The sequence below is a fragment of the Blautia sp. MSK17_66 genome (genome assembly GCF_020538025.1).
Lineage (GTDB): Bacteria > Bacillota > Clostridia > Lachnospirales > Lachnospiraceae > Blautia_A.
Genome location: NZ_JAJBNQ010000013.1, coordinates 1 through 101,601, shown reverse-complemented (window position 1 = coordinate 101,601; position 101,601 = coordinate 1). Strand labels below are relative to the sequence as shown.

Annotated in this window: 89 protein-coding genes, 1 tRNA gene and 1 pseudogene; 6 read left to right on the top strand and 85 right to left on the bottom strand. The window is 44.6% G+C overall.

Translation table 11 applies throughout. The annotated features are described in order from the left end of the window. Positions 1-351 precede the first annotated feature (351 nt). A complete protein-coding gene (locus tag LIR34_RS08660; protein ID WP_173901835.1) occupies positions 352-1,230 on the bottom strand; it encodes an AraC family transcriptional regulator in 879 nt (292 codons plus the stop codon). Positions 1,231-1,473: 243 nt separating this feature from the next. Here LIR34_RS08660 and glgP point away from each other — a divergent pair, with 243 nt between their 5' ends. Beyond that, positions 1,474-3,741 (top strand): glycogen/starch/alpha-glucan family phosphorylase, encoded by a 2,268-nt coding sequence (glgP, locus tag LIR34_RS08655; RefSeq protein ID WP_173901834.1) that lies wholly within the window; start codon positions 1,474-1,476, stop codon positions 3,739-3,741. A gap of 60 nt (positions 3,742-3,801) precedes the next feature. Here glgP and LIR34_RS08650 read toward each other — a convergent pair whose 3' ends face one another. The 16 genes and pseudogenes from LIR34_RS08650 to LIR34_RS08575 all read right to left on the bottom strand — a co-directional run. Next, entirely contained in the window at positions 3,802-5,484 is a 1,683-nt protein-coding gene (locus tag LIR34_RS08650; protein WP_173901833.1) for an extracellular solute-binding protein, read from the bottom strand. Next, positions 5,474-7,177: a cache domain-containing sensor histidine kinase gene (locus LIR34_RS08645; RefSeq protein WP_173901832.1), complete on the bottom strand. Its 1,704-nt coding sequence runs from the start codon at positions 7,175-7,177 to the stop codon at positions 5,474-5,476. Before LIR34_RS08645 ends, LIR34_RS08650 begins: the two co-directional genes overlap by 11 nt. Next, a complete protein-coding gene (locus tag LIR34_RS08640) occupies positions 7,161-7,508 on the bottom strand; it encodes a helix-turn-helix domain-containing protein (RefSeq protein WP_244092152.1) in 348 nt (115 codons plus the stop codon). The genes LIR34_RS08645 and LIR34_RS08640 overlap by 17 nt, the downstream gene beginning before the upstream one ends. Further along, complete coding sequence (locus LIR34_RS08635; RefSeq protein WP_244092151.1) at positions 7,439-8,689, bottom strand: response regulator; 1,251 nt, start codon at positions 8,687-8,689, stop codon at positions 7,439-7,441. The genes LIR34_RS08640 and LIR34_RS08635 overlap by 70 nt, the downstream gene beginning before the upstream one ends. A 123-nt stretch (positions 8,690-8,812) precedes the next feature. Then, a complete protein-coding gene (locus LIR34_RS08630) occupies positions 8,813-9,649 on the bottom strand; it encodes a carbohydrate ABC transporter permease (RefSeq protein ID WP_173901831.1) in 837 nt (278 codons plus the stop codon). Then, positions 9,649-10,503, bottom strand: coding sequence for a carbohydrate ABC transporter permease (locus LIR34_RS08625; protein ID WP_022214140.1), 855 nt, complete (start codon positions 10,501-10,503; stop codon positions 9,649-9,651). Before LIR34_RS08625 ends, LIR34_RS08630 begins: the two co-directional genes overlap by 1 nt. Before the next feature lie 88 nt (positions 10,504-10,591). Continuing rightward, entirely contained in the window at positions 10,592-11,866 is a 1,275-nt protein-coding gene (locus LIR34_RS08620; protein WP_173901830.1) for an ABC transporter substrate-binding protein, read from the bottom strand. A gap of 140 nt (positions 11,867-12,006) precedes the next feature. Then, on the bottom strand, positions 12,007-12,750 hold the full coding sequence (locus tag LIR34_RS08615) for a TIM44-like domain-containing protein (RefSeq protein ID WP_147342071.1): 744 nt from the start codon (positions 12,748-12,750) through the stop codon (positions 12,007-12,009). 4 nt (positions 12,751-12,754) lie between these two features. After that, a complete protein-coding gene (locus LIR34_RS08610; protein ID WP_173901829.1) occupies positions 12,755-13,726 on the bottom strand; it encodes an HdeD family acid-resistance protein in 972 nt (323 codons plus the stop codon). A gap of 58 nt (positions 13,727-13,784) precedes the next feature. Beyond that, positions 13,785-15,113, bottom strand: coding sequence for a threonine/serine ThrE exporter family protein (locus LIR34_RS08605; RefSeq protein ID WP_173901842.1), 1,329 nt, complete (start codon positions 15,111-15,113; stop codon positions 13,785-13,787). Then, positions 15,113-15,925 carry a DUF4866 domain-containing protein gene (locus LIR34_RS08600; RefSeq protein WP_161284079.1) on the bottom strand — a complete coding sequence of 271 codons (813 nt, stop codon included), beginning with the start codon at positions 15,923-15,925 and terminating at the stop codon, positions 15,113-15,115. The genes LIR34_RS08605 and LIR34_RS08600 overlap by 1 nt, the downstream gene beginning before the upstream one ends. 100 nt (positions 15,926-16,025) lie before the next feature. Beyond that, on the bottom strand, positions 16,026-16,214 hold the full coding sequence (locus LIR34_RS08595; RefSeq protein WP_161284078.1) for a DUF951 domain-containing protein: 189 nt from the start codon (positions 16,212-16,214) through the stop codon (positions 16,026-16,028). A gap of 40 nt (positions 16,215-16,254) precedes the next feature. Next, complete coding sequence (locus tag LIR34_RS08590; protein WP_161284077.1) at positions 16,255-16,980, bottom strand: NAD-dependent protein deacylase; 726 nt, start codon at positions 16,978-16,980, stop codon at positions 16,255-16,257. Between the two features lie 47 nt (positions 16,981-17,027). Beyond that, positions 17,028-17,843, bottom strand: a complete 816-nt coding sequence (gene srtB, locus LIR34_RS08585; RefSeq protein ID WP_173901828.1) for a class B sortase — start codon at positions 17,841-17,843, stop codon at positions 17,028-17,030. 199 nt (positions 17,844-18,042) lie between these two features. Next, on the bottom strand, positions 18,043-19,206 hold the full coding sequence (locus tag LIR34_RS08580) for an RNA-guided endonuclease InsQ/TnpB family protein (protein WP_173901827.1): 1,164 nt from the start codon (positions 19,204-19,206) through the stop codon (positions 18,043-18,045). After that, positions 19,154-19,420, bottom strand: a pseudogene (locus LIR34_RS08575) (IS607 family transposase); the annotation flags it as partial. The gene LIR34_RS08580 and the pseudogene LIR34_RS08575, both read right to left, overlap by 53 nt. Before the next feature lie 270 nt (positions 19,421-19,690). Here LIR34_RS08575 and fliB point away from each other — a divergent pair. Next, positions 19,691-20,839, top strand: coding sequence for a flagellin lysine-N-methylase (fliB, locus tag LIR34_RS08570; RefSeq protein ID WP_173901826.1), 1,149 nt, complete (start codon positions 19,691-19,693; stop codon positions 20,837-20,839). A 385-nt stretch (positions 20,840-21,224) separates the two neighbouring features. Here the strand turns inward: fliB and LIR34_RS08565 are convergent, their stop codons facing one another. The 4 genes from LIR34_RS08565 to LIR34_RS08550 form a co-directional block, all read right to left on the bottom strand. Further along, positions 21,225-23,141: an alpha/beta hydrolase gene (locus LIR34_RS08565; RefSeq protein WP_173901825.1), complete on the bottom strand. Its 1,917-nt coding sequence runs from the start codon at positions 23,139-23,141 to the stop codon at positions 21,225-21,227. Positions 23,142-23,189: 48 nt separating this feature from the next. After that, positions 23,190-24,086: a serine hydrolase domain-containing protein gene (locus LIR34_RS08560; RefSeq protein WP_173901824.1), complete on the bottom strand. Its 897-nt coding sequence runs from the start codon at positions 24,084-24,086 to the stop codon at positions 23,190-23,192. 18 nt (positions 24,087-24,104) lie between these two features. Further along, complete coding sequence (locus LIR34_RS08555) at positions 24,105-25,400, bottom strand: SLC13 family permease (RefSeq protein WP_173901823.1); 1,296 nt, start codon at positions 25,398-25,400, stop codon at positions 24,105-24,107. Positions 25,401-25,557: 157 nt separating this feature from the next. Beyond that, positions 25,558-26,493: a LysR family transcriptional regulator gene (locus tag LIR34_RS08550; RefSeq protein WP_173901822.1), complete on the bottom strand. Its 936-nt coding sequence runs from the start codon at positions 26,491-26,493 to the stop codon at positions 25,558-25,560. A gap of 458 nt (positions 26,494-26,951) precedes the next feature. Here LIR34_RS08550 and LIR34_RS08545 point away from each other — a divergent pair, with 458 nt between their 5' ends. Beyond that, positions 26,952-28,184 (top strand): 6-phosphofructokinase, encoded by a 1,233-nt coding sequence (locus LIR34_RS08545; RefSeq protein WP_173901821.1) that lies wholly within the window; start codon positions 26,952-26,954, stop codon positions 28,182-28,184. 262 nt (positions 28,185-28,446) lie between these two features. Here LIR34_RS08545 and LIR34_RS08540 read toward each other — a convergent pair whose 3' ends face one another. From LIR34_RS08540 to LIR34_RS08430, 23 genes are all read right to left on the bottom strand, one after another. After that, entirely contained in the window at positions 28,447-29,844 is a 1,398-nt protein-coding gene (locus tag LIR34_RS08540; RefSeq protein WP_173901820.1) for a uracil-xanthine permease family protein, read from the bottom strand. Positions 29,845-30,072: 228 nt separating this feature from the next. Then, positions 30,073-31,779, bottom strand: a complete 1,707-nt coding sequence (locus LIR34_RS08535) for a S8 family peptidase (protein ID WP_173901819.1) — start codon at positions 31,777-31,779, stop codon at positions 30,073-30,075. 126 nt (positions 31,780-31,905) lie between these two features. Continuing rightward, positions 31,906-32,673 carry a prolipoprotein diacylglyceryl transferase gene (locus LIR34_RS08530; protein ID WP_173901818.1) on the bottom strand — a complete coding sequence of 256 codons (768 nt, stop codon included), beginning with the start codon at positions 32,671-32,673 and terminating at the stop codon, positions 31,906-31,908. Beyond that, complete coding sequence (locus tag LIR34_RS08525) at positions 32,670-33,443, bottom strand: arginase family protein (protein WP_173901817.1); 774 nt, start codon at positions 33,441-33,443, stop codon at positions 32,670-32,672. The genes LIR34_RS08530 and LIR34_RS08525 overlap by 4 nt, the downstream gene beginning before the upstream one ends. A gap of 163 nt (positions 33,444-33,606) precedes the next feature. Next, a complete protein-coding gene (gene fba, locus LIR34_RS08520; protein ID WP_161284068.1) occupies positions 33,607-34,470 on the bottom strand; it encodes a class II fructose-1,6-bisphosphate aldolase in 864 nt (287 codons plus the stop codon). A gap of 146 nt (positions 34,471-34,616) precedes the next feature. Continuing rightward, entirely contained in the window at positions 34,617-35,399 is a 783-nt protein-coding gene (locus tag LIR34_RS08515; RefSeq protein WP_173901816.1) for a hypothetical protein, read from the bottom strand. A 12-nt stretch (positions 35,400-35,411) separates the two neighbouring features. Next, positions 35,412-36,662, bottom strand: a complete 1,251-nt coding sequence (locus LIR34_RS08510) for a DUF5716 family protein (RefSeq protein ID WP_161284066.1) — start codon at positions 36,660-36,662, stop codon at positions 35,412-35,414. Then, the gene (locus tag LIR34_RS08505) at positions 36,659-40,204 is read right to left on the bottom strand and encodes a DUF5717 family protein (RefSeq protein ID WP_244092150.1); all 3,546 of its coding nucleotides are present in this window, start codon (positions 40,202-40,204) and stop codon (positions 36,659-36,661) included. Before LIR34_RS08505 ends, LIR34_RS08510 begins: the two co-directional genes overlap by 4 nt. A 265-nt stretch (positions 40,205-40,469) precedes the next feature. Further along, complete coding sequence (locus LIR34_RS08500; protein ID WP_117943316.1) at positions 40,470-41,531, bottom strand: IS30 family transposase; 1,062 nt, start codon at positions 41,529-41,531, stop codon at positions 40,470-40,472. A gap of 277 nt (positions 41,532-41,808) precedes the next feature. Then, positions 41,809-42,303 (bottom strand): hypothetical protein, encoded by a 495-nt coding sequence (locus tag LIR34_RS08495; protein WP_173901815.1) that lies wholly within the window; start codon positions 42,301-42,303, stop codon positions 41,809-41,811. Positions 42,304-42,324: 21 nt separating this feature from the next. Beyond that, positions 42,325-42,522, bottom strand: a complete 198-nt coding sequence (locus LIR34_RS08490) for a helix-turn-helix domain-containing protein (RefSeq protein WP_003023288.1) — start codon at positions 42,520-42,522, stop codon at positions 42,325-42,327. Between the two features lie 465 nt (positions 42,523-42,987). Then, positions 42,988-44,397, bottom strand: a complete 1,410-nt coding sequence (locus tag LIR34_RS08485) for a phage tail tip lysozyme (RefSeq protein ID WP_173898191.1) — start codon at positions 44,395-44,397, stop codon at positions 42,988-42,990. A gap of 78 nt (positions 44,398-44,475) precedes the next feature. Beyond that, entirely contained in the window at positions 44,476-44,958 is a 483-nt protein-coding gene (locus LIR34_RS08480) for a phage holin family protein (protein WP_002591287.1), read from the bottom strand. Positions 44,959-44,960: 2 nt separating this feature from the next. After that, positions 44,961-45,140: a hypothetical protein gene (locus LIR34_RS08475; protein ID WP_118684071.1), complete on the bottom strand. Its 180-nt coding sequence runs from the start codon at positions 45,138-45,140 to the stop codon at positions 44,961-44,963. A gap of 24 nt (positions 45,141-45,164) precedes the next feature. Continuing rightward, on the bottom strand, positions 45,165-45,842 hold the full coding sequence (locus LIR34_RS08470; RefSeq protein ID WP_244092149.1) for an RNA-directed DNA polymerase: 678 nt from the start codon (positions 45,840-45,842) through the stop codon (positions 45,165-45,167). A 4-nt stretch (positions 45,843-45,846) separates the two neighbouring features. Beyond that, positions 45,847-46,734 (bottom strand): phage tail family protein, encoded by an 888-nt coding sequence (locus tag LIR34_RS08465; protein ID WP_003023324.1) that lies wholly within the window; start codon positions 46,732-46,734, stop codon positions 45,847-45,849. Positions 46,735-46,737: 3 nt separating this feature from the next. Continuing rightward, positions 46,738-49,869: a phage tail protein gene (locus LIR34_RS08460; protein ID WP_173901814.1), complete on the bottom strand. Its 3,132-nt coding sequence runs from the start codon at positions 49,867-49,869 to the stop codon at positions 46,738-46,740. Between the two features lie 2 nt (positions 49,870-49,871). Then, positions 49,872-50,039 carry a hypothetical protein gene (locus LIR34_RS08455; protein ID WP_004843023.1) on the bottom strand — a complete coding sequence of 56 codons (168 nt, stop codon included), beginning with the start codon at positions 50,037-50,039 and terminating at the stop codon, positions 49,872-49,874. Between the two features lie 35 nt (positions 50,040-50,074). Further along, the gene (locus LIR34_RS08450) at positions 50,075-50,479 is read right to left on the bottom strand and encodes a hypothetical protein (RefSeq protein WP_009297822.1); all 405 of its coding nucleotides are present in this window, start codon (positions 50,477-50,479) and stop codon (positions 50,075-50,077) included. A 149-nt stretch (positions 50,480-50,628) separates the two neighbouring features. Then, positions 50,629-50,838 (bottom strand): hypothetical protein, encoded by a 210-nt coding sequence (locus tag LIR34_RS08445; RefSeq protein ID WP_173901749.1) that lies wholly within the window; start codon positions 50,836-50,838, stop codon positions 50,629-50,631. A 103-nt stretch (positions 50,839-50,941) separates the two neighbouring features. After that, a tRNA-Ile gene (locus LIR34_RS08440) sits at positions 50,942-51,014 on the bottom strand. A 19-nt stretch (positions 51,015-51,033) separates the two neighbouring features. Next, positions 51,034-51,423 carry a hypothetical protein gene (locus tag LIR34_RS08435; protein ID WP_002591240.1) on the bottom strand — a complete coding sequence of 130 codons (390 nt, stop codon included), beginning with the start codon at positions 51,421-51,423 and terminating at the stop codon, positions 51,034-51,036. A 29-nt stretch (positions 51,424-51,452) separates the two neighbouring features. Continuing rightward, the gene (locus LIR34_RS08430) at positions 51,453-51,647 is read right to left on the bottom strand and encodes a helix-turn-helix domain-containing protein (RefSeq protein WP_002591239.1); all 195 of its coding nucleotides are present in this window, start codon (positions 51,645-51,647) and stop codon (positions 51,453-51,455) included. A 233-nt stretch (positions 51,648-51,880) separates the two neighbouring features. Here LIR34_RS08430 and sigK point away from each other — a divergent pair, with 233 nt between their 5' ends. Next, the gene (gene sigK, locus LIR34_RS08425) at positions 51,881-52,504 is read left to right on the top strand and encodes an RNA polymerase sporulation sigma factor SigK (RefSeq protein WP_173901813.1); all 624 of its coding nucleotides are present in this window, start codon (positions 51,881-51,883) and stop codon (positions 52,502-52,504) included. 42 nt (positions 52,505-52,546) lie between these two features. On the opposite strand, the gene LIR34_RS08420 is transcribed toward sigK, so the two are convergent. The 9 genes from LIR34_RS08420 to mtaB all read right to left on the bottom strand — a co-directional run bounded on the left by LIR34_RS08420 (position 52,547) and on the right by mtaB (position 59,642). Further along, positions 52,547-53,773: a peptidase U32 family protein gene (locus LIR34_RS08420; protein WP_161284064.1), complete on the bottom strand. Its 1,227-nt coding sequence runs from the start codon at positions 53,771-53,773 to the stop codon at positions 52,547-52,549. After that, the gene (locus LIR34_RS08415) at positions 53,760-54,419 is read right to left on the bottom strand and encodes an O-methyltransferase (protein ID WP_161284063.1); all 660 of its coding nucleotides are present in this window, start codon (positions 54,417-54,419) and stop codon (positions 53,760-53,762) included. Before LIR34_RS08415 ends, LIR34_RS08420 begins: the two co-directional genes overlap by 14 nt. Continuing rightward, complete coding sequence (locus LIR34_RS08410) at positions 54,416-54,817, bottom strand: endolytic transglycosylase MltG (RefSeq protein ID WP_161284062.1); 402 nt, start codon at positions 54,815-54,817, stop codon at positions 54,416-54,418. The genes LIR34_RS08415 and LIR34_RS08410 overlap by 4 nt, the downstream gene beginning before the upstream one ends. Positions 54,818-54,832: 15 nt before the next feature. Continuing rightward, positions 54,833-55,171, bottom strand: coding sequence for a YlbF family regulator (locus LIR34_RS08405; protein WP_173901812.1), 339 nt, complete (start codon positions 55,169-55,171; stop codon positions 54,833-54,835). Between the two features lie 9 nt (positions 55,172-55,180). Next, positions 55,181-56,815 carry an RNase J family beta-CASP ribonuclease gene (locus LIR34_RS08400; RefSeq protein ID WP_161284114.1) on the bottom strand — a complete coding sequence of 545 codons (1,635 nt, stop codon included), beginning with the start codon at positions 56,813-56,815 and terminating at the stop codon, positions 55,181-55,183. A 493-nt stretch (positions 56,816-57,308) separates the two neighbouring features. Next, positions 57,309-57,566 (bottom strand): DUF1292 domain-containing protein, encoded by a 258-nt coding sequence (locus LIR34_RS08395; protein ID WP_161284060.1) that lies wholly within the window; start codon positions 57,564-57,566, stop codon positions 57,309-57,311. 10 nt (positions 57,567-57,576) lie between these two features. Next, a complete protein-coding gene (gene ruvX / locus LIR34_RS08390; protein WP_161284059.1) occupies positions 57,577-57,999 on the bottom strand; it encodes a Holliday junction resolvase RuvX in 423 nt (140 codons plus the stop codon). Positions 58,000-58,001: 2 nt separating this feature from the next. Next, complete coding sequence (locus LIR34_RS08385; RefSeq protein ID WP_161284058.1) at positions 58,002-58,274, bottom strand: IreB family regulatory phosphoprotein; 273 nt, start codon at positions 58,272-58,274, stop codon at positions 58,002-58,004. Between the two features lie 36 nt (positions 58,275-58,310). Further along, entirely contained in the window at positions 58,311-59,642 is a 1,332-nt protein-coding gene (gene mtaB, locus LIR34_RS08380) for a tRNA (N(6)-L-threonylcarbamoyladenosine(37)-C(2))-methylthiotransferase MtaB (RefSeq protein WP_161284057.1), read from the bottom strand. A gap of 148 nt (positions 59,643-59,790) precedes the next feature. Here mtaB and LIR34_RS08375 point away from each other — a divergent pair, with 148 nt between their 5' ends. Further along, positions 59,791-60,027, top strand: a complete 237-nt coding sequence (locus tag LIR34_RS08375) for an HPr family phosphocarrier protein (protein WP_161284056.1) — start codon at positions 59,791-59,793, stop codon at positions 60,025-60,027. A 106-nt stretch (positions 60,028-60,133) separates the two neighbouring features. On the opposite strand, the gene thiI is transcribed toward LIR34_RS08375, so the two are convergent. From thiI to LIR34_RS08290, 17 genes are all read right to left on the bottom strand, one after another. Beyond that, positions 60,134-61,315, bottom strand: a complete 1,182-nt coding sequence (gene thiI, locus LIR34_RS08370) for a tRNA uracil 4-sulfurtransferase ThiI (RefSeq protein WP_161284055.1) — start codon at positions 61,313-61,315, stop codon at positions 60,134-60,136. Between the two features lie 52 nt (positions 61,316-61,367). Continuing rightward, positions 61,368-62,522, bottom strand: coding sequence for a cysteine desulfurase family protein (locus tag LIR34_RS08365; protein WP_173901811.1), 1,155 nt, complete (start codon positions 62,520-62,522; stop codon positions 61,368-61,370). Positions 62,523-62,542: 20 nt separating this feature from the next. Next, positions 62,543-63,286 (bottom strand): 16S rRNA (uracil(1498)-N(3))-methyltransferase, encoded by a 744-nt coding sequence (locus LIR34_RS08360; protein WP_173901810.1) that lies wholly within the window; start codon positions 63,284-63,286, stop codon positions 62,543-62,545. Between the two features lie 4 nt (positions 63,287-63,290). Beyond that, complete coding sequence (gene prmA, locus LIR34_RS08355) at positions 63,291-64,244, bottom strand: 50S ribosomal protein L11 methyltransferase (protein ID WP_173901809.1); 954 nt, start codon at positions 64,242-64,244, stop codon at positions 63,291-63,293. 237 nt (positions 64,245-64,481) lie between these two features. Beyond that, complete coding sequence (gene dnaJ / locus LIR34_RS08350; protein WP_161284051.1) at positions 64,482-65,666, bottom strand: molecular chaperone DnaJ; 1,185 nt, start codon at positions 65,664-65,666, stop codon at positions 64,482-64,484. Positions 65,667-65,826: 160 nt separating this feature from the next. After that, on the bottom strand, positions 65,827-67,698 hold the full coding sequence (dnaK, locus tag LIR34_RS08345) for a molecular chaperone DnaK (RefSeq protein WP_161284050.1): 1,872 nt from the start codon (positions 67,696-67,698) through the stop codon (positions 65,827-65,829). 177 nt (positions 67,699-67,875) lie between these two features. Continuing rightward, the gene (gene grpE, locus LIR34_RS08340; RefSeq protein WP_173901808.1) at positions 67,876-68,508 is read right to left on the bottom strand and encodes a nucleotide exchange factor GrpE; all 633 of its coding nucleotides are present in this window, start codon (positions 68,506-68,508) and stop codon (positions 67,876-67,878) included. 29 nt (positions 68,509-68,537) lie between these two features. After that, positions 68,538-69,590: a heat-inducible transcriptional repressor HrcA gene (hrcA, locus tag LIR34_RS08335; protein WP_161284048.1), complete on the bottom strand. Its 1,053-nt coding sequence runs from the start codon at positions 69,588-69,590 to the stop codon at positions 68,538-68,540. A 230-nt stretch (positions 69,591-69,820) separates the two neighbouring features. Continuing rightward, complete coding sequence (locus LIR34_RS08330; protein WP_173901807.1) at positions 69,821-70,978, bottom strand: pyridoxal phosphate-dependent aminotransferase; 1,158 nt, start codon at positions 70,976-70,978, stop codon at positions 69,821-69,823. A gap of 152 nt (positions 70,979-71,130) precedes the next feature. Beyond that, entirely contained in the window at positions 71,131-73,131 is a 2,001-nt protein-coding gene (gene uvrB / locus LIR34_RS08325) for an excinuclease ABC subunit UvrB (protein WP_173901806.1), read from the bottom strand. A gap of 164 nt (positions 73,132-73,295) precedes the next feature. Further along, positions 73,296-73,706, bottom strand: coding sequence for a PIN domain-containing protein (locus LIR34_RS08320; protein WP_173901805.1), 411 nt, complete (start codon positions 73,704-73,706; stop codon positions 73,296-73,298). Further along, positions 73,690-73,959: a hypothetical protein gene (locus LIR34_RS08315; protein ID WP_173901804.1), complete on the bottom strand. Its 270-nt coding sequence runs from the start codon at positions 73,957-73,959 to the stop codon at positions 73,690-73,692. The genes LIR34_RS08320 and LIR34_RS08315 overlap by 17 nt, the downstream gene beginning before the upstream one ends. A gap of 174 nt (positions 73,960-74,133) precedes the next feature. After that, positions 74,134-76,902 carry an ATP-binding protein gene (locus LIR34_RS08310; RefSeq protein ID WP_173901803.1) on the bottom strand — a complete coding sequence of 923 codons (2,769 nt, stop codon included), beginning with the start codon at positions 76,900-76,902 and terminating at the stop codon, positions 74,134-74,136. Positions 76,903-77,176: 274 nt separating this feature from the next. Beyond that, complete coding sequence (locus LIR34_RS08305) at positions 77,177-77,899, bottom strand: amino acid ABC transporter ATP-binding protein (RefSeq protein ID WP_161284045.1); 723 nt, start codon at positions 77,897-77,899, stop codon at positions 77,177-77,179. After that, entirely contained in the window at positions 77,892-79,394 is a 1,503-nt protein-coding gene (locus LIR34_RS08300) for an ABC transporter permease subunit (protein ID WP_173901802.1), read from the bottom strand. The genes LIR34_RS08305 and LIR34_RS08300 overlap by 8 nt, the downstream gene beginning before the upstream one ends. A gap of 14 nt (positions 79,395-79,408) precedes the next feature. Continuing rightward, positions 79,409-80,266, bottom strand: coding sequence for a PfkB family carbohydrate kinase (locus tag LIR34_RS08295; RefSeq protein ID WP_173901801.1), 858 nt, complete (start codon positions 80,264-80,266; stop codon positions 79,409-79,411). A 38-nt stretch (positions 80,267-80,304) separates the two neighbouring features. Continuing rightward, positions 80,305-81,273 carry an SIS domain-containing protein gene (locus LIR34_RS08290; RefSeq protein WP_161284042.1) on the bottom strand — a complete coding sequence of 323 codons (969 nt, stop codon included), beginning with the start codon at positions 81,271-81,273 and terminating at the stop codon, positions 80,305-80,307. 290 nt (positions 81,274-81,563) lie between these two features. On the opposite strand from LIR34_RS08290, the gene LIR34_RS08285 reads away from it, so the two are divergent. Next, positions 81,564-82,286 carry a GntR family transcriptional regulator gene (locus tag LIR34_RS08285; protein ID WP_173901800.1) on the top strand — a complete coding sequence of 241 codons (723 nt, stop codon included), beginning with the start codon at positions 81,564-81,566 and terminating at the stop codon, positions 82,284-82,286. A gap of 85 nt (positions 82,287-82,371) precedes the next feature. Here the strand turns inward: LIR34_RS08285 and LIR34_RS08280 are convergent, their stop codons facing one another. The 15 genes from LIR34_RS08280 to LIR34_RS08210 all read right to left on the bottom strand — a co-directional run bounded on the left by LIR34_RS08280 (position 82,372) and on the right by LIR34_RS08210 (position 101,359). After that, positions 82,372-84,189: a Na/Pi cotransporter family protein gene (locus LIR34_RS08280; RefSeq protein WP_173901799.1), complete on the bottom strand. Its 1,818-nt coding sequence runs from the start codon at positions 84,187-84,189 to the stop codon at positions 82,372-82,374. Between the two features lie 249 nt (positions 84,190-84,438). After that, positions 84,439-85,407 (bottom strand): hypothetical protein, encoded by a 969-nt coding sequence (locus LIR34_RS08275; RefSeq protein WP_173901798.1) that lies wholly within the window; start codon positions 85,405-85,407, stop codon positions 84,439-84,441. A gap of 142 nt (positions 85,408-85,549) precedes the next feature. Next, a complete protein-coding gene (locus tag LIR34_RS08270; protein WP_173901797.1) occupies positions 85,550-86,854 on the bottom strand; it encodes a fibronectin type III domain-containing protein in 1,305 nt (434 codons plus the stop codon). Between the two features lie 123 nt (positions 86,855-86,977). Beyond that, a complete protein-coding gene (locus tag LIR34_RS08265; RefSeq protein WP_173901796.1) occupies positions 86,978-87,847 on the bottom strand; it encodes a DegV family protein in 870 nt (289 codons plus the stop codon). Between the two features lie 87 nt (positions 87,848-87,934). Then, positions 87,935-89,113, bottom strand: coding sequence for a S41 family peptidase (locus LIR34_RS08260; protein WP_173901795.1), 1,179 nt, complete (start codon positions 89,111-89,113; stop codon positions 87,935-87,937). Between the two features lie 90 nt (positions 89,114-89,203). Then, positions 89,204-90,109, bottom strand: a complete 906-nt coding sequence (gene ftsX, locus LIR34_RS08255) for a permease-like cell division protein FtsX (protein ID WP_161284036.1) — start codon at positions 90,107-90,109, stop codon at positions 89,204-89,206. Continuing rightward, on the bottom strand, positions 90,099-90,782 hold the full coding sequence (gene ftsE / locus LIR34_RS08250; RefSeq protein ID WP_161284035.1) for a cell division ATP-binding protein FtsE: 684 nt from the start codon (positions 90,780-90,782) through the stop codon (positions 90,099-90,101). Before ftsE ends, ftsX begins: the two co-directional genes overlap by 11 nt. Positions 90,783-90,947: 165 nt before the next feature. Beyond that, positions 90,948-92,036 carry a PucR family transcriptional regulator gene (locus tag LIR34_RS08245; protein ID WP_161284034.1) on the bottom strand — a complete coding sequence of 363 codons (1,089 nt, stop codon included), beginning with the start codon at positions 92,034-92,036 and terminating at the stop codon, positions 90,948-90,950. Positions 92,037-92,187: 151 nt separating this feature from the next. Next, a complete protein-coding gene (locus tag LIR34_RS08240) occupies positions 92,188-93,051 on the bottom strand; it encodes a YitT family protein (RefSeq protein WP_161284033.1) in 864 nt (287 codons plus the stop codon). A 107-nt stretch (positions 93,052-93,158) separates the two neighbouring features. Then, on the bottom strand, positions 93,159-93,560 hold the full coding sequence (locus tag LIR34_RS08235) for a PqqD family protein (RefSeq protein WP_161284032.1): 402 nt from the start codon (positions 93,558-93,560) through the stop codon (positions 93,159-93,161). Beyond that, entirely contained in the window at positions 93,539-95,437 is a 1,899-nt protein-coding gene (locus LIR34_RS08230; protein ID WP_173901794.1) for an OPT family oligopeptide transporter, read from the bottom strand. The genes LIR34_RS08235 and LIR34_RS08230 overlap by 22 nt, the downstream gene beginning before the upstream one ends. Positions 95,438-95,585: 148 nt before the next feature. Then, the gene (locus tag LIR34_RS08225) at positions 95,586-97,379 is read right to left on the bottom strand and encodes a cobaltochelatase CobT-related protein (RefSeq protein WP_173901793.1); all 1,794 of its coding nucleotides are present in this window, start codon (positions 97,377-97,379) and stop codon (positions 95,586-95,588) included. After that, on the bottom strand, positions 97,372-98,289 hold the full coding sequence (locus tag LIR34_RS08220; protein ID WP_161284029.1) for an AAA family ATPase: 918 nt from the start codon (positions 98,287-98,289) through the stop codon (positions 97,372-97,374). The genes LIR34_RS08225 and LIR34_RS08220 overlap by 8 nt, the downstream gene beginning before the upstream one ends. Positions 98,290-98,307: 18 nt before the next feature. Next, positions 98,308-100,422 carry a glutamine synthetase III family protein gene (locus LIR34_RS08215; protein WP_173901792.1) on the bottom strand — a complete coding sequence of 705 codons (2,115 nt, stop codon included), beginning with the start codon at positions 100,420-100,422 and terminating at the stop codon, positions 98,308-98,310. 37 nt (positions 100,423-100,459) lie between these two features. After that, entirely contained in the window at positions 100,460-101,359 is a 900-nt protein-coding gene (locus tag LIR34_RS08210) for a diacylglycerol/lipid kinase family protein (protein ID WP_173901791.1), read from the bottom strand. Between the last annotated feature and the right edge of the window lie 242 nt (positions 101,360-101,601).

Here is a 101,601-nt window from a genome sequence, read left to right as displayed (position 1 = left end):
TTAAGAATTTTCGAGAATCGTATGTGTTTCACTGTTTAGTTATCAAGGTTCTTTGCTGTGCTGTCTCTCAGACAGCTTATCTATATTACCACATTCATCAGTGCTTGTCAAGTACTTTTTTATTTTCTTTTCGAAGCTTTTATGATGTTTGTGCATCGCTCTCAGGCGACTTGTCTACTCTATCACATCCATACTGGATTGTCAACAACTTTTTTGTTTTTTCAAAACTTTTCAAATTGTGTGTTCAAAAGAATCAATTCTTTGTGACAGCTCAGTTAGAATACCACTTTCTACACAGACTGTCAACCGTTTTTTGAATTTTTTTATTTCTTATTTTCCAGCCCCTATTCTCTAACTGATATCATTCATTTCACGATACTCTTTTGGGGTCACTCCATAACGCTTTCTGAACTGTCTGTTAAAATTAGAAAGGTTGGTAAATCCGGCATCCTGAGAAATGTTCAATATCTTATCGTCGGTTTTCTTCAGTGCCTCTGCTGCCACCGCCAGTCTTCGCTCATTCACATAGGCGATCAGACTTAATCCCGTCATCTTTTTGAACCAGCGCATAAAATGGCTGTCACTCCATCCGCAGAACTTTGCCACCTCTCCAACTGTAAGATTTTCATCGATATTTTTTTCTATCTTATGCAGCACCATTTTTAGTTGCTCCCGGTCCGGTGAAGACACTTCTTTTACAGACGGATATTTTCTTATAAGAAGAAAGAGCAGTTGAAGAACTGCCGCCTTTACTCCCAGTTCATAGCCTTTTTCTCTGGACGCACATAAGTCTTCCATCTGGCTCAGGCATTGTTTCAGGACATCATAGCCTTCCTCCTGCTCCTGAACACAGATTGGCGGAAGCAGTTTACCGGCTGCAAGAGGAACCAGAAATTCACCGGCACAGAGATCTGCTGCCCCTGCCCCCAGAAAATCCACTTCAAAAATAATATTTTCATATTCTATAGAAGAACCCTTTGTTTTATACAATGCATGAAGAGTTCCCGGAGGAACCACAAAAATATCCCCCGCCTTTCCCTGAAACAGACCTGTCTCCAGTTGGATCTCTCCTCTTCCTTTTTTGACATAGATCAGTTCCATTTCTTTATGCCAGTGAAGAGAAACTGACGGAAAATCCAGCGGGATCGTACACGGATAGATATTAAACGGAAACAGTTTGCTCCCGTGCTGTTTCTTTTCCTGATATTTCTGATCTTGTTCTTTTTCCATAATATTTTTTCTCCGTTATTTTTCTCCATTATGATAGGATAGTATTAGTATTTGCAAGATTTTTACAAGAAACGACAAAAAATATGTGGTATAAATATAAGCATAACATAGTACAAGATGTTTTCTGACAACCAACCTAAACCTCGCAACTGTTCATGGAAAGGAATCTCCGGGATTCTCGGGATATGCTCTGTGAACAGTTACAAAAATCTTTTATCTATGTATATGAAAGGAGTGGCTCACATGAGTGAAACCATGACAAATAAACTTAACGATCTTTGCAAAAAAGACATCAAAACTGCTTCCAATGAGGAACTTTATCACGCACTTCTGAAACTTGTTGATGAAAAAAGTCAGCAGCAGGTTCACAGTGTAACTGGAAGAAAGCTTTATTATATCTCAGCAGAATTCCTGATTGGAAAGCTTCTGTCCAACAACCTTATCAACCTCGGACTCTACGATGATGTAAAAGAAGCCCTGGCTGCTGCCGGAAAATCTCTGGCGGATATCGAAGAACAGGAACCGGAACCGAGCCTTGGAAATGGCGGTCTCGGACGACTGGCAGCCTGCTTCCTTGACAGTCTTGCAACTTTAAATCTTCCTGGCGACGGTGTAGGACTTCGCTACCATTGCGGTCTTTTTCACCAGAACTTCAAAAACAATATCCAGAATGAAACTCCTGATTTCTGGCTGACCGATGCCTGTGCGGCTCAGGCTACAGACACTGTTTTCCCAGTATCTCTGGCAGGAAAGGAATACTCTGCAAGACTTTATAAGCTTCCTGTTACAGGATATGAGGGAAGAACCAACACCCTGAATCTTTTTGACCTGGACACTGTTGATGAATCCGTGATCGGTGAAGGAATCTCCTTTGACAAAAAGGACATTGCCAAAAACCTGACTCTTTTCCTCTATCCGGATGATTCCGACGAAGACGGACGTCTGCTCCGTATCTATCAGCAGTATTTCATGGTTTCCGCCGGTGCACAGCTTATTCTTTCTGAATGTATCGCAAGAGGATGTAATTATCACGATCTCGCTGACTATGCTGCAATCCAGATCAACGATACACACCCGAGCATGGTGATCCCGGAACTGGTCCGTCTGCTTATGCTTCATGATATCGTTTTTGAAGAAGCAGTGCAGATTGTTACAGATACCTGTGCTTACACAAACCACACAATCCTTGCCGAAGCCCTGGAAAAATGGCCGAGACATTATCTGAAGAACGTTGTTCCGCAGCTTATGCCGATCATCGAAAAGCTTGATGCTGTGGCTAAGGAACGGACCGAAGACGCCTCCCTGGCAGTCATTGACCAGAACCAGGTTGTTCATATGGCACACATGGATATCCATTTCTCACATTCCACAAATGGTGTCGCAACTCTCCATACACAGATTCTCAAAGAGAGTGAGCTTGCCGGATTTTATCATCTGTATCCTGAGAAATTCAACAACAAAACAAATGGTATCACCTTCCGTCGCTGGCTCCTCAAATGTAACCCGGCTCTGACCTGTGAAATTGAGAGTCTGATCGGCAGTGGATTTAAGAAGGACGCTTCAGAACTGAAGAAACTCCTGGCATATACAGATGACCAGAACGTACTTCAGAAGCTCTCCGAGATCAAGAAACAGAACAAAGAGGCTCTTGCCGCATGGCTTCTTCAGAAACAGGGCGTAAAGCTTAATACAAATGCCATGTTTACGATCCAGTCCAAACGACTTCACGAGTATAAACGCCAGCAGCTGAATCTTCTGTTCCTGATCCATCAGTATCTGGAAATCAAAGCCGGTCACACACCTTCCGTTCCGCTGGTAAGTATCTTTGGTGCCAAAGCAGCTCCGGCATATATCATCGCCAAAGACATCATCCATGGACTCCTCACCCTTTCTCAGGTGATCGAGAATGACCCGGAAGTTTCCAAATGGATGCAGCTTGTCTTTGTAGAAAACTACAATGTTTCTGCTGCTGAGATGATGATCCCGGCATGTGATCTCTCCGAGCAGATCAGTCTTGCTTCCAAAGAGGCATCCGGAACCGGAAACATGAAGTTCATGCTGAACGGTGCCCTGACTCTCGGAACTATGGACGGTGCAAATGTAGAAATCTCCGAAGCAGTTGGAAATGACAACATTTATATCTTTGGACAGAGCAGCAAACAGGTCATCCACCGCTATGCAGCAGGCGACTACTGCTCGAGAGACTGGTATGAGGCAGACCCGAATCTTCACCGTGCGATCGACTTCCTTACAGGTAAGGAAATGCTTTCCTTCGGTGATGAAGAACACCTGAAACGTCTCCAGAATGAGCTGATCGGCAAAGACTGGTTCCAGACTCTTCCGGATTTCAACGCCTATGTAGTCCGTAAACAGCAGGCAATGGCTGATTACGCTGCTGACCAGGAGAACTGGAGCCGCAGAACTCTGATCAATATTGCAGAAGCCGGATTCTTCTCTTCTGACAGAACCATCGCAGAATATGACAACGACATCTGGCATCTCGGAAAATAATTTTCGAAAAATAAGTTATTGAAAAACAGAGAGGAAATCTTTACACTTCCTCTCTGTTTTTTATTTTCCCGAGTTGGATTTTCGAATCTGCTGTGTCAATTCCTCCCCGCCTTCTTCGTACCACGTTTCTACAAACTCGTCAAAATAGCTGACTGGCTTCACACCCATAATGATCTGGATGAAGCTGTTTTTTTCAAGCTGCAGAAGAGATTTTGGAACTTCTCCGTCGCTGTCATCCAGGTATTTGCTCTTTACCGACCGGTAATTTCCATCCAGCAGTCTTCCTACTGCCACAAGCCTGGATTCATATGCTGCCCAGTCTTCTGCTATCTCCGATTTTCCATGGATATATTTTTCTGCCGCATCATAGTATGATTTTGCAATCTCGCTGAGAGTACTTTCCTGACGCTGTCCACTCATCACAGCCAGTATATCCTTTGTGATCTGGAAAGTCGCCTCATTATAATCAACGTTTATGACCAGCGACCTGGCTGTCGGATCTACATTCAGTGCAAAATATTCATTTACCTCATCTGCATCCTCGGCGGTATATCTGCTGTAATCAAACAGAACGCTTATGATCTTCATTACGATTTCCGGATGTTCATACCCCTTACGCACAACCACATACTTGCTGTCACTAAAAGAGGCATACACATTCTTCCAGTCTACTTCCTGCAGATAATACGGCATCCATTCGGCGTCTTTATCTGTCTCATAAATATCCATCAACGGATTGTTCGGCGTCCACCAGAGTCCAAAAAACGCTCCGCATTTGCCGCTCACCACCAGATCTCTCAGATTATTCTGTGCCCTGAGTGCAAAATTCTGATCCAGCACCCCGCGTTCATACAATTCATGCAGATAACTCAAGGCATTTCTGGTCTCTTCTGTCACAGATCCATAGACGATCTCTCCATTCTGGTTGATCCATTTGCGGGGGCTTGACCCAAATTTGTCAAAAACAGGATCAACGGAATAGCTGGAACTGGTACTTCCCACCAGGTCTGTATCACAGACAAGGCCGACGGGCTCCTCTCCTTCTGCTGTTCCCATCCGGTTCTGTACAAATGCCTCCACGATATCAAAGGCATCCTCCAGAGTCTTTGGCTCTTCAAGCCCCAGCTCGTCTATCCAGTCTTTGCGGAGCCACATCAGACGCGGTCCATGATCTGTGACCGTCTCCGGGATAGCCATCAGCTTTCCATCAAATTTCACAGACTCCAGAAGACCGCTTCCATAGCTTTCGAACATTTCTTTGATCCGTTTCGAGGTACAGTTCTGATACACCTCCGTCAGATCCTCAACCAGATCGTTTTCTACGAGTTCCTTGAGCATATCCCTGTCTGAGATCACCAGGACATCCGGCAGAGTCTGATCCTTTATCAGAATATTGACAAACTCATCATAGCGGTCTTCACTCTCCATATATATATTCTCATTCTGAATGTTCAGGATCTTTTTGAGATATCGGGTATAGGCATTATCTTCATAGGTATTTCCATCCGGAAGATTGGAATTATTGGTGCCGCTCATCTGCCCCAGCGTATAAGTCACAAGTTCCGGATACGCTCCATAAGGACTCTGTGCAGCACTTTCCCAGCTGCCGGTTCTCACATTTTCTTCTGCCGTTGAACTTTTCTGTTCTGACGCCGTTTTCTGCGCCGGCTGATTACTTATGCCGCATCCGGACAGACTTATTATACATCCCAAAATCACCGGCAGCTTCCATTTACTCTTCATAGTTTCTGATCTCCTTCGGGAATCTCATGATAACGGTCGTACCCTCTCCCGGTGCACTATAGATCTGTATTCCATAGGATTCTCCGTAAAGAAGCCGGATACGGTCATTGACATTCTTAAGACCATATCCTTTCGCCTGGTAGGTGACAAGAGTTTCTGCCTTCTCCTGTTCCATCCCTGTTCCATTATCACGGACAATGATCTCCACATCATCTCCCTGCCCTTTGAACGAAAGAAAAAGCTTTTTGTCTCCTTCTTCCTTCTCGTCGATTCCATGCTCGATCGCATTTTCCACGACAGGCTGAAGGAGAAGCTTCGGCATCTTTTCGTTCTTGATATCCGGATCTGTTTCCCATTCTACTGTAAAATTATGATCATGCATGGTCAACTGGATTTCCAGATACGCTTCCATATTTCGGATACAGGTCTCGACGGTGACCATGTCTTCCCCCTTACTCAGGGCAGTTCTGTAAAAGGTCGAGAGTGCAAGGGTCACTTTACTGATCTCCATCTGCCCGCTGCGGATTGCCATCCAGTTCATCATGGACAGCGTATTATACAGAAAATGCGGATTGATCTGTGCCTGCAGTGCTTTCAATTCATATTCCTTCAATGCAATCTTATTAACGTATACTTCATCGATCAGACGGTTGATCTCATCCATCATCCTTCGGAAGCTGTTGATCAGAATACCAACCTCGTCTTCAGAATCACTGCTGACTGTAACCTCTCTGCTTCCATGATTCACCTGGTCCATATTTCTGGTAAGTTCTTCGATCTTTCTTGTAAAAATTCTAGAAAAAGCCAGCCCCAGAGCCAGAGTGATCAGACAGCAGAGTGCCATCAGTGGAATTTCTTCCAGCAGCAGTCTCCGGACAGAACCTGAGATTGCCCGCTGGCTTTTGTAGAGATAAAAATTCCAGTTATTCTCTTCACTTTCCGCCATCGTGTAAGCACACTCCTGAGATATCTTTTCAAGAGCAGTGTCCCTGTCATCTGTTCTTTCCAGTTCAATATTCTCAAGGCTGCTTTTGTTGTAGAGGATCGTACCATCCTCATCTGTGACCATTCCTCCGTTTTCCTCATTGAGAATATTCATCAGCGGCTGAAATATCTTATCGTAATCCAGCACAATACAGATTGCCGCATCCAGAGTCTGCTCATCATAGATCATACGGACTGCCGCCACCTCTTTGCGCTCAAGATTCACCAGCCACTGGATCCTTACATCGTCCTGAAGTTCACTGCTCCACCATTCTTCCTGCATTTTAGCAAGCGGAACCAGCGTATATTCATGTTCTACCTGAATACTCTCTGCAAACAGCTGGATCCTATTAATGGCATCATGGTAAGATTTTGGCACCGACAGAAGAGGATCTGCAATTTGGTTATATTTCTCATAAGCAGTATAATTATCAATGCTTTTTTCTTTGATGATCTCTGTGATATCCGGCGAATATGTAAGATAGTTCAAAAGACTGTTGTAAACAGCAGTCTGACTGTCAATGCTCTCCTTCGTCTGCTCGATGATCGACTGCATGTCCTCCATATCACTGCTTCGAACCATCGCACTCTGTCTGCTGTGACCATAGAGAGCAAGAACCGTCATTGGTACCAGAGCAGTCACGACCAGAAGAAGCGTCAGCCTGTGCCGGTATTTCATGTTTTTGATACACTTAAGAAGTCTGTTCATCCTCCGCTGTTCCTTTCCTGTAGGATTCCGGACTGCTTCCATAGTAATCCCGGAAACTCCGGCAGAAGTAAGACACATTTGCAAATCCTACCTTCTCACTGACCTGTGCCACCTTCATATTGGTGCTGCACAGAAGGTCTTTGGCCTTTTCCATACGGAACACTCGAATATAACGATTCAGATTCATCCCTGTTTCTTTCTTAAAAATAAAGCTTAAATAACCAGAAGACAGATAGACCTTTTCTGCTAGCATTTCCAGATTCAGATCCTCATCATAATGCTGATAAATATAATTTTTGACAGCAGTGACTTCATTTCTGGAACTGTCCATAGAACGCTCCAGGAAAGCCTCATATCCTTGATATTGTCTTCTGTCACACCGAGGATTTCCTTTATGTTCCTGCAATTATAAAGGCGTTCGATCTCATGCTCCAGTCTGCGTTCGCCGGAAAACTGATTCTCCTGAAAAAGTTCCTGAATCACATTGGAAAATACAAATTTAATATACATTGCAGAATACTGCGTATTATCATGATATTTTTCTTTGAGGCATTCAAAATGTTTCTGAAGCTGTTCCGTATCTTTGCGCGTGATATCCTCGGAGATCGCCTGCATGATCTGAGAATCCTGCACCTCTCCTACTGCCATATTCAGGGGATCATCTTCATTTGTAAAGATATGCTTGTCCGGATGATAAAATTTCTCTTCCATCTGCTGCTCCAGCTGCTCCAGAACTGACGGAAGATTTTCGTAACCTTCAAATTTCCTGCTTACAGCCAGATAAAACCGCTCCATATATTCCCGTTTCATGAAATTATAGATATGATTCGCCACCAGCTGATAATCACAGTAGACATCCTGGAATAAAACAAGTGACTGTCTTCCATTCAGATTCAGATAAAAAATTTTCCTTCGAAGCTCCTGCTGAAGTACCTGATCCAGATTTTCTTCTGCCGTATCAAAAAAAGCCACATCTGATTCAAGCAGAATTGCACAGTGCCAGTCATTCCATTTATTCAGATCAATGAGTTCGCCTGCTTTTTCCAGAACTTCCTTCTTGCCGGAATACAGATAGTTCTGAAGAAAATACTGCTGGAGAAAAATCTTCTCCTTGATTTCACGACTTTCCTTCTTTATCCGACTGGCAATTGTCACCTCCGCACGCTGGATCACTCGGTGAAAATCCTCTGGATTTACCGGTTTCAGGATATATTCCGTGACACCATAGCGTATTGCTTCCTGCGCAAATGCAAAGTCGCTGAAACCACTGAATATGATGATCTGAAGATCCGGCTGTTCTTCCTTTGCCTTTTTGGAAAGTTCCAGCCCTGTCATGTGCGGCATTTTGATGTCTGTAAGAAGAAGCTGTATATCTTCTTCACGCAGAATCTGCAGCGCCTCCCTGCCATTGGAAGCTTCAAAGATTTTGTGTTCCTTTGTTTCTGTGGAAATCAGATATTTCAGTCCTTCTCTTTCAATCTTCTCATCATCCACGATCAGAACATTGATCATTCCCCCACCCCCTGTTATTTTACCTTATTTGTTTATTCTACCACAAAATCCCCGGAAAGAGTATCTTCCCGGAGACTTGTATTTGAATAAATTTATGCAATTGTCTGCAGTAATTTTTTCTTATCAGCCTTTGACTGCACCGGCTACAACACCTTCAATAATGTGTTTCTGGCATACCAGATATACAATAATGATCGGAATGATATCGATCATGATACTTGCCATCATCGGTCCCATCTGCACATGTCCGAAGCTTCCGCGGAAATACTGGACTGCCATCGGAATGGTACGATATTTCTTGATATCCAATACCAGTGTCGGCAGAAGGTAGTCATTCCATACCCACATCAGTTCCAGGATCGCGGTAGAGATAATTGTTGGTTTCAGGATCGGGATCAGAACCTTGAAGTATACCTGCAGAGGTGTACAGCCATCGATCAGAGCCGCTTCTTCGATTTCAAGCGGAATACCCTTTACAAATCCTGTAAACATAAAGACTGCCAGACCTGCACCAAATCCAAGATAGATAATACAAATGTTGTATGGATTGTTCAGACGTAAGGTGTCGGCTGTTTTTGCCAGTGTGAACATAACCATCTGAAACGGTACTACCATACTGAATACGCAGAGGTAATAGAAAACCTTGGATAATGCTCCGTTTACACGAACAATGTACCAGGCTGCCATAGAGCAGCACAGCATGATCAGAGCAACGGACATCACTGAGATCACAAGACTGTACCAGAAGGATTTGAGGAAATCCATCTGTGTAACACTTGCCACAAAGTTTGCAACACCATTCCATGTCTCAGCTGTAGGAAGACTGAATACACCTGAAGTTGTAATCGCAGCTTCTTTCTTTAAAGAGTTGACTAAGATCAGTACGATCGGATACATCCAGAGGATGCAGATCAGCGTCAAAATAATTGACGCAACCGGATTTTTTTTCTTATTTTCCATCACTGCTGCACCTCCTTAGATGATGTTGCACGAAGCTGTATCAGTGCGATCGCTACAACCAGCAGGAAGAATACAACTGCTTTTGCCTGGCCGATACCCTTCCACTGAGCGCCGCTTCTTGCATAAAATGTATCATAAATATTCAAAGCCAGTAACTGTGACTGTTTACCCGGATCTCCTCCTGTAAGAGAAAGGTTCTGGTCAAACATCTTGAATCCGTTTGTCAGAGTCAGGAAAGTACAGATTGTAACAGACGGCATAATCATCGGGATCTTGATCTTGAACAGGATCTGTCTGTTTGTCGCACCGTCGATCTGTGCTGCTTCGACCAGATCAGGAGAAACGTTGTTCAGACCTGCTATGTAGATGATCATCATATATCCGATCTGCTGCCACATCAGAAGAATCAGCATACCGATGAATCCGTTTCTTGCAGAAAGTGAAAGCAAAGGCTGTCCCCATTTGGAGAGCAGTCCGTTTAACAGTGTCTGCCAGATATATCCAAGTACGATACCACCAATCAGGTTCGGCATAAAGAATACGGTACGGAATGCGTTGGTTCCTCTGTATCCCTTGGTGAGTACCAGTGCGATGGAAAATGCCAGCACATTGATCAGAATACTGGAAACAAAAGCAAACACAACAGTCAGCCAGAATGAATGACTGAAGGTGTTATCCAGTAAGATCTTGGAATAGTTCGAAAATCCGACAAAGGTTACATCATTTACGGTTGTAAATTTGCAAAATGAAAGATAAATGCCCCAGATAAAAGGCCAAAGGAAACCGATAACAAATGCCGCAAAAGTCGGCAGTACAAAAATCGGCCACCATTTTTTGATCGTTCTTCCTACCATTATAATTCTCCTCTTTCCCTCTCATAGAACCCACAGGAGGAGGCAAGAACCTCGCCTCCTCTTGATGATTGATCACATGTTATTTTAATTACTCGGAGAGAGCTTTCTCTGTAGCCCATCCGTCAACGAATGCACTTACAACATCATCCCATGAACCTGTGCCTGCTGCATATGCGGTAAGAGCTGTTCCAAGTCCGTTTTTCCACTCTTCAGACGGCATTGTTGTGAAGTTCCATGAAACAGGTGTTTTTCCAGCTTCTGTATATTCAGCATCCTGATTTACAAATACGTTTGTAGACTCCTGTGCTGTTTTGAAAGGAAGTGTGAATCCCATATCGTTTGCCATGGATTTTGTTCCTGTTTCAGATGTTACACACCAGTTCATGAAGTCCAGAGTTGCCTGAACGTCTTCATCAGATGCATTCTTGTTTACACACCAGTAGTTCTCTGTACCTGTTGCAAGTCCCTCGTTTTCATCATCTACACCAAAGTAGATCGGGATCATTGCAAGCTCGTCATCTCCGTATGTCTTGGACAGTTCTGCATATTCCCAGGTACCATTCTGATAGAATACTGCTTCGCCGTTTACAAATTCGTTTCTGGAGTCATCTGCTGTTTTTGCAGAGAGTTCAGCTCCGTCACAGGTAGAATCTGTGATGTACAGGTCAAACAGGTTCTTGTAGTTGTCAAGATATGTTCCTTTGATTGCCTCTGTATCATCGATTCCGTCTTCTTTGTACTCATAGTAGATCGGAAGGTTTGCAAGATGTGTTTTGAATCTCCAGTCAGAGGATCCGTCCATACCTGCAGATGTGAAAGCACCTTTGATTCCAAGCTCGTCCTTTCTTGCCTGAATATCATCTGCTACTTTCTTCAGATCATCGTAGCTCTTGATATCATCCAGAGAATATCCTGCTTTTTCAAGTAAGGTTTTGTTTGTGATCAGGCCATAGGATTCGATTACATATGCGATACCATCTACAGCATCTCCGTCTTTGAGCTCGTAAGTATCAGAGGTAAGTCCTTTTGTGATCTCTGCATCTGTCAGATCATAGCAGTAATCTTTCCAGTTCTTAAGTCCAACCGGTCCGTTTACCTGGAACAGTGTCGGAGCATCGCTCTTTGCCATTTCAGACTGAAGTGTTGTCTCATACTGTCCGGATGCTGCTGTTACAACTGTTACTTCTGTTCCTGTTTCTTCAGTGTAAGCTTTTGCCAGGTTCTGCCAAGCTTCATCTGCTTCTGGTTTGAAGTTCAGATAGTAAACCTTTCCGCCGTCTGCTGCCATAACCGGTACAGATGGAATCATGCTTGCTGCCATTAATACTGCCATGCTCATTGCTGTTACTTTTTTCATGTTCATAGTACTTATCGCTCCTTTTTTTTGTAAGATTTGTTCTCTTTCAACCTGTCTTTATTATAGATTTATCAGCACTTTTATACTATGATAAAAAATCAAGAAATATGTTGTTTTTTCAAGATATAAAAAAATTGATGTACATTTTACAATTCATGCACATCAACTTCATCTTTTTGTTGAATTTCATTCAACACCCATCTTCCGTCTTCACGTATAAATGTCCAGTATTCATAAAACGACTCCGGAATCTTTTTTCCACGAACAACCTCTAATGTATCTGTATTGATATAATATCCAATCATTCTTCCATGAATCAGATAAACAATACTGGCATCTTCTTCACCTTCATCATCCCACACAGATACCGGAGTCACACTCAGGAGCTGAACTCGTTTCTGTATTGGCTTTTCATGTTTAACTTTCATCCATTCAAGTTTTGTAGTCCAACTTTGGGCAAGACTTTTACTCAGATACTTTTCTGCATAAGATGGATCCAGGAGCCTCCAGCATTCCTGAATAACAAAATATGCATTCTCCACATATTTTTGCATTTCTTTTGCATTCCAGTCTTCGCCCGGCTTTTCGAATTTCTTCATTTTTTGAAGACTTTTGTATTTTGCCTTTTGAATATAGCAATGAAATGCAATCGTTCCAGCCCCGGCAAAACATGCCATTGCCATCCAGCCAACTATCGTTTGCGACCATCCACCCGGACTCTCGTCATCCGTATAGTTTGATTCATTATTATAATGATATGTTCCACCGGAACTTCCCCCTGAACTTCCTCCTGAAGATCCGCCGCCGGCCCTCGCATAACATGTAATTGAAAAGCACAGACAGCAGATACATGCGAGCAGTATACAACAGATTCGTCTATGTCTCGTCATCTTTTTATTCGCTCTTATTTTTCTTTCGTTTACGAGAGATCAGACCAAGAAGGTTCTCATCTTTGGTATCGGAAAGATCATCATCGGTTACGGTTGGCTTGGATACTACGTACGCTCCTCTGCCGGCCGGCGGATCATTCTCCTGCTCAGTCATCTCTTCTGTCGACTCATCCAACGGAACCTCTTCTTCTCTCACCTGCACAACATCGAGGGATTCTTCCATCCCGGAAACTTCCCTGTCATAAGCATTGCTGTCGAAAGTTTCTTTATCAGAAGTTTCTTCCTCACTGTCAGATAAATCGTCTGCTGGCTCTGCCTTCCTGCGTGAGCTCCACGGTGCGTATTCCGGTACGACCGGTTCTTCTGGCTGTGCAGAACTTTCTGCATCATCAGATATGATCTCGCTGTCTGCATCGACTGCTTCTGCTTCCTGTTTGAGTTCTTTCAGACCGCGACGGAGGAGGATCAGGTAGATGAGGTCTACTACTCCGTTGCAGAGGAAGATCCATCCTGCAAAGATTACCGTGTATTTTACCATTGTGAACGGATTGAGTACAAGGGAAACACCGAGCCCGATGAAGATCAGGCTTCCGATCAGAAGGATCTTCCAGAATCCGCTTCCGTTTTTCTTAAGTTTCAGGCTTCCTTTGAGGCTCCAGATGCTGTCTACCAGGATAAAGGTTCCAAGCAGGATCGGCAGAAGCTTGACTACGATCTGAGGATTCATGAAGAGGAAAATTCCGATAACCATCAGAACACCGCCGGAAAAAAGATCCAGAATCGTGGAATTCAGTTTCTCCAGAATATAGAGCAAAATATGATAACATCCCACAAGTATCAGAAGTATTCCAAATATAAATTTACAGATCACATTGATCATATTCACTGGCATAAATGCCAGGCACGCTCCAAGAGCAACGTATATGATCGATGTCACAATCTGACCTTTCAGAAAATTATTGATTTTTTCCCACATTCGCTGCTTTCTCCTTCGTCTTGCATAATTTTTGAAAAGCAAAAATGAATCCTGAGGATCACGTACAATACCGAAATGTTCTGTCTGTCAGTATCCTTGCAAAGATCAGCCCCAGAGGGAGCGCAGCTATGATCAGGATGGCTGCGGCAAACCAGGATGCGGCTGTAGAAAGGGACATGATCCCAAGATTATAAAATCCTCTGTAGAGATACAGTCCCGGTACCATGATAACAATAGAAGGAACCGTCAGGGAGATTCGCGGATAACCTGCTTTGTTTTTTATCATGGAGGCAAGAAGACCGGCTGTCAGTGCACCAATGAAAGCTGCGGCTGCAGGCGGCATTCCGGCCAGATCCACAAGTTCCAGTCGAAGTGTATTGGCCACCGCTCCAATGAGTGCCGACGCTGACGCAAGCCTTATAGGACTGTTGAACATAATTGAGAAGCCAAACACCCCACAGAAGCTGGCAAGAAACCGGAACACGATCCATAATTTCACCGGAAGGGAGATTCTGATGAAATCTACCGGTTTCAGTTGCAGAAGCAATGCCATGATCCAGGCAGACATCGTCGCTACCAAGATAATGATCAGTGCATACATCAGTCTTTCTGTTCCTGAACGCATGTCCAGCTTGGCAAGATCAATACCACTCGTGATAAACGGAAAGCCGGGAATAATAAACAACATCGCACAGATATAACCTGCCTCATGCTGAATGGAAATTCCAAACAATACTTCTCCAATCTTCAGAAATCCTGCATAAACAAGGCAGGCCAGTGAGACCGAGGATACAATACAGAGAAACAGGGTAAAATGATGTTTCGTCAGCTTGCATCTGAGGAAATTCCCAAACCCTGCACCCACAAAGGCACAGAACATCTCAATCGGCCCGCCGCCGAGCAGGAAAGTAAAGCCACAGCATGCGAGAGCAGCCGCAAATCCCAGTGCAATCGGAGAATACAGCCCGTGGATCCTCTCTATATCATCCAGCAGGCTATGTAGCTCTTCCCCCGACATATTCTTTCCGTCCACCTCAAATTCCCGGATAAAATGCTCCAGACGGTTAAGCTTTGACGTATTCACGCCCGTATTGGTAAGACAGAGTGACTGAGTAAAGCCATTCTCCCCGTCAAAACAGGTGTACTCGATCGACATCAAGCCAATGTCTGCCGTACAGGTGATTCCCATGATCTCAGCCAGTGTATTCATCGAACTTCTCACTCGCCATGCACCGGTTCCACAGGACAGAAACATAATCCCTACCCGTCCGATGATAGAAGCTTTCTCCGTAAGACTGGCCTGCGTGACCGGAATATCTGCACCATTCTCGTCAGTATATTCATGCCAGGCAATGTCCATATGATTCTTTCTGATCATCTGCTGCATCACTCGCACTTCCCTGTCTGTCGTTTTACTTCATTCAGGATATGCTCCCGGCATCCCAGTCCAATACCGTTTGCAATCTCAATATTTTTCTCCATCATTCTCTCAAAATGATAAAACGGAAGAAAAATTCCCAGCGTTTCGGTATTTTTTTCTTTGCCTTCTTCGTCCCTGACACCATAATACATCAATGCCCGCGGCAGTTCCTCCTGAAGGCGCATCAGGAAATCCCACACGATCGCATAGATCCTGTCATCATTAATGTCTGTCTTTACAGATTCCGGGAATCGGAACATAAGAAGGATTCCTGTATGTTTCGATATTTTGTCTGTCACGATTTCGCCCTTACTGGTATAACCGTGATTTTCCCTGAAACCGTCTGCCATATACATCTGATAACACGGAATCTCCTCCTGCTCCTCATAAATTCTGTGAAACATCCTGTATTTCTTCTCATAAAGATGTTTCTGAGATTCATCCAGAAGCATTCCCCTGTCATCCGTAAGAAGAACCGGATTCTCCACGCCTTTATCATTGAACCGCATCGGAATCAGGAAAGAATTACGCAGAAGATCAAACATACTGTTATTGCAGACAGCCATGAGAAATGCCGAAAGATCTTTGTTTTCGTATGCATGAAACAAGGCTGCCGCAAAAACAGTTCCCGGAATATCCGTTCCTGCACCTTCACTCTCTTCCGCCGAGGGAATTGCTTCAAAAAATGTATCCTTCAGACGTTCGCACGCTTCCGGGTTTTCAAGGATCTTGTCAAAAATCTGTTCTGCCTTTTCTTCTCTCGGAAATATGGTACTCATAATATCGCCCCTTTTCGGGTTTTATTATAGAACCATGAGCTTCAAATGTAAATTTCATCTCTTGTATATTTAATATAACCAGAACGAATAAGGTTTCTGTTCACTCCGGCTTTTGTAAGTTTCTCGTGTTTTTTTCGACCATCTTACGCGGCACCATGATCTGATGTCCGCAGCCCATGCATTTCAGTCGGAAATCTGCTCCCACTCGAAGGATTTCCCATTCCTTGCTTCCGCATGGATGACCCTTCTTGAGAGTCACAATATCCCCTACCTCATAAATAAATCCCATGTATACTTCCTGCCTTATATATTACTGTGAACAGTTACTCTTATCTTACTTTAATCTGAGAAAACACCTGACCGATCGGCTCCTTGATCAGAAGATCCGCATTGCGGTCCCGCGGAGTGGAGGATTTATTGATCACCACCAGTGCCTCTCCCCGGAAATAATCAATCAGACCCGCTGCCGGGTAGACCGCCAGAGAAGTTCCTCCTATGATCAGAACCTGCGCCTTCGAAATTGCTCTGACAGATTCTTCGATTGTCTGACTGTCAAGTCCCTCCTCATAGAGAACCACATCCGGCTTCACAATACCGCCGCACTCACATCTCGGCACTCCTTCACTGTGCTTCACATAATCAAAATCATAGAATTTCCCACATCGCATACAATGATTGCGGTATACGCTTCCATGAAGCTCCAGCACCTTATGACTGCCCGCCATCTGATGAAGATTATCAATATTCTGCGTGATCACAGCCTTAAGCCTGCCCGCCTCCTCAAGCTCTGCCAGCTTAAGATGTGCTGCATTCGGCTTTGCAGTATCACAGAGCATCTTGTCACGGTAAAACTTATAAAATTCTTCCGGATTACTCATAAAAAACGTGTGGCTCAGAATCGTTTCCGGCGGATAATCATACTTCTGATGATACAACCCGTCCTGTGAACGGAAATCAGGAATCCCACTCTCCGTAGACACTCCTGCCCCGCCAAAAAACACAATATTATCATGCTGATCAATCAGCTCCTGTAATTTCATGATCTTTGCATCCATGTCAATTCCCCCTTCACCTCTGCATAGCCATCTATGCACCTGTGTGCTTAATATGCATCCTCTGAGCTTATCCTTCTGCCCTGTACAACAAATCTCGTAGATTCATTTCCCGTACAGGTAGATAACGTAACGATCTTATCCTTGATTGTCAGTTCTCCCGGATCGGTACTGATCTCCGAGTATCCTTTGATCGTCTCCAGATACCTCTGAAACTCCTCTCCCGGTCCCTTAAACAATGTATACGTGTCACTGTCCACACCTGTCGTATAGGCAGAAATGATCTCATAGCGATAGTTCTTATCCGGTGTCAGGATCCAGAAATATTTACTCTTATTATAGACATTCTGATCCTCCGCAAATTTCTTGAGATGCCCGAACATGGAACCATTCTTCATATTATGTCCATAGACCAACGTGTTACAGTCATTGAAATCACTGCTGTTCTCATAATCAATAAAAAGCGTTCCCGCAAAATTATAATTTCCTTCATAGGTCTGATGCAGGTATGTCTCATTGTCCTTGCCCTGTACAATAGGATAACTAATATGATTCAGTGCCTCTACATAAATCCAGCCGACCACATCCGGATTCACACTCTTGAGCGATGCAAAATCCACATTGATCGGTGCCTTGGGCTGTGCCTCCGGTCCTGCCACCTCCTGCGCATCAGGTGCACGGTCCGTGACTGCCATCTGCTCGATATGATTATACTCGTCCGTTCCCTTTTTGTATTCTGTATAGATGTGAAAAAGATTAAAAGCCGCATAGCAAAAAGCTGCTATCGCTATAATAAGAACCAGCGTCAGAAGGAGGTCACCTTTCTTTTTGGTCTTCTGCTGCTTCTCTGTGTTTCTCTCGTCCATAGTTACATTCCTTTCATTCCAGAATTACTCCCCGTTACTGAAAACTTATAAAAAGTTATAAACTTCTATATTCCATTCCTACTTCAACGAGTATGCTTTTGATGGTATAAATATCAATCTACTCACAAGTTTTTGTACTCTCCACAGGCGTAAATTCCGGACTAACGTATCCGTACATATTTGCATTAACGTTTCAGTGTCAGCTTGCAAATTTTTCTCCATAAGTCTTGAGATTTACAGATGCCTGGAAATCTCTGTCAATCATATTTCCACACGCACATCTATAAACTCTGTCAGATAACTTCAAATCTTTTTTGATGTTTCCACAACAGCTGCAAAGCTTTGATGATGGATAAAACCGGTCAGCCACAATAAGCTGGATCCCTTTATCGCTGCACTTGTATTCAAGCTGTTTTCTAAATAAAAAAAATCCCTGTGCCTGAACTGCTTTGGATAAATGTCTGTTTTTCATCATTCCGCTGACATTCAGATCTTCAATACATATAAATCTTGGTTTTCGATTTACGATCTCCGATATGGTCTGATTTAAATAATTTTTACGGATGTTTGTTAGTCTGTGATTTCGTTTTAATAAAAGTTTCTCCTTTTTGATTACATTATTTGTTTTACAGTAACTTTCTCCTCTCTTATTTTTCTCGTAAGAACGAGAGATACTACGCTGTAATCTGCGTTTCTGTTTTTCTAATTTCTTTACTTTCCGACTCTTATTGATGTTCTTATACTTAGTCCCATCAGAGCAGACAGCCAGATCTTTGATTCCCAGGTCTATGCCGACTCCGTCATCATTAAGTGTTTCCCTGCAGTCAGGAAATTCTACACATACACTGATCCACCAGTTCAATCCGTCAAAGGATATTCTCGGGTTCATATATTTAGCATCTGTCGGAATACGTCCATGTTCTGCAAGTCTTACCCAATTCATTTTTTGTTTATTTGCTTTCCTGCTGGAAGAAAAGCCTTCAAATTTAACGTGGGTATTACTGAATCGTATCTTAACGTTGTCCTGATAGAACTTCGGCATTGATCTCTTTCTGGACTTGAATCTTGGGAACTTTTGCAAGCTCCTGAAAAAGTTCTTATAAGCAGTACAGGCATCTTTGACTGCCTGTTTGGTTACATTATTTGAGATATTCAGTAACCATGCATATTCATCAGAATGTCTAAGCTTCGTAAATTCTTTTCTGAGTTCTGCATCTGAAATAAACCCGCCGCCTTTTTCATAGTTCTCAATTTCCCTGGTCAAAGCCCAGTTATAAGCAAATCTTGAAGCACCTGCGTACTGAAACATCTTAGTCTTCTGTACATTGTTTGGTATCAGCATTACTTTTATGGCTTTTACCATCTGTTTCCTCCTGTATCAGTTCACGAATAAGTTTCTTAGCTTTATTCGCTCGTTTTCCCTGTAATTTACAACTAAATACTGTGATTATCTGAACCAAATCTTCAACCAGTTCCTGCTGTTCGGCTTTTTCAGTATTATCAATAATCTCAATCTCACAATTATAAAGTGAAGCGATATATTCTATCAGCTCAAAACCAAATCGCAATAGCCGATTTTATAATTTATATTTAACTGTTAATAACCTCCCTGTTCTGTAAAATCTTAGCACAGGACACATTTTCCGTCAATGGAACGGGCATATAATTTATGGTTATTTCATATTCTCGGCACTGTCCCAGCTTTCGAAATCTCCCATACTTTTTCTTGTAGATTACAGAGCAGGATGCTATAATCCTTATGTTCCGGAAATACAGTGGAACCACTTTAAAAGCCCATAAAAAAGGCTTTCTGAACAATTATAACTTCACCTACAAGGAGGAAAACCATGCAGATCACTTTCCCTGCTTTTTATAAAGAATTCTCCTGCATTGCAGATGCCTGTCCGGATACCTGCTGTGCAGGATGGCAGATCATGATAGACGACAAAAGCCTCAGGAAATACCGCCGCTTCAAGGGGCCTTTCCGCAACCGTCTCCACAACGACATCGACTGGGAGGAACAGTCCTTCCGCCAGTATGACAGACGCTGTGCTTTCTTAAATGAAGACAATCTCTGTGACATTTACAGCGAAGCCGGACCGGAGATGCTCTGTGACACCTGCCGAAAATACCCAAGACACATTGAGGAATTTGAGGGACTCCGCGAATACTCCCTCTCCCTGTCCTGTCCAGAGGCCGCCAGGATTTTTCTCTCCCGAAAAGGCAGGACAACCTTCCGTACCATAGAGAAATCCTCTCCCGAAGAAACTTATGAGGATTTTGACTATCTGCTTTTTACTGCCCTGATGGACACCAGAGATTACCTTCTCTCCATCGTACAGGACAGAACCATCCCCATGGAACTGCACCGCAAAAAACTCCTCGCCTGTGCCCATGATTTCCAGCTGAGTCTCGACAAAAACGAATTGTATCAGTGGGAAGATATCCGCAGACGCCATCAGAAATCCGGCATCGGAGAAGCCTTTCTTGCAAAGCTTAAGAAATGGACCGCCTCCGGGACAGATTCCGTTTTCTGTCACAAACAGATCTGGAAAACTGTCATTCCTAAGATGGAGGTTCTGCGCGCAGGATGGCATGAATACCTGGATAATATCCTCAAAGTGCTTTACAAGACCTGCGATACCGAAACGAAACTCTCCGAATGCTGTCAGGAATTTCTGAATGCTTACCCGGACTGGGAAATCCAGGAAGAGCAGCTGCTCGTTTACTGGATCTACACCTACTTCTGCGGTGCCGTCTACGATGGCCAGATCTCTGCCAAAATAAAGATGGCAGTCATCTGCACCTCCATGATCCACGACCTCGCCGTGGGTACTTACCTTGCAAATGACCACCGCTTTACATTTGACGACCTCGTATCCATCTGTTACCGCTTCTCACGGGAACTGGAGCACTCCGACCTCAACCTTAACGAAATGGAAAAACTGATGGATGAAGATGAAACCTTCCGATTCGAGAACCTGCTGCTGCTCTGAGGCAGCAGGAAGAACTCTCCCGGATTAGTCCGGTACATGACTTTCACGCCAGCGCCGCACCGCCATACTACTCTGCGGTACTTGTCATTGGAATAAGGGCTCCTGCCCTGCAGAAACAGCCCGTAGATTCTCCGGACAATGGCCGCCAGCATCAGAATCCGTCTCTGCTGTACTTTGAGAAAGCCTCATGCTCTAAAGAGGCGGTATTTTATCATTCATAACCAGAAAAAGCGGGTGCACTGCAATCCACATTCATCGTGAAACGCAGCACTCCCGCCAAAATGTATGTATTGGTTTCCTTTTCTGTTTTTAGATGTACTGTAGAAAATTCTGACATCCAGCCCTGTCTGTCATACCGGAATGGCTCCGGTGCAAAGCCAGATTTCTATGTCGGAAATACAATCTGTGCATTTACACATGTCATAATCGTAACAATTACTGCATTAATGATTCCTCCAAGGTACGGATTTTTTGTTTTCCTGTAGATTACCCTTGTAATAAACGGCGTGATAAACAACAATAGTAATGGCGGCACCATCCAGTCTGAAATCTGGTTATTTGTTCCATAAAAGCTATTTACTCCTGTAACAAGAAAATATCCATACCCCAACGCTGCTAAGATGAATGGAGACAAAATATTCAGCAATGATAAAACCACAATATTTTTCTTCTCAGTCTTGCCAAATGACGTATTAAAATTCAGACAATTAATAAATACAGAAGCCGTTACATATGCCACCATGAACAACGGCAGAAGCTTCAATGCTTCCAGCAGACGTCTGGCATTAAACGGACGTACTGCCCAGTACAGGATGCGAAAATCCGTATTAAAGAAAAACTTTACAACAAACAATAATGTTAAAGCAAGGCCCGTCACTGTCAGGGCTGTCGCCACTGTTTTTCCCAGATGAGCTGCAGAAGTCTTTAAATCAATCGAATCCAGATCGATTCCATTCTTTTTGGCATAACATTGATACCAGACTACTGTCGTTAAAATTACAAACAGGGCATTCACAGTACCCCAAACTCCATAAAATAATGGCATGCCCTGCGTAAAGAAACCATTCACCACTTTGTCTACTTTAAAGTGGAACAATATAAGAGCGCTGATTAAAGGAAATACAGTATTTGCCAGCAGACAGCCTCCAAGCCACAGCTTTCCCTCTTTCCGGTCGCCCGCCTGACGCATGACTGCGTTTTCACCTGCGCTGGCACCCGAAAACGGTTCGTACTGCACAAGCAGGATTGCCATGCAGGCAAGGAACATGAAAAATCCTACAAACCCCATTAAATTTCCTGCTGTTTTTAACGGATAAATATGCGCACCTGCCGTCAATGTGCTTTCAGTACCAAAAACAGTAGTCATGAACTCTATGGCATCTGTGCAGGCTGCCGATACAAAAACAGCGCCACCATGATTGGAAAACGGCATATAAATCACCCTCTTCGCCACCTTCCCGTCTATCTCCTGCTCATACCACTTTCCTTCCACCCCGTCAGGTGTGCTTTCATCTGGCGTGATGCCAAAATTTAAAAATGACCTGGCATTGTTTGATTGTAAATACTCAGGATTAGGTTTCATACTCCCGGTTTCCTCATCTTTTTCTTTAAAAGAAAAATCATCATATTTATCGGCAATGATCCCAACATCTCTGCTTCCATAAAAATTGAAATATTCACCGTTTCCGCCTTTTTCAGCCGCCTGTGCCGTATTTGTTTTCCCAGGAAAATATCCGAAAGAAGCCGTTTCATTATCACGGTAAACCGCATCCCTACCTACATACAAAACAGCTTTTATAACTGGCGTTTCCAGTTCATTGTCCAAAAGAATGGATTCATGTATGGTATTTCCGCCCCTGGAGTGTCCTGCTACCGCAATCCGATCCTTATCAACATACGGAATTGTCGTCATGTACTGCACAGTATCATACAATCCGCGCCCATTATCATACCATTCCGTATCATTCAGAACTTCTGATTCGCCATGACCATATAAATCAAATGATGCGACTACATATCCTCTTCTCGCCCATTCAATCTGAAAATTATCACTTCTCTCCTTATTCACGTTACCGCCATGCGCCCATATAATCGCCGGAGCCGGAGATTCCTTATCCGCACTGTCCGGAATCAGCAAATCCGCACTGATTGTATGTCCGGATGCGCTTTCAAATAGAATCGTTTTCTTTGTAACATTTCCCATATCTGTTTGTGCCAGATTTGCAAGCAATCCCCCGATCAAACATAGACAAATAGAAATAACTGTAAGAACCGCATATTTTTTCCTGTCTTTTTTCTCCATTTTGATTTTCCTTTCTGATTTTCTGTTTTCCTGCACATAGATCTCATCCTATAACACCCGGATAACAGTATCCATCAAATATTCTAATATTTTCATTTCTTCCTTCCTGTTCTCAGAATTGACACTGATCACAGCTTCCTTGTCTGGAATTACAATACAGTATTGACCATATTTTCCGCTCGCCATAAATATATTTCCTTTTAGATGCCAGAACAGATAACCATAACCATCAACCCAACTGTTTTTTTCTCCGCAATCCACTTGTTTTGCAGTAGATTGCATAACCCAGTCCTTACTTAACAGCTGCTTTCCATTCCATACACCCTTTTGCAGATAAAGCTGGCCAAATCTGCCTAATTCTTTTACATTTAGGCACAAGCCTCCCGCTCCGAACATATATCCTCCAGGACAACGTTCTACCTGCGGCCGCTCAATCCCCAGAGCGTCAAACATATGTACCTGCAAATAGTCCGCCAAATCCATTCCTGAAAGTCTTTGGATCAAAACTCCCAGCAAATACGGCCCGGCATTGTTGTATTGAAACTTTGTTCCCGGTTTATGTACGATTTTCTGCTCCAGTATATAAGAAACCCAGTCTTTTTCCCTCAACTGTTTTCTGCTGTCACCCATTAAAAGTGGTTTTTCGAGTCCTATTGTCATAGTCAGAAGATGCCGCACATTTACATTATGCCAATATGTTTTATCTGAGACTCTCATTTCCTCCAAAAGCATACACACAGGGTCATCCAGAGAAAACAACCCGTCAGAAATCGCAATACCAACCGCTGCTGACGTAATACTTTTTGTGATTGAATACTGATTCTGCCGTCCGCCTGTGCCATCCATGTATCCCCCAAGCTCCTGCCCTCTCTGCAAAATCTGTATTCCATTTACTGACAGCCCCCTCAATGTTTCAAAACTGGCCGTCAAAACTTTCTCTACCATACACACCTCTCCTTTCTTTTATAATGGAATTACACCGGTCAATACCGCAAATGCCAGCATCCCAATGCTGCAAAGCACAGACCATCTATATGTTTCTTTTGCATGCTCCTTAAAACTCATATTGCACATAGACAGCCCCAGATGAACGGAAATTGTTGCTGGAAGCACAAAAACAACCGCACTATAAGGAATCAAAAATGCAACCCCCGTAATCTCCGGAGCAATCCCTCTCGCTGCAGCCAGTTTTGCAGCAATTGGCAACAGGCCAAAAATTTCTGCTTCTCCGCTTAAAACCCAGCTGATAGGATTACTGGCAATTCCCAACAAGATATGGGGATATGTCTCTAAACTTTGTGGTAGTAAACATGATATCATTTCTGTCATCCCACCCAGCATTGGACTGTACGTAACAATACCGACAAGAAAACCGGATGCAAGAACTGTAAATGTCATCGTCCTGGCCTGATATAAATATTTTAGGAGGAGCTCCTTCCTTTTCCCCTTAAAATCGACTGTCATAAGAACTCCCGATCCTACCATGAAAACTGCAAACGGAGGAATATGTGTTACTGCTAAAATTACAATTGAAATCGCCATGCATGAAACGTAAAACATAAAATGATCCGGCTTCACAGGAATCATATGCTTTTCTTCTAAAGCTTTTTTCTTCAAAACCTCTTTTTCCGATTCTGCATTTTTTGCTTCGTCTCCCTTCTTTGAAAGAATGTATCCAACCAAAAGAACCAGACATATTCCAAATAATTGTGAGGGAATACACTTTCGCCATATTTCTGCCGCATATAACTGTAAAGCACTTGCCACACGCCCGCATGGTCCTGCCCAGGGAACCATATTTACCACACCAAACGTTAAAGAACTCAGACACATAAGTTTGGCTAAAGGGATTCCTTTCTGTTCATATAATGTTCTGCATGCAGTAATAACAATCAAATATGAAACCATGCCCGAACCGCTTAGGTGTGCAATGACGGATATAAAAACTGTCATAAAAAAAATGCCGGCTTTATTATCTTTTACCCGTTCTTTCATTTTTATGGCAGTATAGATGAACATACCTGTTTCATTCAAAAGCCCAAAGAATATGACCGCACAACTAAACATAATTGCAAGCGGCAACACAGCCTTCATGCCCATCCACACATACACCGCAATTTCCGCCGCTGAAGCCCCTGCAAGCACTCCTGCTATAACGGGCACCGCTATGAATATAATCCCAGGCGGCCATTTTGTATTGAGTAAACATACCGACATGACGACCATGATGGCAAATCCCATAATTCCTGCAATATTCATCTTTTCCCCCAACATGAAAACATCCATAAAGCCGCGCAAACTTTATGGATGCATTATATATTCTTATTCTCTATTTTAGCAAATAACATAAACTAATATTTATTATAATGTTTTGTTATGATCAATCTGTAACTATTGCAGACTGAAAACCAGTTATTTATATGTCACGATTTTGCAACGATTTTTCTGCTTTTTTATAACATTCAGTTAAATACCGTAATGGCTCAATCATAAAGCTCCCTATGCGATATGCTGCTACAAATTGCCAGTTTACCGGCTGTTTCCCAAAAGAATAGATATCCAGTCTTTCTTTATATTCCCTCACGCCCAGACTGGAACAAAGGCATATTCCATATCCATTAGCAGCAAGTTCCTGGGCAGTTTCAACACTTGCGATTTCTATCGTTTCCGGAGTCAGTTTGTTTTCTTTGAGGATGTTAGTTGCAATCTGGCCTAAACGCATATTTTTCTTTAAAAGGATAAACGGATACCCTTTAAATTGAGAAATATCTATCCATGGGTATAAAAACCCAATTTTATATTGTGGCTTTTCATTCAGAGGTGTTCCCTTCTTCACTGTCATCACAATTTCTTCTTTACCAAGAAAATCATAATGCAATCCTGCGTGGTTTGCTTCCATTTGATCACTGACGGTAAAATAAGCGACATCTATCTTCCCCATACGCAACCCCTCTTCCAGGTCACGGACTGTTTCTTCATAAATTTCGATTTTTATATCCGGGAAGTGTTTTCTTATCTTAGGCAACACATCCGGTGTCAGGGACTTACTCCTGCCAGGTGTAATTCCAAACCGAAGCCTTCCTTGACGATATTGAAGTAGTTCCCGAAAATCCGAATCAAATTGTACTTTTCTTGCCAAAACATCTTTAGCAAATTGCAAATAAAGATTTCCTGCCGATGTAGGGACATAATTCCCTTCAATTTTTTCAAAAAGAGATATTTCCAATTCTTTTTCCAATTTTAAAAGGCAACGACTTATGGCTGGTTGAGAAATATTCAATTTTTTTGCTGCTTTAGTAATATTCTTTTCGTCCGCTATAGCCCAAATATACTCCAATTCTTTGAATGTCATAACATATTCTCCTATCTGGTTTCCTAATCCATCCAGTTCTCAGTATACCACAATTATTAAATTTTGTTATCTACTTTATAAACTTTTGTTATATCTGTTTTTAATGAAAGAAAGATTTATATACTTTGCCTATATTCAATTTAAATCTTTGTGAATATTTACAATGCTTTATGCGGACAATAACCAGACTGCTGTCAGGAATTCCACTTGTATTGTTGACTTCGGCGGTATCTAACTACTATACACTGAAAAGTCGATAAAGCACCCCCTTAAAATCATAAAAAGCATCACGTCTTGGTTTTTGTCCGCGTGTCAGCCAGAAAAATCTAATTCCTCCATCACCTTTTTCAGGGTATAGACTGGATTGTTTCTTTTTTCATCCTCAAAACATTCATTTGTCAATCCCCATTTCATATGTTAAAATGATTTCATCATCAACCCAAACGGAGGTATTACAAATGGCAAAGAAAAATCTTATCGTCGGACAGTCAGGTGGTCCTACTGCCGTGATCAACAGCAGTCTTTACGGGGTTGTCTCTGAGGGACTTGCTCATTCTGACGAAATCGGACATGTTTATGGTATGGTAAATGGAATTGAGGGTTTTCTGGCTGGACGTATCCTTGATTTTGAGGAAGCTCTTCCAGGCGAAAAGCTCTCTTACCTTAAGCATACTCCAGGTGCATATCTTGGTTCCTGTCGTTATAAGCTGCCGGAATCTCTTGAGGATCCGGTCTATCCGGAACTTTTCCGCAAGTTTGAGGAAATGAACATCGGCTGGTTTTTCTATATCGGCGGAAATGACTCTATGGATACTGTAAGCAAGCTTTCCCGCTATGCAGCCAAAGTCGGCAGTTCTATCCGTGTCATCGGTGAACCGAAGACGATTGACAACGACCTGATCCATACAGATCACACCCCTGGTTTCGGAAGTGCTGCCAGATATGTTGCATCTACTGTCCGTGAGATTACTCTGGATGCCAATGTTTATGAGAAAAAATCTGTAACGATCATCGAGATCATGGGACGTCATGCAGGATGGCTCACTGCTGCCAGTGCCCTCGCGCGTAAATATCAGGGGGATAATCCTCTTTTTATCTATCTTCCGGAAACAGACTTTGATCAGGATGCTTTTCTTAAGGATCTGGAAAAGGCTTTCGAGACGAACTGCAACCTCATCGTCTGTGTTTCTGAGGGAATCCACGATTCTAAAGGAACTTTCATCTGTGAATATGACAGTTCTGTAGGAACGGACTCCTTCGGTCACAAGATGCTTGCAGGCTGCGGTAAGTATCTCGAGAATCTTGTACGCAGCCGTCTTGGTGTCAAGGCTCGTTCTGTTGAACTGAATGTCAGCCAGCGCTGCTCTGCTGCAATGATCTCTGCTGCCGATCAGCAGGAGGCAATTGCTACCGGTAAGTTTGGTGTGAATGCTGCTCTGAACGGAGAAACCGGCAAGATGGTTTCTTTCATCCGCCAGACAGATGAGAACGGTACTTATCAGATGGTTTGTGGTCTTGAGGATGTCAATGAGATCTGTAATCAGGAAAAGGTTGTTCCTGCAGAATGGATCACCCCTGACGGTCACGATGTCACAGAGGACTTTATCCGCTATGCCCGTCCGCTGATCCAGGGAAATATTGAGGTTCCTCTTGGAGAGGATGGACTTCCGGCATTTGTATACCGCAAATAAATCCGTTATTTTTACTATAATAACAAAGCGGACAAGTCCGCTTCAAACTCCCTAAATTCCTCAATCTTTGAGGGACTTGTTACGCTTTGCGCGCCAGATGCAGTCTGCTTTAGCAGACATCTTCCACATGCATCTGGTCGCATCCTCGCGGAGCGTTTATTACTTTATTGGAACATTACGGAGTAATTTCCTATAAAGTAATAAAAGAATCCCCTTCCCACCACGGAGATGTATTCCGCGATGGGAGGGGGATTTTCTTTTCTTATTCCTGATCAAACTCCTCATGATCCTGTTTGATCTTTTCTTTTACTTCTTCTTTGAGTTTCTCTTCTTCCTTCTGTTCTACGCGGCTCTTCGGAAGAATGATGTTCAGGACTACTGCGATCAGTGTTGCCAGAACTACCGGAGATTTACCAAAAATGGTTGTTACCCAATCCGGGAAGCTTGCCAGTGCTGCTGACGCCTGGGAAACGCCGACACCGATTGCTGCTGCAAGACCTACGATGGATGAGTTTCTGTAATCCATTTCTGCAGAAGCTACCAGTTTCATACCTGTCATGGCAATGGAGGCAAATACAGATACCGTTGCACCGCCGAGAACACACTGAGGGATGGTTGTCAGAAGTGCAGAGAATTTCGGTACGATTCCTGCAACGCCGAGGATGACTGCTGCAAGACCGAGTACACAGCGGTTAATAACCTTTGTTGTTGTAACGATACCAACGTTCTGGCTGTAGGTTGCTGTCGGAAGTCCGCCAAACAGAGCACCGATCACGTTGCTGACACCATAGGCCATGATACCGTTCTGAAGTTCTCTGTCTTCCGGCACGCGGTCCATTGCTCCGATTGTTGTTGCAGAGTAATCTCCGATCGCCTGTACAGAGTTGATCGCAAACAGAAGTCCGATCGCAACACAGGCAGAGATTTCAAAGTGAATTCCAAAATGCATGAACTGCGGAAGCTGGAATACTTTTGCCTGGCCTACGCTTGTGAGGTTTACCATACCAAACGGAATGGATACCAGATAACCGGCAATAATACCAACCAGGATGGAAGCCAGCTTCAGGATTCCCTTACCAAAATGGTTCAATGTAGTTACAACTGCCAGAGTGAAGAATGCCACCAGCCAGTTCTGCCAGGAGCCATAATTCGGGTTGCTTGTGCCGCCAGCCATATAGTTGATCGCTGTCGGATACAGGGACAGTCCGATGGTAAATACAACCGTACCAGTGATCAGCGGCGGGAAGAACACTCTGATCTTACGGACCAGTATACCCATGATAAAGGCTACAATACCACCAACAATCTGTGCACCAAGGATTGTCGAGATTCCATAGCCTTCTGCGATCGCCTGCATACTTGGAACGTAGGCAAAGCTGACACCCATGATCATCGGAAGTCCGGATCCAAGTGTGAATCCACCCTTCTTGCCAATCGGAAACAGCTGGATCAGTGTTGACAGTGCAGAGATCACCAGCGATGCCTGGATCAGAATAACACGGTCTTTGTCGCTCAGACCGCCACCGCCTACAGCACCGGCTACGATGATCGCCGGAGTAACACAGCCAACGATCATGGCAACAACATGCTGCAGAGCAAGCGGAATAGCTTCCTGGAACTTTGGAACACCACTCAGTTCAAAAATACTACCTCGTTTCATTTTTTCCTCCTGTTTCTATTCCGGCCACCCTTTCCTCTTCGTCTGCCCTCTTTCTTCCAATGTGCCGGAATCGTATGTTTTTTGAGATTATCCGTCCTGACCGCTCCGAATAATCGTCAATGCGTATATATTATAACAAAAAATTTTTGAAAACACAATTAAAATATCCAATTTTTTTGTATAGACAGCAAAAAATTTGGATACTTTTCATGATAAAATCTGTATTTCTCACGTCAAAAGTTCAAACGTATGATACAGATCCACTCTTCCATATCCCCACGCAGGATTAGGATACTGCATTTCTCCGTCCCGGACTGCTCCGCGGCTCAGATAATTCTTGACGCTGTTTCCGGTAAAATATGGCTCGTTTCCACGAATCAGGGCCCATTCAAACAAGAGTGCCGCAATCCCTGCACTCTGTGCCGCTGCCAGACTGGTTCCGGTTGCTTCGGCGAAGGGCCGTCCTGCTCCGATGGACGCCGTCAGGATTCCAACTCCCGGTGCTGCAAAATCCGGTTTTACTACATTTTCTGTATTATAGCCCCGTCCCGCCTGAATATAAAGGCTGTTGTCCTGATGCTGATAAGCAGTGACAGTCATGCCGTCTTTCGCATCTCCCGGGGAAGTGATCGTAAATTCCGGAGAGGATTCCAGGAAATACGTTTCATCAGAGATCATGCCTCTGACCGGCAGCCAGAGATGAAACCATGTATTATCCTCCATTCGTTCCTCCACAAACAGCTTCCATATTCCGGGAGCCGGGTGCAGGAATCGAAAAAACACCAGCGTTTTTCCTGTCCGCCGCTCGATAGGTATGTAGTTGACCAGGATTTTTGTTTCTACAAACACAAAGGACAGTTCCTGTGTCCCGTATTTCAAAGCACTGCTGACAGGAAGTTTCTCGCCGGTCGGTGACTGAATGGTAATGTTATAGAAATTAGGAGAATCGCCCCAGAATTCCATAGAAAACCCTCGAACACTCTCCCGTTCTCCTACCTTCAGTTCTACCGCATCTGTTTTTGTCGGTCCTGCGGTTCCACTCAAATAATGATGTCTTGCGGTTCCTTCATTTCCGGCTGCGATAGAGATGGAATTCTGGCTGAAGCTTGCTGTGCTGTTGATAAATTCACTTAAAGGACCATCTCCTCTGTGTGCTCCCATGCTGCTTCCAAGCCCGATACAAATGGAAAGGGGCATCTTACGTTTTACTGCACACTGCAGTACGTAGGAGATTGCCAACATGATGTCATCCTCCTGAAAAACCTCTGCATCGTCGGAAAGAAGATAAAAATCCCGCAGATATTTTTTGGCCGGCTTCAGTTTGACGATTACAAGCTCCGCTTCTGGTGCTGTCCCGGAAAAATTTTCCTCCGGCATACGGTTTCCTGCGGCTGTGGCGGCAAGCTCTGTTCCATGTCCGTTCTGATCTGTGGATGGAACGATTGCAAGTGGATCTGAAGCAGAAAGTGCCTCATTGATCTGATTTCTTGTAAATTCCCTTCCATAGGGAATCTGGCCTGAGCGTTTCCCCGGCAGAGACTGGTCCCAGATACTCACAATCTTACTCTGATTTCCATTACGAAAAGCCGGATGTCGGTAGTCGATCCCCGAATCAATGACTGCTACCAGCGTTCCGGCTCCTTTTAAATTAAGATATGGATGATCATGAAGCTTAAGCACACCTGAGGTGCTCAGAGCCTCGGAATCCATGTATGTGTAACATTTCGGTATCGAAGAATACGAATAACTGTTAAATCCCAATTCTGGAACATCTTGCTCCGCAACATAGAGAATTCCAAACAGATCGTTGACAATCTGAAAGTTTTCGTCCGACCGATAATCAAAATCTCCATGAACATTCTGATTATAACGGATGATAAAATTCTGATACTTCTGGCTCTGTGCCGGTGCCACGGCTTCTTCTGCTATCTGCATGGCCAGACTCCTCCATCCTTCTTTTGTAGAAGGTATGTACCTGCCATGATGTTTATGTCTGTTTCCGGGAACTTCTTACTGTTCACTCCATCCACAGCCTTATAACATCGGAAGCTTTTATTCCATTCAGGAATGTCTGCCTGGATTTTCTCTGCTTCTGAGGATTAGAATCAGGATTCCTGCTACACCGATAAACAGGCTGATAAACTGAGAAGTTGACAGTACTCCAACGCTTCCTCGGATCAGATCTCCCCGGAAAAACTCCAGAATAAATCTTCCAATGCTGTAAAAGAGGAGATAACAGGCAGCCACCTGACCATCCTTCTTCTTTCTTCCGGCAATAAACAGAAGTACTCCGAAATGTACAAAGTCCAAAAGGCTGGAATAAATTTCAGTCGGGATCAGCGGCACATTGTTTGGTGCAAACTCCGATTCGTGGAATGTGATTGCCAGAATACTGTCCGTCTCTTTTCCATAACAGCAGCCTGCAAGCAGACAGCCAATCCGCCCAAACCCCTGTGCCAGTGCAACGGAGGGCATTACAAGGTCGAAATATGCCCAGAAATTGATCTTTTTTGCCCGACAGTAGATCCAGCCTGCCAGAATTCCTCCGATAATTCCTCCGTAAACTACAAATCCGTCTGTCAGAGTGTCCAGAAGAAATCCCGGATCCTTCATCACAGAATCCCATTCTGTGATCCAGTAAAGAAGCTTTGCACAGACAATTCCTCCCAGAAGTCCCCAGAGGACAAGGGCAAATACATGGTCACTGCTGAGGCGGAGCTTCCTGGCCCTGCATTCGGTCACGATCCAGGCTGCGATCACACCAAGTGCGATCATGGCACCATATCCGTATACGGTGAGCGGTCCGATTGTAAAGAGTTCGTTTTTCACAGGCTTTTGTCTCCCTTCCATATTCTCAGAAGTTCCTGGTTTGCCCGGTCATTCAAAGCATTCCCGTCGCAGGCATCCGGATCACATTCTCCACAGACATCCATTCCCAGAATCTGCTGTTTATCCAGAAGGATTTCCACAAACTGACACAGTTCTTCCAGTGTCATATCTCCCTGGCTCCAGGTGGTCGAAGCATCATCCTTACAGAGAACGTCCTTGTCAACCGAGATGTACATCGGACAATCCATTTCCATCTTCTCAAAAAATGCTCTCTTTTCTTCTGGAGTCATTATGCGCAGTTTCTCTCTGGATAAATACTGTACCTTCTGTCGAAAGACTGGCTCCGTCTGGTCAAAGGCCTCCTGATCCGGTCCGATCAGGATCACCTCCTCAAGAAGAGGAAGCTCCTCAAGGGACGCTGCGATCCATCCTCCGCAGGAGAGCAGTCCTCCAAAGGCCGGCAGCTGCATATCCGTATGATTGTCAAATACAACCAGCCGGAATGGGATCTCCAGTTTCTCCAGCCAGATACGGCTCATATAGTGATAGTTCCCGGAATCAATGAAATGCATTCCCTCTGCTGAAAATTTTTTCAGTTTTTCTTTCAGAACCTTCGCTGCCTCTTCATCGCAGTAGCAGTTGCTTCCCGTAAGCTCCTGTACCTCCACCCAGGAGATGTTTTGTCTCTGTATTTCTCCGGTCCGCCAGAATTGCTGCTGTCTGTAAATTCCCGAAAAGTTCATGATGATAATGTCTTCTTTTTTTGTCATAGAGCCATCTTACCACGAAGAGAAATATCCCGCAACTTTATATGAAGGAATTTCCTTTTTATATAGAAGAATTTCCTTTATAAAATGAAAGAAAACCCTGGAAAAGATTCTGTGAATCCTCTCCGGGGCTTTCTCATTGTTTGTCGTTCAGGACGAATAAATCTCAGGCTTTGTCAACAGAACCGAACAGTTCCATTTTTTCTTTAACAGTAGCCTTGATTGCTTCGAATCCAGGAGCAAGAAGTTTACGTGGGTCATATCCTTTGCCCTGCTCATCCTTGCCTTCTTCGATGTATTTACGTGTAGCTGCAGCAAATGCAAGCTGGCACTCTGTATTTACGTTGATCTTGGATACTCCAAGGTCGATAGCTTTCTTGATCATATCAGCCGGGATACCTGTACCACCGTGAAGTACGAGCGGCATATCTCCTGTCAACTGCTGGATAGCGTCCAGAGTCTCAAAGCTCAGGCCTTTCCAGTTTGCCGGATATTTACCATGGATGTTACCGATACCTGCTGCAAGGAAGTCGATACCAAGATCAGCGATCATCTTGCATTCCTTAGGATCTGCACATTCACCCATACCTACAACACCGTCTTCTTCACCGCCGATGGAACCAACTTCTGCTTCCAGGGACATTCCGTGATCTGCAACGATCTTAACCAGTTCTTTTGTTTTTGCTACGTTCTCTTCGATCGGATAATGGGAACCGTCAAACATGATAGATGTAAATCCGGCTTCAACACATTTCAGGCATCCTTCATAACTGCCGTGATCAAGGTGAAGTGCAACCGGAACAGTGATGTTCAGTTCTTCCATCATTCCCTTAACCATACCAACAACAGTCTTGTATCCTGTCATGTACTTTCCTGCGCCTTCGGATACACCGAGGATAACCGGAGAGTTGAGTTCCTGTGCTGTAAGCAGGATTGCTTTTGTCCACTCAAGGTTGTTAATGTTGAACTGACCAACTGCATAGTGACCAGCTTTTGCTTTTTTCAACATTTCTGAAGCGTTTACTAACATGATAAATTCCTCCTAATCTTATCGGAAGTTGGTCTTACCACTTCCAATTTATACGTCTAGTTTACCAGATTCTGTACGATTCGTCCAGTCTATTTGGAGAATTTCCCATTTTGATCTGATATTTTTTGACGATTCTAGACTTCTGCTTAAGAACCTGTGCTTCTGTGATATTCTCGGGTGAGCTTTTGAAGTATTTCATCCGGATTGTCCAGGTCAGCCGAAACTTCCGGCTTTTTGCTAAATTTTGCCAGCTTCTCCTTGATATCCTGAAGAACCTCTTTTTCTACACCGAGTCTTCTTACCACGCTCTGATACTCTGCGGGGGTTCTGGTAACGCCGACTGCCAGGAGATAAGTCTCCAGTGCCTTCCGGCTTCTGCTGCCCTCATATGCCCTGTGGAAGCACTCGACGGCTTTTTCCATCTGAAACAGATAACTGTAGGCACAGCCCAGGTTATGATAAACGGATTCTGTAAATCCCTCTCTGACTTCCTCCATATTTTCTTCGTCCAGAAGCTTCTGATAGACCTGGATTGCCTGCACATACATATCATTCTGTACCAGAGCGTCACCCTTACATTTCGCTCTGAGAAGTGGGGATTCTTCTGCCAGCTTCTGAATCTGCAGGTTCAGACTTTTCATTTCTTCGTAGGTGAGATAATTAATTTCCTTGAACACAGGATACAGAAATTCTTCCAGGCTGAAATTCCTTGTAAACAGGGAACGAAGCTTTGCTGCCAGCTTCGGAAGATTCAGTTCTTCCTGAAGCCATCTGCACAGCTGTTCATTCAGAATACTCTCATCGACAAGATAAAGATTATGATAAAAATAATAGCAAAGTTCTTCCAGGGAATAGACATTTGTACTGATATTCTCGATATAATACGGAATCTTTGCTTTTTGTGTCTGACATAAAATATATCCGCTCATCTTATCCCCTCCTTACCATCTTGTGACTTCTGTCCATACTTTGCCGCTCGCCGGGAACATCTCACCAAAACCGAGATCTGTCACGGTGATCTCGCACTTTTTCTGTGAAATATACTGAAGCTTTACGTGCAGACGGGTGGTTTTGTTCGGACGCTTCGGAAGGCCCGGAAGGCGCATGCCAATTTTTTTCTTATCGCCCTCTCCCATCGGAGAAACGACAAAAATCAATTCATCCGTGCCGTCCAGGATCAGTTCGTACTCAGCCCTGCACTCATACCAGTTTCTTCCTGCTTCGATCAACGGATAATACGCCTGTGCACCCATAATACGCATATCCATTCCGACATTCTTTGTGACCAGTGCACTTCCCAGATAACGGTAATCTTTCAGTTTGTGCGTGAGAAAACGCTCTGCACCAGCCGCACAGGCACCTTTTGCAAAAAGATTGTTTCCATAAAATACCTTGCGCTTCTGGTAGCAGAGAAGTTTTACAGATTTCTGTGCCCACTCCTGGTCAAATCCCGTTCCGTCAATCTGAATGCTGGAATACAGTTCATTTCCAAGTGTATTTTTGGCAAAGGTATAAAAGTCTGCATCTCTCTGCTCATCATCTGTATCGTTCAGATCTGTCTCTATTGGATCTTCTAATTTTACCATCACTGGTTTCGCACCGGAACTCATGACCATCTTTCGAAAGGTTACATGATTGTTGTCAAAATTGTACCAGCCGACACTGCGGTTCCAGGTTTCAGCCTTTTGCCCCATGATATAATAATAGAAGCTTTCCTCATGATCCATGATGATAAAGCTGTTCTCTGGAATCTCCAGAAGCTTTCCTGCTTTCTGGAGGTTTTCGACCTGGATGTCATCCAGTGATTCCATTGCCACGGTCAAACAACGGATATTTCTGTTCACCTCTGCAACACCGGTGAGTTTAAGCATTCCTTCCAGAAAATATGCAAGGATCTCCCATGGCTGCTTTTCTTCTCCCGCCACCTGCACAGTATTCCGGCTTTGAGATATTCCACAGAGGTCTTCGATGAGAAAACCTCCTTTTTCTCTTGCAAAATATTCCGCTTCAATACCGATGCAATAATCCTTCTGTTCCACTCTTCTGCACAGACAGGTCGGCACTTCATACTGACTGCTTCCTACCTTTACCGGAAGCGAACGTGGTTCATCTGCATTTCGGTCATAATAGCAAAGCTGGGAGCTGTCATTTCTCAGGTCGATTCCGATAATTAAATCTCTCGTTTCGTTCATTTTCCGTCTTCCCTATCTATCGTAAACATTTCTTTTACATATTGTTCCTGGCGAAGATAATTCTTAAGCCCGTCCTTTACTTCCTGTTTCTTATCCAGCCTTCTGTCAGAAAGCATCTGATTGAGAAGCTGATACTTACTTCCTGCACTTCCCTCAATCTTCTTCATGTTAAGCACCCTCTCTGCAGTCGTTCTGGTGCTTTTTTCTCTGTCGATCTGGAAATAATAATGAAGATTCTCTCCATAAAACAAGGTAAAGGTCCTTCCGAAAATCCCCTCATAAATTTCTCTTAGAGGTTCACACTTATATTCCAGTTCTGTGCCAAGTCCCGTGTCCAGTGCATAAAACAGTGTCACTCTGGCTCCTGGATGTGCATGGCATTCCACAAAGGTCTTGTCATCCAGCTGATATGGACTCAGAAGCTCCGGAGAAAGTCTTCGGAAAAATCCGAATGTCAGGTTCTCCCTTGCACACTCTTCCAGAATGCTTTTCTCCATTCCCACATATTCCGGTTTCGGATCCTTTTCTTTGGAGATTTCCTGGAAAAGAGCCAGCCTGCACACCAGATTCAATGGCCAGTGGTTGGTGTAAGCGTATTCCAGTCTGCTTCTCACAAACGGACTCATGGTATATTCTTTGACAAAAACTCCATAAGAAATCTGGGTCAGATAGGCACCGATCAACCGTTCCTTACCCGACTGGCTTACATAGGATTCCAGTACAGCCTCACCTTCCTTGCGGTAGTCAGAAGTGAAGATCAGAAGCTCCAGAATTCTTTCTTCCAGATCATAGGTATCCATTTCAAAGCCCCGGGCATTTTTCCAGATGGAGAGCAGCTCCCCGATCGGTCCAAAGCGGTACAGCATCAAATAGTGCAGGATAACTTCGTCATATTTTCCCTCTCTGTAAACTTCTGATGCCAGTGCCAGAAGCTCATCATCCTCCGCCATATCACTTTTGAGGATCATTCTGCTGGTAAGCTTGAGAAGGCTGCTGATCTCAACACCCTCGTAACCATACTCTTCTACAAGGCTCATTGCCTGGCGGAACATTCTTCTGGAGATCAGCACTTCAAGGAGAACCTTGCGGTCTGCTTCCATATATTTCCGATAATCCAGTTTGTACAGATAACGGTCCAGATCTTCTCCATCTGCATGTGCCGCATAATAATCCAGAATCTGCTTTCTCAGAAAGCTCCTGTATTCCTCTGTACATCTCTCGGACTCTGCCAGCTGCTGGAAATACTCCAGGTTTTTCCCATTCAGTTCATGGCCTTCACAGTAATGCAGAAGAACACCGGCGTCTTCTATGCCGCATTTGAGGATTCCTTCCAGTGCATTACATTCATCCATCAGTTTCTTGATATTATAATGTACAGTGGATGCGTAACAGCGCTGCTTTTCATCACGGAACAGAAGCACCGCATCATCCGTATAAATTCTCGGATAGGCAACGCCTCTCACGCATGGATAGATTTCCTGTGCTGCGAACTGTCTGTGGCAGACGATCACCTCGCGGATCTTTGGATCATCACAGTAAAGTCGGCTGGTAAACAGTTTCTCTACAATCCGGTCTGCTGCCTCTCTTCCCACCGGCTCCAGAAGGAATTCCTGATAAAGCATTGCATAGTTCTCATCGATCTGTCCCTCTTCTGCCTTGCGTTTTGCAAAACGCTTCATGGTATCCTTATAGCTGTCGTAGGTCTGCGGATCTCTGTCCTTATACGTGACCACGCTGGCATAGACATAAGCCTTCCTTGCATCTCCCAGAGAATTGTCGTTATAGGCAAAATACATGAGAAGCGGCTTCGGAAGCTGTCTTCGATAGGAGATATCCATTGTTTCCATATAATATTCGTACAGTCTTGTGATTCTCAGACCTCTCTGCACGGCAAGAGAAAACCAGCGGAAATAAACCGGTTTGCGCGGATCTCCCTTCATGACATATTTGCAGATGGCCTCCAGCACATCATCGGATGGAAATTTATCATAGCCTGCGGCAAGTGCCTTATACAGACAGCCATAGAATTTCTTTTCGTAGCCTGACAGATACGCCAGCCGCATCACCAATTCTTCGGTCAGAAATCCCCTCCTGCCCGCATAATGGAATACCTGCATCCAGAACGGGGAAAGTCTGTGCAGATTGGAGATATCTCTGCTGATCCAGTTCCAGGCCTCCAGATAAAGAAGCGGACTGGTACAGCCCTTCTCATACAGTTCTTCCATCATAAAGAGTGCCATGGACGGAGAATTCTGATAGGTCGGATCCATCTGAAGCAGGATCCACAGCAGCTGGAAGCTGTCAGATCTCTGTCGGAAAAAATTCTGGATCTTCTGAAGAGCCTGTCCCTTGTCTCTGTAAAGTCCCACCATTGTGCACAGATAAAGGTAGATGCCGGCTTCTTCCAGTTCATCGCGTGTAAACTCCTTGCTCTGGCAGGACTTGAGAATTTCCTTGGCAAGACTCTGGTTGTCCTCCAGATAAGCAAGATACGCTTCAAACAAATGGTATTCCGGATATTCGTTTCCGGACTGATGAAGCTTCTCCAGTGCCTTATGTGCTTTGTCTGCCCAGGTTCTGAAGTCTGTTTTTTCCTCACGATAATCTATGTAATCACGGACCAGTGCTGCCCTGCGGCGCTTCTCTTCGATATTCAGGTCAACACGAATACGTGCGCCTCTGGAAGCGGTCACATGATAGACCAGCTCCTGATACGGACTTCTGACGATGATCTCACCAATCTGGTTGCCTTTTTGGATTTTGTCTGTATGTACTATGTAATTAATACGACAGCTGCTTCCGATAAATTCTTCCTGTGTGATCACATGGCGTTCCGGTTCCAGGAATTCTGCCGTAGACTCGATCTCCAGTCTGAGATATCCCCATCCGTTCTTGTGTATGTCAAAAGATTCCTGAATGGATTCCCTAAGTCCAAAGAATTCCGCTGAGGTTGTCTTAAGAGAAACGGAAACAGGTTCCTTTTCTCCGAGGCCGATCAGAAATTCTTCCAGGTTCTGGTAATTGGTGGCTGTCGCTGAAAGTCCGACGTACAGAGACTTCTGTTTGTTGTCCGCCTTCTCCATGACAGCTGCAAAGGATGGCTTTTTGAACAGTCGATAAGCTGTCTTAAAGTCTTCTTCGGCAATTTTTTTGAAGGTTTCTATGTCTTTGATCTCTTTGAGAAAATCCTGTTCTTCATTCTGCCTCGCCTCGATCGAGAACGGGATCTTGTATTCTCCTACATTTGAGGTGACACACAGCCATCCTGTGCATACCTCTCCCGGCTGCATTCCTGTTCCATCGGCTCCGTACGGAACACATACCATTGTTCCCGAAAAACGGCTGCTTCCCGGCACAAATCTGCGGTCCGAAGAAGTTATGTATCCCTTGATATTATCATTGTCTTCTGTTCCGAGATACAGTTCTCCCCGCATCGTCTTTCCTGCTTCCAGAGTGATGGACAGCTTATCCTTTGAAAAAAGCAGCTGTGGCTGGTCGTATTTGAATTTTCCGCTGAGTAATTGTTCAATCTGTTTTTTCAATATAGTTCACCTGATTTATCCCTAAAATTGTATTTTTGGCTCACATATTCAATATTATACACTACATCAGATTTTTACGCAAGAAAAGAGCTTTTTTATTTGGAAAAGTAAAAATGTCAACATTAAATTCGACATTTTTTCATGTTTTTATCGTTTTGCCGTTTTGCACAATACGCAGCCTGTTTTATTGTATATTTTCACTTTTAGGCAGCGCAATAGTAAGGCTGCCACTGCTGCCAGCCTCTCACGCTCCCTATTTCCGTTCTTATGCAAGCTGCTTTACCTCTTCCTCGAATAGTTCCCCTGCTGAATGATAGCCATGTATTTTGCGTGGGTATCCGTTTATCCAGTTCTCTATACTCTCTACCTCTTCCTCTGTCCTGTCGTCAAAATTTGTGCCTTTCGGTATCTTCCGGCGTATCATCTTATTTGTTACCTCATTCGTGCCACGTTCCCAGCTACTATAAGGGTGGCAGTAATATACCTTTGTCCGCTTTTCTCCCTCGTTGATAATAGAACGCTGTAAGCCCTCTGCATCTGCAAACTCGCTGCCGTTGTCTACTGTGATTGTCTTAAATACCCGTTTAAACATATCAGCGCCCCATTTTCTTTCTAATCTATCCAGTGCCGCTACTACTGCCTCGTCTGTATGGTCTGGCAGTTTAAATATAATCTCGTTTCTGGTTTTCCGCTCTGTCAGTACCAGCAACGTATTTTTTGACTTTCCCCGCTTACCTAAAACGCTGTCCATTTCCCAGTTGCCAAACTCTTCCCGTGTATCTATCTCTTTCGGGCGTTTGTCTATACTCTCTCCTGCTGCCGCCCTTTTCTGTTGCCTCTGTACTTTCTTATAATTTCTCTTCTTATTCTTCTTTACTGGCAAATTCTTATTAGACAGCTTAAGGAAAATACCCTTATCAATGTAGCTGTATAAGGTCGTTACGCATACTGTTACGGAAAATTCCCCCTCTTTCCCCTGTGCTTTCAATTCTCCCAGTACCGCAGCTGGGCTGTAATCTTCATTTACTATTTTATCCTCTATATAATTTGCGTATGCAATATCGTTTCCTATTTTAAGCTGTGTACCCCTTGCCTTTAAATTTTCCTCTGCTTTCATTTGTGCCTTGTTTGGGCTATAACTTAATGTTTCTGTATAGTCGCTATTTCTGTGCATATATTCCCCTCGCTTAAGCTCATTGTATATAGTGCTGCGGTGTACGCCCAGCTGTTCTGCTATCTCTATCACGCTATGCCCTGCTTTTTTCAATGCCTCAATACTTATACGGTCTGTCCATGTCAGCTGTCGGCTGCCTTTCTTATTCGCCATTTCTGCTACCTCTCTTTCGTTCCTGTTCTTTCCCCATATACGACGAAAAGCCGCAAACTCTTTTACAAGTCTGCGGCTTATGCCTTTACCTATTTACAACACTTTTTACAAGCGGTGTATTTCTTCTTTGCTTGGCTTAGCGGTATGCTCTTTGGGTTTTTCATTCCCGAACAGTTAGGCTTACTATGGTATTTTTTGTTGCTACGGTCTACATATACTGTAGTTTCTCCCGTATGCTGGCTTACGCTGGGCGTTGCGTCCTCGATTACGTCAAGCTCTATATTGCACCCGAACGTCTGTACCCCCCCCCAGAAATTTCCAGTACTTCTGCGGTGTAGCGGGCTTTCGGGTACTTTCTCGCTAAGTTCCCCGCCAGCTCTGCCGATAGATTGCCTATTACCTTATCGCCCCACTTTACGTATGCGGCAGGCTCTCCGTTGTATGTATACTTTTCTACTGTAATATCTTCACTGCCGGACATTCTGCTTAAAATATCCTGCCTGTTTTCTCCGTCCTCATTATTGAACGTCACGCCTACTACTTTCGTTCTGATTGTATCTAAAACTCTGCCACCAGATGCAGCGGCAGGCGCAGGCGTTCTGTTTTCGTTCTCTTTTCCTGCGCTTTTCTTTTTCAGTCCAAAATAGGCGCATACTGCCGCAACCACAATGCAGCCCACCCCGCCTGTTATATTTCCAGACGGCAGCGCCGTTAAACCGCTTACTGCAAATAATGCAGCCGCTGCCACTAAAATTACCTTTTTCTTTGTCATAGTAAGCCCTCGCTTTCGTATCTACTTCAATTCTAAAATTTCATCAGCAGAGGCGTTAAGCTCTCTGCATATTTTCGCAAACATTTCTATTGTCGGTGCGTGCGCCCCGTTCTCCCACCTGCTTATATCTTTCTGGTGGACTTGCAGGCGTTCCGCAAGTTCTGACTGTGAAACGCCCGCCGCTTTTCGTGCTTTCCTTATGTTCTCGCCTAAATTCATGCCTTACCTCTCTTTTTCCTTTGCTCTCAAAATGAAAGCAATAATCAGCTTTACCAGTCCTACTACTACTAAAAATACTCCTAATTTCAAAAGCATACTCTTTACTCGGCTGTGGGTTTGTGTTATATTTTTTATAGGCGGCGGGCTTATCGCCCGCCTGTCGGTTAGGGCTTTCGCCCTAACCTATGTGCTTACCGATTATGATAAGTATTATGCCTATGATTAAGTCTATCAATGCGTTGATTGTCAGGTCTCGCCATTCGATAGGCTTTTTCTTTTGTTTCTTTTTCTTACCCATTGTGCCGTTTCTCCTTTCCAGTGGCTTTGCCTCTTATTTGTTCTTATCTCCTTTCCATGATTTTATTATATACCAACTTTGGTATATTGTCAATTCTTTTATGCGGAAAATGCTATAAAATTGCAAAAAAATAGAGGGCAGACAGTGAACCGCCCACCCTCGAAAACTTAAGCTAATCTTGTGGCATAATCTAAGCTAATCCAGCCTGCGCCACTCTTCAAGCGTCCCCAGCCAACGCTTGCACCCTGTCCGGCTTTCACTTCCACAATGGTAAATACTCCCTTTCCTGTGGTTTCTCCCGTCTTTGCATAGTTCGTGCCTGCTCCTGTTCTGATATTAAGGTCTAAAATATCTACCTGTACGCTAAACGGAACGCCTGCGCTTGCCTGCTGCCCTGCTGCGGTATATACCGCTTTGCCGTTATCATCATATACAGTATAACCCGCCTTGCAAGCGCTCTTTGCATTTTCCAGCGACGTAAACGCCCCCAGCTGGCTTGCTGCGTCCGTCCAGCTCTTGCGCACTCTGTAATACTTTGTACCGTTTCCTGCTGCATATTTTTTATAGTATCCCTCGCCGTACTCTGCACGCTTTTTCTTTATTGTTTCGCTCTGGTCTGCTGGCTTTTCATATCCAGTAAGAACGGCATCAGATGCAGCACGCACGCTGCCCGCCTTTTTCAGTGCGTCCATTACTGCTGTGTATCCCTGCAATTCTTCCCATAAAAAGCCCAGCTGCATATTAAGGTCTGCAATGGATACGCCCGCCTGTTTTGCATGATTAAGCAACGCTTGCTTTCTGCTCCAATACGTCCACTGCGCCAGCCCATAGCCTGCACTGTCCTTTACAAAATTGCCATAGCTGCCATTATCCACCGCCGCTGTATATTCTGCGTCCGTCTTGCCCAGCTTATTGTTATAGGTGTTCTGTAAGTTGTTCGGCATAAGCCCGCTTTCAGCATACAGATTACCCATAATACCAGCCACGGCATAAGCATTTAAGCCCTTTCCTGTAAGAAAATTCCAGATTGTTTTTTCATTGCCGCCCTGCGGTGTTTCTGCCTGTCCGCTGATTTTACGCTTAAACTCGTCCCATGTGTGGGCGCTGGTGTTATATACATACGGGTTAGGGCAAATCTTGCCCGTTACGTCGTAATGCCTGATTACATGAGATGCAGGCACGCCGTATTTATTCATAAGGTAACGGGTAAGCTCTGCCGCTGCCTCTACTGTTGCGTCCTCAAAATACCAGTCTTTATCTGTTGCGCCCATGCTCTTTGTGTTTTTCTTCCTTACGCACATTTCAATACCGATACTATTAGCGTTTCGGCACTCTGCGTGCTTATAGCTCGACGCTCCGCAATGCCACGCTATATTAGCGTCCTCTACGCACTGCCATACCTCGCCGTTAAATCCTACAAAGTAATGCGCCGACGCATTTCTATTGCCGCCGCCATAATATCGGCAGTTGTCCTCTGCGCCGCCCAGTGCGCCTACATAATGAATAACAATATACTTAATTCTGGAAACGCTGCCCTTATTGAAATTGTACTTACTTATCTTTCTGTTAATGTTCATATTTCCTGCCTTTCCGCATACAAAATAAGCGCCTGCGGTGTCCCGCAAGCGCTCTTTGCTGCTATGTCCTTATTATTCTTATCTTTCCTGTGTCCTGTGTTCCTCTACGTTGCCTGTGGTGCTGTCCCCGTCCAGTTCGTCTGTGTCCGGCAGTTCGTCCGTATACTTCGCCAGAAACTCCCGCACCTTTTCCCATACCTTTTTTACGGGCAGCCCGCATAATGCCATATTCTTAAAAATACTCACTACCTCATAGGCAATGTAAAGCAATGCGAAAAATTCAGCCACGCCCACGGTGTCAAGCCCTAAATATGTACGTGCCTGCTCCGGTATAAATCCGATTAAGTTAATCTTAATCAGTACGTCGATTGCCAGCATGAATACCAGAGAAATAAGCATACCTACTTTTCTGATAGCCCCGTCAATGCCTGCGCAGCTGTTAAATTTCTTCTCTTTGATTGCACGCAGCACGCCAAAAACCGTGTCGCACACAATCGCCAATACTACCAGCTGGATAATTTTGTTATGTGCCGCCGCCTCAATAAATTCTGTAATAGTCATGTTCATAAATCCTGCCTTTCTCTTAATTGCAAATCTTTTGCCCGCTCTTTCAGCTCTTCGCCGTTGTAGCCCGCTGTCTGCTCCCAGCTTTCCAGAGTGGCTATTAAATCAGCAATAAGCCTGCTTTGCTTTTCTATGGTTTCCTGTTGTTCTTGTACTACCCTTAGTAAATTGCTACTCATGTACTCGCTCCTGCATTCTGCCGCTTAAGCAGCCTTTTCTATGGCTGCCTCTGCCAGCGTTTCTATTTTCTTTCGTAGGTTGTAGCTGTCGGCGTGTCCTGCGTGTCCCGTCCAGCTCTGTATACTCTTTTGTAACTGCTCTTTTGTGATTTTCCCGCTCTCGCACTTCTTGATAGTACGCTTTATGCGCTTTATGCTGTCCTTTCGTACTTTCCTGTGCGTTGCCCTGTGTTTGTAGCCTACAAAGTCTATACCGTTCTTTGCTGCCAGTATGGTAGTTTTCGGGTTAAACTCTAACCTAAGCTCTTCCCGTAAGAATTGCTCTATCCGTGCAAGCCAGCTGCGCAGCTGTTCCTTGTCTGGGCTTAATATTACAAAGTCGTCCATATAGCGTATGTACGCCTCTACGCCCAGCTCATGCTTAATAAACTGGTCTAAGCCGTTCTCGTCTTTGGTAATGTGTACGTAGGTTATCTGCGCTGCCCTGCGCCATACGCCGCCGTCAGCGGTCTTTACTTCCTTTTTTTCGTCGTGCTTGGTTATTAAGTTACCCTCTACCAGCAAACGGCTGTTATTGTCCGTAATCGGCGCAAGCAGGCTAAAAGTTCCTACGTCAAAATACTTTGTATGCCATAGCAGGCTTGCCAGCTCGTCTATAGCTCCCAGTGGCTGTACTGTCTTGTCGAATACTCTAAGCTCCATACCGTCACACTCCTAAAAATTCCTTGCTGTAGAATATGGATACTTCCAGAGAATTTACGCCGCTGGCTGCATCATACCTAAACATATTGTCGCCTATGGCAAGCTGCATAAATGTACTGTCTACATCAATGTAGCGGAAATAGTCGGTTTCTACGCCGTCCCTTATCAGCTTAGCGCCCTTGCTGCCGTACTTCGTGTTAATCTCTATCACGTCGCCCGTTTTCATAGTGGCGTTAATCTGTATAAATTCCTCGGTATCCACATTAAGCAGTATCGGGTTTGAAACTGTCCCCAGTGCTGTAAACCTTATCCTCATTCCTGTTGATACGTCGCCCTCGTTGTAGCAGTCCACTATTACGCTTTCCGCTCGGTATCCGTATATCATGCTCTTTGTGCTGTCCTTTTCGATAACGCAAGGGAAATGCCACGCAGCCACCCAGCTTGCTATATCCTCTTTTGTTTCTTCCTCTTCCCGCCAGAACGGGTTAAGGCACTCTATTTGTAAATCAAACTCATAAAGTACCTCTTTCTTTAGTATCTTAGGCTCTCCATACGCCCTGCAATCAATCACACGCTTAAAGCCGCCGTACTCATACACCAGCGTAGCGCTAAGCTCTGGGTTAAATATCTTAAGCATACGGCGGCGCAGTTCCAATGCCTGCGCCTTGTCCCGTGTGTTGATATGTCCCACTACGTCTATGTCCCTCGCCTCGATACGCTGCCCTACGTAGGTGTCGCCGTGCTGTCCCATACTGTTTGTGCTGTAAATGACGCTCGTAACGCCGGAAATGCCCTCTACGTCTTTACTTATATTGCAATGGTATACGCTGTCTACTCCCAGCTCTAACCGCTCGCCCCTTGAATTTATGTAAGTCAGTTTTTCATTTTCCATGTGTTACACCGTCCTTGCTATCATTCTGAACTGTCGGGCTGCCTCTTTCTGCTGTTTTGCATAGTCCGTGGTATTCGCATAAATATACTGATTGACAACTACGCCGCCTGCTGCACTGCCGCCGCCTCTCGGCTTTGGCTTTTGGTCGTCGTTATCATACTTAAATTCATTGCCTACATTTACCTTTGCGTCTACGTCAAACTCCTGCGGTACGCTGTCCTCAATCATTTTCTTAACGCCGCCGATTTCATTAGAAAAGCCAACGCCGATACCCTGCGCCAGATATACGCCGATTTCGTCACGCATCAGCTTAGACGGGCTGGCAATTCCAAATAAATCCTTAAGGAAGTCGGTAACATTGCCTACCCAGCCGCTTATTTTGTCTTTTATCCACCTCGTAGCGCCGCTTATGCCGTTCCAGATGCCCTCTACCATGTTTTTACCGAACCCAGCAAACGTACTGCCAATATTCTTAAATACGTCTGTTATTCCAGTAATTACATTTTTCATGCCCTCTACGGCTTTGTTCTTTACTTCTGTACCCCATGTAGCCACTTTGGTAATTGCACCAGAAATGCTGTTATAAATCTTTTGCGGTATTTCCTTAACAATCGTAACAACGCCTGTTACCATGGCGTTCATTACCTCTTTGGCTTTCGTAAGCATATTGTTACCCCACGTAGCCACTTTGGTAACTGCCCCTACTATACTGTTCCAGATTTTCTGCGGCAGTTCCTTAACAATCGTAATAACGCCTGTTACCATGGCGTTCATTACCTCTTTGGCTTTCGTAAGCATATTGTTGCCCCACGTAGCCACTCTGGTAACTGCCCCTACTATACTGTTCCAGATTTTCTGCGGCAGTTCCTTAACAATCGTAATAACGCCTGTTACCATGGCGTTCATTACCTCTTTGGCTTTCGTAAGCATATTGTTACCCCACGTAGCCACTCTGGTTACTGCGCTTACTATACTGTTCCAGATTTTAGCAGGCGTTTCTTTCACAATCGTTACAATGTTCGTAAGCATTGTGTTCATTACTTCTTTGGCTTTGGTCTGCATATTTGCGCCCCACGTAGCCACTCTGGTTACTGCGCTTACTATACTGTTCCAGATTTTCTGCGGCAGCTCCTTAACAATATCTATAACTTTCGTTACAAAACCTGTTATAACTGTGCCGCCTTTTTCCTGCATATTTGCGCCCCACTCTGCTATTTTCTCAACGCCCGCAGCGATTGCCTGCGGTATCAGAGTAGGTAGCTCTTTTATTTTATTTATGATTGTCGTTACCAGCTTGCCTGCCGCCGTCAAAATCTTAGGCAGCCCCGTAATCAGTCCTGTTACAATGGCTGCTATAATCTGCGGTATGGCTGCGATTAAAAGCGGTATTGCATCTATGATGCCGTCAATCAATGCAACTATAATATCGCCCGCACTTTCAATAATAAGCGGTATGCCCTCAACCAGTGCATTTATGATAGCCGTTATGATTTCCGGCAGTGCCTCAATCAGTACAGGCAGCGCTGCTACCAGCCCCTGTGCCAGCCCCGTAAGCAGCTGTAATGCTGCTGTAATCAGCAACGGTATATTTTCTATCAGCATGGTTACAATGTTCGTAACCACCGTTACGATTGTTGGCAGCAATGTAGGTAACGCTTGTGCGATACCTTGCGCCAATTCCGTAATAATCTGTACGCCTGCCTCTAAAAGCTGCGGTAATATAGTAAGCAGCGTATCTATGATTGTCGGTATAATCTGCCCGATTATGCTTATCATTTCCGGCAGCATTCCAACCAGCGTATTAAGCAAGTCCTGTACGCCGCTCATTAAAGGCGGTAATAACTCCTGTATAACCTGTGGTATATACGTTGCAAGCTGCTCTACGATTTCTCCCAGTCCGCTTACCAGCCTCGGCACTGTTTCTATTACCCTCGGTGCTATATTCCCTACCACTGTTACAATACTGTCTACCAGATTGCTTGTAAGCTGTGAGAAATTCGCCTCGCTGTCTGCCATTCCAGCTACCCAGTTGTCCCATGCTGAACTCATAGAACTAACCGAACCCTCTATTGTTGTACTTGCCTCTTTTGCCGTTGTCCCTGTTATGCCCATTTCCGTCTGTACGACGTGAATAGCGTCTACAACGTCTGAATATGATGAAATATCATACTTAATGCCGGATAGCTTGCTTGCATCATCAAGTAGTCTCTGCATTTCCTCTTTTGTACCGCCATATCCCAGTTTTAAGTTATCCAGCATGGTATAATTCTGCTTTGCAAAACCGTTATAGGCGTTCTGTATAAGCGATATATCAGTACCCATTTTATTTGCATTGTCTGACATATCCGTAATTGCCACGTTTGCCTTTTCTGCTGCCGCTGCCGTGTCATTATTCATACTGGCAAGCAGCGACGCTGAAAAGCTGGTAACTGTTTCCATGTACTCATTTGCAGACATTCCGGCTGTTTTATATGCGTCGTTTGCATAACCAACAACCGTATCAGACGACGTTTTGAAAAGAGTTTCTACACCGCCTACAAGCTGTTCCTGTGCTGCGTATCCCTCTATCGCTTTTGTTGTAAGCGCTCCTATGGCTGTTGCCGCTCCCGCAACTGCTGCCGCCGTCGCCGCTGCTGCTGCTTTAAGCGCTGTACCCATTCCGCTTAGCACGCTTGTAAATCCAGAAAATTTTCCCTTTGCGTCGTCTGCCTGTTCCCCGCTGTCTTTTATTTCCTTTCCCATTTCGTCAGCGGCTTTTTCTGCTTTTTCCATTTCGTCAGTCGTTTTGCCTAATTCCTGCTCTGTCTTTACAAGCGCTGCTTTCTGGTAATTTAACTGGGTTTCAAGTTTTTTACTTTCTTCGCTATTGTCTCCTGTTGCCTTGCGACATTTTTCTAAAGCCGCCTCGGTTTCTTTTACCTTTTTTGCCTGCTCGTCGTATGTTTTCTGTAGTACCGCCTGCTTTGCTTTCAGCGCATCTACGCTGCTTGCATTGTCCTTATATTCAGCCGTTACAAGTTTCATTTCAGAATTAAGCACTTTAAGGGTGCTGTTAATTTCCTTGCAGGCTGCTTTATACTCTGCCTCTCCGTCAAAACTTAACCTTGTTTTGACGTTCTGCGTCTTATCTGCCATAATTAAAAGCCCCCTAACGCTATGTCTATATCGTCCATGTTTTCTGTAGCTGCTGGTGTTCCCGCCTGTTCCTGTCGGAAAATGTGCGGGTTATATTCCTTGTGATATTTAAACAGTGTCGTTATCTGGTATGGTGTTTTTCTCCATGCCTCACGTTCCCTGTATCTCAAAAGCACTACTGCAATATACAAAAGCCGTGCAGTATCTAATTTTCCTGCACGGCTGCCCTGTTTCCCTCTTCTGTTGTTTCTTCTCCGTCGTTTTCGTTCTCTGTGTCGCTGTTGTCTCCCGCAGTTCCTCTGTAGAACGATTTAAAAATAGCATTCTGTACTTCCTGCAAATTTCCTGCGTGTATCAGTCTGCCTACCCTCTTCTCTTCAAGCAGCTGGGCGTTTTCGTCCTCTGCTAAAAGTGCCTCGTTAATAAGCAGCGTAAGTAACCACCTTGTATCTTTAAAAAGGTTTGGGTTATCTTTATTGAATACCTCACTTAATTTGTCGTAGCCCCCAAACTTTTCCTGTACTTCGTCTAATGCGTTCAGCGAAAAAAGTAAACCATATTCTTTGCCGTTCAGCTCTACGGGAAAAGCCCCGCTCTTTAATGCTCCCATGATATAAAATTAAGGCGCAGCCCATGCTACGCCTCTCTCCTTTCCTGTTTTATACACTTTCCATTGCTGCTGCCTTTTCCGGCACTGCTGTAAACCACGTTTTAGCCGCTGCGCTTTCCTCTGTTCCCACAAAGTCTGCTTTCCACAAGTTATCTTTCTTTCTTGTTGTAAAAGATGCCATAGCCTCTCTGGTATGCGTCCTCTACTATCAATGCCTCTGCTGCCATTCTCTGCCTCTCTTCCTTTCGGCGGCGCTCTCTGTCTTTCCATGTGTGCCGCTCTCCTGTTCTGGCGTTTGGTTTTACCGTGCGGGCTGCTTTTCGCATTAAAAAGCAGCTGAAAACCTGTTGACTGTCCACATACTTTCTGGCTGGTATGACCGCCGCTATTTTTCCACGGTATACAGATTGCAGCTATTAGCCTGCTGCCCTCTGCCGCAGGCTCGCCATGCCTGCTACACAATGTGCCGTGTGGGATTTGAACCCACGACTTGCCGCTTATGAGGCGGCTGCTCTAACCGCTGAACTAACGGCACTCGTGGCGGCTGCTGCCGCCTACTCATTAAATAAAAAGCCTTTTTCTATTAAAAACCTTATCCAATCGCAGCCCGTTACGTCGTCCCGCTCAATGAATTTGTAAAAGCTCTCTGCGTCCTCTATTCCGTATTTCTTCAAAATGTTTCTTGCGTTCTTTGCTGCTGGCGTAGTAAAAACATTCTCTGCGTAAAATGTAGCCTCTATAGTCCCGTAGCTGTTCTTTCCTGCTGGTGTTCTCATTTCCACTACGACTACATTCTTTTTGCTTTTTCTTCCTACGCCCTTTCTTATTACTACTGCCTCACTGAATAACCAGCCATTCCAGCCTCTACGCATAGGTGCAAACTGTGTGCGTGGCACTTCTACTAAGTCGCCTGCCTGCAATTTATTAAAATCTACTTTTTTCATGTGTCTTACCTCTCTTTTGTTATTCTTGTTTATAACGCCTGCTGCCCTGCTGCCGCCGTGTAGGTTTTCAGTGTGGCGTTGCAGCGTTTGAACTCCCTATAAATTGTGTCCCTATGCGTTCCCAGTGCCTCTGCAATATCACTTACACTGCTGCCCTGCTTACTCATAGCCTCTATGGTCTGCCTGTCCTCGTAATGCAGACGCTTGTACTTTCGTTTCGCCATGTTCTATGCTCCTTTCCGTCCTCATTTGCTTTTATGGTAAAAAAATAAGCGTGTCAGAGTTTTTACGCTCTGCACGCTCTTCTTTTCTGCTGTTTCCTATAAAAAAAGAAAATCGGCAGAGGCTTTATAACCTCTTGTCGATTTTCATTCTAAAACTTATCTTTTATTTGGAAAAGCACGAAGAGCCTGTCTCAGACATAAGCTATAAGGAACGCCCCTTTCGAGGTGGATATTTGAAAACCTTTTCAAAACCCCTGACGTCCGCTCAGGAAAAAATATATCTTCGCCGTTATCAGGAGGGGGATCCGGAAGCAAAACGTATTCTGATCGAACGAAACCTCCGCCTGGTCGCCCATGTTGCAAAGAAATACCAGAATTCCGGAGAAGATCTGGAGGATCTAATCTCCGTCGGAACTATCGGTCTTATCAAAGCCATCAACACCTTTGACCACACACGCTGTGCAAGGCTTTCTACCTATGCTGCACGCTGTATAGACAACGAACTTCTGATGATGTTCCGGGCAAAAAAGAAATATTCCAGGGAGATTTCCCTGTACGAACCAATCGGAACGGACAAAGAAGGAAACGAGATCAGCCTTCTGGATATTGTTGAAAGTCCTCCTGTAGATATCGTGGAACAGTATTCTGTGCGGGAAGACATCCGCTTTCTGCTCTGTGCCCTGAAAGATACCCTTTCCCAGAAGGAATATCAGGTCATCTGTCTTCGCTATGGTCTTTTCGGGATTGAACAGCAGACGCAAAAAGAAGTTGCAGCACAGCTTCATATCAGCCGGTCTTATGTTTCCCGGATTGAAAAAAATGCCCTCCAAAAACTTCGGGAACTGTTTGAACAGTAAAAAAAACAGGACACTGACCATTTGTCAATGTCCTGCCTCCTTTTATTCTTCTGATCTTCTCAAAAGATCATATTGTTCAATCTCTGTGCCGAGATCAACCGCAAGTTTCTGCTGTGGATGCGGTGCACTCTCAACTGAATTTCCATCTTCATCATAGATTGCCTTTACAACGGCTTCGATATTTCTGCCATCCGGCTTCATGATCTCAACAGTCTCACCTACAGTAAATTTATTTCTCTGGGTGATGTGAGCAAATCCATTCTCATCAACTTTCTCTGCATATCCCAGATAAGTATATTCCTTAACATAGGTATTATTATCATAGATCTGCGTGTTCTCGTCCGGTTTGCCATAGAAGAAACCTGTCGTAAACTGGCGATAGGTGCAGTTGGAAATCTGTTCCTGATACCAGGACATGTTTGCCCTGTACTTCTCCGGTGATTCCAGATAGTCATCGATCGCCTTGCGGTAGGTTCTTGCAACCGTTGCCACATAGAGAGCAGTTTTCATACGGCCCTCGATCTTGAGGCTGTCAATCCCGCAGTTAAGGACATCGTCCATATGCTCAACCATGCACAGATCCTTGGAGTTAAAGATATAAGTTCCTCTCTCATTCTCAAAAACCGGCATATATTCGCCCGGACGCTTCTCCTCGACGATGGAATACTTCCAGCGGCACGGATGTGTACAGGCTCCCTGATTTGCATCTCTTCCTACCAGATAATTGCTGAGCAGGCAGCGGCCGGAATAAGAAATACACATCGCACCATGTACAAATGTTTCAATCTCCATATCCTCCGGAATGTTGGCACGGATCTCCCGGATTTCCTTAAGAGAAAGCTCACGCGCAGTTACGACGCGCTTCGCTCCCAGTCGATACCAGAATTTATAGGTTTCATAGTTTGTATTATTTGCCTGTGTACTGATATGACACTCAATCTCAGGACAGATTTCCTGTGCATAGGTAAAAATTCCCGGATCTGCGATGATCAGTGCATCCGGCTTTAATTCCCTGAGTTCCTGAAGATATTCTCTGACACCCGGAAGATCTCCGTTGTGTGCAAGAATATTCACTGTGACATACACTTTCACCCCATGCTCGTGAGCAAAAGCGATTCCCTCTGCCATATCTTCGTGGGAAAAATTCTTAGCCTTGGCACGAAGTCCGAAGGCTTCCCCGCCGATATATACTGCATCCGCGCCAAAAACAACCGCGATCTTGAGGACTTCCAGGCTGCTGGCCGGCACTAATAATTCAATTTTTCTCATAATTTCCTCTTTTTACACTAAGTGAAATTCCGTCTCCCAGCGGCACAATGCTGGTAAGAAGCTGTGGATGATGTTTCAATTCATAGAGGTATTCCCGCATCCTTTTGTAGATCGTGCGATTTCTGCGTTCTACAAGATAGTGTGATTCGATCAGTTCTCCTTCCTGAAGCACATTATCTGACAGAAGAATTCCTCCCGGTGCAAGCAGACGTACCACCTCGGGAAGCCAGTGAATATACTGCCCCTTGGCCGCATCCATAAAGATCATATCATATCTTCCGGAGAGTGTCGGAAGAATCTCTCCCGCGTCTCCTGTAAGAAAGGTGATCCTGTCTTCCTTTCCTGCCCTGCGAAAGTTCTCTCTGGCGATTGGGATTCTCTTTTCATAATTCTCAATCGTTGTGATGTGCATATCCGGCTGTCCGTATTCGCACATAAGAAGCGTGGAGAAGCCCACAGCTGTCCCCACCTCCAGAACCTGAAGCGGCCTTTTGACTGCCAGAAGTACTTTCATAAAGCTCTGCATTTCCCTGCGTATGATTGGAACTTCATTCTCCAGTGCATGCCTCTCCAGTTCTTCAAGAAAAGGCGTGTTGCCTGTATCCAGAGAATTGATGTATGTTCGCATTCTCTCTTCTACGATCACGAAGCGGCTCCTTCCTGCTCTGCATCTCCTGCAAGGATACCCATGATTCGGTTCGGTGTATACGCGGTACTTAAGAGATAGGTTCCCGGTCTCATTTTGCCGCTGTAGTTGGATAATTTTTCCTGAACTACGAATACCAGTGCATCATCGATGAGGCCTTTGCTCTTGAGCGTTCTGGCAATGTCATAACTGGTCGCATCCTCCTTGATGACAACCGTCACTTCCTGTCCCTCTCCCGGACTCATCGCATGCTGATTAAAAATGTCATAACCGAACTGATATGTGACCTTACCGATCCAGATGATCAGAACTGCCACGCAGACATACAGTGCGATCTTAAAAAATCCTCCTGCCACTGCTACGCCGGCCGCCCCCATCCGGTCCCTCGTGTCTCCCATATAGGTTCTCCTTTCTTAGATCCGGGGAATATTCATCTCCACACCATCTGTCAGTGTTCTGCATATTTTCTGCATCATCCTGCACAGGGCAAGCTCTGCGTCCAGATAGGCATTCACCTCCGGAAAGCTGCGGAGTTCTTCAGATTCTCTGGACAACTGTTCTGCTTTTGCCAGAACGTCTTTCTGCCCTTCTTCATTCTGAAGTCTGAAGTTCTCAGCGCGAAAACGCTGCACCCTCTCTGCCAGCTCCGGATTTTTGTTCAGAACTTCTTCCTGTTTCTTAAAATCTTTATAGATCTGGCACTTCTGGATTGAATTCAGAAGTGCATGAATATTCCTGTTTACTGTTTCCATTTGTATGTTTTATGCCTCCATGATGATCGGAAGAATCATCGGGCTTCTCTTGGTACGTTTCCAGAGGAACTCGCTGAGTGCATCCTTAACTACGTTTTTGATCTTTCCCCAGTCTGTGATATTTCTGTCCAGACAGGAATCAAGTGCGGATTCTACAACTTCTTTAGCGTGCTCCATAAGATCCTCGGATTCTCTTACATAGACAAATCCCCGGGATACGATATCCGGTCCTGCAAGAACCACATTGCTGTGGCGTTCCAGTGTCATGACGACGATCATGATTCCATCCTCTGCCAGATGCTGGCGGTCACGGAGTACGATATTTCCAACATCACCGACTCCCAGTCCATCTACAAGGATTGCTCCTGTCTGTACGGAACCTGTCACTTCCGCGCTGTACTCATCCACTTCCAGAACGTTTCCGGATGCCAGGATAAAGATATTCTCCTTCGGGATTCCAAGATCCTCCGCAACGTGCTTCTGGGCTGTCAGATGACGGTACTCGCCATGTACCGGGATTGCATATCTCGGTTTGACAAGTGAATAAATAAGCTTGATTTCTTCCTGGCAGGCATGTCCTGATACATGGACATCCTGGAAGATAACCTTCGCACCTTTCATGGAAAGTTCATTGATAACCTTGGATACAGCCTTCTCATTTCCCGGAATCGGGTTGGAGCTGAAAATAATCGTATCGTTTGGTTTGATCGTGATCTTCTTGTGGATGTTGGCTGCCATACGGGAAAGAGCCGCCATGGACTCACCCTGGCTTCCTGTTGTGATCAGAACCACCTTATCATCCGGATAATTCTTGACCTGATCGATCTCGATCAGAGTGTTTTCCGGAATACGCAGATACCCCAGTTCAGACGCTACGGAAATAATATTGACCATACTGCGTCCCTCCACTGCTACCTTTCTTCCGAAACGATATGCAGTATTGATGATCTGCTGTACACGGTCTACATTGGATGCAAAGGTCGCAATAATGATCCTCGTTGTCCTGTGCTCGTTAAACAGACTGTCAAACACCTTTCCGACTGTTCGTTCGGACATGGTAAATCCCGGACGTTCTGCGTTGGTACTGTCGCACATCAGGGCAAGGACACCCTTCTTTCCAATCTCGGCAAAACGCTGCAGATCGATCGCGTCTCCGAATACCGGTGTATAATCCACCTTAAAGTCACCTGTGTGTACTACGATTCCCGCCGGAGAATAGATTGCCAGGGCAGACGCATCCTGGATACTGTGGTTTGTCTTGATAAATTCGACTGCAAAATCGCCAAGGTTGATCACCTGGCCATGCTTTACTTCTTTTAACTTGGTGGAACGCACCAGGTTATGCTCTTTAAGCTTGTTTGTGATAAGTCCCAGTGTCAGCTTTGTAGAATAGATCGGCACGTTGACTTCCTTCAATACATAAGGAAGAGCACCGATGTGATCCTCATGTCCGTGCGTGATTACAAAGCCTTTGACCTTGGAAATATTTTCTTTGAGGTAAGTCACATCCGGAATGACAAGGTCGATTCCCAGCATGTCATCCTCTGGGAAAGAAAGTCCACAGTCCACAACAACAATGCTGTCGCCGTATTCAAAGGCTGTGATGTTCATTCCGATCTGTTCCAGTCCGCCCAGCGGAATGATCTTGAGTCTGGCTGCACCTTTACGTCCACGTTTGCCGGTGCTTCTGCTCTGCGGTTTATTCTGCTGTTTGTTCTGCGGTTTCGCCGGTGCTTTAAGAGCAGCTTTTGCCGGTGTTTTGGATGAGCCGTTCTTGAAATTCGCTCTGCTGTTCCGCTCTGTTCTCTCTGTCTTGTCGTTTCTGTCCGCTTTTTCGCTTCGCTCAGTGTATCTGTTATTCTTCTGTGATTTATTGTAACGATAACTGTTTTTTCTGTTTGACGGTCTCTTGTTATCGTTCGGTCTTTTGTCATAACTGCTGTATCTTCGTTGTGTTTCTTTTGCTTCAGCTGTATTTTCAGTTATATTATGTTCATTCTTCAATCAAGCACCTCCAAATTATTCTGTGCGTTTTGTGCACACTAATCAGGAATACCGGCGGCATTCCTTCCAACTATGCAGACTGTATTTGGTTCTGCGTAACTGCTCACTATCCCGGCAGTTATGATCTGCCTGCTTACATTTCAAGGTCTACGTCATCAAGCATCTGCTCAAAAACCTTGTAAACTGCCTGCAATTCCTCGTCATCCTCTACCATCTCATAGCAGGCCTCCGGCTCTTCACCTTCGGAAACATCCTTGAGGATATATGCAACCGCTTCCTCATCCAGGGAATCCGATACCAGAAGGTAAGATACTCCTCCTATCATAGTCTGCTCTTCAATGTAGAATTCTTCTACTGTTCCGTCCGGAGACTGAAATTTAATTTTTTCCATTTTATCACCCTTATTTTGTCAGAGAATCAAGATATCCCTGTAAAATAAAAACTGCTGCAAGTCCATCCAGATACTGCTTACGGTTCTCTCTGCGCACACCCGCCTCCATAAGGGTGCGGTCTGCCTCAACGGTTGTCAGTCTTTCGTCCCACATAACAACCTCAAGCCCTGTACGCCTCTTCAGCATCTCACCAAACTCCAGCGCTTTCTCTGCACGTTCCCCTACAGTATTGTTCATATTCTTCGGATAACCGACCACGATCCGCTCTACATCATATTCCTTCGTCAGAGCTTCTATACTCGCAAGGGTCTGTCGCAGCTTGTTTTCCTGTTTTCTCCAGATCGTATCCAGTCTTTGGGCAGTCAGTCCCAAAGGGTCACTGACTGCCACGCCAACTGTCTTAGATCCATAATCAAGTCCAAGAATCCTCATGATCAACGTTCCCAGGATTTGTTCTTAATATACTCGTTTAACAGTTCCTCTACCAGTTCATCTCTCTCAACTTTCATGATCATGCTTCTGGCACCCTTATGGCTGGTGATGTAAGTTGGATCTCCGGACATAATATAACCTACGATCTGATTGACCGGATTATATCCTTTCTCGTCCATTGCGGTGTACACCAGGTCCAGGACTTCCTTTACTTCCAGTTCCTGTTCTGGTTTTGTTCTGAAATATTGTGTATTTCCTAAATTGTTTTCTGTCATTTTCTCTCACGTCCTTAATAAGATTTCTTCTTTATTCTAATATAATTCTTCACAAATTGCAAGAAGCACATGTTCATCTGCAAAATCAACCGCTTTTGCTCTGACAAGATCATTGACTTTGTGGTCTTTCGTCTTCTCGATCACAGCACGTACATACTCTTTGCTGTGTGCCATGAAATATGTCTTTCCGTTAATTTCTACTTCTTCCTCAAGAAGCAGCTCCAGCGTCTTTCCAATCATGGATGTCTCATATTCTTTTGCACGAATTTCATGAAGAGCGATCATCTTTTCACTCCGGATGGATTTGACAGCCTCGGTAAGCTGTCCCTCCATAACCGCCGCCTTTGTCCCCTGTCTTCTGGAATATTTAAAAATATGTGTCTCATAGAAGTGGATATTTTTTACAAATTCATAAGACTCCTCAAAATCTTCTTCTGTCTCCATCGGGAACCCTACGATCACATCCGTTGTCAGGGCAGGGGAAGGATAAAACTTACGGATAAGCTCACATTTCTCTGCATATTCTGCCGCACTGTATCTGCGGTTCATATTTCTGAGTGTCTTATCGCATCCACTCTGCAGGGAAAGATGGAAATGCGGGCAGACCTTCGGAAGTGATGAGATTCCTTCCATAAATTCCTCTGTAATAATACGCGGCTCTAAAGAACCCAGACGGATTCTCTGGATACCCTCCACCTCATGCACGGCCTGGATCAGTGACAGAAGACTCTCCCTTTCTTCCTCTTTAAAATCCACACCATAGGAGCTTAAATGAATTCCGGTCAGAACCACTTCCTTATAGCCTCTTGCTGCAAGTGCCCGTACCTCGTCCAGCACTTCAGCAATCTTTCTGCTGCGAACACGGCCTCTCGCATAAGGGATGATGCAATACGTACAGAACTGGTTGCATCCGTCCTGCACCTTGATATAGGCCCGTACATGTTCTGCCGTATAGCCTATGGAAAGATCCTCGTATTCTTTTGTCTTGTTGATCTCGATCACTTTTACTTTCTTGGTGTGTTCTTTTTCATATTCTTCCAGTGCTTCTACGATCTGCTTTTTCTGATTGTTTCCAAGGATCAGATCCACCGCACTGTCCTCTTCCAGCTTCTGTGTATCTGTCTGGACATAACATCCTGTCGCCACAACAATGGCGTTCGGATTCATTTTCTTTGCCTTATGGAGCATCTGTCTGGATTTACGGTCTGCGATATTGGTGACTGTACAGGTATTGATCAGATAAATATCCGCCCCTTCTTCAAAAGGAACGATCTCATATCCTGCTTTCTCCAGAAGCTGCTGCATGGCCTCTACTTCATATGCATTTACTTTGCAGCCCAGATTGTGAAGGGCAACTTTTTTACTCATATTTTACCTCGATCATTTTTTTAATTGTTTTAATTTTTTCAGACTTTGCCAGAGTTTTTAACCGAAATTTCATTATATTTCCCTTGACTTTTTCAGGGGGTACAGGTAAGATTACTGTTGAAAGAACATAAAAGGAGGATTAATCATCATGAAAACATTAAAGATTTCCCTGAATTCCATCGATAAAGTGAAGGCATTTGTGAACGAAATCAGTAAATTCGACTGCGATTTTGATCTGGTATCCGGAAGATATGTAATCGATGCCAAATCTATCATGGGTATTTTCAGCCTTGATCTTTCCAAACCGATCAACCTGAACATTCACGCAGAAGGAAGTACTCTTGATTCTATCCTGGCTGTTGTTACGCCATATGTCATTGAGTGATTCTGCATCGTTCCGGTTTCTGACCGGACACATCAGACAGTTTTAAAACAGCTTCATTGTGCAACCACATATGAAGCTGTTTTTTTGTACCTTTTTTCAGGATCTGTTACTGAATTTCAATGATTTCTGTTGTAGCCAGTGCTTCTTCCATCAGCTGATCGATCTTCTCGCTCAGTTTCTCCTCAGATCTGCGGATCACCTTGAGGTTCGGCTTTGTTACAGGATGTTTTGCAACAAAGATCGTACAGCAGTCTTCGAACGGCTGGATGGATGTCTCAAATGTATTGATCTTTCTGGAAATCTGAACGATTTCTTCTTTATCAAAGCCGATCACCGGACGATATACCGGAAGTTCACACGCTTCGTCTGTCGCAGCAAGACTCTGCAGGGTCTGGCTTGCCACCTGACCAATACTCTCACCTGTGATAAGTCCAAGACATTTATCCTTGCGAGCAAAATGCTCTGCGATACGCATCATATAACGACGCATGATGATCGTCAGTTCCTCATGCGGGCACTGATCGTAGATATAAAGCTGAATATCTGTAAAGTTGACTACGTGAAGTCGGATCGGTCCGCTGTAGCGGGCTACCAGCTTCGCAAGATCTACAACCTTCTGTTTCGCACGCTCACTGGTATACGGCGGAGCATGGAAATAAACTGCCTCTATCTTGACACCGCGCTTTGCGATCATATATCCGGCAACAGGGCTGTCAATACCTCCGGAAAGAAGAAGCATGGCCTTTCCGTTTGTTCCGATCGGCATTCCTCCCGGACCCGGAATAGTTTCGGAATATACATAAATCTTGTCTCGAATCTCTACGGATAAGGTCATCTCCGGATGATGCACATCTACAGAAGCCTGCGGGAACGCATCCAGGATTTTCTCTCCGATCCCTGCGCTGACTTCCATGGAAGTAATCGGATAGGATTTCTTTGCTCTTCTTGTATACACCTTAAAGCTTCCTGCATATCCAGGATATCTTGCTTCCATATATGCCACGACATCCTGTGCCATCTGTTCAAATCCCTGATCCTCATAGATCACAACCGGGCTGATGCCCACAATACCGAATACTCGCTGCAGTGCCTCTACCGCTTCATCAAAATCATATTTCTCCGGGCAGAACACATATACACGGCCCTGCTCCTTTGTTACTGTAAATTCGCCCTCTACCGGCTCCAGAGCCAGTTTCATCTGTTTTACAAGGGCATCTTCAAAAAGATATCTGTTTTTTCCCTTGATGGCGATCTCTGCATATTTGATCAAAAATGCATGAAATATCATACTGGTATTTCTCCTCCTGTTTTTTTATCAGGTTTCTCACCTGAACTATATATTATTTTCTTGAATATCGTCTGAGCATCGGAACCAGTGTTTTCATGGTTTCCAGGAACTGATCCGCTTCTTCGATCGTGTTTTCCTCACAGAAGCTTAAACGGACAGTGCTCTCGATCTGATCCTTGGACATTCCCATTGCACTTAAGGTTGCACTTGGCTTTCTCTTGTGACTGGAGCATGCACTTCCTGCCGAAATATAGATTTCTTTGTCCTCCAGTGAGTGAAGCAGAACCTCGCTTCGAACTCCCATGACGCTGATGCTTAAGATCTGCGGTGCCCCCTCGCGAAGAGGCATTCCATTGATACGGATATCCTCAATCTGAGAAAGTCCCTCTGCGATATGCTCCTTGAGCTGATACATATGCTCTACATTCTCATCCAGATTCTTATAAATCTGACCTGCTGCCACGCCAAGGCCGGCGATTCCCGGTACATTATCCGTTCCGGAACGCATACCACTCTGCTGACCGCCGCCCAGAATCTGCGGGATGATCCTTACTTTCTCATTGATGTACAAAAATCCGATACCCTTTGGTCCGTGGATCTTATGTCCGCTGACTGCAAGAAGATCGATTCCCATCTTTTTGGGGTAGATGCGGTATTTACCAAAGCCCTGGATCGCATCCACATGATAAAGTGCCTTCGGACTTTTGGCATGAACCATCTTTGCAATTTCTTCCACCGGCATCACTGCACCGACTTCGTTATTTACAAGCATGGTGGATACCATGATCGTATCTGGTCTTAAAACAGTCTCCAGCGCATCCATCTTTACTCTTCCCTGCTCATCCACAGGAAGATAGGTGATCTCAAAGCCCTGTTCCTGAAGATACAGTGCCGGCTGACTGACTGCCGCATGCTCTACCGATGTAATGATGATGTGGTTTCCGTTTCTCTTATTTGCCATTGCACCGCCGATGAGTGCAAGGTTATCCGATTCTGTGCCGCCTGAGGTAAACAGGATTTCTTTTTCCTGCACCTTCAGAATACCGGCAATCGTCTTTGCTGATTCTTTTACATATTTTTCCGCATCTACACCCTTAAGATGCATGGCAGAAGGATTTCCGAAATCCTCTGTCATGGTCTTAACTACGATATCCTTTACGGAATCATAGCATCTGGTCGTAGCAGAATTATCAAAATAAATTTCCATAATATCCTCTTTTATTTCGCTTAGTTTTCAAGCTGGAACATCAGGACAGACAAAATCGCAAGTCCTGCTGTCTCTGTGCGGAGAATTCGCCTTCCCAGAGTGATCGGCTTCGCTCCGCCTTCAATTGCTGCTTCTATTTCTTTTTCTTCAAATCCACCTTCCGGTCCGATAAAAATCCCGACAGACTGTCCCGGCTCTATCCCCGCCAGAATTTCTTTGGTTTCCTGCATTCCCCTGGCAAGTTCATAGGGAACCAGACGAACATCCATGGATTCCGCGTATTTCAGAGCTTCCCTGAAGGTGAGTACTTCATGCACGTTCGGGATCAGCATACGCTTGGACTGCTTTGCCGCACTCTCTGAGATCTGCTGCCAGCGGGCTGTCTTTTTAGCTGATTTCCTGCCATCCAGCTTTACCACACATCGTTTTGTCTCCACTGGAATGATTTCGTACGCACCAAGTTCAACCGCCTTCTGTATGATGAGTTCCATCTTATCTGCCTTCGGCAGGCCCTGAAACAGGTAAATCCGGCATGGGAGCTCATACTCCGGCTCCTGCGAATAAACGATATGCAAAAGCACCTCATCCGGCTCAAAGCTCTCGATCGTACAGCGGTATTCATATTTACTTCCGTCACTGATCCACAGTTCCTCTCCCGTCTTCATGCGGAGAACGTTGGAGATATGATTTACATCACTTCCTGTGATATGGATCTGATGGGCTTCTTCATCGATCTGATGCGGCTCTACAAAAAACCTCTGCATGAAATCAGTCCTTTCTTGCTGTTACGCAGACCCACTCACCCTGCTTTGTAACTTCCACCAGAGTAAGTCCGGCCTTCTCTACTGCCTCTCTGACAACCTCTTCTTTGACATCCAGAATACCGGAAGTGATATAATATGCACCCTTTTTCATCTGGTGAACGATCACCGGTGTCAGCGGCACAAGCACATCTGCAAGAATGTTGGCAGCTACAATATCGTACCTCTCATATCCGACTTCATTCTGTACTTCTACATCATCAATGATGTTACCGATCATCATATCAAAGGTGTCATCCTCGATCTGGTTCGCTTCTTTATTGTCCTGTACAGCAGAAACAGCACACGGATCCAGGTCTGTTCCCACAACATGACCGGCACCAAGCTTAAGGGCTGTGATTCCAAGAATTCCGCTTCCGGTTCCGACATCAAGGATCTCTGCTCCGCGGGTCACATATTTCTTGAGCTGACGGATCACCAGCTGCGTAGTCTCATGCATACCGGTACCAAAGGCTGTACCCGGATCGATGTGAAGGATCATTTTGTCCTTGTCTTCTTCTGCGACTTCTTCCCAGGACGGAACGATCAGAATATCATCTACATAAAACTGATGGAAAAATTCCTTCCAGTTATTGATCCAGTCCTTGTCCTCTGTCTGTGATTCCTCGATGGTACCCTCTCCGATATCCATAAAAGTGCGCAGCTCTTCCAGTGCATTTCTCACATCACGAAGAATACTCTCCTTGTCTGCGTCCTCCTCCAGATAAAAATTCAGATAGGCAATCCCGTCATCCTCCGGTCCATCCGGCATAATGTCAACAAACATCTGTGCCTTGTCTTCCTCTGTCAGCGGCTGGTGATCCTGGATCTCAGCACCCTCCACGCCAATTTCTGCCAGTGTGCAGATGATCATATCTTCTGCCTCTGTTTTTGTCTTAATGGTAAAACGATTCCACTTCATATATCAAATCTCCTGTCTTATTCTATACGACAACTTTACGATATTTACGGATTATCCAACTGTTCCATAGCTTAAACCCTTACTGTTCACTCTGTGCACAGTAACCTGGCAAAACCCATTCTAAATCACCATACAGGCACGAACAGCTTTTGTCTTTTAACCCTTCTATCTAATATACATGAAAGCACAAAAAAAGAAAAGAGGGAAACCCTCTTTTCCTTAAAGTTTCTGTTATTTTTAGTCCTCAAATGTCTCTTTGAGTTTATCCATAAAGCTCTTTTTCTTCTTTTCGTTCTTCTCAGAACCGCCCTTTTTTTCATCGAGGGTGACATTTCCACAGGCCTCATCAAATCTGCGAAGTGCTTCTTTTGCCTCCTCGTTGAGCTTGGTCGGAACCTGAACGATCAGTGTAACGTAGTGATCACCACGGATATTTTTGTTTCTCAGGGAAGGAACACCCTTACCCTTAAGACGGATACGTGTATCTGTCTGGGTTCCCGGTTTCACTTCGTACACAACATCACCATCAACAGTATTGATATGGATCTCACCGCCCAGAGCTGCCTGTGCATAAGTCAGTGGTGCGGTAGAATAGATATTCATATCCTGTCTCTGGAAGATCGGATGACGGGCTACATTTACCTCTACAAGAAGGTCGCCTCTCGGGCCGCCGTTTGTACCCGGCTCTCCCTTCTCACGGATGCGTATGCTCTGTCCATTGTCGATACCGGCTGGGATAGAAACCTGAATCTTCTTGCGCGCAGAAGTATATCCTGTTCCACGGCAGGCACTGCATTTGTCCTTGATGATCTTACCGGTTCCATTACAGTCCGGACAGGTCTGTACATTACGGACCATACCAAACATGGACTGCTGTGTATAGACAATCTGACCTTCACCTTTACATTTCGGACAGGTAACTGGCTGTGTTCCTGGTTTTGCACCTGTTCCATGGCAGGTAGTACATTCATCCTTCAGCACGATCTCCAGTTCTTTGTCACAGCCAAATATAGCTTCTTCAAAAGTAATATTTACACGGGCACGTAAATTGGCACCTTTCATTGGTCCGTTATTGGCACGGCGTCTTGCGCCGCCTCCGAACAGATCTCCGAAAATATCTCCAAAAATGTCTCCCATATCTGCGCCATCGAAACCGCCAAATCCACCGTAGCCGCCGGCTCCACCGCCACCCTGCTCAAATGCAGCGTGACCAAACTGATCGTACTGTCTACGTTTGTCTGCATCACTTAAGACACTGTATGCTTCTGTAGCTTCTTTAAACTTTGCCTCTGCTTCTTTATCTCCCGGGTTTACGTCCGGATGATATTTTTTGGCTAATTTTCGGTACGCGCTCTTCAGTTCTGAATCACTGGCAGTCTTGCTGACACCCAGGACCTCATAGTAATCTCTTTTATCAGCCATCTTTTCTCTTTCCTATATGCTTTAGTTTTAGTTCTTAACTGTTCAGTATCCTCTACCTTCTGAATAGTTACTTTAGTTCTTATATCCAAGATGCCTCCCGTGCAGACCTGACATCTGCACCGGAGGCTTTATGATTATTTAATCTGTTTCTCAGTAACTTTTAGACCTCTTTGTAGTCAGCGTCCACAACATCATCATTGTAGCCTGCTTCATTTCCACCCTGAGCTGCACCTGCTCCCGGGTTCGGGCCAGCCTGGCCGCCTGCCTGCTGTGTCTGCTCATACATTTTAGCGAAAAGTTTCTGAGCACTTTCCATCATTTTTTCCTGAGCTGCTTTGATGTCTGCGATCTGAGCATCTGTCAGTTCTGCGTTTGCAGTCTGAGCAAGGAGATCCTTCAGTGCATTCAAGTCTGTCTCAACAGCTGCTTTGTCGTTAGCATCGATCTTGTCGCCTGCTTCTTTGAGTGCATTCTCAACCTGGAATACCATGGAGTCTGCATTGTTTCTTGTATCGATTCCCTCTTTACGTTTCTTATCCTGAGCTTCAAACTCAGCAGCTTCTTTGACTGCCTTGTCGATCTCGGAGTCAGACATGTTGGAACCAGCTGTGATTGTGATGTGCTGCTCTTTACCTGTTCCAAGGTCTTTTGCAGAAACATTTACAATACCGTTGGCATCAATATCAAATGTAACCTCAATCTGCGGAACACCACGACGTGCTGGCGGGATTCCATCCAGACGGAACTGTCCGAGAGATTTGTTGTCTTTTGCGAACTGACGCTCACCCTGTACTACGTTGATATCTACTGCTGTCTGGTTATCTGCTGCTGTAGAGAAGATCTGGCTCTTCTTGGTCGGGATTGTTGTATTTCTCTCGATCAGACGAGTTGCGATACCACCCATTGTCTCGATGGACAGTGACAGCGGAGTAACATCCAGAAGAAGGATATCACCGGCACCTGCATCACCTGCAAGTTTACCACCCTGTACGGAAGCACCAAGTGCAACACATTCATCCGGGTTCAGAGATTTGCTTGGCTCTTTGCCTGTCAGCTGTTTTACCTTATCCTGTACAGCTGGGATACGTGTGGATCCACCTACCAGAAGTACCTGGCCAAGTTCGGAAGCTGTGATACCTGCGTCAGACAGTGCACGGCGAACCGGCTCAGCTGTTTTTTCTACCAGGTCATGTGTCAGCTCATCAAATTTAGCTCTTGTAAGGTTCATATCGAAATGCTTCGGTCCCTCTGCTGTTGCAGTGATGAACGGAAGGTTGATGTTTGTTGTTGTTGCGGAAGAAAGTTCTTTTTTGGCTTTCTCTGCTGCTTCTTTCAGTCTCTGAAGAGCCATCTTGTCTGCGCTTAAGTCTACGCCCTCAGCTTTCTTGAATTCTTCGATCATCCAATCTGTAACCTTCTGGTCAAAGTCATCACCACCAAGACGGTTGTTACCTGCTGTGGAAAGAACCTCGATAACTCCATCACCGATCTCGATAACAGATACGTCGAAGGTACCACCACCTAAGTCGTAAACCATGATCTTCTGCTCTTTCTCGTTGTCAAGACCATAAGCAAGAGCTGCTGCTGTAGGCTCGTTAATGATACGTTTTACATCAAGACCTGCGATCTTACCGGCATCCTTGGTTGCCTGACGCTGAGCATCGTTGAAGTAAGCCGGAACTGTGATAACAGCCTCTGTTACGCTCTCTCCAAGATATCCTTCTGCGTCTTTTTTCAGTTTCTGAAGAATCATTGCGGAGATTTCCTGCGGAGAGTATTTCTTATCATCGATTGTTACACGATAATCTGTACCCATCTCTCTCTTGATGGAGGAAATTGTTCTGTCTGCGTTTGTTACTGCCTGACGTTTTGCAGGCTCACCAACGAGACGTTCTCCTGTTTTTGTGAAAGCAACTACAGACGGTGTAGTTCTTGCGCCTTCTGTATTAGCGATAACGGTCGGCTGTCCACCTTCCATTACGGCTACACAACTGTTTGTTGTACCTAAGTCAATACCAATGATTTTTCCCATGATAATATTCCTCCTGAATTTATTCTAAGATTTAAGACTATTAAATATTTCAATTTTTCCTTCCAGAATCAAGATGCTCAACGCATCTTTCGTGCTGCGCACTTACGATTCTGTCAGGATCGTGCCAGAAAAAGTAAATGTCTGCTTCGCAGCCGCTTCCTTTTTCTTTGGGCACGATCAGTTTGCGACTTTGACCATGCTGTGGCGAACTACGAATCCCTTGTAGGTGTAACCCTTCTGGAGTTCCTCTACAATGATGTTCTCGCCAACAGATTCATCCTCCACATGCATCACTGCATTATGGAAATCCGGGTTGAATTCCTTGCCGACAGCTTCGATCGGTTCTACTCCCATGCCTTCCATCGTAGTGATAAGCTGTTTGTAGATCTTCTGCATGCCATCTGCAAACGGATCACCTTCCGGAGCCTGTGCAAGACCTCTTTCGAAGTTATCCACAACCGGAAGCATCTTCTCGATGATGTCCTTCGCACCGATCACATACATACTGGATTTCTCCTTCTCTGTACGTTTACGGAAGTTGTCAAACTCAGCCATGCTTCGCTTCAGTCTGTCTGTCAGTTCTTCAACCTGCTGCTCTAATTTATTGTCCTTTTTCTTCTTGCCGAAGAAAGATGTTTTGGATTTTGTTTCTTTATCGTCATCTGCCTGGGCAGTTTCCTCCGCCTGTGCGTCCTGTCCTGCCGTTGCTTCCGGCGATTCTTCTGTCGGCTCGTTCACAGTTTCTGTTTCCGGAATATCCTTCTCTGTTTCTTCCTGCTCATTTGCCGCATTTTTATTTACTTCTGACACTTTTTTTTACCGCCTTTCTGCTCTGGCTTCTAGCCGTCTTCATTGCTTTTATTTTTGGTGAAAACCTGATCAAGTTCTACCTTGAGGGTCTTCAGACTGTTTACCACATTCTCATAATCCATTCGTTTCGGACCTACAATACCGATCGTTCCATGCATTCCTTCGCCCAGCTCATAGGTTGCAGTCACAACACTGCAGTCCTTCATAGTCGAGATCGGAAGTTCATCTCCGATATACACCTGAACTCCGGTACTGTCATCTGCCATACGCTCCTTGACTAGATCCACCAGCTGTTGTTTCTCTTCAAATGTGGAGATCAGGCCGGTCGCCTTCGTCGTATCGGATAACTCCGGATACTTAAAGAAGTTCGTGGCTCCTGACGTATAGATTTCCATATCGTCTTCATCAACATGAATCGTAGCTGCAACTGCATCCAGCACTCTTGCCACCAGTCCGCTGTGAATGCCTGCCTGTTCTTTCAATCTGGCGATCATGCCAAGGTTGATATCCTGGATCGGCAGTCCGTTCAGATTGGTATTCAGAAGCAGGTTCAGCTTCAGGATCGTCTCATCGTCCATCTCTTCATCCAGATCGATGATCTGATTTCGGATGACATTGCCTTCGCATACAACAACTGCTACCAGCTGCAATTCATTGACACGGGATAACTGAATAAATTTCAGCTTGCTTCCGCTGTACTGAGGAACGGAAATCATCGTCGCGTAATTGGTGTTGGAAGCAAGAACACGTGCTACTTTCTTAAGCACCTTATCCATCTTGTCAGTCTTCTCAATCATCAGATTACGGAGTTCCTCGATCTCATCCTCCTTCTCGCGCATCAGCTCATCCACATAAAGCCTGTAGCCCTTATCGGAAGGTATTCTTCCTGCCGATGTATGTGGCTGAACAATATATCCCATCTCTGTCAGATCAGACATCTCATTCCGGATTGTTGCTGAGCTGACATTCAGATCCTTATCCTTGGAAATCGTCCTGGATCCTACCGGTTCGCCTGTCTCCATGTATGTTCTGATGATCGCCTTGAGAATTCGTTTCTTACGATCTGTCAGTTGTTCATCCATGTTCCCAGCTCCTTTCCGTTTAGTCTGTTAGCACTCATCATTAAGGAGTGCTAACATCTATAGTGTTAAGATAGCACTGTCGTAATTATTTGTCAACAGATAATTACGAATTTTTTGAAAAAAACACAAAAATCACAGTTCAGACACAGATTAAGGAAATCTGACATTTCTCGACCTTCCCCATCTGATATCTTTCCTGTGATTTTTAATTTTTGTTCTGTTCTGTACAATTACAGGCCGCTTCTGCGGATGGACTCTACCACTTCTCTGATCTTCTCCGGCGGAAGCACCAGAGCGAAACGTACATAGCCCTCTCCATGAGGTCCAAAACTTGCTCCCGGTGTCACGATCACACCGGCTTTTTCCATCAGTTCCATGCAGAACGCCATACTGTCCGTCCGTCCTTTCGGGATTTTGGCCCAGACAAACATCGTTCCCTTGCCATTCGGGAGTTCCCATCCGATCTCTCTGAGTCCATTGCAGAGGGCATCTCTTCTCTCCTGATACATCTGGCACTGCTCCCTGACGCTCTCGAGCGGTCCTTTCAGTGCAGCGATCGCGGCTTTCTGAATAGGAAGGAACATTCCAAAATCAATCTGGCTTCTAAGTTTACGAAGTGCGGCAATCACATCCGGACGGCCCACCAAAAAACTGATCCTTGCTCCGGTCACATTGAAGGACTTGGAAAGACTGAAGAACTCCACTCCGATTTCCTTCGCACCTTCTGTTGCCAGAAAACTTCCCCCATGCGCCCCATCAAAGATAATATCGCTGTAGGCATTGTCATGGATGATCAGAATGTCATACTTTCTGGCAAATGCCACGATTTCTTCATAAAGTCCCGGCGTGGCGATACTTCCTACCGGGTTGGACGGAAGAGAAACTACCATATATTTGGCCTTTTTTGCAACTTCTTCCGGGATATCCTTTACATATGGAAGAAAATCATGCTCTGCCACCAGTGGATAATAGTATGGTATTGCTCCTGCCATCAGGCTTCCCGCTGCAAATACCGGATAACACGGATCCGGAAGAAGAACGACATCCCCTTCATCACAGAGTGCCATTCCCAGATGTCCCATGCCTTCCTGGCTTCCGTAAACGGTCATGACCATATCCGGTGTCAGCTCAACATCAAATCGTTTCTTATAATACTCACAGACTGCTTCCAGAAGCTCCGGAAGGTCTCTGAGGCTGTATTTCCAGTTGTTATCATCCATGGCAGCTTCTGCCAGGGCCTTCTTGATGTGTTCCGGCGTCTTAAAATCCGGTGTTCCCACACTCATATTATAAATTTTCATACCCTGCTGCTCCAGCTCCATCCGTCTGTTGTTCAGGGCCGCAAAGATTTCCTCTCCAAATCTGTCTAATCTTTTGGAAAACTGCATATCGACTCCCTCTTTCTACATAATGGTTTTATTTTATCACTCTCTCCATTACTGTACAAGAGTAAAGTGTAAATATTTTGCAGTTACATCACTGTTCTGCGATGCCGGACTTTAGGATCTTGTTATATATATATCAAGATGCCGGATTCTCCTTACGCTTCCAGTTCTTCCAGATTTTTCTTCAGTTCGATCATCTTGTCTCTGAGCTCTGCTGCCTGTTCAAAGTTCAGGTTCGCCGCCGCCTCACGCATCTGTTTCTCAACCTTCGTGATCAGCTTCATGAGTTCCTTACGGTTCATGGACTCCGGATCCTTTTTCAGCTTATCCTCTGTCTCAGCAACCGCTTTAGAAACCGTGATCAGGTCACGGACTGCCTTTCTGATCGTAGTAGGTGTGATTCCATGTTCTTTGTTGTATGCTTCCTGAATACTTCTTCTTCGTTCTGTTTCCTGAATCGCATTTCTCATGGAATCCGTCATCACATCGGCATACATGATAACATGGCCTTCGCTGTTTCGGGCTGCCCGTCCGATCGTCTGGATCAGCGAAACCTCTGAACGGAGAAATCCCTCCTTATCCGCATCAAGGATGGCAACCAGCGTGATCTCCGGAATATCCAGACCCTCTCGCAAAAGATTGATTCCAACCAGCACATCAAACACATCCAGACGCATATCACGGATAATTTCTGCCCGCTCCAGTGTATCAATATCCGAATGCAGATATCTGACCCGGATTCCCACATCCTTCATGTATTCTGTCAGATCCTCCGCCATTCGTTTCGTAAGAGTCGTGATCAGAATCTTGTGTCCCCTGTCCGTTTCTTTGTTTACCTCACTGATCAGATCATCAATCTGACCCTCGATCGGGCGAACCTCGACCTTCGGATCGAGAAGACCTGTCGGACGGATGATCTGCTCTGCACGCAGAAGCTCATGCTCCGCTTCATACTGTCCCGGTGTTGCCGAGACAAACAGAACCTGATCCAGTTTATTTTCAAATTCATCAAAACTCAGCGGACGGTTATCCTTTGCCGAAGGCAGACGGAAGCCATAATCCACCAGTGTCTGCTTGCGGCTCTGATCACCGGCATACATTCCTCCGACCTGCGAAACGGTCTTATGGGACTCATCTATAATAAGAAGAAAGTCGTCTTTAAAGTAGTCCATCAGGGTATACGGCGGCTGTCCCGGCTTAAGCCCGGTAAGGTGTCTGGAATAATTCTCAATACCGGAACAAAAACCTGTTTCCTTCATCATTTCTACATCGAAATTCGTTCTCTCGGCAATTCTCTGTGCCTCGATCAGTTTATCTTCACTTTTAAAATAGGAAACCTGTTCCTTCATTTCTTCCAGGATCGCATCCGCTGCCTTCTGGATTTTTTCCTGCGGCACAACATAATGGGATGCCGGAAAAATCGCCGCATGCTTCAGTTCATTTCGTATTTCGCCTGTCAGTACATCAACTTCTGTGATACGGTCGATCTCATCTCCGAAAAATTCCACGCGGATCGCACGGTCTGAATAGTTTGCAGGAAAGATTTCCAGTACATCTCCACGCACGCGGAAGGTGCCTCGGTGAAAATCCATCTCGTTACGGTTATACTGGATATCAATCAGCTCCCTGATCACATCGTCCCTGTCCTTCTCCATGCCTGGACGCAGGGAGATCATCATGTCGAAAAATTCTTCCGGTGCACCCAGACCATAGATGCAGGATACGGAAGAAACCACAATGACATCTTTGCGCTCGCAGAGTGCCGCTGTCGCAGAAAGCCGAAGCTTGTCGATCTCGTCATTGGTGGACGCATCCTTCGCGATATAAGTATCGGTGGACGGGACATATGCCTCCGGCTGGTAGTAATCGTAATAGGAGACAAAGTATTCCACTGCGTTCTCAGGGAAGAATTCCTTCATCTCTCCGTAAAGCTGCGCTGCCAGTGTTTTATTGTGCGCAAGTACCAAAGTTGGTTTGTTAAGCTTTGCGATGACGTTCGCCATGGTGAAGGTCTTACCGGAACCGGTGACACCCAGCAAAGTCTCGAACTGGTTGCCTTCTTTAAAGCCCCTGACCAGTTTTTCGATGGCCTGGGGCTGATCGCCGGTTGGTTGGTATTCAGAGTGTAATTTGAAGATTTGTTGTGAATTTTGCACAAAAGCACCTCCTGGTTTTTATATCAAAAAAGTTCGTCTATCAGGCAGAAAAAATAAAACTAACGCGAATGAATTAACACTCAAATGTAGGAGATATTATATCATGGAATTTAAACGTCTTACATTTATAAAATCCCTCAGAAATGTTCCGAGGGATTTTTCTTTCAATTTAATTTCTTTAACCATTCATCAGGTTCTATAGCTGACACTACAGAAGTCTCAAAGTCTGCTGTATTTCGAGTAATTATATAATTTGCCAAAACTTCCTCGGCACATCTATCCTGCAAACAATCTTCAAAATCTTTGAAGTTATCCATTTTGATAGCTTTCATGACTGCTTCCTGAGATGCAGACGCTACTTTTAGAATCTTGCAGACCTTTTCTAACCATGATCGTCTTGTCTCTGCCGGGACTTTTCTGAGAATGTACCACAGATTAGGCAAAGAGTGAAATGCCATATATCCCTCTGCTTCTCCAGATGCACATTTCTCCATCACATGCAACGCAGAATCGTAAAACGGTTCTCTTGCAACAAGAAAATCAATAATTACATTCGTATCAATCAATACTACCATATTTTTCCCTTCTTGCTGCTTCCAGCTCTGCATCCGGATCAAAGTTATCCGGCAAATATTTTTTTGCTTCATTTCTGGTAGCTACCAGTTCTTTAAACGCCTGCATTTTTTCATCTGGTTTCTGAGACGGATAGATAACACTGGTATATGTTTTCTTTGATATTAATCGCTGAATCACTTCAATCAGAAATCCTACATTATCATCGGACATATCCTGAATCATCTGAACAGCCTGCTCCTGTAACATAGTCATATGATACACCGCCTTTCCTTTTTTATGCAAATCATTATTTTCCTACTTTAATTATAACTGCTTTACACCTGTTTCTCAATCAATATTTTCCATGTATCAAATTTACTGTTCACTCCGTTCACAGCAACGGAGACAAAGTATTCCACTGCGTTCTCAGGAAAGAATTCCTTCATCTCACCGTAAAACTGAAAGAATAGTTTTCCTAACTTTTTCTGCATCAACAGGCTTCGCAATATGTCCGTTCATTCCTTTTTCAAATGCCTTTTTTCTGTCTTCCTCAAATGCATTGGCTGTCATAGCTATGATCGGAATACCGGCTTTTTTCTTATCTGCCAGCCTTCTGATTGCCTGAGTTGCCTTATATCCATCCATGTTCGGCATCTGGATGTCCATAAGGATCAGATCATAGGTTCCTGCTAGTTTCTGTTCCATCCTTGCCACACATTGAATCCCGTCCTCAACACGATCAACAATAAGTCCCATATCCTCCAGGATAAACTCTGCGATTTCCGCATTCAGGTCATTATCCTCAGCCAGCAGAACATGTTTTCCGCTGATCCAGTCTGTTTCCTCTGTATCCGGAGACGGATTCGTATCCTGCTCGTAGTAACCCTTATCAGCAATCCTGTATTCCATGATAACTGTAAATTTGCTTCCTTCTCCCAACTTACTTTCTACTTCAATGCTTCCGCCCATCATATCAACATACTTCTTTATGATTGGCATTCCCAGGCCTGTTCCCGCAACCTTTCCAGCTGTTGTATTGCGTTCCCGGGCGAAAGCCTCAAACAGGGATGGCAGGAATTCTTCACTCATTCCAATATCTGTATCAATTACCTGAGTCTGTATCCGCACATAGCCTCCCCTGTCACAGTCAAGCTCTGTGATCCTTATGGTAACCGTTCCCCCTGAAGCTGTATATTTTATCGCATTGCTGAGCAGATTGAGAAAAACTTCCCTGTTCTTTGTCTCATCGCAGATTACATGTTCATGCAGCACGTCATACTCCATCTCAAGATGGATTCCCTTTTTCTCCGCTTCTATCTGAAAAATTCTGTAAACTCCCAGATAAATATCGCTGATCTTCACATAATTTTCATCCAGTTCCATCTTACCACTTTCAATCCGGGCCATGTCCAGCACATTATTGATAATAGACAGCAGCAGATTTCCGGACTGTTCCATCTTTTCCTGATAATCCAGAAGCTTCGGATCTGTCAGTTCCCTTTTCATCAGTTCACTGTATCCTAGCAGGGCATTCATCGGTGTCCGGATATCATGTGACATATTGAAAAGGAAATCTGATTTGGCAGCATTGGCCTTTTCTGCTTGAATCTGGGCTTTTCTTGCTTTTATCATCAGGTAACCTATAATCAGTATAATAACCAGGGTCACACTTACAAAACTAATAGAAACTACCCGCAGATTATCCTTTATATAATCTGCCAGAGTAACCTTTCCCGGTGTGTTTTCATATACAGAAAACAAACTTGAAAGTCTGGACGCAGGCAGGGTCTGAATGGTTTTATTCAGGATATTCATTAATGTTGTATTTTCCCTGGTGACTGCAAAGCAGGAATCGCCGGATTTCGTAAGAAAAACGCTGTGCATTTTGCTGTCCTCCAGCGTCTTTAATGACTGTCCTGCCTTCACAACAAAGCAGTCTGCCTCACCACTTTGGACTGCTTTCTCAACCTCAGCAGATGAGTCATATTCCTTTATTTTCCAGAAAGGATAATTAAAAGAAATATACCACTTTCCTAGCAGGTTGCTTCTGCTCACTGCCACTGTATTCTCTTTATTTTCGTCAAACTTCTTAGCACCGGTGAGCACTGCAGCATTGACTTCAAAAACAGTATTTGACAATATAATATCGTTCTGCTCAGCTTCATATGGATTCTGATTCATATGAAAAATCATATCAATCCTGTTATCCTTTAATGCCTGCAGCTCTTCCTCCTGGGAATCAAATCCTGTCGTCTGAAATTCTATATTTTTTTCTTCCATACAGTCGGAAGCCAGACTGATATAATCGTTAAGAATTCCTACCGGTTCCTCTGACTCTTCATCCACCAGGCTGACACCCACATCATTTTTCAGATATCCAATCCTGACCGCCCCATGCTGTTCCAGCCAGTTCTGCTCCTCATCCGAAAGAGTTTCAATAGGATTTGCTGAAAGATACCTCTTATAAAGATCTTCTTCATAAAAAGGATTCTCTTTTTCTATCTTCTGCATTGCCTGATCCAGCTCCTCTTTAAGATCCGGGCATTTTTTGCTGACTGCAAAATAGTTATAGGAGCTGCCGATCAGAAGAACAGGAGAAATGTTGTCTCTTTCCCACTGTGGAGACTCATTTAAAACAAATCCGTCAATTTCCTGATTTTGCATTTTCTGACAGGCATCATCTGTGCTGGTAATATCAACCTTTTGCGTGTCCACTCCATGACCTTTCTCCCACTCATAGAACCGTCTTGTAGAAAGTGTATCCGGCATCACCCCGATCCTCTTCCCATTCAATGTAGTCAGATCTGAAACTGAGATATCTGTATCAGAAGGATTTATATAAAGGTAATATTTCTCCTCGCCCATAGGCAGTTCTGAAAAGAGCATGGAAGTGGAACGTTCCTCTGCATAGGAGATACCTCCCAGCAGATCGATTTCTCCACTTTTCAGCATGCTCATCAGTTCGGCCCAGTTTCCCTCCACATATTCATACTTCCATCCGGTATGTGCAGCCACTGTCTGCTGATATTCGTAACAGTAGCCTCTCTTCTCACCGTTTGGTTCTGTGGTATTATAGGTGCCCTCATACCAGCCTACTCTGACTGTCCGACTTTTTGCTTCCTCTGCTGATACAGGAAGAGTAAGTACAGTAATATATAAAACAAGGCATAATAAAATACAGATATACCTCTGTACATTTATCTTAAACTTTTTCATATAGCTCTCTCCAAATTATTCGATATCTGTTCCTGTAAGAATATCCTTTCTCTTACCGATAGCAGTGCATATCCTGTTTCTCTATTGTACCAAGATGTCTGCTCTTCGGCTAGCCCTAAATATGCAAAGGTTCTACTTTTTTCATAACTTCCAAAACTGCCCGGATCACTTTACCATGGAGTTGTAGATTTTTTCGGACTGAAAAATATCGGACAAAAAAGTAAAAAAATTGCGATGCATAGCCCTTTTTTACCACACATCGCAATCTTTTAATCTACAATACTTTGGAAAGAAACTCCTTCGTCCTTTCTTCTTTGGGATTTCCAAACAGTTCCTTCGGGTTTCTGTCCTCAAGGATCACCCCGTTGTCCATAAAGAGTACCCGGTCACTGACTTCCCTTGCAAATCCCATCTCATGGGTAACAACCAGCATGGTCATGCCTTCTTTTGCAAGTTCTTTCATAACCTCAAGAACCTCCCCGACCATCTCCGGATCAAGGGCTGATGTCGGTTCATCAAACAGCAGTACTTCCGGGTTCATCGCCAGTGCTCTGGCAATCGCAACCCTCTGCTTCTGTCCGCCGGAGAGCTGTCCCGGATAAACATCCGCTTTCTCCTCAAGTCCCACTCTTTTCAGAAGCTTCCTGGCCCTCTGGTCTGCCTCTTCTGCCTTCCATTTGCCGAGGCGTACCGGCGCAAGCGTAATATTTTTTAATACGGTCATGTTCGGAAAAAGGTTGAAATGCTGAAAAACCATACCCACATTTTCTCTGAATTTATCAACATTCAGTTTCGGATCCAGAATCTGCTGCCCGTTTACTATGATCTCACCTTCCTCCGGTTTTTCCAGGAGATTCAGACAGCGCAGGAAAGTGGATTTTCCGGAACCGGACGGACCAATGATACAGATACACTCACCTTTGTTTACATGAGTTGTGATTCCCTTTAATACGTGTATGTCCCCGAAGGACTTTTTCAGATTCTTAACATCAATCACTTTCTCTCAGTCTCCTTTCAAATCTCTTCAGAAGAATGCTCAGGCATTTCACGATCAGATAATACATGATACCTGCTGCGACCAGCGGAATGAACATCTGATAGGTACGGGAAGAAACATAGCTTGCCGCTTTCGTCAGATCCATGATTCCTACATAACCCAAAATAGAAGTCTCTTTGATCAGCTGGATAAACTCATTGCCCATTGCCGGAAGGATTGTTTTTACTGCCTGCGGAATGATAATGAAACGCATGGTGTCTTTATATCCCAGACCAAGAGAACGGCCTGCCTCACTCTGACCTTTGTCTACAGACAAAATACCTCCACGGATAACCTCGGAAACATATGCACCACTGTTAATGCCGAAGCTGGCCACTGCCGCCACATATCCCAGTCTGCTGTGGAATACTGCAAAATAAATAATCATCAGCTGAAGAACCGACGGTGTTCCACGAATCACATCAACATAAATATCGGCGATTGTCGAAGGAATGGTTTTTCGGCCTTTTTTTGCGGCTCCAAGGCGTACCAGAGCCACCACAAGACCGATCAGAATACCCACGATCACGGACAGAAGTGAAACGACCAGTGTAATTCCAAGACCGTTGATATAAAACTTCCAGCGATTATCCTGAAGGAAAATAAAGCTTAAAAGTCCCAGGAATCCGTCTGCTGCAGCTACATCGGTCACATCATCGCTATTATCCACTGTATCTACAAAATATTTCTGGTAAAGATCATCGTAAGCACCGGATTTCTTAACCTTTGCGAGTCCGTCATTGATGATCTGAACAATCTCTGCATTTCCCTTTTCAATACAGAAAACGGTATCCTCAGCTGTACTTGGCACAGACTCATACTGCAGATCAGAATTCTGTTTGCAGTAGATTTCAGCCATGATATTGTCGATCAGGACTGCATCAGCTCCGCCGTTTTTCAACTCCATCACCGCACTGGAAGCATTTTTGAATCTTTTTACCCTGGCATCTTTGACTTCACCGTAATCTGTAGTCTCGCCGGATGCGATCATATCACTCTGTGCACCCTCCAGAACTGCAACGGTCTTTCCTGACATCTCCTCAAAATCTTTGATCGGATTATCCTTACGGCTGACAATGCATTGTGTACCCGTATAATAGACATCAGAAAAATCTACGCTCTTTTTGCGATCCTCGGTAGGTCCTATTCCGGCAGCGATCACCTGCACATCACCAGCCTCCATGGAACCCATCAGGGAATCGAAAGGCATATCCTTCCACACCAGCTTCACATTTTCTTCCTGGGCAATAGCCTCCAGAAGATCGTAGTCAAAACCTGTAATATTTCCATCATCGTCCAGATATTCAAACGGTGAATACTCTGCATTCGTTCCTACGATGATGGTCTGCTGATCCGCCGCTCTTACTGGCACTGTGCTGCCGAAATATACTGGCAGAGCCATGATCATACACAGTACAAAGCAAATAAGAGCTCTGCTTTTTCCATTGCGTTCCATTGTTTTTCCTCCTGTTATTCGTATTTTTTTCCGTAGCCAAAAGCGCCTTCCATGCCACAAATGCCCGCAGCAAAGACAGATGCTTCTTCAAGGCTCTCACGGATCGCAGTTTCCTCATCCATGCCATCTTTTACTCTTCCAATATATCCGGTAAGGAAAGAGGCGATAAGGGAATCTCCCGCGCCGAGAGTGTCTTTTACTTCTGTAAGAGGAGCCGCTTTCTGAGCAAAAAATTTCTCACCGTTATAAAGGATGCAGCCTTTCGCACCTCTGGAAGTCATGGCAAGCTTTGGTCCCATGGAGATAATCTTTTTCAGATGTGCTTTTGCCTCCTCATCGGTTCCATCAAAAGAACAGAACGCATATGTAACATCCGGTGCTGTTTTTTCATAATATTCTTCTGTGGAATCATCAGAAAAATCAAAGGAAACCGGAATTCCGGCCTCTTTGATCTTGTGGAGTTCGCTCTCAGTAAAAGAATAATTTCCACTATGTACTACATCGAAGCCTTTCATATATTCCACATCAGAATCATCGAGGATATATGGTGTTTTACCACGAATGCCGCCTTCATTAAAGTCCAGGAACTCACGGTCTCCGTCCTTTAATGTAATTCTGGAATATCCGTTTTCACCGTGAAGCTGTTCACACTTTACAGTTTCCACACCAATTTTTTCCAGAGCATCCATGATCAGTTCCGCCCAGTCATCATCTCCAAAATATCCCATGTAGGCTGTTTTTTCACAGCCTGCCATTTTTCCGTAAACGCTGACATTTACGCAGTTACCGCCTGGATACATGGTCTTCAGATGATCATAGATATCTACAACATTATCTCCAAAACCAAGGAGTTTGGTACTGTATCTGCTCATTTTTTCTCCTTTCCCTGTGCACAGGCACAGCAGCATTTTTAGTATTCCACAACACCCATATATCTTCTCATATCCAGCGGATGACGGCGTTTATCCTGCAGTGCGGTACGGTAAACCGTTGTCATGGTATAGAAAAGCATTGGTGTAAAATATTCCACACAGCTGTCATCGATCGCTGCCATTCCAAGCTTGTCTGCATCGATCACTTCATATTTTTTTCCATATTTCTCGAGGAAGGTCAGAACACGTTCATCCATCATACGGTTTCTTCCACGACTCATCATAAGGATATAAAGGTGATTCTCATCTGTCACCTCAAACGGTCCGTGGAAATATTCTGCACTGTTCAGATATCCGCAGTCCATCCACTGCATTTCCTGAAGGGAGCAGATAGCAAAACCATACGCCTGTGAATAAGATGCTCCTGATGCCATAATATAAAGATTCGGCTCCTCAGAATATTTTTCTGCAAAAAGCCATGCGGCATTCTGCTGATCTTTTACTGCTTCTGCAATGATGGCATCAATTTTATGAAATCCCTCTGTAATCTTGTCATAAAGCTCATATCCCGGCTCCTGGACTTTCATAAGTTCATTCAGAAGATTGAGAACGATTCCCTGTGGTTTCTCTGCCTCTTTTACTCCCGGCGCCCAGTCATATACGATGGAAATCCACTCCGTAGTATCACAGGCAGATCCCGGTGCATGTGTCAGGGTTACAACTGCTGCCCCTGCGTCCAGTCCTGTTCTGGCAGCTTCCAGGCATTCTCTGGTCTTTCCACTGTGTGAACAGATGATCAGCAGGCTGTCTTTTCCAAGTTTCTTCGGCGGAGTCAGGGCAAATTCCCTGGCCGGGATCCACTGTGCATCCATCACTGCAGACTCTGCACGCAGGAAATAATATCCCGGATATAAATCTACCAGAGATCCTCCGCATGCAAGAAAATACACGTTTTTAATCGTACCATGCTCTTTACTGATCTTATTTACAATTTTTACTGCGTCCATTTTTCATCCTCCAGTTTTCATGATCTTAATCTAAAAATCTTCAGAGTCCTTTAAAAATACAGGGTTTTGAAGACTTTACAGACTTGTTTTTCATTTTTCGCTTTTACGATTTACTTTTTTAAAGAATATAACATATTATAACGTTATAGTAAAGAGTATATTCATTATTTGTGAGTAATTATTCATGTTTTCCTGATGAAAAGCCCTCCGGATCCTGTATCTCACTGGACAAATACATCCGTACTATAGTAAAATACTGATTGTGAACATCATCAGAAAGGATTCTTTTCATGTTAAATAAAAATTCAATTCAGCCTCTTTATAAACAGCTTATGGATATCATTGCCAGCCAGATCAAAAACGGAACATACAAACCTGGAGAAAAAATCCCCACAGAACCAGAACTAGCAGAACTTTATCAGGTCAGCAGGATCACTGTGCGGCGAACCGTTGAGGAACTTTGTACCCAGGGGTATCTTATCAAACATCAGGGAAAGGGAACTTTCGTGAAGTCTCCTATGATCTTCCGCAAGTTTGAGACTCAAAAAAACATGAGTTTTTCTGAATCCTGCCGTCAGAATGGACGGGTTCCCCATTCTCATGTGCTGACCTTCTGCCGGAAAGCTTCGGATAGCATAACTTCTGATTTTCTCAAACTTGCCTCTGATGAGGAAGTTTTTTTCCTGGAGAGACTTCTTCTGGCTGATGAAATCCCTGTTATTGATGTACATACCTGGCTTCCAGTACGGCTTTTTCCGAATTTTGATCCAGATGCTGTGGAAAATGGATCTTTTTTTGAATATCTGAAGTCTACTTACAGATATTCCATTGCCGCTTCCAGCAGAAGTACGGTTTCTGTTACGGTTGCATCAGCAGATATGGCGCAGACTTTAAATCTTTCACCGGGAGATCCACTGATGATACTTGATTCCTACATGCAGACTCCAAAGGGAGAACCTTTATACATCAGCCGTGAATATATTGCCGGCTCCCGCTATACCATATCCTTCTGACCCATTTCCCTTGCAAATAATATCCTGTTACAGAAAAAAAGTACAGGACAGACGAAATGTCTGTTCTGTACTTTTTGTTATGCCATTATTCTACTTCTTCCGGCTCCATGCTCACGACATGGTTCCCGCCATTTCCCATAACATCAATATCGTACTTCTGTCTGTATTCATTGAAGTATGAGTAGTATTCCGCTGTGTCTGTCGGATAAACCTTGGAATCATGGATATGAAGATCCGGGTCTTCTTCTCCACTCTTCATAAGCGCCATCATAGCACTTGCACAGTGTGCTGCGATACGGCCGAAGCTATTCAGGATATCATTGAATACCGTTCCTTCTTCCAGACCACAATCGCCCTTGCTGAGTCGTGCGACATGATGCATCTTGAGTTCATCACAGAGGTTCGTGATGACCGCTCCCAGAGGAGCCACTCTCTGTGCTGCCTCTCTGTCATCTTTCATAAAGGCATTGCAGGTCACATTGATCTCCTCACGAACTGCCTCCATAACGATGTTCAGTTCATCCCAGGCTGCCTGGGAAAACTGTGTATGATTGTCATGCATTTCATTGGCCATATGTGCAATGTAAGATGCATGATCCCCGATTCTCTCAAAGTCATTGATCGTATGAAGATACAGGGAAACCTGTCTTGTCTGTGCTGTATTCATCTCACGCTTGGTAAGCTGGATCAGATAATCTCCAAGACGACTCTCGTACTTGTCGATCAGGTCTTCCTTACGCTGAACCTTGTCATATTTATCCTGCTGATAATCATTCAGAAGGTTCATCGCTCTGTTGACATTCTTACGCAGCTTCTTGGACATTCCGTTCATTGCACGGTGGCACTGACCGATGGCAAGTGCCGGATAGTTAATCAGACGCTCCTCAAGGAGGTCAAAGTCTGCCTCATCCTCCAGTTCCTCAGCACTGTCTTTGACCAGATAACATACCAGTTTCTCAAGCTTCGGAATAAATGGGAACAGAACCACAACTGTTGCCACACGGAATACGGTATTCAGAGCTGCAATGGTTACAGGAGTCATGATCATATCCATAAATTCGAAATGAACGACTGCATTGACTGTGTAAAAGATCACGGACCACAAAATCAGACCAAACAGGTCATTCATCAAGTAGATCAGTGCTGTTCTCTTGCCATTCTTATTCGCTCCAATCGCAGAGATCAGAACCGGACAGGCCGCACCGACACCGATACCAAGTACAATCGGAAATGCACTTGCAAAAGTCAGGATACCAGTTACAGAAAGTGCCTGCAGTACACCAACTGTCGCTGATGCACTCTGAAGTACTGCGGTAAACAGAATACCTACCAGAATACCCGCGATCGGGTTGGAGAACATTGTCAGCATATCAATAAATACTTCACTCTCACGCAGAGGTGACACAGCACCACTCATCATCTGCATTCCTGTCATAAGGATAGAAAAACCAAGCATGATATTTCCGATGTTCTTATGTACAGACCGTTTGCAGAACATACGGAGGATGATACCAATCACCGCTACTACTGCTGAGATCGTTGCTGTGGAAAGAATACTCGCGATCCCGCCGGATCCCTTAATATAGGAAAGACAAAGAATCCATCCTGTAATACTGGTTCCGATGTTGGCACCCATGATGATACCAATCGCCTGTTTCAGTTTCATCATACCGGAGTTTACAAAGCCAATAACCATTACCGTTGTTGCTGAGGAAGACTGGATCACACTGGTAACACAAGTTCCCAGTGCAACTCCCTTCAGCGGAGTGTTGGTCATACGATACAGAAATGCCTCCAGCTTATTTCCTGCTACCAGCTTCAGGCCATCGCCCATCAGAGACATTCCAAACAAAAATAGTGCTACTCCTGAGAGTAAAGATAAGACCATTGAAAATATTGCCATAAGTTTCTCCTCTGTTGTCTTTTCGCTCTGCATGAGTCTGTGCAGAACCGACACCTTCTGTTTTTTACGTTTTCTTAACTTTCTTTTCTCTTAGTTTTAACATTGCCTTATTTATTATGCCATATTCGCGAGCTGATTACAATATTTGATTAATTTTATATCAAAAAAGCCTCCCGGATTTTGTTCCGGGAGGAATATTTTGTGCGAAATGAATAAAATCCACAGCCATTTCAACGACTCTATTCTGATTTATCGGATATAGATCCCATCCGCTCCCAGATATGCTCCCTTCGGGCATTCTGTCTCTGAGTGCTCTCCTGCAAGTTTGAAAGCCAGAGAATAGTCCTCCTCCATCAGTGCCTGCAGTAATTTGCGTGAAATTCCGATCCGAATCTTACGTTCCTCCGGTTCTTCATGCTTCTCAGAAAAATACGGGACCGTCAGTGCGATCTCTGCATTCGCACCATGAAGACTCAGACCGCTTTCCTTATCCAGAAACAGCTCACATATCGGTTCATAATACGCTCTGTAAAACTCTTTCTGTGTGAATGCAACCTGCTCTCCCTTTGCATCGCAGGCCGGTTCTCTTAAAATCCCGCACAGATATCCATGATCATAATAGGTCATGCATACAACTCCGGGATCCGGTTCTGCACCATTCACTGTACCGATCGCCTCCAGCTGCTGTGCTCCCTTCTTAAGTGCCTGCTCACGGCGATTACTGCCTCCCTTGGCTTCCCACACGCTCCAGTTCTCCTCGCCGGATCTGCGACCGATCATCTCCTGTCTCCATTCACTTGCAAAGAAATCAATAAATTCCTCCTGCTGTGGTGCATGGATCAGACTCAGATGTGTCAGATAATCAACATCGTACAGACGATTGCTGATCATCTTTGTCAGAAACATACCCATATAATAGGAAATCACACTTTTCTCCGAAGAATCCAGATAGGCGATCTTTTTGGCCTTTTTGAGTCTGTCGCCTTCTGTCTCCAGCGCTGTCTCCACCAGAAAAAGTTTATAAATTGCTTCCATTCTGCGTTTCTCAGGATAGAGTGCCGTCAGTCTCTGGATCGGCATCCCGCAGGTAATGATCGAATGAAGGAGTTCCTTATTTGAAAACTCCAGCTCTATAGTCTTGTTTATCAGCACACTGTCACTGCTGTTGTCCTCTGTTTCCAGCGATATTGTATAAGTTTTATCTTCTGTCAGGATCATTTTTTTCTCCTCGTATCTCTCCGCCCCTCAAAGGCGTTCAGTCTGCGTATATTATAGCATTTATCTTCTCTTTCACGCAACGATATTTCTCGAAAAAAATGACCGGCCTTTCATAAAAGCCAGTCATTTCGTGATATCTTATTTAGTTCATGTAAGCCTTGAGCCAGGCATATACTTTCTTCTGGCGATTCTTATAAGTTCCTACCTGATTTCCTGTATCTGTGCTCATTGCCTTATAAATATTGTCAAGCGTATAACCGCCTTTTGTTTTGCCAAGTACTCTGGTCACAGAGCCATATCCTCCATGATGGCGGATGTTGATGCACTCGCCCACTGCTCTTGCATCCGTTACCCCAAGTGCACGTACTTCTTCTTCGTATTCCTCGATCTGCTTATACATCAGATAATCCTGGCATTTAATACCTGCCGGTGATTTGATCAGATTTACGATGATCTTTGCTCTTCCGGATTTCTTGGATAACTTATAGGTTGACCAGTCTTTGTTCACAACATCATTCCATACATAATTCTTTGGATCATATTGCTTATAAGTTTCCGGGCTTGTTGTATGGATCAGTTTCAGAAGTCGCTGTGCCTCTGTCGCATACCACTGACCTGCACCGATCGTGATCGCATGCTCTGCCTTGCTGTTGGTGTAGGCTTCTGTGAAATCATCATATCTCTGATTTCCATAAATCTGTCCGCCTGTTTCCACAGCATAGAGGATTTTTTTCATTACTTCCTTCTGAGCACTGGTGAACTTCGAACCTGAAACAGATTTCTTTGGTGTCGTCACTGCGTTGCTCTTCTTCAGAACACCGAGATACTTGACATTACCAGCCTTCTTATAGGCTCTTACAGTATATATATATCTGGTATTTGACGCTGCAGTTTTGTCTGCGTAAGATGTTTTGGAAGCATCCACATCCGCTACAAGACTCCACTTACCACCCAGCTGCCTGTAAATGCGATAGCCATCTGCTCTGTTCACAGCCTTCCAGGAAACATTTACCTGGTTACTGGAAACTGCCTGGACCGTTGCGGTTGTGCCAGATGGTCTGGTTGCCCCAAGAACGGAAGTATATTTACTTAAAACATTCTTACCTTTTTCTTTGCAATATGCCCGTACTGCGTACTGGTATACCTTTGCCCCCGGAAGATTTCTGTCCAGATAGGTCGTTGTACTTCCTGATGTTATCTTGCGATATATCTTATAGGGTTTTCTCTGAGACTCCCGTCGATATATGATATAGCCATTCGCACCAGAAACCTTATTCCACTGGATTCTTATTGCCTGCGTTCCGGAAGAAGCCACAGCTGTCCTGACTGTCTGCTTTGCAATACCGGATGATGCCGCATTTACAGATATCCCGCTCCCCAGCAGCATCATAAGCATCAACAGCACTGAAAGTCCGTACATCTTACATCGTTTATGTATCCCTGCCATTTTCATATTCTGTTCCTTTCCAATACCCCACAAGTTTGGTTTCTATTTTGTACCATAGAATATTGTAATAAACTTTCCTGAAAAAGGCAAGCATATTTTACGTTTTTTTTAAATTTGTTACATTTATCTTACATCGCCTACAAAAAATAATGCCATTGTCCCCGGTCCGGAATGTGCTCCGATCACTGCACCGACATCATTGATCAGTTCTGTTGTGATATGATATTTTTCTTTTACTTTTGCCGCAAGAAATTCCGCCTCCTCACGACAGTCACCATGACTGATAAAGATCGTATCGCAGGATTTCGCATAGCTTCCGATCTTGGTATCCATCAGTGTCACCAGTTCAAGAAGTGATTTCTTTCTTCCTCGCACCTTTCCTATCGGAATCAGTTTGCCCTCGTCATCCACATGCAGGATTGGCTTGATATTCAGCATTCCGCCAAGGATTGCTGTTGTCCGGGACACACGCCCTCCACGATAAAGATGATTCAGATCATCTACGGTAAAAAGATGTACGATATTTTTTTTATGTTCTTCTGTCCACTGAGCAACGCTGTCGAAGTCAGCCCCCTCTTCCTTGCGGCGCTGTGCCAGATAAACCAGAAGCCCCTGTCCCAGAGAAGCGGCCAGGGAATCTACAACCCGGATCTTTCTCTCCGGATACTCCTCCATCAGTTCCTGTGCTGCGATACGACAGCTGTTAAAGGTTCCACTGAGTCCGGAAGAAAACGCGATATGAAGGATATCCTTTCCCTCCTTAAGATATGGCTCAAAGAGTGCTCTGACCCTTTCCGGATTCACCTGTGAAGTTGTCGGCATGCTTCCTGCACGCATTTTGCTGTAGAACTCCTCTACCGGGAGAAAGTTTTCCTTTGTATATTCTTTTCCATCCAGAGTGTAACTGAAATATGTGCATCCGATCTGATGCTCTTTGTAAAATTCTTCTGGAAGATCGGCATTATTGTCCGTGGTAATAACATAATTATTCATAGCTGGTCCTTTCCGGCATCCCACCTTGTTTCAGGCTGTAATTTTATTATCCTTTTTATTTTAACACACCGTCAATCTCTGCACCACTTAATTTTTCGTATTCAGGCTGTTTAATGCCGCCTGAAGCTGATTGTCCTCTTCATGTGTGATCTCTTCCTGATTCAGAAGCTCCGGAGAAAGTTCCACCTCTACATCCGGCCGGATCCCGGTCTTGTTGATGGAATTTCCCTTCGGTGTATAATAATTGGCTATCGTCAGTTTCACCGCACTTCCATCACTGAGCTGTCTGATCGACTGCACCACACCTTTTCCATATGTAGTGGTTCCGACAATCGTTCCAAGCCCATAGTCTTTGACAGCACCTGCAAAAATTTCTGATGCACTGGCACTGTTTCCGTTGACAAGTACTGCCAGCGGCATATCCAGAGGGTTTTTGCCATCGCAGGTTTCCTCACTCCGGTTTCCATTTTTGTCCTCCGTATAAACGATCAGACCCTCTGGAAGAATGTCTCTGAGAATATCGCAGACAACATTCAGAAGTCCTCCCGGATTATCGCGAAGATCAACGACCAGTCTTTCCATTCCCTGCTCTTTGAGGTCTGCAAAAACCTCCTCATACTGTTCCACTGTCACACCCTTAAACTCTGTAATCTGGATGTAACCCGTATTTTCGTCCAACATCTCGCCAAAAACAGACGGAAGTTCCACATTGCTTACCTTCACTGTAATCTCCTGTGTGTCTTCTCCCTTTCTCTGAACCGTAAGAACAACATCTTTATCCTCATTGTCCTTTATCATGGAAACAACATCCTGTAATTCCGTATCTGTAATATCCTCTCCGTTGATCGCCGTGATCACATCATCCACTTTGACCCCAGCTTCTTCCGCCGTGCTTCCCTTATAGCATTCTACGATCTGTACACCACCGGCTGTATATTTCTGCATGGCAACTCCGATACCCACATAAGATCCTTCTGTAGTAACCGACTCCTGCTCATACTCATCTTTTGTATAATATCTGGAATACACATCTCCCAGTCCGTAAATCAGTCCGGCATAAACACCTTCCTCCAGCTTATCCGTACTGATCTCTCCCAGATATTCCTCATCGATCATATTTTCCAGATATTTTATTTTCTGTGTAAAAGCCAGATCTGAAAGGATTTCATCCGAGCGGCAATACTGCACCGCCTTGATCCCGCCTCCTGCCAGCACTGTCAGAATAACACCTGTTGCTACGCCTTTTACATATGTCCCATGTTTCATTTTGTCCGCCTTTCCCCAAAATAAGATATGCGGCATATGACTCCTGCCCTTAAGGATGAGTCCATATACCGCATATCAGATGTTCTTATTTTATACTCTTAAATGCTTCCTTGAAGTCAGAAAGCTTCCAATCAGACCGATTCCAATGCCGAGTGCCAGCCCCATAGGCAGCAGTGTCTGATACACTTTCCATACCGGGATAAAATCCACTACTCCTGTAAGCACATTGAAGCGTGTCAGAATATATTCTACTGTAGTATTATACAGGAAATATAATACTGTAAGCGGGATTGCCGCGCCGATCAGTCCAAGCACCATACCTTCCAGAAGGAACGGTGCACGTACAAAGCCATCTGTTGCACCGATATATTTCATGATCCCGATCTCCTCCTTGCGGACTGCAATACCGACCGAAACAGTATTGCTGATCAGGAAAATGGAAATGATCAGCAGAATCGCAATGATGATCATAGATGCGTAGGATACCAGTTTATTAAAGTTTCCAAGTGTGTTGGCCGCTTTTTCCGACTGGTTTACCTCGCGCACATGTTCAAGGCCCTGTATGTAAGAAACCAGCTCAGTCTGCTTCTCAATCTGATTCAGATACACATGATAGTTTGCTGAGTTGACCAGCGGGTTATCATCCCTGAAACCGTTTGCCGCATCGGAACCCTGGAAATACTGATCTTTAAAATTCTCCCATGCCTGCTCTGCGGATTCAAACTCGATGCGCTCAACCTCCGGCCGTGCCTGGATCAGATTGCCGACCTCTTCCATCTGTTCCTGGGTGGTTCCCTCATCAAAGAATACTGTAACCGGAACCTCCTGCTCTACCTTGTGTGCAATATTGTCAACATTTGTTACCAGAGAATAAAAAACTCCTACCAGAAAAATACAGGCAGCCATGGTAAGGATGGATGCCAGAGAAAACATCCAGTTTCTCTTTATGTTTATGATACCCTGTTTCAGAGTATACCAGATCGTACTAGGCCTCATGATATCCTCCCTCTTTTTCATCACTGATAATGACTCCGTCATGCATTGTAAGTACACGTTTCTTCATTGCATTGACGATTTCTTTATTATGGGTTACTACCACCACGGTCGTACCCTTCTCATTGATCTGCTCCAGAAGCTTCATGATCTCCTCGGAAGTCTTCGGATCAAGGTTTCCTGTCGGCTCATCCGCAAGAAGAATATCCGGGCGGTTTACCAGAGCTCGTGCAAGGGCAACTCTCTGCTGCTCTCCACCAGACAGTTCATCCGGGAAGGATTTATATTTCTCCGCAAGTCCTACCTCCTGTAATACCTCCGGCACACGCTTACGGATTACCTTGGTCGGTCTTCCGATTACTCGCTGTGCAAAAGCTACATTCTCATAGACATTTCTGTCCTTCAGAAGTCTGAAATCCTGAAAGACAACGCCCAGCTTACGACGATATCTTGCCACGCGGCGGTGTTTCATCTTTTCGAGACGCTCTCCGCTTACGATCAGCTGACCGCTCGTACAGTCCAGCTCCTTCATAAGAAGCTTGATCAGGGTTGATTTACCGGATCCGCTGCTTCCTACAACAAATACAAATTCACCTTTATCAACATGCAGGTTCACATGATTCACGGCCGGAAGGCCCTTACCATATGATTTGCTCACATCTATCAGATCAATCATCTGTTCCTCCTCCTTACACTACAAAGCAAAAAAATGCTGCCAGAATCTCCGGCAGCACTGTATGCATTCTGCTGCATAAATAATTTAATGTTTTGTAACATTGTTGTAACATATCTTCTGGCAGAATGCAAGTATTTTTGTTGAATTCATAAAATTTTCATTGTTTTAGTACTCAAGGGTCTCCATGTACTTCATGTAACGTACAACCATCAGTGCGATCTTGAATGTGATCGCATCTTCAAATACGCGAAGATCAAGCCCTGTACTCTTCTGAAGCTTATCCAGACGATATACCAGAGTATTTCTGTGAATATAAAGCTGTCTGGATGTCTCGGAAACATTGAGACTGTTCTCAAAGAACTTATCAATGGTCACCAGAGTTTCCTCATCGAAATCATCCGGTGATTTATTCTCAAAAATCTCCTTGATAAACATCTTGCAAAGAGGAATCGGAAGCTGATAGATCAGACGTCCGATACCAAGAGAACTGTATGCGATAACATCCTTATCTCCGAAGAAAATCTTGCCTACATCAAGTGCCATTCTCGCTTCCTTATAAGAACGGGAAACTTCCTTCAGCTCATTTACGATCGTTCCATATGCGATATGAGTTTCCTCATTCTGATTCAGTCCAAGTGTATCAAGGATTGCATGAGACAGCTTATCCAGATCCGCATAGCTCTCTCCCTCTTCAAGTTCCTTGACAATGATAATACTCTTCTCATCAACTGCTGTGATGAAATCCTTGCTCTTGCCGCCAAAGAAGCTCTTCACATTCTCCATAGAGCTGTGATCCTTCTCCTGTGAAAGTTCCAGAATCATAACTGCACGACGAACATCTGCGTCAATATGAAGCTTCTTTGCTCTGTTGTAGATGTCCACCAGAAGCAGATTGTCCAGAAGAAGATTCTTGATAAAACTGTCCTTATCAAAACGTTCCTTGTATGCGACGATCAGATTCTGAATCTGGAATGCAGCCAGCTTTCCAATCATATATGTGTCCTCATCATCTCCATGAGCAACCAGAACATATTCCAGCTGATAGTCATCACAGACCTTAAAATACTGGAATCCCTTTACAAGCTGACTGTCTGCCTGAGATTCCACAAATGCCTGTATGTCTCCCGGCTGTATCGAAAAATCTGAAAATGTTGTTGCGAGCACCTTTCCCTCTGTGTCAATAATACAGAATTCTGTCCTGGATATTTCCTTTAATCCCTCCAGTGTATTCTGAAGTACCTGATTTGATATCATCTGCCTACATCCCTTCTCGCTTATTGTGCGTTTTCTCTTGCTATCCCCATACTACCTGTATATTTACTCTATTTTAATATAAAATCACCAAAAATAAAAGAGGAAAACACAACTTTTTTACAGTTTTTTTGTTAGTTTTTGCTATTTTTTGCTATTTTTCGATGAAACCTTCGCCGTGAACCTCTCTTGCGTCTCCCACGATCACAAAAGCCTTCGGATCGATCTCATCGATCATTTCCTTGAGATGGACCAGTTCCTTCTTTCCGACCACGCAGAAAAGCATCAGCTTATCATTGCCGGAGTACATTCCTTTTGCCCGGATTCCTGTAATTCCACGATCTATATCCTCCATGACCATTCTGGAAACTTCATCAGGTTTGTCGGTAATGATATAAACAGCCTTTGAAAACTTAAGACCTGCGATGATCCCGTCTGATACTTTTGTCACCAGATATACTGCGATGATCGCATAAAGCGCACGTTCCACGCCAAACACATACATACCGGCAACTACAACCGCTCCGTCAACAAACTGCATGACCTGTGCAATAGAATAATGTTTCATATATTTCTGGATGATAGCTGCGAGAAGATCGGTTCCTCCTGTCGTTCCTCCCCCAAGGAACACAAGGCCGATTCCCACACCCTGCAGGATGCCTCCATATAACGCTGCCAGAAAAATATCTTCTGACAGCTTCCATGCCGGCAGAACTGCCAGCCACACTGTCAGAGAGATATCTCCCATCAGAGCTTTTTTTACAAATGAAAATCCCTTTATCTTCGCTGCAAGAATAAACACAGGAACATTCAGCACAAGGTTTGTAACCCAAAGTGGAACCCCATTTCCATATAAACCCTTTGTTCCTGCTTTAACAATGATCGCAATGCCCGAAAATCCACCGGTTACCATTCCTGCCGCATCAAAACAGGAAGTAATTGCTGTCGCCATCAGACCGGTTCCTATGATGATCAGCAGGTATTCCAGATACCATGGTTTTTTGCCTGTAATCTTCATCCTAAAGTTCTCCCTTCTACTCCCCTGTCGCTGTACTGTGATAAAGTATCCCTTAACCCAAAAGAACGGGACACAGCGATTTAACTGTTTCCCGTTCTTAGTCTGCCCTATTTGGAAGGCTGATTTGCAAATTTAATAAAATGATAGCTCTCAACAATCTGGAAATATTTGATGATTCTCGGATACAGCGGTTCTGCTGCATCTCCAAATTCTTCTTTTACCAGAGCTGCAATATCTTCCACGGTACGCTTTCCATCGATCAGTGGCCAGATAAATGTCCCCTGAGCGTCCAGATGAACTTTGGTGTACTGTGGTTTGTTGAACAAATTCTGAGCAATTTTGTTAAAAAGCCCTGTATTCTCAACATCCAGTATCACTCTGCCCTTGATATCCTTATGCCAGTGAAGTTCTTCGGATCTTACCGGAATCAGATCCAGGTAGTTGATATCCATATTTTGTTTTTTGCTTTTTTTATTCTGTTTTCTCATCAGGCTTTTTTCTTTTTCCATAAGGAGAATTTCAGCAGTGTCAGAATCATGATGATCATGAGAACAACACCACCGATATTGCCAAAGTTAACAACTCCGGATACATCCAGGCTGATACCAGCAACTGCAAGGATAGCAAGTGCGATACCTACCAGACCTTCTCCGGCGATCATACCAGCACAGTACAGTGTACCATCTGTAACCTGATCGTTCTTTGTTTTTTCATCAACGTTCTTTCTGCCATCCATAAACATACGAACAACACCACCGATCATGATAGTTGCGTTCAGGTAGATTGGAAGGTAAAGACCGATTGCGAAAGGCATTACCGGAATTCTTAAGATTTCCATACCGATTGCAAGGAATACACCGATGAATACGAGTGCCCATGGAAGATTTCCACCCATGATACCCTCAACGATCATCTTCATCAGGCCTGCCTGTGGCGCCGGAACTTCTGCTCCGCCGTATCCCCATGCTGCATCCAGAAGATACAGAACACCACCGATTGCAAGACCGGAAGCAACAACACCGATCAGCTCACCGATCTGCTGTGTCTTAGGAGTTGCACCAAGAAGGTATCCTGTCTTAAGGTCCTGAGAAGTATCACCAGCGATAGCTGCGATGATACAGATTACGGAACCGATTGCGATTGCTGCTTTCATACCATCAATTCCAGTCTGTCCACTACTCTTGATCACTATTGTAGAAATCAGAAGTGTAGCGATTGCCATACCGGAAACCGGGTTGTTGGAGCTACCGATCATACCTACCATACGTGAAGATACTGTTGCAAAGAAGAATCCGAAGATTACAATGAGGAGTGCTCCGAGCGGATTAACCGGGATAGCCGGTACTGCCCAGATAATCACTACCATTGCAACGATACCGATCAGGATGAAGTTCATCGGAAGATCTCTGTCAGTTCTTGCTGTTCCTTTAACGGAACCGCCTTTAAGATCTTTCATAGAATCACGGAATGTGCTGATGATCAGCGGCATGGATTTGATCAGGGAAATGATACCACCGGTAGCGATAGCACCTGCACCGATATATTTAACATATTTGCTCCAGATTGCTGCTGCTCCTCCAGCTGCATACAGCTGGGAAATAGTTACACCCGGATCAGCCGGATACAACCATGTGTCTGGTCCAAACAGGCAGATCATAGGAATAATAACCATCCATCCAACGATAGAACCTACGAACATGAAAGATGCGATACGAGGTCCTACAATATAGCCAACACCGAGAAGTGCCGGATATACTTCCATACCAATTTCACCCTTAAAAGATGTAAATGCTGCAGAAACGTCTGCCGGAATCACCTTCAGACCATCAACTACGAATTTGAATACTGCTGCAAGTCCCATACCTGAGAATACAGTAGATGCGTTAGCACCACCCTCTTCACCGGCAAGAAGTACATCTGCGCAGGCAGTTCCTTCCGGATAAAGCAGTGTTGCATGCTCTTTTACGATCAGAGCGTTACGAAGCGGTACCATGAAAAGTACGCCAAGGATACCACCGCAAAGTGCGATCAGAGTGATCTCAACCAGACTTGGTTTGTCACACAGACCTTCTTCTGCCCATAAAAAAAGAGCAGGCATTGTGAAAATAGCACCTGCTGCAAGTGACTCACCGGCAGAACCGATGGTCTGTACCAGGTTGCTCTCCAGAATGGAGTTTTTCTTCATGATGACACGGATAACACCCATAGAAATAACTGCTGCCGGAATAGATGCAGAAACAGTCATACCGACACGAAGTCCGAGGTATGCGTTAGCAGCACCGAATACGATTGCAAGGATGACACCCATGATCACTGATGTCACCGTCATTTCTGCTGTTACTTTTTCAGCAGGAATATACGGTTTGAACTCTTTGTTGTCGTTCATTGTTTTCCTCTCCCTTGTTTTTTTGGTTCATTAACCTCAATCTATTATACGCGACTTCATTGGCATTAGCAAGAGTAATTTTATGTATTTTTTATATTTTATTCCCATTTATTTAACATTTTTTAGAAATTATGCATATTCTTATCTATTATCCATCAATTTCAAGCTGTTTTGTCAGATACCTTCCGACAATCTTTGAGAAGTTTTTGATATCACGGATATAAGCAAAGTCCTTGCCAAATATCTTTTTCTCAGTGGCAAGGTCTTTCTCTTCACCGGCAAATACTCCCAGAACACTGACTTCCAGATTCCTCAGATGCCGTATCTCCGTTGCCGTATCAGAGATTGCCTCCTGCCCCTGATAAGGTTTCGGATTTCTGGCGTTTGGACGGTTCACCAGCACATCATACGGCTTTCCGTCGCTGAGTACGATCAGGATCTTCTTTTCTTCCTCCCTCGCAAGAAGCCCATACCCTGCTGTCTTGATCGCCAGTCCGTCTCTGTTATTGGACGAGGTTACGTAATTAAAAATATTCTCATTGGCAGTTCTCGGATCATCATACTCCCTGAACCTGTGAAGGATCGTATAATCCCAGAAAGTACAAAAGCTCATCACCCTGTGCGGGATTTCCACATTACTCAGGGCTTCACTGATGATATAAGCCTGCAGTGCCACTTCACCCTGACGGCTCATCTGCGATCCGCTGGCATCTATCAGTACATCCACAACAAACTCCGATGCCTCACCTTTTAGTTCCTGCTCAAAAAACTTCGCATCCCGGCTTCTTCCGATCCTCCAGAGCCTGGACGGAACGATCTGCCCTCTGTCCGAGAGAACTGTCTGCGTTTCACTCCGAAGGACAAGTGACTTTCGAAGAGTATCCGTCAATACGGAAATGTTTCTCTTCACAATCCTGTGTTTGTCATGATACAGCCAGATATTCTTGTTTCTCAGACGTTTTGCATACTCATACTGATAATTCCGTTTTGCAGGATTCTTAAGGATCCCCTCCGTAAAATAAAGGCTGCAGTCACTGTGGACTCCCCGACACATCAGATAGTTGATCCTTTTTTCCTCCGCTTCACTGAGATAAGTTTTTCCATAATTTAATTCTACATAAGTATAGGCTTTTTCCAGCATCTCCGGCGTGACCACGGTGATATTTTTCTTTTTGTGACGTTTTTCTTCCATTTCTTCTGTCACAGAGCGATCTTCCATACCGACCATATTGGTTGTCAGCTGTTCCACATAACTCTCAAGAGCTTCCTCATACATTTCTTCTGAGAGAAAATCTTCCCAGGAATACTCTGTCAGTTCTTCCAGCGTAACCGCCAGCACCCGCTCAAGATTTCCGTGCAGTCTCTCAAACATCGGATCAACAAGCGCATTATACAGTTCGTCGATCACCCGGATCAGTTCCATGGTATCCTTCGCTTTTCCCGCCCGGATCACAAGCTCCATAAAGGGCACCATCCTGCGCTCCACCCTGTATTCTCCACCATCCAGTCTTCGCCTCAAAACAGCAACCTTCAGCCTTCCAAGGAGATCCTTCTGTGACGGCATCTCCTCAAATTCCTGATCCAGAATATCCTCGAAGGCCTCTCTCTGCATACTCCGGATCCCCGGACGTTCTTCGCATATTTTTTCTCCGATTGCCTCTTCAATGCAAAGCTGAGCAACGGCTGTCAGTTCACCCTCTCCTGCCTGAAGAAATACTTTTTTGACCAGATAAAGCCCCAGAAGATCTTTATCATAAAATCTTGCCAGGGCTCCCTGTTTGATTCCGTCGTAAAGAGCGATCGCCCTCGATCGGAGAAAGAGTGAAATATCCGGTTTCATATCCAGTTTATAATCACCGCTGACTGTCCACAGAAGATTGCGGATGCGGTTTTCCAGTTCCAGCCGGCTGTCTTCTATTTCCAGTGGTTCTTCTCTATTCATAGATATCCTCTCTGGTCCATTCTTTCGGAATCCTTGTTCGGACAACATCCTCTACGATTTCCTTTTCAAAGATATCAAAGGTCTTGTTGACAACTCCCATCTGCACAGCAAGAGCCGGTGAAAGTCCCACCTTAATGATCCTCATTGCGGCCAGCAGTCCACGAAGATCCAGTGCCTTGGTGGAAATCTCGCTGTTCAGTGCCTTGAGCTGGAGATCCAGAAACAGTCCGACAAACTGTTCCACTGCTTTTTCCTTCGCATCAGGAAACATTTCTTTAAAAATAAAGCCAAGCGTCTCCTCTGTCTGTGCAGGCATATCAATGACAAGGAAACGGGAAACCAGTGCTTCGTTCAGTTCCTTGGTTCCTGCATAGCCATAGTTCATGGTTCCGATAAATCTCGCTGCCGGATGAAGGTCAATCTTGTCATATCCCGGCACATCAATGGAACGACGGTAATCCAGTGTTGCATGGAGCACAGATACCGCATCGTTTTTGGCCATATTGATCTCATCCAGAATACCAAATCCGCCATACTCCGCACAGCGGTAAATACTTCCCTTCCGAAGCTTCACCTCATTATCCTCGAAGGTATCTGTTCCGATCAGGTCTCCGCTGCTGGTATTTACATGAAAGGATACATTGTAGGACGGACGGTTAAAAATATATGCCAGATTCTCAGCCAGAATATTCTTTCCGGTTGCCTTCGGTCCGGTCAGAAGCAGGTTCTGACCCTGAAGGATGGCCGCGATTGCCATCTCCAGGATCTCCTTTCCATAGAAGGGAATCGATGGCCTGATAATTCTTCCTGCCACTTCATCCTTTACCGGATAAGCCTGTCTGAATTCCTCCGCTCTTTTTATCAGCTCCGGGGAAACATTTTGTTTCTCCAGAAATTCTAATTCTTTCATTTCGCTACTCCCGAAAAATTATACTTCAAAAATCAAATCTCCATAAGAAGGCATCGGCCACATTTCCTTGTCAACCAGCATCTCCAGTTCATCAACCGGTTTACGCAGTTCTTCCATGATCTTTGTCACGGTATCTTTACAGTATACAGCACGTTCTCTTCCCTCCGGAACCTGCGGTATTTCTGCAACAGCTTTGGTAAGTTCATTCATGGCACTGCTGGTTTTCTTAAGAAGCTCACTGCATTTCTCAAGAAGCTCCATCTGTACGCTCACGTCGATCGGGCCTGCCGCCTTCACTGCATTGATGGACTCAGCCAGCACTGTGGTATATTTTATTACTGCCGGAATGATCTGCTTGGTTGCGATGTCGATCATAGTCTTGGCTTCAATGTTAATAGCCTTTGCATAGATTTCATACTGAATCTCTGCACGAGACTGCAGCTCTGTTTCCGTAAATACATGGAATGTCTCAAACAGCTTCACTGCCTTCGGTGTGGTAAGTGCCGGAATAGCATCCACCATGGACGGCAGATTCGGAAGTCCGCGGCGTTCTGCTTCTTCGGCCCATTCCGGAGCATATCCGTTTCCATTGAAGACGATTCTCTGATGGTCGATCGCATATTCCTTGATCAGATCATGGACTGCCATATCAAAGTCATCGGCAGCCTCGAGACGGTCGCAGGCTTCCTTGAAGGCCTCTGCCGCAATAGTATTAAGGACAACGTTGCACTCTGAGATAGAATCTCTGGAGCCAACCATACGGAATTCAAATTTATTTCCGGTAAAGGCAAACGGTGAAGTACGGTTTCTGTCTGTTGCATCCTTCATGAAATCCGGAAGTGTCTTAACACCCGTCTCAAGGATGGTTCCCTTCTTGCTGTGTGTTGCGGTTCCTGTGCTGATAAGCTGATCCATGACATCTCCAAGCTGTTCACCGAGGAATACGGAAATCACGGCCGGCGGTGCCTCGTTGCCGCCAAGTCTGTGATCATTTCCCACATCCGCAGCAGATTCACGGAGCAGATCTGCATGCGTATCTACAGCCTTGAGGATACAGGTCAGGACAAGCAGAAACTGAATATTCTCATGCGGTGTCTTGCCCGGCTCCAGAAGATTGATGCCGTCATCTGTAGTCAGAGACCAGTTGTTGTGCTTACCGGAGCCGTTTACTCCTGCAAACGGTTTCTCATGAAGCAGACAGCGCATACCATGACGGCTGGCTACTTTCTTAAGGATACGCATCATGATCTGGTTATGGTCTGCCGCAATGTTTGCAGGTGCATAGATCGGAGCCAGCTCATGCTGTGCCGGAGCAACCTCATTGTGCTGTGTCTTGGCTGTCACGCCCAGCTTCCAGCACTCTTCATTGACCTCTTTCATATAGGCAGAAATTCTCTGGCGGATGGTTCCAAGATAGTGATCATCCATCTCCTGACCCTTCGGCGGCATTGCACCAAACAGAGTTCTTCCTGTATATGTAAGGTCTTTTCTCTGAAGCCATTTCTCTTTATCAACGAGGAAATACTCCTGCTCTGCACCTACAGAAGGAGTTACTTTCTTTGAGGTTTTGTTTCCAAAAAGTCGGATAAGACGCAGTGCCTGGACATTGATCGCTTCCATGGAACGCAGAAGCGGTGTTTTCTGATCCAGTGCTTCGCCTGTATAAGAGCAGAATGCTGTCGGAATACATAAAGTTCCGCCGGCTGCATCATGGCGTACAAAAGCCGGTGAAGTACAGTCCCATGCTGTATAGCCTCTGGCCTCAAAAGTCGCACGAAGTCCACCTGACGGGAAAGAAGATGCATCTGACTCTCCTTTGACCAGTTCCTTACCGGAAAAACTCATAAGAACCTTGCCGTTTTCTTTCGGTGCGGTAATAAAGGCATCATGCTTCTCCGCCGTAACACCTGTCAGTGGCTGGAACCAGTGGCTGTAATGTGTTGCACCCTTCTCGATCGCCCATTCCTTCATCTCGTGAGCAACCACATCGGCTACTTCCGGAGAAAGTTCCTTGCCTTCCTCAATGGTTTTCTTCAGTTCCTTGTAAACCTTCTTAGGGAGTCTCTCTTCCATAACAGAGTCATTGAATACATCGCATCCAAAAATTTCTGTTACATTCATATAATCTGACATTTTTTTCTCCTTTGATTCTCATTATAGTTCTGCTTATTTATTCCCTGGTGCTCTTAAGATAAAGATTCAGAGCCTTATGATGATTCTCGATCTCCACCGATCTGTGATCACCGCCAAATTCTCCATCCAGAGTCCATGGAACCTCTTCCTCTGCCTCGATCAGGAGTTTCTTTGTTTTGAAAGAGTGTACAAGATCCGTATTATCCTCTGCCATCACAAGAGCCGTAATGATCTCCTGTAATTCCAGCGGGTTCTTTGGATTTACGATCAGTGTCACCTCAAAGAGTCCGTCATTCATATCTACATTCTTACCGGTGAGATTCTTAAAGCCGCCCACTGATCTGGAATTGGTCACCATTCCAACAATAAAATCATCCTCTATTTCTATTTCATCTGAAGTAACTTTCATATGATAGGATTTGATGTCAAAAAGACGCTTCACTCCCTCCAGCACATATGCCACATGTCCAAGAACGTTCTTCAGATCCTGATCTGTCTCGTAGGATACATCTGTAAAAAGGCCAAAAGCAGCTACATAGGCAAATGTCTGCTGATTAAATCTGCCGATATCACAGTGATAGAGCTCCTCCTCCATGATCATCTCTGCGGCTTTGACCATGTTTTTCGGCATAAACAGACTGTTCGCAAAATCATTCGTACTGCCGGCAGGAATATACCCGATCGGTACCTGACTTCCCGCCTCCATGATTCCGGTAACCACTTCATCCAGAGTACCGTCTCCTCCGCTGCATACGATCAGATCGACAGAGTCTGCATACTCCTTTGCTTTCTGGTAGGCATCCTTCGGCGCCTGGGTAGCCCGGATAATGATCTCATAATCATGTCCGCTGAAAATATCAACGATATCAAGCAGGTTTGTTTTGATCTTGCCCTTTCCTGCTTTGGGATTAAAAATAAAGAGCATTTTCTTTCCCACGGTCTGGTGTCCCCTTTCTTTTTGAATTCTTATGCATTTAATATCATACAACAAAACTTTTGAAATTCCTAGACGCAAATTTTCTATAGGTATCGCCAAAAAAATTTATGGTTGTTGTTCACTTCGTTCACAGCAGCCTGCTCTGATTATAAAGAAAAAAAATCCCCTGAAATTCAGGGGATTGAAGTAGCGAGAGGGGGATTCGAACCCTCGACACCACGGGTATGAACCGTGTGCTCTAG

Excerpts from the sequence above, each read along its gene's own strand:
- LIR34_RS08660 (WP_173901835.1), bottom strand. The coding sequence starts at position 1,230 with ATGGAAAAAGAACAAGATCAGAAATATCAGGAAAAGAAACAGCACGGG.
- glgP (WP_173901834.1), top strand. The coding sequence starts at position 1,474 with ATGAGTGAAACCATGACAAATAAACTTAACGATCTTTGCAAAAAAGAC.
- LIR34_RS08650 (WP_173901833.1), bottom strand. The coding sequence starts at position 5,484 with ATGAAGAGTAAATGGAAGCTGCCGGTGATTTTGGGATGTATAATAAGT.
- LIR34_RS08645 (WP_173901832.1), bottom strand. The coding sequence starts at position 7,177 with ATGAACAGACTTCTTAAGTGTATCAAAAACATGAAATACCGGCACAGG.
- LIR34_RS08640 (WP_244092152.1), bottom strand. The coding sequence starts at position 7,508 with ATGGACAGTTCCAGAAATGAAGTCACTGCTGTCAAAAATTATATTTAT.
- LIR34_RS08635 (WP_244092151.1), bottom strand. The coding sequence starts at position 8,689 with ATGATCAATGTTCTGATCGTGGATGATGAGAAGATTGAAAGAGAAGGA.
- LIR34_RS08630 (WP_173901831.1), bottom strand. The coding sequence starts at position 9,649 with ATGGAAAATAAGAAAAAAAATCCGGTTGCGTCAATTATTTTGACGCTG.
- LIR34_RS08625 (WP_022214140.1), bottom strand. The coding sequence starts at position 10,503 with ATGGTAGGAAGAACGATCAAAAAATGGTGGCCGATTTTTGTACTGCCG.
- LIR34_RS08620 (WP_173901830.1), bottom strand. The coding sequence starts at position 11,866 with ATGAACATGAAAAAAGTAACAGCAATGAGCATGGCAGTATTAATGGCA.
- LIR34_RS08615 (WP_147342071.1), bottom strand. The coding sequence starts at position 12,750 with ATGACGAGACATAGACGAATCTGTTGTATACTGCTCGCATGTATCTGC.
- LIR34_RS08610 (WP_173901829.1), bottom strand. The coding sequence starts at position 13,726 with ATGTGGGAAAAAATCAATAATTTTCTGAAAGGTCAGATTGTGACATCG.
- LIR34_RS08605 (WP_173901842.1), bottom strand. The coding sequence starts at position 15,113 with ATGCAGCAGATGATCAGAAAGAATCATATGGACATTGCCTGGCATGAA.
- LIR34_RS08600 (WP_161284079.1), bottom strand. The coding sequence starts at position 15,925 with ATGAGTACCATATTTCCGAGAGAAGAAAAGGCAGAACAGATTTTTGAC.
- LIR34_RS08595 (WP_161284078.1), bottom strand. The coding sequence starts at position 16,214 with ATGGGATTTATTTATGAGGTAGGGGATATTGTGACTCTCAAGAAGGGT.
- LIR34_RS08590 (WP_161284077.1), bottom strand. The coding sequence starts at position 16,980 with ATGGATGCAAAGATCATGAAATTACAGGAGCTGATTGATCAGCATGAT.
- srtB (WP_173901828.1), bottom strand. The coding sequence starts at position 17,843 with ATGGACGAGAGAAACACAGAGAAGCAGCAGAAGACCAAAAAGAAAGGT.
- LIR34_RS08580 (WP_173901827.1), bottom strand. The coding sequence starts at position 19,206 with ATGGTAAAAGCCATAAAAGTAATGCTGATACCAAACAATGTACAGAAG.
- fliB (WP_173901826.1), top strand. The coding sequence starts at position 19,691 with ATGCAGATCACTTTCCCTGCTTTTTATAAAGAATTCTCCTGCATTGCA.
- LIR34_RS08565 (WP_173901825.1), bottom strand. The coding sequence starts at position 23,141 with ATGGAGAAAAAAGACAGGAAAAAATATGCGGTTCTTACAGTTATTTCT.
- LIR34_RS08560 (WP_173901824.1), bottom strand. The coding sequence starts at position 24,086 with ATGGTAGAGAAAGTTTTGACGGCCAGTTTTGAAACATTGAGGGGGCTG.
- LIR34_RS08555 (WP_173901823.1), bottom strand. The coding sequence starts at position 25,400 with ATGAATATTGCAGGAATTATGGGATTTGCCATCATGGTCGTCATGTCG.
- LIR34_RS08550 (WP_173901822.1), bottom strand. The coding sequence starts at position 26,493 with ATGACATTCAAAGAATTGGAGTATATTTGGGCTATAGCGGACGAAAAG.
- LIR34_RS08545 (WP_173901821.1), top strand. The coding sequence starts at position 26,952 with ATGGCAAAGAAAAATCTTATCGTCGGACAGTCAGGTGGTCCTACTGCC.
- LIR34_RS08540 (WP_173901820.1), bottom strand. The coding sequence starts at position 29,844 with ATGAAACGAGGTAGTATTTTTGAACTGAGTGGTGTTCCAAAGTTCCAG.
- LIR34_RS08535 (WP_173901819.1), bottom strand. The coding sequence starts at position 31,779 with ATGCAGATAGCAGAAGAAGCCGTGGCACCGGCACAGAGCCAGAAGTAT.
- LIR34_RS08525 (WP_173901817.1), bottom strand. The coding sequence starts at position 33,443 with ATGACAAAAAAAGAAGACATTATCATCATGAACTTTTCGGGAATTTAC.
- fba (WP_161284068.1), bottom strand. The coding sequence starts at position 34,470 with ATGTTAGTAAACGCTTCAGAAATGTTGAAAAAAGCAAAAGCTGGTCAC.
- LIR34_RS08515 (WP_173901816.1), bottom strand. The coding sequence starts at position 35,399 with ATGAGCGGATATATTTTATGTCAGACACAAAAAGCAAAGATTCCGTAT.
- LIR34_RS08510 (WP_161284066.1), bottom strand. The coding sequence starts at position 36,662 with ATGAACGAAACGAGAGATTTAATTATCGGAATCGACCTGAGAAATGAC.
- LIR34_RS08500 (WP_117943316.1), bottom strand. The coding sequence starts at position 41,531 with ATGGCGAATAAGAAAGGCAGCCGACAGCTGACATGGACAGACCGTATA.
- LIR34_RS08495 (WP_173901815.1), bottom strand. The coding sequence starts at position 42,303 with ATGACAAAGAAAAAGGTAATTTTAGTGGCAGCGGCTGCATTATTTGCA.
- LIR34_RS08490 (WP_003023288.1), bottom strand. The coding sequence starts at position 42,522 with ATGAATTTAGGCGAGAACATAAGGAAAGCACGAAAAGCGGCGGGCGTT.
- LIR34_RS08485 (WP_173898191.1), bottom strand. The coding sequence starts at position 44,397 with ATGAACATTAACAGAAAGATAAGTAAGTACAATTTCAATAAGGGCAGC.
- LIR34_RS08480 (WP_002591287.1), bottom strand. The coding sequence starts at position 44,958 with ATGACTATTACAGAATTTATTGAGGCGGCGGCACATAACAAAATTATC.
- LIR34_RS08475 (WP_118684071.1), bottom strand. The coding sequence starts at position 45,140 with ATGAGTAGCAATTTACTAAGGGTAGTACAAGAACAACAGGAAACCATA.
- LIR34_RS08470 (WP_244092149.1), bottom strand. The coding sequence starts at position 45,842 with ATGGAGCTTAGAGTATTCGACAAGACAGTACAGCCACTGGGAGCTATA.
- LIR34_RS08465 (WP_003023324.1), bottom strand. The coding sequence starts at position 46,734 with ATGGAAAATGAAAAACTGACTTACATAAATTCAAGGGGCGAGCGGTTA.
- LIR34_RS08460 (WP_173901814.1), bottom strand. The coding sequence starts at position 49,869 with ATGGCAGATAAGACGCAGAACGTCAAAACAAGGTTAAGTTTTGACGGA.
- LIR34_RS08450 (WP_009297822.1), bottom strand. The coding sequence starts at position 50,479 with ATGGGAGCATTAAAGAGCGGGGCTTTTCCCGTAGAGCTGAACGGCAAA.
- LIR34_RS08435 (WP_002591240.1), bottom strand. The coding sequence starts at position 51,423 with ATGAAAAAAGTAGATTTTAATAAATTGCAGGCAGGCGACTTAGTAGAA.
- LIR34_RS08430 (WP_002591239.1), bottom strand. The coding sequence starts at position 51,647 with ATGGCGAAACGAAAGTACAAGCGTCTGCATTACGAGGACAGGCAGACC.
- LIR34_RS08420 (WP_161284064.1), bottom strand. The coding sequence starts at position 53,773 with ATGAGAAAAATTGAATTATTAGTGCCGGCCAGCAGCCTGGAAGTCCTC.
- LIR34_RS08410 (WP_161284062.1), bottom strand. The coding sequence starts at position 54,817 with ATGGGAGACACGAGGGACCGGATGGGGGCGGCCGGCGTAGCAGTGGCA.
- LIR34_RS08405 (WP_173901812.1), bottom strand. The coding sequence starts at position 55,171 with ATGGAAACAGTAAACAGGAATATTCATGCACTTCTGAATTCAATCCAG.
- LIR34_RS08395 (WP_161284060.1), bottom strand. The coding sequence starts at position 57,566 with ATGGAAAAAATTAAATTTCAGTCTCCGGACGGAACAGTAGAAGAATTC.
- ruvX (WP_161284059.1), bottom strand. The coding sequence starts at position 57,999 with ATGAGGATTCTTGGACTTGATTATGGATCTAAGACAGTTGGCGTGGCA.
- LIR34_RS08385 (WP_161284058.1), bottom strand. The coding sequence starts at position 58,274 with ATGACAGAAAACAATTTAGGAAATACACAATATTTCAGAACAAAACCA.
- mtaB (WP_161284057.1), bottom strand. The coding sequence starts at position 59,642 with ATGAGTAAAAAAGTTGCCCTTCACAATCTGGGCTGCAAAGTAAATGCA.
- LIR34_RS08375 (WP_161284056.1), top strand. The coding sequence starts at position 59,791 with ATGAAAACATTAAAGATTTCCCTGAATTCCATCGATAAAGTGAAGGCA.
- thiI (WP_161284055.1), bottom strand. The coding sequence starts at position 61,315 with ATGATATTTCATGCATTTTTGATCAAATATGCAGAGATCGCCATCAAG.
- LIR34_RS08365 (WP_173901811.1), bottom strand. The coding sequence starts at position 62,522 with ATGGAAATTTATTTTGATAATTCTGCTACGACCAGATGCTATGATTCC.
- LIR34_RS08360 (WP_173901810.1), bottom strand. The coding sequence starts at position 63,286 with ATGCAGAGGTTTTTTGTAGAGCCGCATCAGATCGATGAAGAAGCCCAT.
- prmA (WP_173901809.1), bottom strand. The coding sequence starts at position 64,244 with ATGAAGTGGAATCGTTTTACCATTAAGACAAAAACAGAGGCAGAAGAT.
- dnaJ (WP_161284051.1), bottom strand. The coding sequence starts at position 65,666 with ATGGCTGATAAAAGAGATTACTATGAGGTCCTGGGTGTCAGCAAGACT.
- dnaK (WP_161284050.1), bottom strand. The coding sequence starts at position 67,698 with ATGGGAAAAATCATTGGTATTGACTTAGGTACAACAAACAGTTGTGTA.
- hrcA (WP_161284048.1), bottom strand. The coding sequence starts at position 69,590 with ATGGATGAACAACTGACAGATCGTAAGAAACGAATTCTCAAGGCGATC.
- LIR34_RS08330 (WP_173901807.1), bottom strand. The coding sequence starts at position 70,978 with ATGCAGTTTTCCAAAAGATTAGACAGATTTGGAGAGGAAATCTTTGCG.
- LIR34_RS08320 (WP_173901805.1), bottom strand. The coding sequence starts at position 73,706 with ATGGTAGTATTGATTGATACGAATGTAATTATTGATTTTCTTGTTGCA.
- LIR34_RS08315 (WP_173901804.1), bottom strand. The coding sequence starts at position 73,959 with ATGACTATGTTACAGGAGCAGGCTGTTCAGATGATTCAGGATATGTCC.
- LIR34_RS08310 (WP_173901803.1), bottom strand. The coding sequence starts at position 76,902 with ATGAAAAAGTTTAAGATAAATGTACAGAGGTATATCTGTATTTTATTA.
- LIR34_RS08300 (WP_173901802.1), bottom strand. The coding sequence starts at position 79,394 with ATGGAACGCAATGGAAAAAGCAGAGCTCTTATTTGCTTTGTACTGTGT.
- LIR34_RS08295 (WP_173901801.1), bottom strand. The coding sequence starts at position 80,266 with ATGAGCAGATACAGTACCAAACTCCTTGGTTTTGGAGATAATGTTGTA.
- LIR34_RS08290 (WP_161284042.1), bottom strand. The coding sequence starts at position 81,273 with ATGGACGCAGTAAAAATTGTAAATAAGATCAGTAAAGAGCATGGTACG.
- LIR34_RS08285 (WP_173901800.1), top strand. The coding sequence starts at position 81,564 with ATGTTAAATAAAAATTCAATTCAGCCTCTTTATAAACAGCTTATGGAT.
- LIR34_RS08280 (WP_173901799.1), bottom strand. The coding sequence starts at position 84,189 with ATGGCAATATTTTCAATGGTCTTATCTTTACTCTCAGGAGTAGCACTA.
- LIR34_RS08275 (WP_173901798.1), bottom strand. The coding sequence starts at position 85,407 with ATGATCCTGACAGAAGATAAAACTTATACAATATCGCTGGAAACAGAG.
- LIR34_RS08270 (WP_173901797.1), bottom strand. The coding sequence starts at position 86,854 with ATGGCAGGGATACATAAACGATGTAAGATGTACGGACTTTCAGTGCTG.
- LIR34_RS08265 (WP_173901796.1), bottom strand. The coding sequence starts at position 87,847 with ATGAATAATTATGTTATTACCACGGACAATAATGCCGATCTTCCAGAA.
- LIR34_RS08260 (WP_173901795.1), bottom strand. The coding sequence starts at position 89,113 with ATGAAACATGGGACATATGTAAAAGGCGTAGCAACAGGTGTTATTCTG.
- ftsX (WP_161284036.1), bottom strand. The coding sequence starts at position 90,109 with ATGAGGCCTAGTACGATCTGGTATACTCTGAAACAGGGTATCATAAAC.
- ftsE (WP_161284035.1), bottom strand. The coding sequence starts at position 90,782 with ATGATTGATCTGATAGATGTGAGCAAATCATATGGTAAGGGCCTTCCG.
- LIR34_RS08245 (WP_161284034.1), bottom strand. The coding sequence starts at position 92,036 with ATGATATCAAATCAGGTACTTCAGAATACACTGGAGGGATTAAAGGAA.
- LIR34_RS08240 (WP_161284033.1), bottom strand. The coding sequence starts at position 93,051 with ATGAAGATTACAGGCAAAAAACCATGGTATCTGGAATACCTGCTGATC.
- LIR34_RS08235 (WP_161284032.1), bottom strand. The coding sequence starts at position 93,560 with ATGGAAAAAGAAAAAAGCCTGATGAGAAAACAGAATAAAAAAAGCAAA.
- LIR34_RS08230 (WP_173901794.1), bottom strand. The coding sequence starts at position 95,437 with ATGAACGACAACAAAGAGTTCAAACCGTATATTCCTGCTGAAAAAGTA.
- LIR34_RS08225 (WP_173901793.1), bottom strand. The coding sequence starts at position 97,379 with ATGAATAGAGAAGAACCACTGGAAATAGAAGACAGCCGGCTGGAACTG.
- LIR34_RS08220 (WP_161284029.1), bottom strand. The coding sequence starts at position 98,289 with ATGAAAGAATTAGAATTTCTGGAGAAACAAAATGTTTCCCCGGAGCTG.
- LIR34_RS08215 (WP_173901792.1), bottom strand. The coding sequence starts at position 100,422 with ATGTCAGATTATATGAATGTAACAGAAATTTTTGGATGCGATGTATTC.